Raw genomic sequence first — 111,080 nt, 5'->3', positions numbered from 1 at the left:
CACGCTATCTCGCCGAGACCCGCAATTTCGACGGCACCGTGCATTTCATCTTCCAGCCGGCCGAGGAAGGCCTCGGGGGCGCCCGCGCCATGATCAAGGACGGCCTGTTCAAGCAGTTCCCCTGCGACGAGGTCTATGGCCTGCACAACGCGCCCGACCTCAACCATGGCGAGATCGCGATCCTGCCGGGCCCGGCAATGGCCGCGGCCGACTTCTTCGACATCAGGATCCAGGGCTACGGCGCGCATGGCGCCATGCCGGAGCGCTCCAAGGATGCGGTCGTGATCGCAATGACGCTCGGCCAGGCCCTGCAGTCGATCGTCAGCCGCAACGTCGATCCGCTGCAGGCTGCGGTGCTCTCGATCACGCAGATCCATTCCGGTTCGGCGTACAATGTCATTCCCGGCGAAGCCTGGATGTGCGGCACGGTGCGCTGCTTCTCCGACGAGATCCGTGAGCTGATCCGCAAGCGCATGCGCGAAATCGCCGCCGGCTTTGCGGTGGCCTATGGCGCCGAAATCTCGGTCGAGATCCGCGACGGCTTCAGCGTGCTGGTGAACCAGGAAGAGCAGTCCCGCGTCGTCGAGGAAGTCGCGCGCACCGTGGTCGATCCGGCCAAGGTGATCACCCGCTCGACGCCCAAGATGGGCAGCGAGGATTTCGCCGACATGATGCAGGCCATACCCGGCGCGTATTTCTGGGTCGGCCATGACGGTTCAGTGCCCGTGCACAACCCCGGTTACGTTCTCGACGACAAGATCCTGCCGATCGGCGCCAGCATGTTCGCCCGCATCATCGAGAAACGTATGCCGGCAGGTGCGCATGCATAAGCCGAAAGGGGACGCCATCACGTCGCTGCACGATCTTTCGGCCGTCGACCTGCTCGCCGGCTATCGTGCGAAACAGTTCTCGCCCTCCGAGGTGCTCGAGGAAATCATCTCCCAGGTCGCGACCTGGGAGCCGCACATCAAGGCGCTGTACCTGTACGACCCCGACGGCGCGCGGAAGGTCGCCAAGGCCGCGACCGAGCGCTGGCAGCAGAGTGAGCCGGCCGGCACGCTCGACGGCGTGCCCGTCACCATCAAGGACAACGTCGCCACCAAAGGCCAGCCGGTGCCGCTGGGCTCTGCCAGCGTCAAGCTCGTGCCGGCCGAGAAGGATGCGCCGCCGGCGGCGCGGCTGCGCGAAGCCGGCTGCGTGATCTTCGCCAAGACTACGATGCCGGATTACGGCATGCTGTCGTCGGGGTTGTCGTCGTTCCATCCCCTCACCCGCAATCCCTGGGATGTCAGCAAGAACCCGGGCGGCTCGAGCGCCGGCGCGGGCGCTGCGGGTGCAGCCGGCTATGGTCCGCTGCATCTCGGCACCGACATCGGCGGCTCTGTGCGGCTGCCGGCCTCCTGGTGCGGCCTCGTCGCATTGAAGCCAAGCCTCGGCCGCGTGCCGATCGACCCGCCCTATGTCGGCCGCGTCGCAGGGCCGATGACCCGCACGGTCGACGACGCCGCGCTGATGATGAGCGTGTTGTCGCGCCCCGATCGCCGCGACGGCATGAGCCTGCCGGCGCTCGAGGTGAACTGGAAGGCGCTGGAGAAGTCGCCGCGCAAGCTGCGCATCGGGCTGATGCTCGACGCCGGCTCCGGCCAGAAGGTCGAGAAGGAGGTTCGCGAAATCGTCGTCAAGGCAGCGAAGGCGTTCGAATCCGCCGGCGCCGTCATCACCGAGATCGACGGCATCCTGACGCCGGAGATGCTCGAAGGGCTCGACAATTTCTGGCGTGTGCGAACCTGGGACGAGTTGTCGAAATTGTCGCAGGCTGATCGCGGCAAGACGCTGCCCTATATCCTCAACTGGGCCGAGGCCGGCGCAAAGCTCTCCGGCGTCGACGTGGTGCGCGGCTTCAACCAGACGATGGCGATCCGCGCGGCGGCCGCAAAACTGTTCTGCGAGGTCGACTACGTGATCTCGCCGGTGTCGCCGGTGGTGAACTTCCCGGCAGAGTTCGCAGCACCGCTCAACGACCCGGCAAAGCCGTTCGAGCACATCTGCTTTACCGTGCCGTGGAATATGTCGGAGAATCCCGCGCTGTCGATCAACGGCGGCTACGACAAGAAGGGCTTTCCGATCGGCGTCCAGATCATCGGCCGCCGCTTCGACGACATCGGCGTGCTCGGCATGGGCAAGGCGTTCGAAGGCCTGCGCGGCCTGCAGAAGCCGTGGCCTGCGCCGCCGAAGAAGTAGCGCCTCGGCCTTCCAAATTGTCATGCGCGGGCTCGACCCGCGCATCCATCTTCTTCATAAAGAAGAGATCGATTGCGGGTCGAGCCCGGCAATGACAAATAGATCGAAGGAAGGAAATCATTCCCATGGCGTATGAGACGATCAAGTACGAGGTCGCCGAGCAGATCCTGACCATCACGCTGAACCGGCCCGACAAGCTCAACGCCTTCAACGCCACGATGCAGCAGGAGCTGATCGATGCGTTCGACAAAGCCGACAAGGACGACGACGTCAGGGCGATCATCGTGACCGGTGAAGGCCGCGGCTTCTGCGCCGGCGCCGACCTCTCCTCCGGCGCCAACACCTTCGACCGCGATGCGCGGCGCGGTCCGGTCAAGCGCAATTCCGACGGCAGCGTCGACTACAGCGATCCTCAGGTGCGCGACGGCGGCGGCCAGGTGACGCTGCGCATCTTCAAGTGCCTGAAGCCTGTCATCGCCGCGGTGAACGGTCCCGCAGTCGGCATCGGCGTCACCATGCAGCTCGCAATGGATATCCGCATCGCCTCCGAAGCCGCGCGCTTCGGCTTCGTATTCTCCCAGCGCGGCATCGTGCCGGAGGCCGCCTCGAGCTGGTTCCTGCCGCGCATCGTCGGCATCTCGCAGGCGCTGGAGTGGTGCTACTCGGGCCGCGTCTTCCCGGCGCAGGAAGCGCTCGCCGGCCGGCTCGTCAGCAAGGTGGTGCCGCCCGACGACCTGCTGCCGACCGCACGCGCGCTCGCCAAGGAATTCGCGGCCAAGACCGCACCGGTGTCGGTGGCACTGATCCGCCAGATGATGTGGCGCATGCTGGGCGCCGACGATCCGATGGAGGCGCACAAGGTCGACAGCCGCGGCATCTATGCCCGCGGCCGCTCCGAGGACGTCAAGGAAGGCGTGGTGTCGTTCCTGGAGAAGCGCCCGGCGCAGTTCAAGAACAAGGTCTCGTCGGATATGCCCGACTATTTCCCGTGGTGGCAAGAGCGCGAGTATAAGTGAGCGAACGGCGTCCCGCGGCGTCCACCCCGGACGGCGTCGTCCTGCTGCACGGCATCAGCAGGACGGCGCGCTCGTTTCGCAGGATGGAGCTGGCGCTCAAGGATGCCGGTTTTGCCACCCTCAATCTCGACTATGACAGCCGGCGCAAAGGGCTCGAAGCGCTGGCCGAAGATATCCACCCCTCGCTCGATCACTTCGCCCAGAGCTGCGACGGCTCCGTGCATTTCGTCTGCCATTCGATGGGCGGCCTGCTGGCGCGCGTCTACCTGGCGAGATATCGGCCCACGCGGCTCGGCCGCGTCGTGATGCTGGGCACGCCGAATGGCGGCAGCGAGATCGCCGACCGCCTGAAACACCTCGCGGCCTATCGCGCCTTCTTCGGCCCGGCCGGACAGCAGCTCGTCACCCGCCGCGATGCCGCGACCAGCGCATTGCTGCCGGCGATCGATTATGAGGCCGGCATCATCGCCGGCAACCGCTCAGTCTATCCGATCACATCCATGGGCATGCCGCGGCCGCATGACGGCCGGGTGTCGGTAGCCAACACCCGGCTCGACGGCATGGCCGATCACATCGTGATCCGCACATCACATCCCTGGCTGGTGCGCAACAAGGATGCGATCGCGCAGACCATCGCATTCCTGCGAGATGGGGAATTCACTAAAGCATAGCCGTCATAGCGAGGAGCAAAGCGACGAAAGCAATCCATTGCTTCGCTTCGCTCGCAATGACGAACTACTGCATCATCAGCGCCACGCGTCCGATCGCCTTGCGCTCGATCAGGAGCCGCATCGCCTTCGCGTAATCCTCCAGCGGCAGCCGGTGTGAGATATTTGGCCGCACCCGGCCCGCCTCGGCCCATTCGCTCAACGCCTTGAACCTGACTTCGCCGAGCGCAGGATCCTTCCGCACCGCCTCGCCGGCGCGAACCCCGAGCACACTCGCGCCTTTGATCATCAACAGATTGGTGCGGGCAAGGCCGATGCCGCCGGTGAAGCCGACGACGAGAATGCGCGCGCCCCAGTTGATGCAGCGCATCGAGTTCTCGAACACTTCGCCGCCGACCGGATCGAACACGACATCGGCGCCGCGGCCGTCGGTGAGGCGCTTCACAGCATCGCGGAACGGCTCGCGCGCGTAGAGCACGAGATGATCCGCGCCGCGTTGCTTGGCGATCGCCAGCTTCTCCTCGGATGAGGCCGCCGCGATCACGGTGGCGCCGAGCAGCTTGCCGATCTCGACCGCGGCAAGCCCGACGCCGCCGCCGGCGCCATGCACCAGCAGGACCTCGCCCGGCTCGATCTGTCCGCGGTCGATCAGCGCGTGATACGCAGTGCCGTGTGCGGCAAGGAAGGTCGCGCCTTCCGCATAGTCGAAGGTCGACGGCACCGGCACGAGCTGCGACGGTGTCGCAACGGTCTCGTCGCAATAGGCGCCGAAGCGCATCTTGACGATCACCTTGTCGCCGACGGCAACCCCGGTTGCGTCATTGACCTCGACGACATCGCCGGCAGCTTCCGAGCCCGGCGTGAACGGCAGCGGCGGCTTGAGCTGGTATTCGCCGGCGGCCATCAGGATGTCTGGGAAATTGATCCCGGCGGCGCGGATGGCGACGCGCACCTGTCCCGGCTGCAAGGACATCGAGGCAAAATTTTCGAGCTGAAGACGCTCGGGCGGGCCGAGCTCTCGGCAAACAACGGCTTTCGGCATCAGGCGGCTCGCGCCTTGAGGCGTGCCAGTGCCTCGCGGATCAGCGGCAGGCGGTCGTTGCCGAAATACATGTCGGTCTTGTCGAGATAGATCGTTGGCGAGCCAAAGCCGCCGCGCGCCATCACCTCATCGGTGTTGGCCTTGAGCTGGTCCTTGATCGCCTGGTCGCCGATGCCGGCGAAGAACTGCGCCGGATCGATCCCGAGCTTGCTGCAGATTTCGGCCAGCACCGCGTCCTGCGAGATGTCCTTGTCGTCACCCCAATAGGCCTCGAACACCGCGCGCGCGAACGGCACCATCTTCTCGTTGCCGAGAAGGATGCAGCCGCGCATCGCCTTGACGCTGTTCACCGGGAACACGGTCGGCGGCATCTTGATCGCCAGCCCGGCCGAGCGCGCCCAGTCGGCCAGATCCTTCTTCATGTAACGCGCCTTCAGCGGCACCGGCGTCTCGCGCTGCGCGTAGACCGACGGATTGACGGTGTTGAAGATGCCGCCGACCAGGATCGGCCGCCAGCTGATCGGCGCGTCGAACTCTTTCGCCAGCGGCTGGATGTTGTGCCAGGCGAGATAGGTCCACGGGCTGGAGCAGTCGAAGAAGAATTCGATCATGGCGTTTCCTTTTGTTGTAGTTCTCTCTCTTTCGTCATTCCGGGGCGCGCCCCGGAATGACGACGGTCATTTCTTCTCGACCAGCTCCTTCGCACGCTGGCCGAACATGTTCTTGCGTGACTCCTCGTCGAACGGCTCCTTGACGAATTTTCCGATCGCAAGCCCCGCCTGCACCTGCGGGCGGGCACGCACGGTCGCGTACCAGCGCTTGATGTTCGGGTAGTCGTCGAGGGTGAAGCCCTGCGCCTTGTGGGTCATGGTCCAGGGGAAGCAGGCGATGTCGGCGATTGAATAGTCATCGCCAGCGATATGAGCGCCGGTCCTGCCGAGCTGGCGGTCGAGCACGCCATAGAGCCGCGCCGTCTCGTCTCGGTAGCGCTCGATCGCGTAGGGAATCTTCTCGGCCGCATAGAGCGCGAAATGGCCGTGCTGGCCGAGCATCGGCCCAAGGCCGCCCATCTGCCACATCACCCATTGAATGACGTTCGACCGCGCCCGCAGCTCCCTGGACAGGAAGCGGCCGGTCTTGTCGGCGAGATAGATCAGAATCGCGCCGGTCTCGAACACCGAGAACGGCCCGCCGCCGTCGGCGGGCGCATGGTCGACGATCGCGGGGATGCGGTTGTTCGGGCTGATCGCCAGGAATTCCGGGCGGAACTGCTCGCCGGCCCGGATGTTCACCGGGATCACCTGATAGGGCAGCCCCAGCTCCTCCAGCATGATCGAGATCTTCCAGCCGTTCGGCGTCGGCGCGTAGTGCAGGTCGATCATCGGCGTCCACTTCCCCATCACAAAGACTTTTGTTGTTCTGTACCTCCACTCTAGGACATGGCACACAGGCGCTCAATCAGAACCCATCGGGAGGCACCCATGCTGTTTCCAACCACGATCGCAGGCTCCCTGCCGAAGCCGGAATGGCTCGCGGAGCCGAACATGCTGTGGGCGCCCTGGAAATCGCAAGGCGCCGAGCTCGCCCGCGCCAAGCGCGACGCCACGGTGCTAGCGGTCAAGCTGCAGGAAGATGCCGGCGTCGACATCGTCACCGAGGGCGAGCAGGCGCGCCAGCACTTCGTGCACGGTTTTCTGGAGCGGATCGAGGGCATCGACTTCGCCCACAAGGTTGAGATGGGAATCCGCAAGGACCGCTACAAAGCCATGGTGCCGCAGGTGGTCGCGCCGCTGCAGCTCAAGGGCCGCGTCCATGAAAGCGAGGCGCGCGCGGCGCGCGCCCACACCAAAAACAAACTGAAATTCACCCTGCCCGGTCCGATGACCATCATCGACACCATCGCCGACCAATATTACGGCGACCGCGTCAAGATGGCGTTTGCCTTCGCCGAGCTGTTGAACCAGGAAGCCAAGGCGCTGCAGGCCGACGGCGTCGACATGATCCAGTTCGACGAGCCTGCGTTCAATGTCTACATGGATGAGGTGCGCGACTGGGGCATCAAGGCGCTGGAGCGCGCCGCCGAAGGCCTCTCCTGCGCGACTGCTGTGCATATCTGCTACGGCTACGGCATCAAGGCCAACACCGACTGGAAGCAGACGCTCGGCGGCGAATGGCGGCAATATGAAGCGACCTTCCCGGTGATCGACAAGAGCACGATCCAGCAGGTCGCGATCGAGTGCCGCAATTCGAAGGTGCCGATCGAGCTGCTCGCCGCGCTGCCCGGCAAGATCGTGCAGGCCGGCGTGATCGACGTCGCCAGCGACGAGGTCGAGACTGCGGAGGACGTCGTCAAGGTGATCGAGGCCGTGGCGAAATACGTGCCGAAGCGCAACATCATCGCGACCACCAATTGCGGCATGGCCCCGATGCGGCGCGATATCGCCGAAGCCAAGCTCATCGCGCTCGGTAACGGCGCGAAACTGGCGCGACAGCGGCTGGCGTAGGCGCAGCGCGGGCGGCTCAGCCCAAAACAGCCGCCGCGCTCGGATGCAGCACCGCCCGATAGCCGGCCTGGAACGCACGAACGGTCGACGGCGGCGTCAGCAGCATGGCGGGAGCGGTCGCGTCGGCCGGCACGTAGCCGGCGAACGACCAGCGCAAGGTCTTGCCACCGGCAACGAGAAAGCTTTCCCCGTTCGCCTGCACCATCGCGCCATCGGGCAGCTCATCGATCGGCTTCGGCAGCGGATGCAGCCGCTTCTTGCCGCGGTCGAGCCGCTCGGCATGCAGCACCGCATCCATCGCCTTGGCGCTGAGGTCGCTCACGCCGTTGCCCTCCTCCCACGCGGCACGAAACCGCTTGGCGTCGTCGCGGCGGCAGTAGAAGCAGGGCCGGTGCCCGGCCGCGAATGCGGTTGCCTCATCGAGGAAGAACAGCTCGGTCCAGCTCTGCCGGCTCATCACCTCACGCCGCCGTCCCCTGAACTCGCAGACGCAGGTGAGCCACGCCGGCGACGACCAGCGCCTGTTCAGCAGCGTCCGCGTCGCGGGGTCGTGGATGATGCCGCGATTGCCGGTGAAGGTGCCGCGATGATGGGTAGCGACGATATCGCCAGTCGGGGTGACGCGGTTTTGCAGGGGCATGGTCTTCCTTCCCCTCGCCCCGCTCTTGCGGGGAGAGGGTTGGGGTGAGGGGCGCTTCCGCAAAGATGGTGAAAGTTGAACGCGCGGCGAGTCCCCTCACCCGATCGCTGCGCGATCGACCTCTCCCCGCAGGCGGGGCGAGGTGACTCCTTAAGCCGCCCCATCCCTGATCGGCGGCTGGAACGACAGCGCGGTGTCCCAGGGAAAAAAGATCCAAGTGTCCTGCGACACCTCGGTGATGTAGGTGTCGACCAGCGGCCGGCCCTTCGGCTTGGCATAGACCGTCGCGAAATGTGCATCCGGCAGCATCTCGCGCACCAGCTTGCCGGTCTTGCCGGTATCGACGAGGTCGTCGACGATCAGAAGCCCCTTGCCGGTGCCGCCGCCGAGCTTGGCGGTCTGCTCCGAGATGCCCTTGAGGACCTTCAGGTCGCCCTGCTTGTCGTGGTCGTAGCTGGCGATGCAGACGGTATCGATCACCCGCAAGCCGAGTTCGCGCGCCACGATCGCCGCCGGCACCAGCCCGCCGCGGGTGATCGCGATCACCGCATGGAACGGGCCGACCTCGTTGAGCCGCCAGGTCAGCGCCCGGCAATCCCGGTGGAATTGATCCCACGACACCGGGAACGGCCTGCCGGCCCGATCCTGTGCACTCGATTCAGAATTTCTCTCAACCATGTCGCCTCAACCCGCCGGCTTCTTCTGTGCGGCCTGCACCTGCTTCAACATCTCCTTCACCGCGGCCATGGCGGCGGCGAGCTTCTCCGGATCGCGCGAGCGGACCACCAGATTGGTGTTCGGCTTCTGGTTCTCGTCCTGGAACGGATAGCTGCCGATGATGGTGTCGGGATTGGCTTCCGCGATCGCCCGCAGCGGGCCGCCGATGTCGCCTTCCCGCGCATCGGCGCGGACCGAGTCCGACAGCATCCGCACGCCGGACTTCAGGGTCGGCGCCACGATGTCCATCATCGCCTGCATGATGGTGGGGATGCCGGCCATCACGATGACGTTGCCGAGCTTGAAGCCCGGCGCCAGAATGGTCGCGCTCTGGATCAGTTCGGCGCCGTCGGGCACCCGGGCCATCCGCAGCCGCGCCTCGTTGAGGTCCTGCTCGCTCCAGCGCTCCCTGAACCGCGCCACCACATCGGGATGATGGTGGATATCGACCCCGAACGCCTTCGCCACGCTGTCGGCGGTGATGTCGTCATGGGTCGGCCCGATGCCGCCGGTGGTGAACACGTAGGTGTATCTATGCCGCAGCGCATCAAGGGCGGACACGATGTCGGCCTCGTCGTCGGCGACGACGCGGACCTCCTTCAGGTCGATGCCGATATTGGTCAGGTATTCGGCGATGAAGCCGATGTTCTTGTCCTTGGTCCGGCCGGACAGGATCTCGTCGCCGATCACCAATATCCCCGCCGTGACGATCTCGCTCATGGTCTCATTCCTTAAACTTGATCCCCTGACATTGCCGATCCAGTGCCTTGATGTCACGGGGTTTTGCCGCCGAATTAAGCAGACCTCAGCCGGTTTTTCAGGCAGGCCTTCCGCCTTCCCCTTAGCAAATGCCACAAGCCAATGCATATCGCGCTGGCCCGCCCCTTGCTACCATCCCATCAAGTCATGCACTGTGTCACATGGCTCGTGAGGGCTGGCTTGGGAGGGCAGTCGGGATATATGGCAGTCGCGTTCGATGAGATGAACGGCCTCGGCGAGGATCTCCGCCCGGCCTACCACGAGCTCTCCCGCTGGCTCAAAGAGACGCCGCCGGATGCGCTCGAATATCGGCGCCAGGAAGCGGAGCTGCTGTTCCGCCGGATCGGCATCACCTTCGCGGTCTACGGGGATTCCGAGGCCCAGGAACGGCTGATCCCGTTCGACGTCATCCCGCGCATCATGTCCGCGACCGAGTGGACCCTGCTGGAGAAGGGCTTGAAGCAGCGCGTGCTCGCGCTCAACATGTTCCTCAAGGATATCTATCACGGCCGTGACATCCTGCGCGCCAACGTCATCCCCGAGGACCTGATCTTCCAGAACCCGGTATTTCGTCCGGAGATGAACGGCCAGGACGTGCCGCACGACATCTACGTCCACATCGCCGGCATCGACATCATCCGCACCGATCCGGACAATTTCATCGTGCTGGAGGACAATGCGCGCACGCCGTCCGGCGTGTCCTACATGCTGGAAAACCGCGAGATCATGATGCGGCTTTTTCCGGACCTGTTCGCGCGGCACCGCGTCGCCCCGGTCGAGCGCTATCCGGACGAGCTGTTGTCGGCGCTGCGCTCGGTGGCGCCGCACAGCGCCTCGGCTGAACCTACGGTCGCGTTGATGACGCCCGGCGTCTACAACTCGGCCTACTACGAGCACTCGTTCCTGGCCGACAAGCTCGGCATCGAGCTCGTCGAGGGGCGCGACCTCATCGTCAAGAACGACGAGGTGTTCATGCGCACCACGGAGGGGCTGAAACGTGTCGACGTGATCTACCGCCGCGTCGACGACGATTTCCTCGATCCCCTCACCTTCCGTCCGGATTCAGCGCTCGGCGTCCCCGGGCTGATGTCGGCCTATGCCGCCGGCAACATCACGCTCGCCAACGCGGTCGGCACCGGCATCGCCGACGACAAGGCGATCTATTCCTACATGCCGGACATCGTAAAATTCTACCTCAGCGAGGAGCCGATCCTGAAGAACGTGCAGACCTGGCGCTGCCGCGAACCGCAGGACCTGTCCTACGTGCTCGACAACCTCGCCGACCTCGTCGTCAAGGAGGTGCACGGCTCGGGCGGCTACGGCATGCTGATCGGCCCCGCCGCCACCAAGGCGACCATCGAGGCATTCCGCGACAAGCTCAAGCGCGAGCCGGAGGGCTTCATCGCCCAACCGACGCTGGCGCTGTCGACCTGCCCGACCTGCACCGACAAGGGCCTGGCGCCGCGCCATGTCGACCTCCGCCCGTTCGTGCTGACCGGCTCGAGCCAGACCACCATCGTCCCCGGCGGACTGACGCGGGTGGCGCTGAAGGAAGGCTCGCTCGTGGTCAATTCGAGCCAGGGCGGCGGCACCAAGGACACCTGGATACTGAGTGAGTGATTTGAAGCCCAACGCGCTGCGCGAGACCTCCCTCCCCCTGCGAGGGGGAGGGTTGGGGTGGGGGTCGGCCGCATACGCCGAATGGAGAGAGGACCCCCACCCGCCGCTGCGCGTCGACCTCCCCCTTTCAGGGGGAGGTGAAACACGTTTCGTCTTGTAGGGACTATCGCATGCTGTCGCGCACCGCCGAAAACCTGTTCTGGCTGGCCCGTTATGTCGAACGCGCCGAGTATCTCGCGCGCACGATCGACGCCACGCTGCGCGTCACCGCGCTGCCCGCGGCCTATATCGGCAAGACCAATGAGTGGGACTCCGCGCTGCTCACCGCCGGCGTCGGCGCGGCGTTCTACGACCATTACGAAGAAGCCAACGAGCGAAACGTCGTCGAGTATCTGTCCTTTTCGTCGGAGAATCCCTCCTCGATCAAGAACTGCATCGAGGCTGCGCGGCTCAATTCGCGCTCGGTGCGCACCGCGCTGACGTCGGAGATGTGGGACACCATCAATTCGTCGTGGATCGAGCTGCAGGCTGTCTGGAACAAGGGTCCCGCCAATCGCGAGGAGCTGGCGAAGTTCCTGCGCTTCGTGCAGGAGACCTCGCTGCGCTTCGACGGTTCGGCGTACCGCACCATGCTGCGCAACGACGCCTACTGGTTCTCGCGGCTCGGCGTGCATCTCGAGCGCGCCGACAACACCGCCCGCATTCTCGATGTGAAGTATCACGTGCTGCTGCCCGAGGAAGAGCATGTCGGCGGCCCACTGGACTACTACCAGTGGACCTCGATCCTGCGCTCGGTGTCGGCGACGACCGCCTATCACTGGGTGTACCGGGAAACCCTGAAGCCGTGGCTGATCGCCGACCTGCTGATCCTCAACGACACCCTGCCGCGGTCGCTCGCCAGCTGCTACAGCAACCTGGTGCGCAATCTGGACCAGATCGGCGTCGCCTATGGCCGCCAGGGCGCCGCCCAGCGCCACGCCCGTGGCATCCGGAACCGGCTCGAGCACAGCCATATGGACGATATCTTTCAGCACGGCGTGCACGAATTCATCCAGGAATTCATCGCGGACAATTCCCGGCTGGGTGAGATCATCACCAAGCAGTATCTGATCTGACCGATACGGCCGAAAACGTGCTCAAATTGTCGTCATGGTGGCCCCCGCGCCGGCCATCGAAGTCTTGCTTTCGCGGCCGATTAGGACGAAGACGTGATGCCCGGCATGAGGCCGGACACGATGCTCCTGCCCGAAAAATCGACTGAACTGCGGTTGAGCCATGCGCCTGCGGATAGCCCACACCACCACCTATCGCTACGAGCCGGCGGCCTCGGGCGTGATCCAGATTCTGCGGATGACGCCGGGCAGCCATGACGGCCAGTATGTCGCGGACTGGCAGATCGACGTCTCGACCGATTCCCGGCTCGACATCCATGAGGACGCGTTCGGCAACGTCACCCACGTGCTGACGCATGGCTCGATCACCGATCTCACCATCCACTGCGAAGGTCTGGTCGAGACCCAGGACACCGGGGGCGTGCTGAAAGGCAGCGACGAGCGGTTTCCGCCGAGCCTGTTCCTGCGCCCCACGCCGCTGACCGACCTCAACCCGGCGATGACGAGCTTGGTGCGCGAGCTGCGCGCGGAAGCAGGTAGCGACGTGCTCGGCTTCCTGCACGCGCTGATGGTGCAGATCTACGAGCACATGAGCTTCGACGAAGACCCGACCAACAGCGCCACCTCGGCCTCCGAGGCGTTCGCGCTGAAGCGCGGGGTCTGCCAGGACTACGCGCACATCCTGATCGCCTGCGCGCGCGCCGGCGGCGTTCCGGCGCGGTTCGTCTCCGGCCACTTCCTGCGCTCCGACGGCATGGTCAACCAGCAGGCCGGCCACGCCTGGGCCGAGGCCTTCGTGCCGGATTTGGGCTGGGTCGGCTTCGACGCCGCCAACGGCATCTGCACCACCGATGCCCATGCCCGCGTCGCGATCGGCCTCGACTATCTCGGCGCCGCCCCGGTCCGCGGCACCCGCTATGGCGGCGGCAACGAGACGCTGACCGTCGCGGTCAAGGTCGACCAGGCCGGCCGCCCCGGGCAGTGGCAGAGCCAGTCGCAGTCGTAAGGCTGACCCCTCTTCGCATCTGTCATTGCGAGCGCAGCGAAGCAATCCATCTGCCCCCTTTCGGAGGCATGGATTGCTTCGTCGCTTCGCTCCTCGCAACGACGGCGGGGGTGCTATGATGGCTGCTTCAACAAGACCAGCGAGACAACTCATGGCCACCGTAAAGCTGCTTTCCGACGACGAGCTCTCGACTGAGGCCCGCGCCGTCTTCGACGACATCCGCAAGACGCGGAACTCGGACTTCGTCAACAATTTCTGGCGCGCGCTCGCGCATGATCCGAAGACGCTGCGGCGGACCTGGGAGAGCATCAAGGAGGTGATGGCCCCCGGCGCGCTCGACCCGAAGGTCAAGGAGATGCTCTATGTCGCGGTCTCTGTTGCGCATGGCTGCAGCTACTGCATTCATTCGCACACCGCGAGCGCACGCGCCAAGGGCATGACCGACGCCGAATATCAGGAAATGCTGGCGATCGTCGGCATGGCCGCCGAGACCAACCGGCTGGTCACCGCACTCGGCGTGCCGGTCGACGATGCGTTCCTCGTCGGCGCACCGGCGGGAGGTAAGCAGGAGCCGTGACGGCCTGGGCTCTCCGCTGCATCGCGGTCACTTGTCCAGCCAGACATCCTCGAAGCGCAGATTGTTGTACTGGCTGTTGTCGTGCGGATGAAAATTCCTCACATAAGGCTGCCAGCAATTGCCGGCCGATGAGTGCAGGATGACCGGCCGCGCCGCGTCCTCGACCAAGAGGCGCTCGATGTCGAACACGATGTTGCGGCGCTTGTCCTTGTCGACCTCACGCGACTGCGCGGCGAGTAGCCTGTCGACCTCGGCATTGCAATACTGGGTGTAGTTGCGCTCGGAGTTGCAGGAGTAGTTCTCGACCAGGTTGCCGTCGGGATCGTCGACACTGACGCCGGTGACATTGAGGCCGATCGTGTAATCCTTGCGCTGCAGCCGCGAGTACCAGCGCGGCGTATCGAGGATATCGAGCTCGGCTGTGATGTAGATCTTCTTGAGCTGGTCGGCGAGGATCACGGCCGGGTCGCGATAGGTCGGCAAATTGCGGGTCTGGATCTTGATCGACAGCGGCTTGGCGTCGCTGTAGCCGAGCTTCTGCATGATCGCCTGGGCATCCGCGAGGTTCTTCCCGGTGTCGGGTCCGTAACCCATCAGCGTCGACAGGATCTCCGGCGGCATGCCCCACTCGCCTTCGGGCCTCGCCTGCATCGCGCCGCCGAGCCGTCCGGTGCCCTCGAACAGGATACTGTTGAAGGCATTGCGATCCAGCGCCAGCGACATCGCCTTGCGAATCTCGGGATTGTCGAACGGCGGATTGACGCGATTGACCAAGAGATTGATCTGCAGATTGGTCGAGGTCATCTCGCAGATCGCGCTCGGCGCCCGCGCCTTGACGTCCTTCATCAGGGGAATGCTGACGTCGGACGGAAAGGTGATGTCATAGTCGCCGGTCGCGAACGCCAGCATGCGCGTGGCGCGACTGTCGATCGAGCGCACCGTGATCTCGTCGAGATACGGACGGTCCTTCTTGAAGTAGTCGGGGTTGCGCACCAGGCGGATCGAATCCCCGCGCCGGAATTCGACGAATTTGAACGGCCCGGTGCCGACCGGCTTGGTGCGCATCACCTGCTGCGGCACGTGGCAGGGATAGACCACCGAGAAGGCGCTGGCGAGCAGCGCCAGCAGCCCGGGCTGCGGCTCGGTCAGTTCGAAGGTCGCCTCGTCGTCGCCATTGATGCTGACGTCCTTGAGCTTCGAATACCAGACCTTGCGCGGGTTGCGCTTGAAGTCCTGGGTTTTGGAGTCTTGGGTCTCGCTCTTGCCGATCAGCATCCGCCAGGTGCATTGCACGTCCCTGGCGGTGAACGGCTGGCCGTCATGCCATTTCACGCCGTGATGCAGCTTGAAGGTGAGCCTTGTGTTGGTGGAATCCCACATCCAGCTCTCGGCGAGATCAGGGATCACGGTGTCGATCGATTCGTGCACCTTGGCCGGATCGAACACCACGAGGTTGTTGAAGACCGCCGCGAACGGCATCACCGAGGCGATGGTGGATTCCTCGAGCAGCGAGGTCGAAGGCGGATTGTCGTTGTGATAGAGCCGGAGCGTGCCTCCCTTCTTCTGCGCCGATGCAGGGCTCGCGGCCATCACGGCTGCGCCCAAGGCCATGATGCACGTAGCCAGTCTGAATGACATTCTCGCCTCCCGGAATTCTTGTTGTTCTTGTCGATTGCAGGCAGTCGACCACAACGCCATCGGCCTCGCAATGACAGGGGGTGCAGATCATTGCCCGCTGCGCGCAACACAGAACGGGGCCGGGCAAGCACGGGCGGCTGGCGGTGGAACAGGGCCTGACACGGACCGCCGCCGGCCCACTTTTGACGGGCCATCGCATGTCCCGTCACGGGGAATTGGGGTTGGATGCGACCTCGAAATTGGCTACACGTTTGGCGCCGAGAAACCCGGACCGTTTGAGGGCTGGAAATGACCTATTGCTGCGGAATTCTGGTGCGCGACGGCCTCGTCATGATCGCCGATACCCGCACCAATGCCGGCCTCGACAACGTTTCGACCTTCCGCAAGCTGCACATCTTCGAAAAGCCCGGCGACCGCATCATGGCGATCGCCAGCGCGGGGAATCTCGCGATCAGCCAGTCGGTGCTGTCGACCCTGACTGAGGGCATGGAAGATCCGCACACCGGCGAGCTCGAGACGCTGATGAACGCGCCGACCATGTTCCAGGCGGCGCAGCGGATCGGCCGCGCCATCCGCTCGGTGCATGCCACCGAGGGCGATGCGCTGCGCTCCGAGGACATCTCGTTCGATGTCTCGTTCCTCTTCGGCGGCCAGATCAAGGGCTCGCGGATGCGCCTGTTCATGGTCTACACCGCCGGCAACTTCATCGAGTGCACCACCGACACGCCCTATTTGCAGATCGGCGAGCACAAATACGGCAAGCCGGTGCTCGACCGCGCCATGCATTACGACGTCGAGCTCTACGAGGCGCTCAAGACCGGGCTGATCTCGATGGATTCGACGATGCGTTCCAATCTCGGCGTCGGCCTGCCGATCGACGTGCTGGTGGTCCGCACCGACGCCTGCGAGGCCGATCTCAACCACCGCATCGAGGCCGGCGAGCCCTATTTCCACGATTTGCGCTCGCGCTGGTCGGCGGCGCTGCGCGCGGCGCACCAGAACATTCCGCGCCCACCCTACAAGAACGAAACCGAAGCAAAAACCAAGTAAGAGGAAACTCGGATGACCGAAGCAACCAGCAAGATCGCACTCGTCACCGGCGCCGGCACCGGTGTCGGCCGCGCGGCATCGCTCGCTTTGATGGACAAGGGCTACACCGTGGTGCTCGCCGGCCGCCGCATCGAGATGCTGGAGGAGACCGCCAAGCTCGGCCCCGCCGGCAAGAGCCTGTGCGTCTCGGCCGACATGGCCAATCCGGCCGCGATCGCCGCGCTGTTCGACAAGGTCAAGGCGACCTACGGCCGGCTCGACGTTCTCTTCAACAACGCCGGCATGGGCGCGCCGCCGGTGCATTTCGAGGACCTGCCGCTCGAGCAGTGGCAGGCCGTGGTCAACACCAACCTCACCGCGCCGTTCCTGTGCACCCAGCACGCCTTCCGCATCATGAAGGACCAGACCCCGCGCGGCGGCCGCATCATCAACAACGGCTCGATCTCGGCGCATGCGCCGCGGCCGTTCTCGGCGGCCTACACCTCGACCAAGCACGCCATCACCGGCCTCACCAAAGCCTCCAACCTCGACGGCCGCATGTATGACATCGCGGTCGGCCAGGTCGACATCGGCAACGCCGCGACGCCGATGACCGATCGCATGGTCAACGGCCCCGGCGTGCTGCAGCCGGACGGCACCACCAAGCACGAGCCTCGCATGGATGCGAAAGCGGTCGGCGACGCCGTCGCCTACATGGCCGGCCTGCCGCTCGACGCCAATGTGCTGTTCATGACTGTGATGGCGACCAAGATGCCGTTCGTCGGTCGGGGCTGATCTTCCCTTTTTCGCTTGCGGCAGAGCTACACGAGGGCATGGCCGGAATTGTCCCGGCCATGCCCTCGCAGGGCGTACGGTCAAAATATCGAAAACAACCCCATGCACAGTAGCCGGCGACTGCCGGCGCCCGACACGGCGACTTGACACGTCGGGCAACTCAGCAGTATTTTTCCATTATTCCGAAATCGTGCGCGGGGGAAGAAGGTCAGCGCGAGGGCGAGCCTTCACGACGACGGTGAGAGACGAACCCGCGGAGAGTCCCCCTCACCCGCCGCTTCGCGTCGACCTCTCCCCGCAAGCGGGGCGAGGTAAGAAGCCCTACTCCAGCTTCTCTACGTCGCGCAGCGTCGGGAACAGCTTCATCCAGAGCAGCGCCACCGCAACCGTCGCGACGCCGCCGAGCACGGCCGACGGCACGGCGCCGAGCAGCGCGGCGGTGACGCCGCTTTCGAACTGGCCGAGCTGGTTGGACGCGTTGATGAACAGGAAATTCACCGCGCCGACGCGGCCGCGCATCTCGTCCGGCGTCGCCAGCTGCACCAGCGAGAAGCGAATCACGACGCTGATCGTATCCGCCGCGCCGAGCACCGCGAGCGCCAAGGCCGATAGCCACATCCAGTGCGACAGCGCGAACACCACCGTCGCCACACCGAACACGATCACCGACTGGAACATGCGCATGCCGACACGGCGGTTGATGGTGTGACGCGCCAGCACCATCGTCATCAAGAGCGCGCCGAGTGCCGGCGCCGCGCGCAGGATGCCGAGGCCGAGCGGGCCGGTGTGCAGGATGTCGCGCGCATAGATCGGCAGCAGCGCAGTGACGCCACCGAACAGCACCGCGAACAGATCGAGCGAGATGGTGCCGAGGATCGCCGGATTGCTGCGAACGAAGGTGACGCCGGCAAACAGGTCATCCGACACCTCGCCGTTCTTCGCTGCCGCCTGCTGCAAGCGGCCGATTCCGCCGGTGAGCAGCGCGCCGAACAGCCAGAACACCATCATGATGCCGTAGGGCGCGCTCGGCATCAGCGCATAGGCGAAGCCGCCGAGCGCGGGTCCCGTGATGGTCGCAACCTGCGCCGCGCCGCTCGAGATCGCGGTCGCCCGCTGCAGCGAACCTTGCGGAGCGATCAGCGGCAGCAGCGCGGCGGTCGCCGGGCTTTCGAACGCACCGGCGATCCCCAGCACGAAGGTCGCGACGAAGATCTGGATCTCGGAAATGGTGCCGGCAAATGTGCTTCCGGCGAGAAACAAAGCGGTCAGCGCTTCCGCCACCTGGCAGGCCTGCACCACGCGCTTGCGCTCGAAGCGGTCGGCAGCATGGCCTGCGACGAACACCAGGAGCGCCGTCGGCAGGAACTGGATCAGACCGACCATGCCGAGCTCGAACGCGCTGCCGGTCAGGTCATAGATCTGCCATCCGATCGCGACCGCGCCGATCTGGCTGGAGAAGCGCGACAGGCTGCGCGACGACAGGAAGAACAGGAACGGTCTGTGACCGAGCAGATCGCGGGCGCCGGCCGGCATGGCGGAGGACATGCACGATTGCGTGGCTGAGCCCCTGCAACTTGTCAATGGATTCGGGATCAACGCGCAACAGCATTGCGCTGCGCGAAGCCCCTGCCATAATCCGTTGAGGTTCTTGGGGGCGTGATGCTGCAGTTGCAATCGGCGTTCGGCGTGGTGGCGTTGCTGGTGATCGCCTGGGCGTTGAGCGAGAATCATCGGATGGTGTCGTTGCGGCAGGCGGCGATCGGGCTCGGCGTCACGGTCGTCACCGCACTGGTGCTGATCAAGGTGCCGCTGGTGACGCAGGCGTTCGGCGCGATCAACGATGCCGTCGGCACGATCGCAGCGGCGACGCGCGCCGGCACCGCCTTCGTGTTCGGATATGTCGGCGGCGGCCCGGCGCCGTTCGATCCGAAGGCGCCGGGCTCGGATTTCATCCTCGCCTTCCAGGCGCTGCCGATCGTGCTCGTGATGAGCGTGCTGACGACGCTGCTGTTCTATTGGCGCGTGCTGCCGCCTGTGGTGCGCGGCATGGCCTGGATCCTGGAGCGCACGCTCGGCGTCGGCGGCGCGGTCGGGCTCTCGACCGCAGCCAATATCTTCCTCGGCATGGTGGAAGCGCCGCTCTTCATCCGCCCCTATCTGGGCCAGCTCACCCGCAGCGAATTGTTTCTGGTGATGACCGGCGGCATGGCCGGAATTGCCGGCACCGTGCTGGTGCTGTACGCGACGCTGCTGGCGCCGCTGATCCCGGATGCCGCCGCGCATTTCGTCATCGCCTCGGTGCTGGGTGCGCCGGCCGCCATTCTTGTCAGCCTGATCATGGTGCCGGAGACATCCGACAAGCGTACCGGCGGATCGCTCGAGGATCCCGATGTCCAGGTGTCGTCGACGATGGACGCGATCGTGAAGGGCACCGCCGCGGGGCTCGAGCTCTTGATGAACATCATCGCGATGCTCTTGGTGCTGGTCGCCCTGGTCTATCTCGCGAACAAGATCATCGGGCTATTGCCGGAGATCGGCGGCGCGAAGATCTCGCTGCAACGGCTGCTCGGCTACCTGATGGCGCCGGTGTGCTGGCTGATGGGGCTGCCGTGGCCGCAGGCGATCACGGCGGGAAGCCTGATGGGCACCAAGACCGTGCTGAACGAGTTGATCGCCTATGTCGATTTGTCGAAGCTTGGCCCGGACGCGCTCGATCCGCGCTCGCGGCTGATCATGCTCTACGCGATGTGCGGCTTTGCCAATTTCGCGAGCCTCGGCATCATGATCGGCGGCCTCGGCATCATGGCGCCCGGACGGCGCGACGAAATCAACGGGCTCGGCCTGAAGTCGATTGTGTCAGGGACGCTGACGACGTGCCTGATGGGCGCGATCGTGGGGATGCTGACGTAGCCGTAGCCCGGATGGAGCAAAGCGCAATCCGGGGCGGTGCTGACCGTGTGCGTGAATCCCGGATTTCGCTGCGCTGCATCCGGGCTACGATACGTTTTCTTCGTCATTCCGGGGCGGCGCCAACGGGTCGCGCGAACGCGCGCCCCGGAATGACAGAAAGCTACGCCTTCAACTCCACCGTCTTGAACTCAGCCGGCAGGATCACTTCCAGCAGTTCGACGTCGTCGGAATAATCCAAAATCATGTGCCGGATGCGCGGCGGCTGGGTCCAGGCGCTGCCTTCTCGCATCAGCGTCTCGCCTTCACCTTCCATGTAGGTCTTCACCCAGCCCTTGAGCACATAGACCATCTGGAAGTCGATGTCGTGGAAGTGCAGCTTCGAGACTTCATCCGGATTGCACGGTCCCTGCAGCCGGATGACATGCGCCTGCGCGAGGCCATGAGAGGCTGCGGCGATACCGAGGTCGCGGTACTTGGCGTAGGCACGCAGCCCGTCGGCCTTGAAATCCTCTTCGCGGTGATGGCTGATCGCGACGCGCTGCTTCGGCCGCGCCTTGGTTGCCGCCTTGGCCGCTCTCTTGGGCGCGCTCTTCCTGGCCGCCGAAACGCGGCCTTTCGACTTGATGGTCTTCCGCGCGGACGATTTTTTGGCACCGGCGCCAAGCCCCGACCATTTCTTCTTCACCGCGGTCTTGGCTGCGGATCTCGATGCCGTCTTCTTGGCCATTGTTCGCCTCCCGTCTTCTTGTGACGGCGAAGGCTAACACAAGTCGCGCTGCGCGAGGTGGACAAAGGCGCCCACCGCGCGCCCTGCCCGCCCGGGCGGATCAATGCAGCCGGAACACGCCGTCGACGGCGCGCAGTTCGGCCGGCTTGACCAGCTTGGAATGCGCCACCGTCACCGAAAACAGCGGGCCTTCGAGCTTCTGCTGCCAGAAGCTGAGGAAATCCTGCAGCGCCGGAAATTTCGGAAACAGGTCGTAGTTCTGCCAGACATAGGTCTGCAGCAACGAGGGGTGATCCGGCATCCGATAAAGGATTTGCGCCGTCGTCAGCCCATACCCCAGCAACTGCTTCCGGAAATCGTCGGAAACACCCCCACCAACTCGCGAGTCCATGCCAACCTCCTGTGACGGAGCGCATTCACGTGGTGGCCGACCTCCCCGCCGGACCACCGGGCAATGGATGCGCTCACATGAGAGAAATGTGACGCACGCGACTAACCCATCACAAGCCCAAATGTTTAATAGGTTGTTGAAATTTCTTGCGTTAGCAGCAGCTTACCGCATCTGCTAATAGCCGCGGTGCCCCTCGGTGCGGCATTAAGGATGCCGAAATGATCTCGGCATGTTTTGGCAGCCGTCATCCGCGAGTGCCAATTTTTCTGCTAGAGGCACTTGCCCGCCGCCAAGGCTTGACCTATCTCCTTCGCAACCATCCTGGCACTCGCCGGGCTGGACTGCTAACACTCCAAAAATCTACAGCATCCGCAAATATTTAGGAGGACTGCATGCAATTCCGTCCGCTTCACGACCGCGTCGTGGTCAAGCGCATCGACGCCGAAGAGAAGACTGCTGGCGGCATCATCATTCCGGACAGCGCCAAGGAAAAGCCCTCGCAGGGCGAAGTCATCGCCGTCGGCCCGGGCGGCCGCGATGAAGCCGGCAAGCTGATCCCCATCGACGTCAAGGTCGGCGACCGTGTCCTGTTCGGCAAGTGGTCCGGCACCGAGGTCAAGATCGACGGCGAAGACCTGCTGATCATGAAGGAAAGCGACATCATGGGCGTGCTCGACGTCCCCGCTTCCAAGAAGAAGGCGGCCTAAGCGCCTCCCTCCCTCCCAGGTAAACCTCTCAAGGAAAAACTCAGATGGCAGCTAAAGAAGTCAAATTCTCCGTCGAGGCGCGCGACAAGATGCTGCGCGGCGTAGACGTTCTCGCCAACGCGGTGAAGGTCACGCTCGGTCCGAAGGGCCGCAACGTGGTGCTCGAAAAGTCGTTCGGCGCTCCCCGCATCACCAAGGACGGCGTCACCGTCGCCAAGGAGATCGAGCTCGAGGACAAGTTCGAGAACATGGGCGCCCAGATGGTGCGCGAAGTCGCCTCCAAGTCCGCTGACGCGGCCGGCGACGGCACCACCACGGCGACCGTGCTCGCCCAGGCGATCGTGAAGGAAGGCGCCAAGTCGGTCGCCGCCGGCATGAACCCGATGGATCTGAAGCGCGGTATCGACCTCGCGGTCGAAGCCGTCGTTGCGGACCTCCAGAAGAACTCGAAGAAGGTCACCTCGAACGAGGAGATCGCCCAGGTCGGCACCATTTCGGCCAACGGCGATGCCGAGATCGGCAAGTTCCTCGCCGACGCCATGAAGAAGGTCGGCAACGAGGGCGTGATCACGGTCGAGGAAGCCAAGTCGCTCGAGACCGAGCTCGACGTCGTCGAGGGCATGCAGTTCGACCGCGGCTACATCTCGCCCTACTTCGTCACCAACGCCGACAAGATGCGCGTTGAGATGGACGACGCCTACATCCTGATCAACGAGAAGAAGCTCTCCTCGCTGAACGAGCTGCTGCCGCTGCTCGAGGCCGTGGTGCAGACCGGCAAGCCGCTGGTGATCGTCGCTGAGGACGTCGAAGGCGAAGCCCTCGCCACCCTCGTCGTCAACCGCCTGCGTGGCGGCCTGAAGGTCGCGGCCGTCAAGGCTCCGGGCTTCGGCGATCGCCGCAAGGCCATGCTGCAGGACATCGCGATCCTGACCGGCGGCCAGGCCATCTCGGAAGACCTCGGCATCAAGCTCGAGAACGTCACGCTGCAGATGCTCGGTCGCGCCAAGAAGGTGATGATCGACAAGGAAAACACCACGATCGTCAACGGCGCCGGCAAGAAGGCCGACATCGACGCCCGCGTTGCCCAGATCAAGGCGCAGATCGAGGAGACCACCTCGGACTACGACCGTGAGAAGCTGCAGGAGCGTCTCGCCAAGCTCGCAGGCGGCGTCGCGGTGATCCGCGTCGGCGGCGCGACCGAAGTCGAGGTGAAGGAGCGCAAGGATCGCGTTGATGACGCGATGCACGCGACCCGCGCGGCAGTCGAGGAAGGCATCGTCCCGGGCGGCGGCGTCGCCCTGCTCCGTGCTTCCGAGCAGCTCAAGGGCCTGCGCACCAAGAACGACGACCAGAAGACCGGCGTCGAGATCGTGCGCAAGGCGCTGTCGGCTCCGGCTCGCCAGATCGCGATCAACGCCGGTGAAGACGGCTCCGTCATCGTCGGCAAGATCCTGGAGAACAAGGCCTACAACCACGGCTTCGACTCCCAGACCGGCGACTATGCCGACCTCGTCAAGAAGGGCATCATCGACCCGACCAAGGTCGTCCGTACCGCGATCCAGAACGCTGCCTCGGTTGCCGCGCTCCTGATCACCACGGAAGCGATGGTTGCCGAGCTGCCGAAGAAGAACGCCGGCGGCCCCGCGATGCCTCCGGGCGGCGGCATGGGCGGCATGGACTTCTAAGTCCAGCCTCTCAAGGCAATTCACGAAATGCAAAACCCCGGCAGCGATGCCGGGGTTTTTGTTTGTGTCGTCATTCCGGGGCACGCGAAGCGTGAGCCCGGAATCCATAACCACGAATGTCAGTTGGATATTCCCGGAAAGCGATCGACCCACACGGGATTTTGCTCTTCAATCAGCCGCACCTTCCAATCGCGCCGCCATTTCTTCAGTTCTTTCTCCCGTGTGATCGCGGTGGCCGCGTCGTCGTAGATTTCAAACCAGACCAGCTTGTCGACCCCGTATCGTGACGTGAACCCGGGAGCCGCTTTGGTTCGGTGCTCGTGGACGCGACGCACGATGTCGTTCGTCACACCCAGATAGCGGGTGCCGTGCTTCCTGCTGGCAAGGAGATCGACGTAGTAGGCCATCTCGACAGCCGTGGTTATGGATTCCGGGCTCGGCGCTACGCGCCGCCCCCGAATGACGAAGGATAGTTTTCCGGGACGCGTCGCTCAATACGTTGCCGCAGTCTTGCCTATCACTCCACCTTCGCCGCAACCGGTCCCTTGTCGGTCCAGTCCGGCGGCACGCCGGCGCTGTCGCCGACCATGCCGATGAGACCGGGCGCACGCCCGAACGCTTCGCACGCCGGATATTTCGGCGCGCCGCCGAGCAGGAAGCCGAGCCGCTGCATCGAGGGTATCGAGGGCACGCCGCCGAACGGCGTCACGCCGGTGACCAGCATCTGGCTGAAATCGCCGCCGAACGATGCCGCAAGGCCGTACGCATCGCCCTCCTCCGACATCCGCCCGTTGTCGAAGGCACTGGCCGCGCGGCCCCAGACCATCGCCGCCTTCTGCTGCCCGGCCGGATCGCGTGCCTCGGCCTCGAGCGACAGGCTGCCGAGTCCCACCGGAATCCGCGGCACCGGCACGGGCACGCCGGGCAACAGAATCGACTTCGCTACCGACACACCCTTGGAGACGCCGACCGCCGTCGGATCGGTGGGCACCGCATGCGTGATGACGGCGTGAACGGTCAGATCGGCCGGCTCCGACGCAACCACGTAGAAGCGTTCGCTCAGGCCCGCACATAATGCGCGATCAGCCGCGTTGGTCACGAGCCGGCGCTGTGCAGCCGTGAACGGCGCGGGCGTTCGCTCCGAGAACACGGTGGGGACGATCCTGACGGTTTTCGCCGCCAGCACCTCATCCTTGTTGACCCGCAGCAGCGAGCGGGTCAACATCCCGTCCGATTGCACCATATTGTCGTAGGAGCGAAGCGAGCCTGCCTGATCCAGCGTCGCCGTCGCGCAGCCCGAGACCAGCAGAGCGAGCAGGTTCGCCGCCGCCCAGCCGCGGAGCGGTACCCCCCGCCTGCTCACGAATCCATTTGCCGCCGGAAGCAGCTTGATCCGGCATACGCGCGAGCAAGATGTCATTGCCGGCCCACTGACTTACACTTGGTGTAAATATTACACTTAGTGTAATTATTGTGTTGGGCGGTTTTATGGCCGGGACCGCCGCCTGCGACCGGAAGACGCATGTCCAACCGCGCACTGCGCGCGTTGACGCCGACGGCCGCGCGAACCCGAGGCCGCAAAATGCTTTTGCCCTGATTGCCTGTTCATGAGAGACGCGGCCGATGCCCGAGACGAAAACCCAGACGTCTGCAAAGACCGAAGGCCTGCGCGAGCGAAATCGCCGCGAGACGACCCGACGCATCGCCGATGTCGGCATGGAGCTGTTTCTGGCCAACGGCTTCGAGGCGACGACGCTGGATGAGATCGCGGCGGCGGCCGGCATCTCGCGCAGGACCTTCTTCTACTATTTCAGGAGCAAGGACGACATCCTGCTCGCCCATATCGCCGGCTATGACGACGCGCTGAAGGCATCGATCCGCGACCATGCCGCCGCGGGCGAGCCGATCGACGTCGTCCGCGAGGCCTTGCTAGAAATGTCCGCCCGCTTCCAGACGTCGCGAACGGTTGCGATTTCGCGCCTGATCCGTGAGAGCGAAGTGCTGAGCTCCCGCAAGCACCGCAGCGATCAGCATCGGGAGCAGGTCGTCTACGAGACGCTGCGCGAATTGTGGCCGGGCAAGGACCGCCGCGACCGTCTTCGTCTCGTCGCGATGGCCGCGAGCGGTGCGCTGCGCATCGCGGTCGACGCCTGGCTCGAGCAGGGCGGCAAGCGCCAGCTCACCAAATACGTCCAGGACGCCTTCGCCAATCTGAAGGCCGCGATCTAACTCCATTTCTCTCGTCATTCCCCGGTGCGCAATTGCGCACCTGAGGGCGGCGCGTAGCGCCGAGCCCGGAATCTGTTGTTCAGCGAAACTTGCGGCCCGATGGATTCCGGGCTCTCGCTTCGCGAGCCCCGGAATGACGAAAGGGCAAGTTCGCATTCCCGTCGCCACCTCACCCGCCCCGGGCGACGTCGTGGAAGCAGGCGCGCAGCCAGTCGATGGTGACGCGGGTCGCCGCATCGCGCTTGAGGTGGTTTTGCACCAGAAGCCAGACGTCGCGCCGCTTCGGCAGCAGCGTGGTGCGCAGACGGCGGTCGGTCAAAAGGTCGACGCAACTGTGCTCCGGCAGCACGCCGACCGCCTGATGCGACTGGATCAGCCTGTGGATGATCCGGACATTGTCGGTGACGCAACGCGCGCGAAGCCGTTTTCCACGCAGAAACTGCGTCTCGGGTATCGCTCCGAGCTCATCGGGATAGGCGCAGGTGACCGCCTCTCCCGCAGATGTCGCGACCGGCTCGAAGAAATACAGCCTGACCTCGGCGAGCTTCGAGATCGCGAAGTCGCCCTTGTCGGGCTTGCGCAGGCGGATCGCCAGATCGGCTTCCCAGCGCGAGAACTTGACGTTGTCGCTCGAGGTCAGGAATTGCAGCGTAAGGCCCGGATTGGCGCCGAGCAATTCGCTGGTGCGCGGCGCCAGCACTTCTTCTGCAATCGCATTGGTGGATGCGATGCGCAGCCGGCCGACCGGGCCGGGCAGGCTTTCGCCGATCCGGCCGATCTCCTCGGCATGGGCGGCCATCGCCTGGACGTGCGCGAGCACCACGTCGCACTGCCGGGTCGGCTTGCGGACGCCGTCGGCAGCCTCGAACAGGCGCAGCCCGAGCGCGCGCTCGATCCGCGCCAGCCGGCGGCCGACCGTGGTCTCGTCGATCCGCAGCCGCGCGCTGGCGCCGGCATAGGTGCCCTCGTCCCTGACGGCGGCGATGATGCGAAGATCATCCCAGTTCATGGCCAGAGGCTACATCGCATCCCGCCTGGCTGCAATAACGCAGCCACTGGCTGCAATATCCCTGCATAATGGCAGGCGGGTCCGTGGCTATATTTTCCCAAGACGCATCCTCCGGAGTTCTCAGGACCATGACCACAGCCAAGACCTTGATGCAGCTTGCCGGCATCGACCTCACCCTGCCCCGCCTCGGCGACAGCTGCCTGGTGCTGATCGACATCCAGAACGAGTATCTCGCAGGCCCGCTGGCACTGCCCGACGCCGGCCCCGCGATTGCGCGCGCCACCGCCTTGCTCGGCCGCGCGCGGGAGAGCGGCGCTGCGATCATTCACATCGCGCACAAGGGCGCGCCGGGTAGCCTGTTCGATCGCAGCGCGGAGCGCGGCGCGATCATCGCGCCGCTGTCGCCCCGGCCCGGCGAGATCGTGATCGAGAAACAATTGCCGAACGCCTTCGCCGGCACCGACCTCAACGCACAGCTCGCCGCGACCGGCCGCAAGGAGCTCGTGCTCGCCGGCTTCATGACGCACATGTGCGTCAGCTCGACCGCCCGCGCCGCGCTCGATCTCGGCTTCCGCACCACGATCGATGCCGACAGCTGCGCCACCCGCGACCTGCCCGACGGCAAGGGCGGCACGATCGCGGCCCGGCTCATTCACGACATTGCGCTCGCCGAACTGTCCGACCGCTTTGCGATCATCGCGCGCGGCAACGCCCTCGCCTGAGGCACCGGTCATGCTGCAGCTCTATTTCTGGCCGATGGCCTGCTCGCTCGCCAGCCGGATCGCGCTGATGGAGGCCGGCATCGACGCCCGCTATCACATGGTCGATCTCTGGACCAAGAAGGTGCTCGAGGACGACGACGACTTCCGCGCCGTCGCGCCGAAGGGCGCGGTGCCGGTGCTGGTGCTGGAAAACGGCGAGCGGCTGACGGAGAGCGCTGCGGTGCTGCAATACATCGCGGACCTCAAGCCAGAGCTCGGCCTCGCGCCGCCGGCGGGCCATCCGGACCGCTACCGCTTGCAGGAATGGCTGAGCTTCATCGGCACCGAGATCCACAAGGGCTTTCTGTTCCCAACCTTCTGGTACAAGGACGAGGCATCGCTCGCCAAGCCGCGTGCCAGGATCGGCCAGACCTTGTCGGTACCATCGGCGCACCTCGCCGACCGCGAATTTCTGGTCGGTGACCGCTTCACGGTCGCGGACGCGCATCTCACCTGGGCCCTGCTGTTGCTCCGCGCCGCCGACGTCGACGTCGCGCAATGGCCGCCGCTGGCCGCCTATCTCACGCGCATGCAGGCGCGGCCGCAGGTCAAGGCCGCGATCGGCACCGAGATGCAGATGTGGAAGAACATCACGGCGTGATCGCCGCGCGCCCGGCGCGGGCTTACTGGAACGCGACCTCGGCGAAGCTGCGCAGCTTGCGCGAATGCAGGCGCTCGGATTCCTGCTGCTTGAGCCGCTCCAGCGCCTTCAGCCCGATCTGGAGATGCTGGCCGACGCGCTGGCGGTAGAACTCGCTCGCCATCCCCGCGAGCTTGATCTCGCCATGCAGCGGCTTGTCGGAGACGCACAGCAGCGTGCCGTAGGGCACGCGGAAGCGATAGCCGTTAGCGGCGATCGCCGCCGATTCCATGTCGAGCGCGACGGCGCGCGACTGCGACATCCGCCGGATCACCTGCGGCCCGCTGATCTCCCAATTGCGGTTGTCGACGCTCGCCACCGTTCCGGTGCGCATCAAGCGCTTGAGCTCGAAGCCGGTGAGCCCGGTCACCTCGCCGACCGCCTCCTCGAGCGCAACCTGCATCTCCGCAAGCGCAGGGATCGGTACCCAGAGCGGCAGCTCGTGATCGAGCACGTGATCCTCGCGGACATAGCCGTGGGCCAGCACATAATCGCCGAGCCGCTGCGTGTTGCGCAGGCCGGCGCAATGGCCGATCATCAGCCAGGCATGCGGCCGCAACACTGCGACGTGATCGGTGATGTTGCGCGCGTTCGATGGACCGATGCCGATGTTGATCAGGGTGATGCCGCGATAGCCGGGCTCGACCAGGTGAAACGCCGGCATCTGCGGGACGCGCCCCGACGCCGTCCCGCTCGTGCCGCCGCCCGCCAGCGCGTTGCGCGTGATCACATTGCCGGGCGCGACGAATGCATCGAGGCCTTGCTCGCCCGACGCAAGACGCTGCAGGCTCGATTGCACGAAGGCATCGACATAGAACTGGTAGTTGGTGAAGATCACGAAATTCTGGAAGTGCTCCGGATCGGTGCCGGTGTAGTGATAGAGCCGGCGCAGCGAGTAATCGACCCGCGCGGCACGGAACAGGGACAGCGGCTCGGGCGTGCCCGGCGTCAGCTCAAACGTGCCGTCGGCGATCGCATCGTCCATCGCGGCAAGGTCAGGCGTATCGAACACGTCGCGCAGCGACCGCGTGAACGCCGAGCTGTCGGCGATGGTCAGCGCCGCCTCGATATTGATGTCGCGCCGGTAGGCAAAATGGATCGGGATCGGCTCGCTGGACTCGCCGATCTCGACCGCCACGCCATGGTTCTTGATCAGGAGCCCGATCTGCTCGGTGAGATAGGTCCGGAAGATATCCGGCCGGGTGATGCTGGTCTCGTGGATGCCGGGTCCCGCGACGAAACCATAGGCGAGCCGCGAGTCGAGCCGCGCATGCGACGAGGTCGTGATGCGGACGAACGGGTAGTGCGCCCGCACCCGCGTCGTGATGGTGGCGCCGTTGACATAGGCCTCGAAGCGATCGCGCAGGAATTGGGTGTTGCGCTCGTAGATCTCTTCGAGCCGGACAACGGCGGCCGCGGCATCGACGAACGCTTCGGTCGTGATCGGCGGTGGGGTTTCGATGGGGGGCGTGGGAGACATGTTCGCTTTGCGCCAGATCCGTTGCCGAGCTCGGAATCGCCCTGGATCAGTACAATATAGCGACACACGATATGGCGACAATGCCTCCGCTTCCAGATCGACGCCGACCGCTGGGCATCCCTAGCGGACAACCGTCCCCATGCGCCCGGTCCTGATCACTCCCTCCGGCGATCGCGAGAAATAGATCAGCCCGGCACGGCCGATGATGTTCTCGAGCGGAATAGTGCCCATCATCGACGGCACACGGCTATCCGTGGAATTGTCGCGGTTGTCGCCCAGCATGAAGAATTGACCGGCGGGCACAGTGAAGACAGGCGTGTTGTCGTAATACGCGTGATCGATGCAATCGAGCGTCTCGTAGCTCACATTGTTCGGCAGCGTCTCGCGCCAGCGCCGCGCGCTGGATTGGCCATTTGACCCACAGGCGTCATCGCCGACGAAATCCGGCATCCGCTCGCGCACCACGGCCGTCTCGTTGATGTAGAGCTGACCGTCGCGCATCTGGATGCGATCGCCGGGCAGCCCGGCGACGCGCTTGATGTAATCGACGCGGTCATCCTTCGGCAGCCGGAACACCACCACGTCGCCGCGCGCCGGGGACGATCCGAAGATGCGCCCTTCGAACAGTTTCGGAGAGAACGGCAGGGAATAGTGGGTGTAGCCGTAAGCGAATTTCGAAACGAAGAGATTATCGCCGACTTCCAGCGTCGGCATCATCGACCTGGCCGGGATGCTGAAGGGCTGAAACAGGAAGGTGCGACACAGCGGCGGCGACAGGATCGGCAGCGCGATGATCAGGAGCAGCGCGATCAGCAGGATCCTGCCCCACGGCCGCCGGCGGCCGGTCTCCTGAACCAGTGTCATATGCCTGCCCTGCGCCCAGATTCACGTCGCCGAACATAGCTGACGACGGTGGGACAGGCCAAGGGGCCAAGCACCCCTGCAGCAGAATGCGTCTACTGAATCCTCGCCAAGACCGCGAGGCGGCGGATGCCCTTGTTACGATAGGCGTCGAGGAACGCGTAATAGTCCTTGAACGAGACGCAACCGTTGGAGTCGCCGTTCGGGCCGAGCATGAAGGTGTGCGCGAGCAGACCGTCGCGGTTGAAGATCTTGCCCTCGCCGCCGATCGGATTGAGCCGCAGCGCCGGCACGCCGTGGAACAGCGCCTCGCGCGGCTTGAGTTCGTAGATGTGCGGCGGCGTCACGCCGACCATCTTCATATGCGAGGATCTGGGATCGTCGAGCCGGGAGCCGAGCCCCGAATGCGCCTCGAGGCGCGTGCCGTCGGGCAGATACACGGTCTTGGCCGAGATGTCGTAGACCGCGGTCTGGCGATCATAGGGCGGCGAGCCGCCGAGCATCGGGTTCTGGTCCAGCGTCGAGGGGATGCTGCCGGTGACATTGGCGTCGGCCGAAGCGAAGGAGAGCAGCCCGCCGCTCGACTCGCGCTTGCCCCACAGCTTCTCGACCATGGTCTGCCGCTCGCTCGATGCGATCGACATCACCGCGGCCTTGGCGCGTGCGGCCATGTCGCGGACGCCGCCGGATTTGGTCGCCTGCTTGGCCTCGGGCGCCTTCTCAGTTCCCTTGGACTCAACCGTCGCAGATGGATCGTTGAGCGCCACCTTCAGATTGGCGGCGGCTTGCTTCTTGGCGGTCTCGACCGACTTCGGCGCCGGCAACGGCTTCGATGTCTCGGCGAGTTCTGCCGTCGCAACCGCCCTCGCCGCGACGGCGACCTTGGGTTCAGCGGCCTGCTTGATCGGATCGATCTGCGGTGCGGCGTCGGCCACGACGCTGGAGGCGACGCCCACCGGCGCGGCGGCCGCAAACCGATCGTTAAACATAAGTGACGGTGTCGGGGCTTCCGACTTTGCGACCTCGGCGTTGGCAGAGGTCTTGGCAGGGGTCTTGGCGGGTGCCCCCGGCGCCGGAGTCAGGGACGCGAATACCTCGTTGAACGCGGGTGCGGGCCGCGCGGCAACCGCAACGGGGCGCTTCACCACCGGCGCTTCAAATGACGCATGGCCTACCGACGGATAGACGCTCGCCGCAAAGATGTTGGCATAGACTGTCCATGCGCAGCCAAGCACCAGCCCCGCCACCGCGGCGCTGCCGAGGAAATGCTGTGGGAGGATTTTTCGGGAGATTTTCTTGCGGCTTGGCGCCCCAAGAACATACGCACTCGCACTCGTACCCATACGCCCGGCGCTCAAAACAGGTCCACCTTTGTCCCTCACCCGACGCATCGTCGAACGATGTTCGGCTCAACGTCGCGCGGGGGCACAGACGGCCATTAAGGCGACTTTTAGTTAAATGCGACTTAACCGGATGCGATCCCCTGCAACGCGGGAAGTGCCTGTGGCGTAGGGCTTTTTTAAGATGGCATTGGACCGCGAAAGTGGCTTTTTTGTCCCATGATGGGACATTCCGGCACGCGGCACCGCCGCCGCATGCCGAGATTAATCCTAGGGAGAATTTCCTTGCCGATGGCCCCCGTAATCGCGCGGGGATCGGGCAAAAACCATCTCTCAATAGCTGAGCTTCGGATACCAATCCGCGCCGCGCCCCTCGCGCGTGGTGTCGAGCAGGGTCCAGAGCGGATCCATGTCCGGCGCGCCGCGCGGGTCCTGGCCGGGGTCGACCGTGCCGGCACCCATCTCGCCCGCCCAGAAATGCCGGATCGCACCGTCGTGGTGCGTGAAGACATTGTAGCCGGGCACGTCGCTGTCATCCTTGCTGACATAGTCGCGCGTGTAATCGCCCGACGCATCCGAATAGACCTTGTGACGCGTCCAGCCGCGCGCCTTCTTCGCCTTGATCAGCCGCGCGATTGGCGAGCGTGCCACGAACACGAACGAGACGCGCTGCTCGATGTCCGGAAGCTTCCCCTCCCAAGTGCTCATGAACGACGTGCACATCGGGCACGGCTTCTCGCGCTGCGGGCCGAACATGTAGCTGTAGATGATCAGCGTCTGCTTGTTGCCGAAGAGATCGGCGAGCGAGGCTGTGCCGGACTCGCCGATGAACTGATAGGCCCCGGTCACCTCGCCGCCCGGCGGCAAGCTGCGGCGCAGCTCGGCGACGCGCGCGATGTGCCGGCGCAGCTCGATCTCCTCGACGAGCAGCGCCTGGCGCGCCAGACGATAGTCGGCGCTCTCATTGGGAAAGCGTCTGGCGTTGCTGTTTGCGAGTTCGACGGCGGGCTTGAGGACGGGACTGGTCATGGTTGGAACCTCGCGTGGTTGGCGGCTCCCTGGAAGACGGGCCGGAACCGGACGATCCGACATCAACAGCGACGGTTTTACTGCAGTTCCGGTGGCGGCGAACGATCGAAGACCTCGCCCTTTGCGCCGTCGAGCAGATCGAGCGCGTAGGTCTCGATCACCAGCGGCCCGCGCATGCGTTTGGCCTCGGCCACCGTTTCGACGTTAGCGAAATTGTCGCGAAGCGAGGCCGGCATCGCCTGCTCGACCTCGTGCACATAGAGCAGCTTGCCGGACAGCTGCGCCTTGCTCGGCTCGGGCATGTTGACCCAGCGAATGCGCTGGCCCTGCTGCGCGACGCAAGTGCCCTTGGGAAGATAGAAGGCAAGCCAGCCGACGGTGCCGTAATCCGGCGCCAGCACGCAGCTCGCGCCGGTTCGCGCGCGCACCGCCTCGATCTCGCTGGCGAGTTCCTGCCAGCCGACACCGACGCTGCGCACGGTGGCGTCGCGGCGAGAGCCCGAAAGGATGCCGGTGTTGGCCTGCACGATCAGCAGCGCGAACAGCACGACGCCAGACGGCGCGGCCCAGCGGCGGCAGAAATCGATCGTGCGCTGCTGGCGCGGCGCCCACTGCACCTGGATCGCCGCGACCGCGGCCGCCACCGCAAACGCCGGATAGACCGGCGCGAACCAGTTGGCCTCGACCCGCGCATGCAGCGCGTGCCAGGTGAAATAGACCACGATGGTCCAGAACATCGCGTTGACCAGCACGCGCGCAGGCATTGCGCCGGCACGGCGCCGGCAGAGCGCATAGAGGCCCATCACACCGAGGATGAAGACCAACGGCGTCGCGAATGCAAACTGCGTCGGGATCAGCTCGGCGATGTAGTTCGGCCGGAAGTCCTCGATCCGGGCGCGGCCCATCTGCTTGATGAACGACACCCAGTGGTGATCGGCATTCCAGGAGATGACCGGCGCAAACAGGCCGGCTGCAACCAGGCCGCCGAGATAGAGCCAGGGGGAAAGAAACCAGCGCCGCAGCTTCGGCACGACAGCAAGCCAGATCAGGATCGCCGGTCCGAAGAACAGCGCAGTGTATTTCGACAGCAGCGCCAGGCCGGCGCTGGCGCCGACCGCAAGCCACCAGGCGCCGCGGCCGCTCTCCAGAACCTTTGCCAGCGAATACAGCAGGAAGCTGGCGGCAACCAGCAGCGGCGCATCGGGTGTCACGATCAGCGTGCCGACCGCGGCCATCAGCGTGACATTGAGCAGGATCGTTGCGCTGGCGGCGATGCGCTGGCCGCCGAACAGGATCTCGGCGGCCCGGTAGATCGCCCAGCTCATCGGCAGCGCGAGCAGGATCGAAACCAGCCGCACGCCGAACGGCGTGTCGCCGGCGATCATGGTGCCGAGCCGGATCACGACCGCGACCATCGGCGGATGATCGTAATAGCCGCCGGCAAGCGCCTTCGACCACATCCAGTAATAGGCTTCGTCGAAGGTCAGCGGCGTCCATGCGGCGGCCGCCAGCCTCAGGATGACCAGCGCGCACACCGCAAGGGCGGTGTTCCGGGCCAGCCGCGCCTCGTTCGCGTTCATGCCGCCGTCATCGCTTGCGCCAGACGAACAGCCCGGACATCGCGTAGTTCCACACCACGCCCATCAGCGCGCCGGCCGCGCCCGCAAGCCACCAGATCGGCTCCTGGTCGTAGACCGAGAACGCGACGCCGACATTGGCGAGCAGGCCGACGCTGCACACCAGATAGAACAGCAAGAGGCCGCGCAGGATGCCAAAGCCCTTCAGCCGCTGGTCGCGATAGGTCAGGAAGTTGTTGAGGATGAAGTTGCTGGTCATGGCAACGATCGCACCAGTGGCCTGGGCCTCCGGGAACGGCGCCTTGAACAGTTCCAGCGCGATGAACAGCACGGACAGATGCACCAGCAGGCCGAGCCCGCCGACCGCCGCGAACAGGATGAAGCGCAGCGAGATCAGATCGTTGGTCAGCTTCGCCAGCACCAGGCCAAGGAAGTCGAGCGCGACCATCGAGTCAAGCTTGCTCTCGCCATGCTGGCGGGCGCCGAACGTGTAGGGAATTTCGACCGTGCGCAGCTTGCCCTCCGCCGTCGCCACGACGTCGAGCAGGATCTTGAAGCCCTGGGTCGAGAGCTGCGGCGCGAGCTGCTCGAAACGGTCGCGGCGGATCATGAAGAAGCCGCTCATGGGATCGGCGATCTCGACCTTCAGCGCGCGGCGCGCGATCTCGGTGGCAAATGCGCTGGCGCCGGCGCGCTGCTTGTTGAAGCCTTCGCTCTTGTAGCCCTCGATGTAGCGGCTGCCGACCACCAGCTCGGCCTCGCCGCTCTGCAGCAGCGCCACCATCTTCGGGAGCTGGGTCTCGTCATGCTGGAGATCGGCGTCCATGACCGCGGCATAGGGCGCGCTCGACGCCAGGATGCCCTCGATGCAGGCGCCGGACAGGCCGCGTCGGCCGACCCGACGGATGCAGCGGACGCGGGAATCCTTCCGCGCCAGGGCGCGGACGACGTCCCAGGTACCGTCGGGCGAGTTGTCATCGACGAAGATGACCTCCCAGGACACGTCCTTCAGGGTCGCGTCGAGCCGACGGTACAGCACCGTGACATTGTCGCGCTCGTTGAAGGTCGGGACGACCACCGAAAGCTGCGGCAAACTTGCTGCCTGCGAGGCGGTTTCGGGGGCTAGCTTGATGGCGTCATTCATGAGCGCCAGCGTATAGCCGCAGCCTCCCCCGCTGCCAAGGCGGGCCGGCCCAAACGCGGTCTCGGGAAGCGGGAAAACCGGGCAAAACAGCCCTGAAAATGCCAACGACCACGAACAAGGGGCGCGCGTACATCCGGCGCAGCCGACATTGCCGTGGTCGTCCCAGCGCCGGAGCCCCTGGAGCTCAACGTCGCCGTTATGAGCCAGATAGGAAGCCCCCATGCGATCCGCAAGGGGCAATGGTGCTAGTTGTTCGGGACTTCCCGGATCACCGGGCCGCGCGGCGCCGGGGCCGCCGGCGCGGCCTCGGCGGCGGGCGCCGCCTGCGGCTGCACGGCTGCGGGCGGAGTCGGGTTACGGAGCTGGCTCGGCGACGGCCCGTAGATGAACGCCGCCGCCAGCACGATGGCTGCGACCACTGCGCCCAGGAAGCCTGCCGTCGATTTTGAGCTCATGCCGATGATCCCTCGCCTGCGCGGATTGATATCAAAAATCGGCCGGCCGCAACAGGATTCGGGAACCTATTTCGCCGCGGCCCTGCGCCTGACGAAGGCGGTCACGATGTCCTTCTGCGCCTGCTCGATCGCGCGGTTGGCCGTCGTCAGGTTGGCGTCGGCATCCTGTTTTGGAAACTGCAGCGACAGGAAGTCGATCAGCGACACCCGGAAGTTCTGCCGCTCGGAGGGACAGACATTGGCGATCAGCGAGGTGAACTCCTGATCGGACATCGCCTTGTTGCTGTCGCGGGGATATTCGCGAGCGAGACAATTCCAGTAGGCGTCGCGACCGGTGATCGCGAGCTTGTGCGCATCGTCGACCTCGTCGGCCATCGCAGCGGACGATATGGCAGCGGAGGACGCGATCAGGAGGGCGGCCGCAACCAGCATGCGCATGTATCGTTCTCCATTTTGGCGCATCGTAGCGAAGAGCGACAACCACGATAAGCACCCGCGCGGCAATCTGGCAAACTGGCCAATCACGATTATTTTGACTACTCTTTGATCCCGTTCCCCCTCCTCGCGATGAGTGCAGTCGTGGCCAAAGCTCCCACCAAGGCGACCAAGACAGACGCCAAGACGAACACCAAGACGACCAAGACGGACGCAGGCAACATCTATATCGGCATCGGCGGCTGGACATTCGAGCCGTGGCGCGGGGTGTTCTACCCGGACAAGCTCGCGCAATCGAAAGAGCTGTCCTATGCCGCCTCGAAGCTGACCTCGATCGAGATCAACGGTACCTATTACGGATCGCAGAAGCCGGAGAGCTTCCGCAAATGGGCCAGCGAAGTGCCTGATGGATTCATCTTCTCGCTGAAGGGGCCGCGCTTCGCCACCAACCGCCGCGTGCTCGCCGAGGCCGGCGATTCGGTGAAGCGGTTCTATGATTCGGGCGTGCTGGAGCTGAAGGACCGGCTCGGCCCGGTGCTCTGGCAGTTCGCGCCGACCAAGAAGTTCGACGGCGCGGACTTCGGCAAGTTCCTCGAGCTGTTGCCGCGCAAGCTCGACGGCCGCGCGCTGCGCCATGTCGTCGAGGTGCGTCACGACAGCTTTTGCGTGCCCGAGTTCATCGCTCTCATTCGCGAGCACGAGGTGCCGGTGGTGTTCGCCGAGCACGGCAAGTATCCGGCGATTGCCGACGTCGCCAGCGACTTCGTCTATGCCCGGTTGCAGAAGGGCAATGACGAACTGAAGACCTGCTATCCGCCGAAGCAACTCGACGCCTGGGCCAAGCGGTTTCAGGACTGGGCCGGTGGAGGCGAGCCGGACGACCTGCCGAAGGTCGACAAATCAGTACCGAAGAAGGTGCCGCGCGACGTGTTCGCTTACGTGATCCACGAGGGCAAGGTCCGCGCGCCCGCCGGCGCGATGGAATTGATCGAACGGGTGAAGTGAGACAGCGCCGATGGCGAAGGCAAAAAAGCTGTTCACCATCGGCTACGAGCAGACGCCGTCGAAGGCCGTGCTCGACGAGCTCCAGCACGCCGGCGTCAAGCTGCTGGTCGACGTCCGCGCGGTGGCCTCCTCGCGCCGCCCCGGCTTCTCCAAGAGCCAGCTCGCCGCAGGCCTCGACGAGCGCGGAATCGGCTACGTCCACCTCCGCGGCCTCGGCACGCCGAAGAGCGGTCGGGAGGCGGCGCGCAGCGGACACTATGGCCTGCTGCACAAGATCTATTCGGCGCACCTCAAGACGGCGCAGGCCAAGGAGCAGCTCGACGAGCTGTCGGCGCTGGTGAAGAAGTCCGGCCCGGTCTGCATCCTCTGCTACGAGCGCGACCACGAGCATTGCCACCGGCGCTGGATCGCCGAGATCATCGAGGAGCGCGACGGCGTCAGGATCGAGAACCTGGTCGCGCCGCAGGTTTAGCGCGTGCATCCGTGCGTGGATTGCCGTCATGGCGCTGCTCGTGGCGGCGAGCACGCGGCCGCGCTCGCGATCGGAAGCGGCGCTCAGTCCTCGGATGAGCTCGGCGTTATATCGCCAACGACCATGTCGCGCATGGCCCCTCTCAGCACGGCAACATTTTTTGCGCCGTTCAGCAGCTCGAACTCTCGCTGGGCACGCTGCCAATATGGCGCGGCCTTGTCGTGAACACCGCGGCCGGCATCGGTCAGCTCGATGAGGCGGCTTCGTCTGTCGGTGGGCGATGGCCGAATCCGAACGAGGCCGTCACGTTCCAGGAAGCCGACCATCTTGCCCATTGCGGTCCGCTCGATGTCGAGCTGCTCGGCGAGCGCGTTGACGGCGGCGCTGCCGAGTTCGTTCAGCGCCGCCAGCGTGAGGAACTGAGTGATGCGAAGTCCGACCGGTTCGAGGTGGGCGTCATAAAAGCGCGACATTCGCCGGTTGGCCTTCCTCATGGCGAAGCAGTTGCATTGATCGATTCCCAGCGATCTGTTCACCGGCAACGCTCCTTGTCGTTCTCGTTTTCATCGCGGCCCGCGCCGCGAATATAGGCGCGGCACGGGCCCAGGGATATTCTCAAAACCCCTGCGGCGGCGTGATGTAGCCGGGCTCCTCGGCCGCAAGCGTGCTCTTGAGGGCCGCCGTTCCCTTGTCGGCCATCACCTCGCTCTTGCCGGCGACGAGGGCGTCGTAGGTCTGGCGCACCACGTCCTCGGGGCTCGCCTTCGGCACGTCAATTCCGTTGGTCAGGTCAGTGTCCACGAAGCCGACATGCAGGCCGAGAACCTGAACGCCGCGTTCGCGTAGATGAAAGCGGAGCTGGTTGGTGTAGCTCCACGCCGCCGCCTTGGACGCGGCATAGGGCGTCAGAATCGGCCGCGGCAGCCACACGATGTCGGAGAGCACGTTGATGATGGCGGCGTTCTGCCTTGTCGACAAGATCGGTTCGAAGGCGTGCGTGACGCGCACGACGCCGTAATAATTGGTGTCGAACATGCGGGCCGATTGCGCCGCAACGTCGGCCGACAGAGGCCCGTCGACCAGAGCGGCGATGCCGGCGTTGTTGACCAGTATCGTCGTATCGGCCGCCAGCGCAGCGGCAGCTGCGATCGATGCCGGGTCGGTGACGTCGATCTTCACGGGGATGATGCCGGGCTCATTGAATCCATCGGTCTTGCGCATGCCCGCATAGACCTTGGCGGCTCCGCGGCGGCGCGCCTCGCGCGCAAAGGCGAGGCCCAGGCCGCGATTGGCACCAGTGATGAAGACGGTTGCATTCTTGATATCCATGACGCTCTACCTTTCCGGATTTGGATGCCAGTGCGGTTCATTCGCGCTGCTGGCTCGTTTTTCAACTCAAAGAAAGAGACTTTCCGGCAGCTTTGCCGAAAGCCGCTCGCGCAGACCGGTGGCGAGCGCGAGCACTGCGCCGAGCGGGCTCATTCGCACGCTGACGCGCGGGACTGATCCGTCCGCGTTATGATCGACGATGACCGCTGCGCTCAGCTTCTCTCCACTGTTGAGAACGGCCTCGTACTCAAGAAACAGCCGCGAGCCGACCTTCTGCACAAAGGTGGGCGTTTGTGACGCGTAGAAGGTTCCGACAGTGTCGACGACGCGTCGGATGTCATCGCGTCCAGCGACAGGCCCCCGCAGCACGGAGCTGACGAGCTCTGCATCAGCGATCAGATCGTCCAAAAACGGGTGTCGCTCGGTTTGTGGGTGAGACATTTTCAAACCTCATGATGGCTTCGAGCTTGCTCAGGCGAACACGGCGCGGTTCTGCGCGATGAACTGGCGGAACGTCAGGGGCGGTGTTCCCGTGATCTTCTCGACGGCGTCGTTGGTGCCCGAGAAGATGCCGTCGCGATAATTCTGGGCAACTTCGACCAGGTGCTGCACCAGGAACGGAGGAAACCTGTAGAGCTTTTCCATCTTCTCCCTGAAAACTTCGATCGACGTCGGCGCGTATTCGATCTTGCTGCCGAGCACCTCGCTCATCTCGGCGGCGATTTCGGCGTGGTTCATCTCCACCGGTCCGTGCAGCGGATAAATCTTGCCTTCGTGGCCTCTCGGCTTGGCCAGGAGGTGGGCGATGACACGGCCCTGGTCGTCGCTGGCGATGGGCGCGTGGCGGCCGTTCTCAAACGGAAATTCGATCTTTTTCTTTGCCCAGATCTCCTTGCCGAAATGCGGGTAGACCAGCCAGTCGGCAAAGAACGTCGGGCGCAGATGTGTCGTTGCCACACCCGACCAGTCGAAAACGCGCTCCGAAACCCAGTGGTCCTGTGCCGCATGACTTGCTGATTCCCGGCGTGCCGAAATCTGCGACATATTGACGATCGCGGTGACGCCGGCCTCCTTCGCGGCCTGTGCGAAATAGGCGGCCGCCCCGATGATTCCCGGCGCGATCGGATGGAGAAAATATGCAGACTGGATGCCTTCCATGGCCGCGCGAATGGCGTCGATGTCAGTGAAATCGCCGATGGCGATGTCGACTCCACGCTGCCTCAGAGCCGCCGCCCGCTCACCGTCGGAACGCACGTAAGCACGCACCGTCTTGCCCATCTTGAGCAGTTCGTCGACGGCAGCACCTCCGGTTCGTCCCGTCGCCCCGCTGACCAGAATAGTAGCTTCGCTCATGGCAACGCTCCCGCTTGTTAGATATAAGAGCATATGCCCTTATATGCCGAAAAGTAGGTGCATATGCTCCTAAATCAAGGCGATTTTTTCGGTCGCGGGACCAACGCCGTTCACATCCCTGTGTGGTCGACGGGCGAGCGCCGCCATCAAAAGCGGCCCTGCCGGGAGAGCCTCTCGAATATCAAAGCAATTTCGTCGATTGGCTCGCGGGTTCGCGAAACGCGCCTCGCTCGGGGCCACCAAGGTCAAGAAAGACGGCGGGCCCGTCGACATATCGACGCGCGGACCTTCGCAGGCCGGAGCAATGTCCGCGCCTCCGGCGCTGCTGGCGGACAAGCAGATGTCGCGGACGATGAGGACGCAGCTAGCTTTCCGCGCCCCGGAGGTTGATCGTTCCCTCCATCATCTTCACGCAGCCGCCGCCGACATGCACCGATGTGATCGCGCCGCCCTGCTTCTTCACCCGCGTCAGCAACAGGCTCGGCCGGCCCATGTCGACGCCCTGCCCGATCCGCAAGCGCAACTCGCCGTCACGCGCGGGATCGATATCGGCGAGCAGCGCCGCACAGGCGGCAGTCGCACTGCCGGTGGCGGGATCTTCCGACAGGCCGCTCGCGCCCGGATGGAACATGCGCGCCTGCAAATCGAGCGGCTGCTCGCTCGCCGGCACATCGCGGGTGTAGAAATAGACGACGTCGCGGCCGATCTCGGCCAGGACCTTTGCGAACGCCGCGGCATCGGGCCGGGCGCGCTTGACCGCCTCGCGGGAAGCGATCTCGATCACCAGGAACGGCAGGCCGACCGAGGCGACCTGCGGCGCGTGCCGATCGGTCTTCACGTCGGCCGCCGACAGCGACAGGCACGCGGCGGCAGCGGCCGCGCTCACCTCGTTGGTCCGCTGCAACGCTTGCGGCGCCGTCAGCTCGGCGCCGATCACCCTGCCGCCGTCGGTCAGCACCTTGACCGGCACGAGGCCCGCCTTCTCCTCGAACCTCAGCAGCTCCGGCGTCTTCGCCGCCCGGCTCGCCAGCACGAAAGCCGTGCCGACATTGGGATGGCCGGCGAACGGAATTTCCGAGCGCACCGTGAAGATGCGCACCTGGGCGTCGTTGGCCGCATCCTGCGGCGGCAGCACGAAGGTCGTCTCGGAATAGTTGAACTCGGTCGCGATCGCCTGCATCTGCGCGGTCGACAGTCCCTCGGCGTCGAGCACCACGCCGAGCGGGTTGCCGCCGAAGGCGCGGTCGGTGAAAACGTCGACGGTGATATAGCGGCGCTGCATTGTGCGTGTCCCTGTGCCGGTCATTCCGATGGCGTCATCGTAACACAGCGGCAACGACGCCCTTCAGAGCACTCGGTACAATCGCGCGCGAGCTAGAATCGAAACAGCTCGCGCGGTGATGCGAGCACGCGGGCGCGCTCGTCGGCATCGGTGACGAGCGCGTCGAGGAATTTGCGATTCTTCGCGTAGCTCTGCGTCGCCTCGAACTGGGTGTGCGGCCAATCGCTGCCCCACAGCAGCCGGTCGACGCCGAAAGCATTGCGCAGCAGCGGATAGGCCTGCTTCGCGAAGGCCTCGCCGGCCGGGCCATTGCGATAGGGCGCCGAGATCTTGACCCAGACGTTGCGCGTCGCGCCAAGCTTGAGGACCGATTGAAATCCGGGATCGTCGGCGCCGAGCTTCGGATCGGGCAAGGCGAAATGATCGAGCACGACCTTCACGCCCTGATCGAGCAGCTTTGGTGCGAGCGTCGCGAGATCGCCGGCGTTGCGCTGGATCTCGACCTGCCAGTCGAGCGCCCTGATCTCAGCCAGCAGCGCCGTCCACTCGCCCGACGCAAGATCAGGCAGCTTCTGGCCGACCAGATTGAGACGGATGCCCGCGATGCCGGCGCGATCGAGCGTGCGCAGTTCGTCGGCGGTAACGGCAACGTCGACCACGGCGATGCCGCGCAGGCGACCATTGGTCGCCTTCAGGCATTCGACCAGATAGGAATTGTCGGTGCCGAGAAAGCTTGGCTGCACCAGGACGCCATTGGTGATGCCGTTCTGGTCGAGCTGCTGCAGATAGAGCGCGAGCGGCGCGTCGTAATCGGGCGCGTAGCGCCGGCCGGGCGCGAGCTTCAGCCCGTGATGGAAGACATGGGCGTGGGTATCGATCGCGAGTTGTTTCGGCACCTCAGCCCTCACCTTACCCGCCAATCCGCCCGCCGACAGCGCGGCAATCACTCCTGCGGCAAATTTCCGCCGCGTCAACCCAGGTTCGTTCGTTGTCATGATCATTCCTCATCATCACGCGCGCGTGGCAGCGGCCTGCTCGAAAACCTTGCCGCGGGTTTCCGGCAGCATCAGCACCGCGATCAGCACTAGCGAATAAGCGAACGCCGCGTCGATCCCGATCGCGGCACCAAGGCCGATGTGATCGCTGAGGTAGCCGACCAGGAAGGGAAACGCCGCGGAGACGATGCGGCCGAAATTGTAGCAGAAGCCGACGCCGGTGCCGCGCACGCCGGCCGGATAGAGCTCGCTGAACAGCGCCGCCATGCTGGCGGGAATGCCGGCCGAGAAGAAGCCCAATGGAAAGCCGAGCACCAGCATCTGCGAATTGGTGAGCGGCGCGAAGATGTAGATCAGCACCGTCACGACGCAGGCGGCGGCGAACAGCGTCACGTTGGCGCGTCGCCCGATCCGGTCGCTGATGATCCCCGAGACCACGCAGCCGCAGAAGAAGGCGACGATGATCACGGCGAGATAGGCACTGGAGCCGAGCACCGAGAGAAGCCGCACCTCGCGCAAGTAGGTCGGCAGGAATGTGGTCAGCGCCGCATAGCCGCCATGGGCGCCGATACCGAACAGGCCGCCAATCAAGGTCGAGCGCAGCACGTCGCGGTGGAAGATGCCGGCGAGCGTGGCGAAGAACGGCGGCTCGGCCTCGCGCGCTGCAGCGCGCGGCGGCTCCTTCAGCCCGCGGCGGATGTAGAGGATCAAGAGCGCCGGGATCAGGCCGACCGCGAACAGGATGCGCCAGGCGATGTCGGCCGGCGCAGTGGTGAAGACCAAGGCCGACAACAGCACTGCGGCACCCCAGCCGACCGCCCAGGCGCTCTGCACGGCCCCGAGCGCCTTGCCACGATGCTCGGCGCGAATGATCTCGGCCATCAGCACCGCGCCGCAAGCCCATTCGGCGCCGAAGCCGATGCCTTGAATGGCCTTCAGCACCACGAGCTGGCTGTAGTTCATCGCGAAGGCCGAGGCGAATGTCGCGAGCGCAAAGGTCGCGACCGTGATCTGCAAGGCCTGCACGCGGCCGAAACGGTCGCCGAGCGCGCCGCCGAGCCAGCCGCCGAACGCGCCGAAGAACAGCGTGACCGAGCTGAGCAGGCCCGCGTCCGCCTTGCTGATCCCGAAAGCGGTGATCAACGCCGGAATCGCGAGGCTGAACATCTGGACGTCGAGCGCATCGAGCCCCCAGCCGCCGAAGCTTGCCCAGAAGGTGCGCCGCTCGAGCGGCGAGCATTCGCTGTACCAGTTTGCCATCATTCCTCCCTGAAATCTGTTTTGTTGTTTATGTTGCCGCCGCGCTCATCTGATCTCGGCGTGGTAGCGGAAGCGATCCGCCGGCCCGCGCGAGCGGCGCCATTCGATCGGCCGCCGCTCCAGGTCGAAGGCCAGGCGCTCGATCACGATCAGCGGCGCGTTGGCCTCCAATCGCAGCAAGCGCGATTGCATCTCGGTCGCGATCTCGACGGTGAGGATTTCATCGGCGGAGACCACGACCTGGCCGCAGCGGTCCTCGTAGAGCGGATACAGCAGGTCACCGAACTCGGCGGGATCGAGCGCGAGCAACGCCTCGAAGCGCGATCGCTGCAGCCAGATTTCCTCGGCCAATAGCGGCACGTCGTCGATCAGCCGCAGCCGCGACAGGCTGATGACGGGCTCGCCGACGCCGATGCGCAACGCCGAGGCGACCGCCGACGTCGCCGGCATCGCCTTGCGGCGCAGAATGCGGCTTTGCGGCACGCGGCGCTCGCCGCTCTCGGACTGGAAGCGGAAGAAGCGGAACAGCGAGGAATTGAACCGCGCGCGGCGCACGAAGGTGCCGCGGCCCTGCTGGCGCTCCAGCACGCCGTCGCTGACGAGCTGATCGATCGCCTTGCGCACGGTGCCGATCGCGACGCCGTAATGCGCGCCGAGCTCCGCCTCGGAGGGGATCAGGTCCCCGGGACGCCACTCGTTGCGGTTGATGCGCGCCGCGAGGTCGTCGCGGAGACGCTGGTAGCGCGGCAGGCGATCGTCGAGAGCTGAATTCATATAGTCATCTATATGAGTATGGGAGCGCGACGTCAATCGCTACCTTGATACCTCAGGCGCGAAATGCTGCGGCCTATCCCAACTGCCAGACCGGCACCGGGTGCTCGTAACCCCGCACCGGGATCTCGCCGCGCAAGACGGCGTCCTTGCATTCGTCGCCGAGCGCCTCGCGCACGGCAGACGAGATCAGGAATTGCGAGCCGAGCTCCTTGTTGAGCGCCTCGAGCCGCGCGGCAAAGTTCACGGTGTCGCCGATCACGGTGTATTCCTTGCGCCGCGGCGAGCCGATACTGCCGGCCACGACCTCGCCGATATGGATGCCGATGCCGATCCGCAGCGGCCAGCTCGACGACGCATTGGTGCGCTCGTTGGCATCAAGCATCTCGCGCGCGGCGGCAACCGCCTGATGCGCGGCGTCGCCGGTCTCGAACGGCGCGCCGAACAGCGCGAGAAAGCCGTCGCCGAGAAACTTGTTCACGATGCCGCCGTGGCGATCGAGGATCTCGACCAGCACGGCAAAGGCACCGTCGAGCCGGTCCACCACCTCCTGCGGCGAACGCGAGCGCGCACCCGCGGTGAAGCTGCGGAAATCGACGAACATCACCGCGACGCGGCGGATGTCGCTCGCGGTCGTGGCGCCCTCCGCCATCAGGCGCTCGACCACCTGCGGCGAGACGTGCTGGCCGAACAGGTTGGTGATGCGGTCGCGGGCGGTGGCGGCGGCGATGCTGGCCGCGAACTGGCGGCGCAGCTGCAAGCCCACCCCACCGGCCAGCACGCCGCAGATCAGGATGATCGTGCTGCGCGCGGCGTGATAATAGATGCCTTGATCGGCCGCGATGCCGTCAGGCGCATGGAAGAACACCGCCATGTAGAACAGCTCGGTCGCAGCGACGACGCCGGTGAAGGTCGAGAGCCAGAAATCGAGCCGCAGCGTCGACAGGATGATGAAGACGAAATAGATCAGCGGGGCCACGAAGCCGAGCGCTGCCTGGCGGCCCATGCTGTCGATATGCAGAGCCAGCACGATGGTCGGCAGCGAGGTCTCGACCAGCACGCCGATATAGCGCCGGATCACCGGCAGGTCGCGGCCCTTGCGCATGTACCAGCTGATCGCCCCGTGCACCCAGATCTCGAACAGGATCAGCGGACCGGTGACGTAGAAAATGTAGACCGGGCTGAGGTTGCCGTGCCAGACCCGGCTGACCGCCTCGGGCGCGAACAGATACACCAGCAGGCTGATCGCGCCGAGCATGACGGCGGTGCCGATCAGCACCTTGATGCGCAGCAGCTCCGTGGTCATCACCTCGCGCATCAGCGCATGATGGAAATCGGCGGATACCGTCGTATCGCTCGTCTTCTCGCCGCCCCACCAGCCAGCCATCGTCATCGCCCGATCACCGCACCAGAATAACTTCTTGCGTCATTCTGCCTCAATCGAGCGTGCGGCGGAAGCGCGTCACGGCGATGGTCATGGCGAACAGCATCAGGGCGGCGAGCGCAATCGTGTCGTATTGCAGGTTCGGCATCGCCGCGCCCTTCAGCATGATGGCGCGGACGATGCGGATGAAATGAGTCAGCGGCAGGCCCTCGCCGATATATTGCGCCCAGACCGGCATGCCCGCGAACGGAAACATGAAGCCGGAGAGCAGGATGCTCGGCAGGAAGAACATCATCGAGAGCTGCATCGCCTGCAGCTGGTTCTGCACGATGGTCGAGAACGTATAGCCGATCGACAAATTGGTGGTGATGAACAGCGTGGTCAGCAACCCCAGCAATGTGAGGCTGCCGAGCACCGGCACGCCGAACAGCAACACGCCGATGCCGATGATCAGCCCGGCCTGGATGAAGCCGACCATCACATAGGGGATGATCTTGCCGAACATCACCTCGACCGGCTTGATCGGCATCGACAGCAGGCTTTCCATGGTGCCGCGCTCGATCTCACGCGTCACCGACAGCGCGGTGAAGATCAGCATGGTCATGGTCAGGATGGTCCCGACCAGGCCCGGCACGATGTTGAGCCGCGATTCCGCCGCGGGGTTGTAGCGGGCATGGGCGCGAATCTCGAACGGCATCTCCGGGGGATCACCAATATGCAGGTCGTGCGCCAGGGCCGACTGCACCAGCGTCCCGAGCGTTCCGAGCGCCGTGCCCGACGCCACCGGGTCGGTGGCATCCGCCGCAACCAGCAGCGCCGGCTTGTCGCCGCGCCGCACCGCACGCTCGAAACCGCGCGGGATCTCGACGCCGAACAGCACCTTGCCGGATTGCAGCAGCTCATCGAGCTGCTCGACCGTGTGCACCTCGCGCGTGAAGCGGAAATAGGAGGTGTTCTCCATCGCCTTCAGGATCGAGCGTCCGAGGTCGGTATCCTCCTGCAACAGCACCGCGGTCGGAAGATGACGCGGCGTGGTGTTGATGGCGAAGCCGAACAACAAGAGCTGCATCACCGGGATGATGATGATCATGGCGAAGGAGACGCGGTCGCGGCGAAGCTGGATGAATTCCTTGACCAGCATCGCATAGCTGCGCCGCCAGAAGCCGAATGCCGGCTCCCTGTCTTGGCCATTCCGGATCGTATCCGTCGCGCTCATCGGACCCTATCCCTGAAAGTTGTCTTTGGAGCGCCCCATCAGGTCGATGAAGACGTCTTCGAGCGACGGCTCGCTCGGCTGCCAGTGCCACTTCGGATTGCCGCGATATGGCGCGATCGCGCTCTCCAGCGCCGCCTTGTCACGGCCGGAGACGTGCAGGCTGGTGCCGAACGGCGCCGCCATGTCGACGCCGGGCTTGCCGGCAAGCTCGGCCATCAGCCCGTTGAAATCCTCGCCCGTCACCGTCCAGGTCGACAGCGCCGACTTCGCGATCACCTCGTCCACCGTGCCGTGCGCCAGGAGGTGGCCGTAGGCGATATAGGCGATCTCGTGACAGCGCTCGGCCTCGTCCATGTAATGGGTCGAGACCAGCACAGTGAGGCCTTCGGCGGCAAGCGCATGGATCTCGTTCCAGAAATCGCGCCGCGCCTTGGGGTCGACGCCGGCGGTCGGCTCGTCGAGCAGCAGCAATTGCGGATTGGGCAGCGTGCAGGCGCCGAGCGCGAGCCGCTGCTTCCAGCCGCCGGACAGTTCGCCGGCGAGCTGCTCCTCCCGCCCCGTCAGCCCGATGCGCGCAATCATGTCGCGCGCGGCGCCGCGCGCATCGGGCATCCCGTAGAGCCGCGCCACGAACTCCAGATTCTCTCGCACTGAAAGATCCTGGTAGAGGCTGAAGCGCTGCGTCATGTAGCCGACCTTGCGCTTGATCTTGTCGGCATCGCGCCGGATGTCGTAGCCGAGGCAGGTGCCCTCGCCGCTGTCCGGCGTCAGCAGGCCGCAGAGGATGCGGATGGTCGTGGTCTTGCCGCTGCCGTTGGGGCCGAGGAATCCGTAGATCTCGCCGCGCTTGACCTGCATCGACAGGTCGTGGACCACCTCGCGCCCGCCGAACGATTTGGTCAGGCCCTTCACATCGATCGCGATGGAAGCTGCGTTGGGCTGCGCGCTGGTGGGGCCGCCGTTCATCTGCGATCCGCCACCGGCGTCTTGGGATTGAGGTAGATGCTGATCGGCTGGCCGACGCGTAAGCTATCGGGCCGGCTCGGCCGCGCCTGGATCAGATAGACCAGCTTGTTGCGCTCATCGAGGCTGTAGATGACCGGCGGCGTGTACTCCGCCGTGGTGGCGATGAAGTAGATCTTGGCGGTGAGATCGTTGGCGCAATTGTCGCAGGTCACCCTCACCTCGTCGCCGAGCGCAAGCTTCGGCAGCTCGGTCTCCGGCACGAAGAAGCGCAGCTTCATGTTGCCGGGCGGCATGATCGACAGCACCGGCCGCTGTGCCTGCACCATCTCTCCCTCGCGGAAATAGATCTGCTGGATCGAGCCTGCGATCGGCGCAAAGCCCTTGCGGCGGTCGAGCCGCGTCTGCGAGGTGACGACGCGCGCCTCCGCGACGCGCAGCGCCGAGACGGCGGCATCCAGATTGGCCTGGGTGCCGGCGCCGGTGCCGCGCAGCGAGGCGGCGCGATCGTAGCTCTGCTGGGCGTTGGCGAGCGTCGCGTTGTTCTGGTTGAGATCGGCGCGCTGCAGATCGTCGTCGACCGAATAGAGCAGATCGCCGGGCTTGACCTCGTCGCCCTCGCGGACGTTGAGCTTGATGACGCGGCCGGATTCATCCGGGCTGACGAAGATCATGTCGGCCTCGACCCAGCCCTGGAAGCCGGGATCCCGCTTCTCCTTGCAGCCGGCCAGCGCCGCCGCCAGCGCGACGGCGGCGATCAGCCTCATCATGCGCGACGCGGTCATTTCTTGCTCCGTTCGCCGAAGATCAGATCGAGATGCACCTTGAACATCGCCAGCCCATCGAGCGGCGCGTGGCGGGAAAACAGGCTCTGCCAGATCACCGCGACGATCGCGGGCGCCACGACCAGCTGCGGGAAATCCCCGAGCTCTCGGTGCTTGATCTCGCCGCGCGTGATCGCGAGCTGGACCAATGCCTTCATGCCGGCAAGGCCCTTCGACACCACCTCGCGGAAATAGAAATCGGCGATCGCCGGGAAGCGCGGCCCCTCGGACACGATCAGCCGGATGATGTCGCCACGCCGGGTCGCCACGACCTCGCGCATGAAGGTCTCGGCAAATCCCTCCACCGCGTCGCGCACCGGACCGGTGATGGTCGGCAGCGCCGTCATGCGGCTGATCAGCGGCACCAGCGCGGTGCGGATCAGCTCCTCGAACATCGTCTCCTTGTCCTTGAAGTAGAGATAGAGCGTGCCCTTGGCGACGCCCGCGCGCTTAGCGACGTCGTCGAGCCGCGTCGCGGCATAGCCGCGTGCGATGAACTCATCCATCGCCGCCTCGATGATCGCCGCGCGCCGCTCGGCCGATTTCTCGGCGCGGTTCGAGGCGGGCTTGACCTCAGCCAGTTTGGCCGAGGTCACCTTCGGGGTCCTCGCCGCGGCGGCCCGGATCGTGGTCCGGCGTTTGGTCGGCTGGGTGCGGGTCGTGCTTCCGGTGCGCTTTGTCATGACCACAATATGACTGACTGGTCAGTCATTGTCAATTCGATATGAGGTAACGCGTTCCCTTACAAAAGGTTGCTGTTCGCCGGCTTGAGCGCGATCAAATCACCGCACGTTCTTTGTCATTCCGGGGCTCGCGAAGCGAGAGCCCGGAATCCATTGAGCCGCAGAACTCCTGGATGATTGGATTCCAGGACTCGACGCTGCGCGTGGCCCCGGAATGACGGCGGGAAGCGGTGTCGCGCTATGTGTGAAACTTCAGCCCATCGAGGACCTTGTCGACCACCTTGCGCTCGGCACGAAAGGCGAGGCCGACCAGGTTGAGGTCGCTACGTGCGACCGCCTTCACCACCTCGCGGTTGGCGGCATCATGCGTGGTCTTGAACATGTCCTCGGTGTAGAGCGCCGGCTTCACGTCGCGCGCCAGCGCACGTTCCAGCGCGCGCGACAGTTGCGCGCGATCGGCGCCGTAGATCAGGATCGGCTGGCCGATCAGGGACAGATATTTCGTCCCCGAGCCGTCCTGGTAATTCTCGCCGATACATTCGGGGAAGGAAGCGGCGATGCCACCAGCGAGAAACGACGCCACGTTGAGCTTCTGCCAGACTTCCAGGTCGGTGCGGATCACGACCGCGATCTTGGTGTCGAACTGCATGGGGTAAAGTTTAGCGGCAGGCAGGTGGCGAACACCAGTCCTGACCGAGCATCCCTCACCTGCCCGTCAAACGCCGATGTTCGTTTCCTGGAGGACCTGTTGGAGCCCGCATGACCGCAGGGATCGCCGGCACGCTGCCCGCACCTATCCCTTGGCGTCGCAGGCCCAGGCGCGGATCACGCATTCCTTGCCGCCGTAGTCGTAGCACTTCTTGGTCGCGGCATTGAGCGAGCTCGAGATTTTCGGCGCCACCGCATAGCCATGGGCGCCGCAGGGATTCTTCATGTCGATCGCGAGCGCGGCACAGGCGCGCTTCATGGTGACGGTGGCGCAATCGCCCTTGCACTGCTTCAGCGCCGCGGCGCGCGCCGCGCCCTCCGCCGGATAGTCGTAGGCCTGGCCATACGCCCCGCACTTGCCGACCGCGAACGCGCCGGCCGCATGAGCCTTGGGGACGAAGTTTTCCACGGAGAAACGCGTGGCACCGAGCAGCAATGTCAGGACGAGAATCGTCAGCGCGCGGCGCTGCGCGGCGGCGGTCGAAATGATCAAGCGGAAATCCCCCAAAGTCCGGCGCGGACTGTACGCAGGGGTCGTTTCCAGATGGTGAATGACGGTTTAAACGAGCTTCATCCACTCGTCGTCCCGGCGAAGGGACCCCAAAACCACCGAACGTTGTTGTTGGAGGGTAGCGGCCCCAGCCTCGCAAGACAATTCGCATCGGTGGTTCTGGGCCACGCGCGCTTCGCTTGGCCGGGACGACAGCGGATGGAGCTAGCCCCGCCTCGCCGCTTCCAGCGCCTGCGGGGTGTCGATGTCGAGGAAGGCGCTGTTGCCTTCGACCGGGACCTCGGCGACCACTTCGGCATGCTTGGCGATCAGGTGACGGGCGCCGATGTCACCGTCGAGCGTCATCAATTCCTTGAAGAAACGCCGCGACCACAACACGGGATTGCCGCGGCGGCCCTCGCTGACCGGGACCGCGATCAGATGGCCGCGGTCGGGGGCGAAGGTGTCGATCAGGCGATCGATCAGCCTGGCATCGATCAGCGGCATGTCGCCGAGGCAGACGACCGCGCCATCGGCGCTGTCGGAGACCGCCGAGATGCCGGCCTTCACCGAGCTCGCGAGGCCGCCGGCGAAATCCGGGTTGCGGACGAACTTGACCTTGAGTCCATCCAGCGCCTGCTCGACCAGGTCGGCCTGATGGCCGGTAACGACGATCACCTCCGAGGCCTTCGAGGCCAGCGCCTGCTCGGCGACGATTCGCGCGAGCTTCTTGCCGTCGAGATCGGCGAGCAGCTTGTTCGGACCGCCCATCCGGGTCGAGCGGCCGGCGGCGAGCACGATCGCCGCGACGTTGCGGTTGCCTTCGGTGTCGGGGACGGTGCGCGGCTGCGGCCGCGTCACGATCTCCATCAGCAGCCCGCCGACGCCCATGCCGGTGAGATCGGACCGCGTTACCTTGATGCCGGCGAGCAGCCGCATCAGCACCCAGTCAAAGCCGTTCTCGACCGGCGAGCGCGCACAACCCGGCGCGCCCAGCACCGGCACGCCGCCGGCGCTTCCGATCAAGAGCAGATTACCGGGATCGACCGGCATGCCGAAATGCTCGATGGCGCCGCCGATCTCCGTGATCGCGGCCGGGATGACGTCGCGGCGGTCGGCGATCGCGGATGCGCCGAACACGATGACGAGTTCGGCCCCGAGGCCGAGCAATTCCTTGATCGCGGCTGCGAGCACCGTTTCGTCATGCGGCACGCGGCGCTCAGCGATGATGGTGGCTCCGGCCGGCGCCAGCCGCTCGGCGGTGACGCGCAGCGTCTTGTCGATCACCTTGGGCGCGAGGCCAGGCAGCAGCGTCGAGACCACGCCGACCTTCTTGATCACGTAAGGCGCGATCCGCAGCGTGTCCTTGCCGGCGACCGCGACGGCGGCATCGCGCAAGCGGCCCTCGACGCCGAACGGGATCAGCTTGACGGTTGCGATCATCTCGCCTTCGACCACCGGCTTGAACGCCGCGAGCGTCGCGAAGGTGATCGCTTCGTCCACTCCGTTGATGCGATCCACCGCGGCACGGTCGACCACCAGCACGCCGGGGCGCGCCGCGAACAGATTGGCGCGGCCGGTGAAGGCGCGCTCGACATTGACGCCCTCGCCCGCCACCGCCTGTGCGATGCTTGCAGCTGCGACGTCCTCGGAGACGTCACCCTCCTCGAGCCGCACCACGACGACGTCCTTGACGCCGGCCCTGGTCAGCGCATCGGCCTCATCCGGGCCGATCGTGGTGCCCTTCTTGAGTACCAGCGTGCCCTGGCGAAGCGTATGCACGGTGACGCCGCCAATCGCGTCGGCCGGACTGGCGGGACCGAACTTCATGCCGCTTCTTCTTTTTCTTTGGGAGGCAAACGCAGCTGCGCGGTGATCTCGGCCATGATCGCGACCGCGATCTCCGACGGCGACACCGCGCCGATGTCAAGCCCGATCGGCGCATGGATGCGGGCGATGTCGCTCTCCTTGGCGCCCTGCGCGCGCAGCCGCTCGGCGCGCTTGGCGTGCGTCTTCCGCGAGCCGAGGGCGCCGATATAGAAGCAGTCACGGTCGAAGGCATGCAGCAGCGCCGGATCGTCGATCTTCGGATCGTGCGTCACCGCGACGAACGCGGTGTAATGATCGACGTTGAGCGGCGGCAGCGCGACGTCGGGCCATTCGGCAACCAGCGGCACGTCGGGGAAACGCTCAGGGGTTGCAAACGCCGTGCGCGGATCGACCACCGTCACGTCATAGTCGAGCGAGCGCGCCAGCGGCGCCAGCGCCTGGCTGATATGGACCGCGCCGATGATCACGAGCTTTGCGGTCGGCGCGTAGACGTTGAGGAACAGCTTGTTGCCCGCGACCTCGACATTCCCGCTCTTGCCCATCCGCAGCTGCTTGGAAAGCTCGGCGCGCAGCGGATCGGCGGCGATGTCTTTGGCCTTGACCAGGCGCTGCTCGCCAGTAGTGGTGTCGGTGACGATGATCACCGGACGGCGCGCGGCGCGCTCGGCGTTCAGCTCCTTGAGGACCTGGATCTTCACGGCTAACCGACCTTCTCGACGAACACGCGGATGGTGCCGCCGCAGGACAGGCCGACATTCCAGGCCGTCTCGTCGGCGACGCCGAATTCGAGCATTTTTGGCTGGCCGCTCGCGATCACGTCGAGCGCCTCGGTCACGACCGCGCCCTCCACGCAGCCGCCGGAGACCGAGCCGAGAAACGTGCCGTCGTCATTGATGACGAGGCTCGAGCCGGCCGGGCGCGGCGCCGAGCCCCAGGTCTCGACCACGGTGGCGAGCGCCACGCCATGGCCCTGCTTCTGCCAGGTCTCGGCGGCCTGAAGGATGTCTTCGTCGCGGTTCAGCATGGTGGCCTCCTGCTATCGGGTCAGGCTTCTCAGGCTACGGAACGGATCAGGCTGCGGTGGTGCGCCGGCGGCGGCGACGACAGCGCCCCGATCAAGCCCTTGATGGACGTCAAGTTATGCACCGGGCGAAATTCGTCAACGTGGGGCAGCATCATTTTGATGCCCTGCGCCTTGGCCTCGAAGCCTGAATAGCGCAGCAGCGGGTTGAGCCAGATCAGGCGGCGGCAGGAGCGGTGCAAACGGTCCATCTCGAAGGCCAGTTTGGCATCGGCCTCCCGTTCTAGTCCATCGGATATAAGGAGGACGATGGCGCCCTGCCCGAGCACCCGGCGGGCCCAGAGCTGGTTGAAGCTATGCAGCGAGGTCGCGATCCGCGTTCCGCCGGCCCAGTCCTCGACCGAGGACGTGCAGCTCGCCAGCGCCTCGTCGGGGTCACGCGCCCGTAACGCCCGCGTCACATTGGTCAGGCGGGTGCCGAACAGGAATACCGAGACCCGCTTGCGGTAATCGGTGATGGCGTGCAGGAAGTGCAGGAATAGCCTTGTGTACTCGCTCATCGAGCCGGAGATATCGAGCAGCGCCACGATCGGCGTCGGCTTCTCGATCCGGCCGAGCTTCCTGATATCGATGATCTCGCCGCCGGTGCGCAGCGAGTTGCGCACGGTGCGGCGCATGTCGAGCCGCAAGCCGCGCGCGTCGGGCTGGTAGCGGCGGGTGACGAGCTCGGCCTGCGGCAGCCGCATCTTGGCGATCTCGCGCGTCACCTCGGCGATCTCGGCCGCGGTCATCTGCGCGAAATCCTTCTTCTGCAGGATCTCCTTGTCGGAAACCGAGAGCTTGAGCTCCTGTTCCTGGGCCTGAGGCCGCTCCTCGCTCTTCGCCGGCTGCGCCATCGCCTCCTGCACCCGGCGCGAGGCCGGTGGCGGCTTCTTCCTGGCATGGTCGGGCAGCGGGACGGAATCCAGCATGCTCTTCCACTCCTCGGCGGCGCGGAAGAACAGCATAAAGGCCTGGCGGAAGATCAGCGCGTGCTCGTGGCGCTTGACGAAGATCGCCTCCAGCGTGGCGTAGAAGTCGGAGCGGTTGCCGACCTCGATCAGCTGCAGCGCGTCGAGCGCATCGATCACCGAGCCCGGCCCGACCGGAAGCCCGGCCGCCCGCAGCGCGCGGGCAAAGCCGATCACGTTGTCGGCCATGTGGCCGGTCGGCGGATTGAGGTGGTTGATGGGCATCGTGTCTTTGCCTCGTCATTCCGGGGCACGCGAAGCGTGAACCCGGAATCCATTTATCCACGTATGATGCGGCCCGATGGATTCCGGGCTCGCGCTCCGCGCGCCCCGGAATGACGAACCTTTATTGCGGCGCGACTTACGTCTCGCTCGTCGCTTCCTTCAATGTCTTCTGCAACGCATCGCCCTGCATGCGCGCGATGTCGTCCTGGTACTTCAAGAGCGCGCCGAGCGTGTCGCCGACCACCTGCGGCGTCAGCGAGCGCGCGTCGAGCTCGGACAGCGCGGTGGCCCAGTCGATGGTCTCGGCGACACCCGGCGACTTGTAGAAATCCTGGTTGCGCAGCGCCTGCACGAAGCGCACCACCTGCTGCGACAGCTTTGCGGAAATGTTCGGGACCCGCGACTTGACGATCGCGAGTTCGCGCTCGGCGGTGGGATAATCCACCCAGTGATAGAGGCAGCGGCGCTTCAGCGCGTCGTGGATCTCGCGGGTGCGGTTCGAGGTGATGATGACGATCGGCGGCGCCGGCGCCTTCACGGTGCCGAGCTCGGGGATGGTGACCTGGAAGTCGCTGAGGATTTCGAGCAGATACGCCTCGAATGCCTCGTCGGCGCGGTCGAGCTCGTCGATCAGCAGCACCGGCGGGCCAGCAACGTCAGGCTCCAGCGCCTGCAGCAGCGGCCGCTTGATCAGGAAGCGCTCGGCGAAAATGTCGCTCGCAAGCTGGTCGCGATCGGTATCGCCGGAAGCTTCCGCAAGGCGGATCGCGATCATCTGCGCGGCGCTGCTCCACTCATAGACGGCGGAGGCGACGTCGAGGCCTTCATAGCATTGCAGGCGGATCAGCTTGCGCCCCAGCGCCGCCGACAGCACCTTGGCGATCTCGGTCTTGCCGACCCCGGCCTCGCCTTCCAGGAACAGCGGCCGCCCCATGCGCAGCGCCAGATAGGTCACGGTCGCGAGCGAGCGTTCGGCGAGATAGCCGCGCGATGTCAGCAGCTCCTCGAGCGCATCGACGGAAGTGGGTAACGCCGATGCGCTCATGGAACTGCCAGTCTTCGAACAGGGGTTAGCAACATCACGCGTCAGATCTAATCCTTGGGATCCAGTTCGGATCTAGTCCCTTGGATGTAGTCCTTAGCTAGTCCTTGGCGTTGGCGGCTTCCACCGCCCGGCGCGTCAGAACGCCGATCAGGTGGGCGCGATATTCCGCACTGCCGTGCAGGTCGCTGTTCAGCCCTTCGGCCGAAACCGCGATGCCGTCGAGCACCTTGTGCGAGAAGCGCTTCTTCAGGGCCTCCTCGAACGCAGCGACGCGGAACACGCCGTCGGAGCCCGCGCCCGTGACCGCGACGCGCACGTCGGACGGACGCTTGGCCACGAACACACCGACCAACGCGTAACGCGAAGCCTGGTTGCGGAACTTGATGTACGCCGCCTTCTTCGGCAGCGGGAACATCACCTTGGTGATGATCTCGTCGGCCTCCAGCGCAGTCGAGAACAGGCCCTGGAAATACTCCTCGGCCTTCAGGCGGCGCTTGTTGGTGACGATGGTGGCACCGAGCGCCAGCACGGCGGCCGGATAATCGGCTGTCGGGTCGTTGTTGGCGAGCGAGCCGCCGATGGTACCGCGGTGGCGCACGGCGGGATCGCCGATCAGACCGGCAAGCTCGGCCAGCGCCGGGATCGCCTCGCCGACAACAGCGGAGTTCGCGACCTCGGCGTGCTTGGCGGTGGCGCCGATCACCAGCGAGCGGCCCTTCATCTCGATGGTGTCGAGACCTTCGATATGGGAGAGGTCGACCAGATGCGGCGGGCTCGCGAGCCGCTGCTTCATGACCGGCACCAGCGTGTGACCGCCGGCGATCAGCTTGGCGTCCTCGTTCTTCACCAAGAGGTTGGCGGCCTGCCGTACGGTGCCGGGGCGATGATATTTGAATTCGTACATTGGATTGTCCTGATCGCGGTCGCGACGAATTGCTGATTTAGGCGAGGTCCGATTTGGCCATCGCCTTGGCGCCGGCGGCGATCGAAGCAACGATGTTCTGGTAGCCGGTGCAGCGGCACAGATTGCCTTCCAGCTCCTCGCGGATCACCTCGTCGGAGAGGTCGTGGCCCTTGCGATGCACGAGGTCGACCGCGGTCATGATCATGCCCGGCGTGCAGAAGCCGCACTGCAGGCCATGATGCTCGCGGAACGCCTCCTGCATCGGATGCAGCGGCGCGCCGTCGGCCGCAAGCCCCTCGATGGTCTTGACCTCATGACCGTCGGCCATCACCGCAAGCGTCGTGCAGGACTTCACCGCCTTGCCGTCCAGGTGCACGACGCAGGCGCCGCACTGCGAGGTGTCGCAGCCGACATGGGTACCCGTCAGCCGCAGGTTTTCGCGCAGAAACTGGACCAGAAGGGTACGGGGGTCGACGTTCGCGTTAACGGGGTTGCCGTTCACGATCATTGAAATCTTGGCCATCAGCACTCTCTTATCTGCCCCACCGCATATCGGCGAAGCAGGCGGTTTAAAATCATTCCAGACGGCATAATATGGGCGCGCCCCGCGATGGGCAACCTTTCGAGCCACCCTTCCAGGACATAACGGCAAGGCATCGCGGGGCCTGAATGAGCCGGCCCGCCTGCAGGGCTAACCCTGCACCGCTTTGGCGAAATTTGCAAAAAATTCGTCCGCCAGCTTCTTGGCGGCGCCGTTGATCAGGCGCTGGCCGAGCTGGGCGAGCTTGCCGCCGATCTGCGCCTCTACGTTGTAGCTCAGCAGCGTGCCGCCATCCTTGTCGGCAAGGCCGACGGTGGCGCCGCCCTTGGCGAAGCCGGCGACCCCGCCCTCGCCTTCACCCGAAATCTTGTAGCCGTTCGGCGGATCGAGGTCGCTCAACATGACCTTGCCCTTGAAGCGGGCGGAGACCGGGCCGACCTTCATCTTGGCGGTGGCGCGGAAGCCGCCCTCGTCGGTCTTCTCCAGCTCTTCGCAGCCGGGAATGCAGGCTTTCAGCACCTCGGGATCGTTGAGCTTGTCCCACACAGCCTGGCGCGGCGCCGCAAGCTGGACTTCGCCGGTCATCGTCATGGCCATGGGGGACCTCCTTTGGTCGCAAGAAACCTTTGCCCCCAAGTAAAGCAGCCGACGCGCAAAGGAAAGGGCACCTTCGGAGGATGTGCGATGCATATTCGCAGCGCAGCAAGACGCGTCCGCCGTTCACGAAATCGCGCAATCCGCTTGCTGAATATGACGGCAACGCGGGGCATTGGCAGCGACGCGCAGGAGTGGTTAGGTCGCGCGCCATGAGCACAGCCCTCTCCCCCCTGCTTGCGCCGATGCTGTCGAGCGCCGCGATGCGCGTGGTGTGCGACGACGCCGCCACCCTGCAAAACATGCTGGACTTCGAGGCCGCGCTGGCCCGCGCCGAGGTGGCCTGCGGCGTGATTCCCGCGGCCAGTGCCGGACCGATCGCCGCGGCCTGTAAGGCCGAATCATTCGACCTCGCCGCGCTGGCCGATGCCGCGACGCGCTCGGGCAACCTGGCGATCCCGCTGGTGAAGGCCCTGACCGCCAATGTCGCCAAGAAGGATGCCCAGGCGGCGCGCTATGTGCATTGGGGCGCGACCAGTCAGGACGTCATCGATACCGCGACCATGCTGTCGTTGCGCGCCGGCATCGATGCCCTGCTCGCCGACCTCGACCGCGCCGTTGCGGGTTTTGCGAAGCTAGCCCGCGCCCATCGCCACACGGCCGTGGTGGCGCGGACCTGGCTGCAGCATGCGCTGCCGATGCCGTTCGGGCTCAAGCTCGCCGAATATGCGGCGGCCCTGCACCGCTCCCGCAAGCGCTTGCTGCGCCTGCGCCGCGAGACGCTGGCGCTGCAATTCGGCGGCGCCGCCGGCACGCTTGCAGCGCTCGGCGACAACGGACTTTCGGTCGCAGCAGCGCTGGCGAAGGAGCTCGACCTGCCCCTGCCGGATGCGCCCTGGCACACCCACCGCGACCGCATCGCCGAGGCCGCCTCCGTGTTCGCGATCCTCGCCGGCAGCTGCGGCAAGATCGCGCGCGACGTCTCGCTGATGATGCAGACCGATGTCGGCGAAGCCTTCGAGCCCGCGGGCGCCGGCCGCGGCGGCTCCTCGACCATGCCGCACAAGCGCAATCCGGTCGCCGCTGCGAGCGCGCTGGGGGCCGCGACCATGGCGCCGAACCTCGCTGCCACGATGCTCGCCGCGCAGGTGCAGGACCATGAGCGCAGCGCCGGCCCGTGGCATGCGGAATGGCCGACCCTGCCGGCCCTGATGCTGGTGACCTCGGGCGCGCTCGCCGCCATCGTCGATCTCGCCGAAGGGCTCGAGGTCGACGCCGCGCGGATGCGCGCCAATCTCGATGCGACCCATGGATTGATCATGGCGGAAGCCGTCACCTTTGCGCTGGCCGAAAAGATCGGCAAGAGTGACGCTCATCATCTGATCGAAGCTGCCAGCAAGCAGGCGGTCGCGGAGAAGAAGCATTTGCGCGACGTGCTGTCCGCGGATGCCAAGGTCACCGCGCATCTCGACACCAAGCGTATCGCAGACCTGTTCGAGCCGATGGCCTATCAGGGCGCCTCGCAGGCGCTGATCGACCGCCTGCTGGCCTCGCTGGATGACAAGTAGCGGGATAACGAGAGGGACGAGCCGATGCCGATGATCAATGCCGACGGATGCCTGCTGAACGTCCAGGTGGATGGCCGCGATGGCGGGCCGACCTTGATGCTGTCGAACTCGCTCGGCTGCACCTTGCAGATGTGGGAGCCGCAGATGCGGGCGCTGACGCAGATGTTCCGCGTCGTCCGCTACGATCGCAGAGGCCACGGCAAATCCGGCGTGCCGGCGGGGCCCTACTCGATGGAGCGGTTCGGCCGCGACGTGCTGGCGATCCTCAACGACCTCAACATCGAGAAGGTGCACTGGTGCGGCCTGTCGATGGGCGGCATGGTCGGGCAGTGGTTAGGGGCCAACGCGCCTGACAGATTCGGCAAGATCATCCTCGCCAACACCGCCTGCTATTACCCCGATCCGACCAACTGGCTGAACCGCATCAGGGCGGTGAAGCAAGGCGGCATCGCAGCCGTCGCCGACACCGTGATCGCGGGCTGGCTGACCGCCGACTTCCGCGAGCGCGAGCCGGAGACCACCGCGCGCATGAAGGCGATGCTGCTGGCCTCTCCGGTAGAAGGCTATCTCGCCTGCTGCGAAGCGCTCTCGACGCTCGACCAGCGCGCGCTCCTGCCCAGGATCAAGAGCCCGACGCTCGTGATCGCAGGCAAGCAGGACATGGCGACGCCGGTGTCGGCCGGTGAGATGATCCGCAGCGGCATTCCCGGCGCCAGCATGACGCTGCTCGACGCCGCGCACATCTCCAATGTCGAGCAGTCGCACGCGTTCACGGAAGCCGTGGTCGGCTTCCTGACGCAACGTTGACCGCAAGACCTGCGTAGCCCGGATGGAGCGAAGCGAAATCCGGGACCGGTCCTTGCTGTGAATGCTGAACCCCGGATTGCGCTGCGCTCCATCCGGGCTACGATTTCGTGAGGAGACATTCATGGACGACAATCAGCGCCGCGACGACGGCATGACGCAGCGCCGCAAGGTGCTCGGCAACGAATGGGTCGACAGGTCGATCACAAACCGCAACGCGTTCAACACCGACTTCCAGGACCTGATCACGCGCTACGCGTGGGGCGACATCTGGACCCGGCCGCATTTCGATCACCGCACCCGCCGCGTGCTGGTGATCGGCACGATGGTCGCGCTCGGCCAGTGGGACGAGTTTCGCCTGCATGTGCGCGCCGCGCTCAGCGAAGGCGGCTTCACGCCCGGAGACATCAAGGAGATCCTGCTGCAGCAGGCGATCTATTGCGGCGTGCCTGCGGCCAACCACGCCGTCAAGGAAGCCGGCGCGATCATTGCCGAACTAGGGCTGCTGAAGGGATAGCTCGCCTGCCGGCGCCCCCGCCTCAGCGGCAGGCGCCTTGGCAGCTGGCAACGCGGCGGCTCGCTTCGGCGCGGTCTCGAACAGCATTACGATCGCGGTGCCGAGCAGCATCAGAAGCTCGGCGGCATGCATCCGCAATGCCTCGATCTCGCCGACCTTGGAGGCCATCATCATGCTGGCGAAGCTCAGCACGCTGCCGAGGCACAGCGCCACCGCCAGCGCCTCGTCGCCGCCGCTGCTGGTCTTGCGGAGCGGCGAGAACGCGGCCAACGCAAGGAACACCGCGAAGAACGCCACCACCGTGATCCGCGCCAGCGCCAAGAGCCATGCCAGCCGCACCGTCGCCATCTTGCCGAGGTGCAGATAGTCATTGGCATAGAGCGCGATCGACACGCTCGGCCGCTCATAGAGGCCGTGGATCGGCGACACCATGATGCTGAAGGCGATGATGGTCCAGACCGGAATGAAATAGGCCGCAAGCAGCGCGCCGTTGAAGGAGCTGATCCGCCAGTTGTTCGACATTGCCGCTTCCCGTGCTTCCGGCGCCATTTGGGCAGCGACGGTTCAGCCCGCGAGGTAACGCCGATCAATTGCCGGCGGCAATTTAAACCCTTTGTTAAGGTTAAGCGCGGTGCGATGGTTCCGGATCGATGCGATCGGCCGGGCCGGCACCCGCGCCGGCCGGGATAAAGGGGGTAAAATGACCGAAAGAACCCGTATTTTTGTCGCGACGCCCTGCTTCGGCGGCGACCTCAAGATGGCCTATGTGCTGTCCGCCCTGAAGCTTCAGGCCGCAGCCACTGCCCGCGGCATCGACATCCAGTTCCATCTGATCGGAAACGAATCGCTGATCGTCCGCGCCCGCAACGAGCTAGCCCACCAGTTCCTTGTATCCGGCGCGAGCCATCTCCTGTTCATCGATGCCGATATCGGGTTCGAACCCGAGTCTGTCTTCCGGCTGCTGGATTGCGACGCCGAGGTTTCGGCCGCGGCCTACCCGCTCAAGCACATCGATTGGGCAAAGGTGCAGCGGGCTGCGGATGCCAAGCGCAAGAACCTCGCGTCATCCTCGCTGGACTATGTCGTCACATGGGAGGGCGACCAGCTTACGGCGCGCGGCGACGGCTTCGCCAAGGTCCGATATGCCGGCACCGGCTTCCTGATGATGAAACGATCCGCCCTCGTCAGGCTGTGCGACGCCCATCCCGAACTGAAATATCGGGCGAACCACAAGAGCAACGACCTGAACACCGGCAACCTGGTTCGCGCCGACCTCGACCGCGTCTCGCTGTTCGAATGCATGATCGACAAGACGACCGGCGAGTATCTGTCGGAGGATTACGCCTTCTGCCGGCGCTGGCTCGATCTCGGCGGCGAAATCTGGCTCGACCTGCGCAGCGAGCTCACGCATTTCGGTTCATACGCCTTCCGCGGCCGCTTCGCCGATCAGTTGGCCTGAACAGAAAGCAGCAACAAATGAGCTAACGGCCTCGCCGTTCGGCGAGACCCCCTTTTGTTGCATCTGCTCATTTGCACTGAACCGGCACCTCCGGATCTGGCTTCCGGCCCCGCCGGGCTGAAATTCCACCGATTGCGCGGGGAACACGGGTTCCGGCGTGATCATTGCAAGGCAACGAGGTGTCGCCCCTGTGACATCGGAACCGCACCCGCCAAAGTAGTTATGTACAAGCCCTTGTCTGCAGCTGCCACGCTGTTGCCGCCGCCGGGGTTCCGCTGTTAGAAAATACCACGACGCGACGGATCAGGCTGCCGGGGGCCCTCGGCGCGTCACCCCTCGAGTTACGGCAGCGCATGGATTATTTCGCCCAGCAACTGATCAACGGCCTCGTACTCGGTTCGATCTACGGCCTGATCGCCATCGGCTATACGATGGTCTACGGCATCGTCGGCATGATCAACTTCGCCCACGGCGACATCTTCATGATCGGCGGCTTCATCGCGCTGATCTCGTTCCTGGTGCTGGTGTCGCTCGGCCTCACCGCGATCCCCCTGATCCTGCTGATCGTGCTGCTGGTCTCGATGGCAATCACCGCGCTCTATGGCTGGACCATCGAGCGCATCGCCTACCGGCCGTTGCGGCATTCGTTCCGCCTCGCGCCGATGCTGTCGGCGATCGGCATGTCGTTCGTGCTGACCAACTTCTCGCAGGTGTCGCAGGGCGCGCGGGTCAAGCCGGTGCCGCCGATCATCACCGGCGGCTACACGCTGCACGAGGGCTCGCAAGGCTTCGCCGTGCAGCTCTCCAACATCCAGATCATGGTCGTGCTCGCCACCATCGTGGTGCTGGCGCTGTTCACCTGGCTGGTGTCGCGCACCCGGCTCGGGCGCGACATGCGCGCCTGCGAGCAGGACCAGACCATGGCCGCACTGCTTGGCGTCGACGTCGACCGCACCATCTCGATGACCTTCGTGATCGGTGCCGCGCTCGCCGCCGTCGCCGGCATGATGTATCTGCTGTATTACGGCCTGGTCGATTTCTTCATGGGCTTCGTCGCCGGCATCAAGGCGTTCACCGCCGCCGTGCTCGGCGGCATCGGCTCGCTGCCCGGCGCGATGCTCGGCGGGCTTGCGATCGGTCTGATTGAGACGTTCTGGTCGGCCTATTTCTCGGTGGAGTACAAGGACGTCGCCGCGTTCTCGATCCTGATCGTGGTGCTGATCTTCATGCCGACCGGCCTGCTTGGCCGTCCCGAAGTCGAAAAAGTCTGACAGGCACTTCGTGAGCGCGACCTCAGCCCGCCCATCGCCCGCCGCGCAGCCCTCGGGCAGCGCCTTCATTCTCAAGAAAGCCCTGATCAGCGCGTTGGTCGCGCTGGTGCTGTTCTCGCTGATGATCGGCATTCGCACCGAGGCCGGCCCGCAAGGCGGCCTGATCTACTGGACCCGGTTCGGCGATCTCGCCGCTCTCGTCGGCACCGTGTTCGGCGGCAGCATCATCGTCGAGCTGCTGCGGCAGTGGTGGGGACCGGTCGACAAGGACAGCATCGTGCCGAAGCCGGTGCAATCGGCGTTCTCGTTCGCCGGTCGCTGGCTGGCGCCGGCGCTGCTGGTGTTCACCTTCCTCGTGCCGGTCATCTTCTACAACCAGCGCTACATTCTCGACCTGTCGATCCTGGTCCTGACCTATGTGATGCTGGGCTGGGGCCTCAACGTCGTGGTCGGCCTCGCCGGCCTGCTCGACCTCGGCTATGTCGCGTTCTATGCGGTCGGCGCCTATTCCTACGCGCTGCTCGCGACCAATTTCGGATTGTCGTTCTGGGTCTGCCTGCCTCTCGCCGGCATCCTGGCGGCGTTCTGGGGCGTGCTGCTCGGCTTCCCGGTGCTGCGGCTGCGCGGCGATTATCTGGCGATCGTGACGCTCGCCTTCGGCGAGATCATCCGCCTCGTCATCATCAACTGGCAGAGCCTGACCGGCGGCCCCAACGGCGTCTCGGGGATTCCGCGACCGACCATGTTCGGCATTCCACTGACGCCGGGTGACGACGGGCTCGCCGCCAAGCTCGGCATCGAGTTCTCGCCGACCCACCGCCTCGTCTTCCTGTTCTATCTGATCCTGGCGATGGCGCTGCTCACCAACTGGGTGACGATCCGGCTGCGACGGCTGCCGATCGGCCGCGCCTGGGAGGCGCTGCGCGAGGACGAGGTCGCCTGCCGCGCGCTCGGCATCAACACCACGACCACCAAGCTGACGGCGTTCGCGACCGGCGCGATGTTCGGCGGCTTCGCCGGCGCGTTCTTCGCGACAAGGCAGGGCTTCATCAGCCCGGAATCCTTCACCTTCCAGGAATCGGCGCTGGTGCTTGCGATCGTGGTGCTTGGCGGCATGGGCTCGCAACTGGGCGTCGCGCTGGCCGCGCTCTGCATGATCGGCGGCTTCGAGCTGTTCCGCGGCCTCGATCAGTACCGCATGCTGGTGTTCGGCATGGCAATGGTGTTGCTGATGATCTGGCGGCCGCGCGGACTGGTCGGCCATCGCGCGCCGACCGTGTTCCTGGAGCGCAACCAGGCGATCTCCTCCGACCTCGTCAAGGAGGGCCACGGATGAGCGGCGACCATATCCTCACCGTCGACCGCCTGATGATGCGCTTCGGCGGCATCGTCGCGGTCAACGAGCTCTCCTTCACCGCCGAGCGGCGCAAGATCACCGCGCTGATCGGGCCGAACGGCGCCGGCAAGACCACCGTGTTCAACTGCATCACCGGCTTCTACCGGCCGAGTGGCGGCGCGATCCGTCTCGTTCACGATGACGGCCGCATGATCCAGCTCGAGCGGCTGAACGATTTCCGCATCTCCAAGCAGGCCAAGGTGGCGCGCACCTTCCAGAACATCCGGCTGTTTCCCGGCATGACCGCCTTGGAGAATCTGATGGTCGCCCAGCACAACGCGCTGATGCGCGCCTCGGGCCTGACCGTGCTGGGCCTGCTCGGCCTGCCGTCCTGGCGCGAAGCCGAAAAGCGCGCCATCGATCTGGCGCGGACCTGGCTCGACCGCGTCGGCCTGCTCGACCGCGCCGACGACGCCGCGGGCAATCTGCCCTATGGCGACCAGCGCAGGCTCGAGATCGCGCGCGCGATGTGCACCGAGCCCGCCCTGCTCTGCCTCGACGAGCCGGCGGCCGGACTGAACGCGCGCGAGAGCGGCGGCCTCAACGAGCTCTTGCTGTCGATCCGCAACGAACAAGGCACCTCGATCCTTTTGATCGAGCACGACATGTCGGTCGTGATGGAGATCTCCGATCACGTCGTGGTCATGGATTACGGCGTCAAGATCGCCGAAGGCACGCCGCAGGCGGTGCGCGACGACCCCAAGGTGATCGCCGCCTATCTCGGCGCCGACGAGGAAGAAGCGATCGCCGTGATGGAGAGCGGCACGTGATGAGCGCAGCCGCCAAATCCCCCACCTCCCCCTGCAAGGGGGAGGTCGACCGCGAAGCGGGCGGGTGGGGGTCACGCTTTTCCCGCACGAAAGATATGACGGCCCGTGCGCGATCTCTCCGCGTCAACATGACCGATGCCGAAGCCTGTCTCTGGCGCGCGTTGCGTCGCGATCAACTCAATGGTTTTTCTTTCCGCAAGCAGCATCCGATCGGTCCATACACCGTCGACTTCTACTGCTCCCGCCTTCATCTCGCCGTAGAGGTGGATGGCGGGCAGCATGCCGAGTTGCGCAAGCAGGCAGACGATCGCAGAACGCAATGGCTCGCTGAGAAAGGTGTGACAGTCGTCCGTTACTGGAATAACGACGTGCTTTCGAATTTGGAGGGCGTGCTCAGCGATCTGGTCATGCACATGGAGAGATTGGCGCAAGCGGAGGCAACCCCCACCCCAACCCTCCCCCTTTCAGGGGGAGGGAGAACGGACAATCGCGCGCTTGGCGAAGACGGGAGCGAGCGATGACCACACCCCTGCTCGCGGTGCGCGGCGTGCGAGCGGCGTATGGCAAGATCGAGGCACTGAAGGGCGTCGACATCGAGATCAACCGAGGGGAGATCGTCGCGCTGATCGGCGCCAATGGCGCCGGCAAGTCGACGCTGATGATGACGATCTTCGGGCGGCCGCGCGCCCGCGCCGGCTCCATCGAATATGACGGCCACGACATCACCGGCGTGCCGACCCACGAGATCGCGCGGCTGCGCATCGCGCAATCGCCCGAGGGCCGGCGGATCTTTCCGCGCATGAGCGTCGCGGAGAACCTGCAGATGGGCGCCGATGCCACCGAATGCAGCGACGCCGAGCGCGAGGCCGGGCTGGAGCGCGTGTTCGCGCTGTTTCCGCGGCTGAAGGAACGCATCGCGCAGCGTGGCGGCACGCTGTCCGGCGGCGAGCAGCAGATGCTGGCGATCGGCCGTGCGCTGATGAGCCGGCCGCGCCTCTTGATGCTGGACGAGCCGTCGCTCGGGCTGGCGCCATTGATCGCACGGCAGATCTTCGACGCCATCCGCACGCTGAACCGGCAGGACGGTCTCACCGTGCTGATCGTCGAGCAGAACGCCAACCACGCGCTGAAGCTCGCCCATCGCGGCTATGTCATGGTCAACGGCCTGATCACGCTGACCGGAACCGGCAGCGAATTGCTGCAGCGCCCGGAAATCCGCGCCGCCTATCTTGAAGGCGGCCGGCACGGGTAAGCGGCGTCGATTTGCCTGAAAATTGCCGGTGACTTCGCTGCGAAATCAGCCGAGAATGCCCGCGGTTTTGGGGCCCGGCGTGCCGAGCCCTTCCACAAGAGGCAACGACCACGAGGGACGTCTCATGAAATCACTGAAGCTGATCGGCCTGGCATTGGGCGCTTCGTTCGCGTTATCGGCGAGCGCGTTCGCGCAAGACATCACCGTCGCCGTCGCGGGCCCGATGACGGGCTCCGAATCCGCTTTCGGCCGGCAGATGAAGAACGGCGCCGAGCAGGCCGTCGCCGACATCAACGCCGCCGGCGGCGTGCTCGGCAAGAAGCTCGCGCTGGAATCCGACGACGATGCCTGCGATCCGAAGCAGGCGCGCTCGATCGCGGAAAAGATCGGCTCCTCGAAGATCCCGTTCGTGGCCGGCCATTTCTGCTCGTCGTCGTCGATCCCGGCCTCCGAGGCCTATGCCGACGCCAACGTGCTGCAGATCACCCCGGCCTCGACCAACCCGCTGTTCACCGAGCGCAAGCTCTGGAACGTGGCGCGCGTCTGCGGCCGTGACGACCAGCAGGGCCTGGTCGCCGCCGACTACATCGTGAAGAACTACAAGGGCAAGAACGTCGCGATCCTGAACGACAAGACCACTTACGGCAAAGGCCTCGCCGACGAGACCAAGAAGGCGCTGAACAAGGCCGGCTTCCAGGAGAAGATGTTCGAGTCCTACAACAAGGGCGACAAGGACTTCAACTCGATCGTCTCGCGCCTGAAGCGTGACAATATCGATCTGGTTTATGTCGGCGGCTACCATCAGGAAGCCGGCCTGATCCTTCGCCAGATGCGCGACCAGGGCCTGCAGACCGTGCTGATGGCGGGCGACGCCATGAACGACAAGGAGTTCGCCTCGATCACCGGCCCCGCCGCCGAAGGCACGCTGTTCACCTTCGGCCCCGACCCGCGCAACAAGCCGACCGCGAAGGCGATCGTCGAGAAGTTCAAGAGCAAGAACATCGACCCCGAAGGCTACACGCTCTACACCTACGCCGCGATGCAGGTGTGGACCCAGGCCGTCGCCAAGGCCGGCTCGACCGACGCCAAGAAGGTGATGGACACCATCAAGGCCGGCGAGTGGGACACCGTGCTCGGCAAGATGGCTTTCGACGCCAAGGGCGACATCAAGGCGATCGACTATGTCGTCTACAAGTGGGACGCCAAGGGCAACTACACCGAGATCAATCCGAAGGGCTCCTGAGCCCTTCGCGTCTGATCCGACAGAGATACGAAAACGCCCCGGTCCGCCGGGGCGTTTTGCTTATCCGCCGTGGCTGCTATATCGGATCGATCGGACAGCAGGCGGATGGACGCACCGTGAAAAACCTTCTCACCGATATTGCCGGCGTGAGCGTCGGCCACGCCGACGACGCCGTGATCGCCTCCGGCGTCACCGCCATCCTGTTCGAGCGGCCGGCGGTGGCCTCGATCGACGTCCGCGGCGGCGGCCCGGGCACCCGCGAGGACGCGCTGCTGTCGCCGCACAATGTCGTCGAGGCGATCGACGCCATCACGCTGTCGGGCGGTTCGGCGCTCGGGTTAGATGCGGCCGGCGGCGTGCAGGCCTGGCTTGCCGAGCGCGGCCGCGGCTTTCGCATCCGCGATGCGGTGATCCCGATCGTGCCGGGCGCAATCTGCTTCGACCTGCTCAACGGCGGCAACAAGGCGTGGGGACGCTTTCCGCCCTATCGCGATCTCGGTTACGCCGCGGCGAATGCCGCCTCCGACCACTTCGAGCTCGGCAGCGTCGGCGCTGGCCTGGGCGCGACCACCGCCAACCTCAAGGGCGGCCTCGGCTCGGCGTCGGCCGTGACCGACGACGGCATCAAGGTCGCAGCACTCGCGGTGGTCAACGCAGTCGGCAGCGCCACGGTCGGCGGCGGGCCGTGGTTCTGGGCGGCGCCGTTCGAGGTCGATGGCGAGTTCGGCGGACGCGGCCTGCCCTCCGCGTTCACGCCGGACATGCTGAAGATGCGCCTGAAGGGCGGCGCGGATGCGACCGCTGCTGAAAATACCACCCTCGTGGTGGTGGTCACCGACGCGCAACTGACAAAACCGCAGGCTCGGCGCCTTGCAATGATCGCGCAGACCGGCATGGCGCGCGCGATCTACCCGGTGCACGCCCCGCTCGACGGCGATGTGGTGTTTGCCGCGGCGACCGGCGCAAAGGTGGTCGATCCGCTGTTCGGCCTGAGCAAGCTCGGCGGGGTCGCCGCCAACACGGTGGCGCGCGCCATCGCACGCGGCGTTCATTCAGCGACCGCCCTGCCTTATCCCGGCGCGCTGCCGAGTTGGCGGGACAAATTCGGTTAGGCGCTGACCGAGAGCGACGACGAGGCCTGGGCGGAGATCGCTTGCGACTGGCGCTCGATCAGCTGCTCGATGAAATTGTAGGACGAGGTCGCGTTGTTGCCGGCGGAGGAGGAATTCGAGCTGCCGGTGGTCGACGCTGTCGCTGGCGTTGTCATCGACACCTTGGAGCCGTCGGCGTAGGTCGTCGTCGTGGTGGTCGAGCCGTCGCTGTTGGTCACCGACGTCGAGGTCGCGCCGTTCAGCGCCTGCATCAAGGGATCTGAGCTCGATCCGCCCGCGCCGCTGCTGGCGCCGGATCCATCGGTCGAGCCGGTTTCCATGTGACGATGATGGTGGCCGCCGCCCTTGTGGCCCTGCAACGCCTGCGACATCTCGTCGAGGCTGACGCTGCCGTCGCCATTCTTGTCGAGCTTGGAGAACACGTCGTCGGCCTGCGCGATGTTGGTGCCGCCGGCACCGAGCGCATTCTCGAATTCGGTCTTGGTGATCTGGCCGTTGCCGTCGGCGTCGATCTGCGAGAACAGGTCCTTGAGCGCATCGGCGCGGCCGGTTGGCGGCGTGCTGGTCGAAGCCGTGGTCTGCGACTGGCTCTGCGCGTCGAGCAGCGCGCTCATGGTCTGCGGCGAAATCTGCGGGGTGCTGCTGCTCGATCCGGAGCTGGTGCTGCTGGTCGACGTCGTGGTCGAGGGTGCGAACAGCCCGCTCGACTGGCTTGCCTGGCTGGAGCTGCCGGTCTGCGTCGCCGACTTCGACGACATCAGCGAGCTCAAAAGATCGATGGCGGATGACGCAGCGCCAATGGCAAATAACATGGCAATACTCCAACAAGGCCGCGCCTGGCGGCTCAAACGCTTGCCACGGCGCAGCAAGCGGCGTGCCATGGCAAAAACCCAATAAAACCAGGCCTTGGCGCATCGGTGCGGGTTCCGCCCGCCCGGCAAGAGCTGCCGCCGGCGGCAGAAATTTCCGGCTGTGCGGTGCCGTCCGCTCGCATTGCCCGCCACGCGTCCGCATGTTAGGCGGGATCACCCGTCGCCCCCTGAAGTCTTTCGGAACTGCGCTATGACTCAGTCATTCACCCCGCGTCCCCTCGTTATTGCCCCCTCGATCCTGGCGTCGGATTTCTCGAAGCTCGGCGAGGAGGTCCGCGCCGTCGACCAGGCCGGCGCCGACTGGATCCATCTCGACGTGATGGACGGCCATTTTGTGCCGAACATTTCCTACGGCCCCGATGTCATCAAGGCGATGCGGCCGCACACCAAGAAGATCTTCGACGCCCATCTGATGATCTCGCCCTGCGACCCCTATCTCGAGGCGTTCGCCAAGGCGGGCTGCGACCACATCACGGTGCATGCCGAAGCCGGCCCACATTTGCATCGCTCGCTGCAGGCGATCCGCGCGCTCGGCAAGAAGGCCGGCGTCTCGATCAATCCGGCGACGCCTGTGAGCGCGATCGAATGTGTGCTCGACCTGATCGACCTCGTGCTGGTCATGTCGGTCAATCCCGGCTTCGGCGGCCAGGCCTTCATCCGCTCGGCGATCGGCAAGATCAGCGATGTCCGGGCAATGACCGCGGGCCGTCCGATCGACATCGAGGTCGACGGCGGCGTCGCGCCCGACGTCGCGGGCCAACTCGCCGCCGCCGGCGCCAACGCCTTCGTCGCGGGCTCCGCGGTGTTCAAGGGCGGCACCGTCGAGGCCTACAAGACCAACATCGCCGCGATCCGCAATGCCGCCGCAGCCGCGCGCGGCGAGGCGATCTGATCCAGCGTAGCTAGAAAACCGCGGGCGGCGTGGTCGCGGCGTTCGCCGCCTCATCGCCCGCTTCGGTCGCAGGCACGAGCCGCGACGGCCGCACCACGGTCACCGTGCACGGCGCTTCGGCTGCGACCTTGGCGGACACGCTGCCGAGCAGCGCGCGCCGCATCGAGTTCTGCCGCGCGCCGATGATGATGTGGTCGACCAGGTTGACCGCGGCGAATTCCAGGATCGCGGCGGCGGGATCGATCGCCTCCAGCACATGCACGGTCAGCCGGCTTTCCTCCAGCTTGAACGGCCGCGCCCAGTGCTGCAGCGCCACCAGGCGGTCGACATGCCTGTTCTGGCCCTGCTCGTCAAGCGCGCGGTCGATCGCCAGTCGATTGAGTTTCAGCACGTTGACGCAGGCGAGCCGCGCCGATGGCGACGTCGACAGCACCTGCTCGGCGGTGACGCGGATGGTCTCGTTCAGCGCCTCGGCCTCTTCGCCGAGATCGAGCGCGACGGCAACGATCGCGCTCGATGCGAGCTGGGCCGCGGCATTGGACTTCGGCTGCGGCGGCGCCGCCCCGAGATTGAAGCGGCGGCGCCAGACCGTGCCGAGCGGATCGCGGTTCAGCCGCTGCGCCCGCGCCGTCAGCTTCACCTGTTCGGGGTGGCCGAGATCGAAGGCTAGCTGCGCCGCGGTCGGATAGCGCGCCGCAGGGTCGATCTCGAGACAGCGCAGCACGATCTCCTGCAACCATGGCGGATAGTCGGGCCTCAGCTTGCGCGGCGGATACGGATCGCGCCACAGCCGCCGGCGCATGCCCCGCAAGGTCTCGGTCTCGCCGAACGGGCGGACGCCTGTGGTGAAGAAATACAGCAGCACGCCGAGCGAAAACAGGTCGCTGCGCGGATCGTCGCGCACCCCGAGCAGCCGCTCCGGCGCCATGTAGGGCGCGGTACCGTAAGGCAGCCGAAACTCCTCCTGCAACAGATCGGGCAGATGCTGGTGGTGCGAGAGACCGAAATCGATCAGCACCGCCTCGCCGCGCTCGCGGAACATGATGCTGCTCGGCTTGATGTCGTGATGGATCACGTTCTGCCGATGCAGGCTGGCGAGCGCGGTGGCGACCTTGCCGCCGATCACCCTCACTTCCTCATACGGCAGCGGCAGGGCATCGAGCCGCTTGTAGAGCGTTTGCCCTGGGATGCGCTCCATCACCACATAGGCTTGGCGCTCGAAATCTCCGGTGCCGAAACAGGCCGGCACGTGCGGCCCCGACAACCGCGGCAGGATCATCTGCTCCATCTCGAAGCTGACGATCGCGGCCGGATCCTCGCCCTCCGCGGTGAGCGGCACCTTCATCAGCAGCGGCACATTGATACCGGGATGGGTGACGCTACACAACGTCGCCATGCCGCCGCGGTGCACCCGCTCGCCGATGGTGAAGCCATCGATCTCGGCGCCCGGCTGCATCGTCAGCGCCGCCACCGACATCACCTGCCGACAGCGAGGCGATCGGCGAGCCAGAGCGGCAGGCCGCTCGCCTTGATGCGCGCCGCGGCAGTCGCGACGTCGTAGGGCGCGCGGTGATAGGTGATCTCGCGGCTGATCGTGTCGAACATCGCAAACGATGCCGCGGGATCGCCGTCGCGGGGCTGGCCGACCGAGCCGAGCACGGCGAGCCAGCGCCGGCCGGTCAGCAACTGCACCGCGACGCCCGCGGTCGGAACGAAGCTCGTCATCTTCGCGGTCGAGGACATCGAGTAGAGGCCGGGACGATGGATGTGGCCGCAGAACGTGATCGGCAATTCGGTCGCCATTATGCTGCGCGCGGCATCGGCGGTGTCGCGGACATAGCGCCACCTCGCGGGGTCGGACGCCTCGGAATGCACGTAGAGCCGGTTGTCCTCTTCCCGCGAGATCGGAAGCTCGGCAAGGAAGGCCTTCTGCCCGGCGCTGAGCCGGCCGCGGGTCCAGTCGATGGCGGCCAGCGCGTCGGCATTCATGCCGTCGCTCGGCACGCCGATCGCATTGTCATGGTTGCCGCGCACCGCGATCGCGCCCTTCGCGACCAGGTCCATCACCGTGTCGACGGCCCATTCCGGATCGGCGCCGTAGCCGACGATATCGCCGAGGCAGATCAGCCGCTCGGCGCCGCGCGCGCGCGCAGCATCGAGGCAGGCGGCGAAGGCCTGCCGGTTGGCATGGATATCGGCAAAGAGCGCAAGCCGCATGGTGGTCCGCAGAATGATCGAGAAGAGCAGAACTGATCTTGACGGATATCAAGCACACGCGGCCCAAGGCTCGCAATCGGGCCAAGGGCGTCAAATGATCAGAGGATGTCGGAAGGCAGGTCGGTCAGTGCTTGCACACCCGCACACCCCGCAGCAGCAGGGCGATCAGCGCGTCGATCCGCGCCGGGCATTCCGGCTTGGCCCATTCCTCGGCATGTGCCGGGTGATGGTAGCGGACGGTGGCGTCGAACACGGCCCGCGCGGTCGCCTTCACATCGTCGACCTCGAACACGCCCTGCGCGACACCGTCGGACAGGATTTTCGCGATCAGATCGACCTGCTTGTCCTTGTAGGCTTCCACCACCTCGCGCGCGCCCTGCGCCAGCGCGAGGTAGGTCGCGAACATCTCGGGATCGTCGCAGACTTTCTTCTGCTTGATCGCAAACGCGGTACGCAGCCATTTTTCCAGCCGCTCCGGCGCCGGGCCATCGCTTGCCGCGAGCTTGCACAGCGGCTCGTTGGCGCGGTCGAGCCAGCGTTTGGCGACCGCGTCACGGAGCGAAGCTTTGCTGGGGAAATGGCGGTAGACGCTGCCGTGGCTGACATCCAGCGCACGGGCCACGTCGACAACGGTGGCCTTGGCGAGCCCGAAGCGCCTCAAAACATCCTCGGTTGCTTCGAGGATCCGCTCCGGAGTCAAAACCACCGCCTCGTTCATGCGTTTACCGTCTGGTTATCGCTGTCCTGCCCGCGGGTGAACTTGGCGGCCTGGGCGGCCAAGTGGCGGGCGACGCGAAGGTTGAGCCACTGTTGAATCTGGGCGGTCAATTGAAAGATTTCTATCGTCATGGAGGTAGTCCTTCGAGGTAGTCAAATTAAGTACGGCTCCCCCGGCCAAACGCCGGAACAGCCACTGGGCGCCCTCCTCCCTTGGGCTAATGAGCATATACACCATCTCGCTGACAGATTTCAATATCTGTCAGACAAACTTTGCGAGATGACAGCCATGCGGCCTGGACAGGCCGACGGGCGCCCGCCCGGCCGTACCGCACGCTGCACCGTTCCGTGAGCAGCCGGGACGACCCGCCAGTCCGCGCCTATGTCTCCCTCGGCTGCCCCGGGAGAGGCGTGCATGGATCGCCCAGAGACCTTCAAGGACATCGCCAAAGGCACCGCCGGCGCGGTTGGTCCGGCTCGTCATCGTCGGCTGGCTGATGGTTCTTGCGATCGCATTCCTGACGGTGCTCTGAGCCCACCTCACGGCACCGGAACGACAAGTGTTGGAATTGGCTCCGGAATCGAAAGGGGCCGCTTCACGCAGCGGCCCCTTTGCCGGGAAAATGGCTTCGGGATGAAATCTAGCCCCGGTTATCCACAGACTACACGGTTCAGGGAATTGAGGAATTCCGGATGACTACTGTCCACCCGGCTGACCGATTATTGGCGATCCCTACTTTTATGCCACCCTCGCCTTGGTGCGCGCCTCCTATTGCTGCTCATCCTTGGGCGGCATCCGGGGCGGCGGCAGCGGCGTGAACACCGACCCTTGCGCGGCCGCCGGCGGTGCCACGAATGTCCCGGTGGTGGAATCCCGCCGATCATCTCCACGATCGTCTTCGGCGTGACGTACTCCCTGACGAAATCGGTGATGGTCCCGTCGCCGCCGCCGAAATCCGCTGCCCGCCCGCCCTGCGGGTGTCCCGCCTCCGCAGCGACGAACGCCGCGCGCTGGCCCGCGAGCTGCACGACGAGTTCGGCCAGAACCTCACCGCGATCCTGGCTTTCGCCACCACGATCGAGGCAAGCGCGGGCGACAAGTACGCTGCGGGCACCGAGATTGCGCAGGACGCGCGGATGATCTCGCAGGCGACGCGCCGCATCATCGCCTGCCCGTGCGATACGCTGAACCGCCTGCGCCATCCGCCAGCCGAGGAGCTCGCGCTGGAGGCAAGCCTGGTCGATCTCGTCGACAGCTGGCGATCGCGCACGACGCAGCCGCTGATCCAGCTCGATCTGCACGGCGACCTCGCCGACATCAGCGGCACGGTCGCCGCCACCGCCTATCGCATCGCGCAGGAGTGCCTGACCAATGCACTGTCCAGCTGGTCCGCCTGGCGGTCGAGAGCGGGCTGAAGACGCGCGCCTTCGAGCACAAGATGACGCCGACCATCGGCCGCTCCCACGGCATCCACGCCGAACCGGTCACCTTCGGCCTCAAGCTCGCTTATGCCCATGCCGAGTTCGCACGCGCCCGCGCCCGCCTGCTGGCCGCCCCCGATGAGATTTCGACCTGCGCGATTTCGGGCGCGGTCGGCACCTTCGCCCAGATCGATCCACGGGTCGAAGAGCACGTTGCGAAAGCGATGGGCCTGCGGCCGGAGCCAGTCTCTCGACGCAGGTGATCCCGCGCGACCGCCACGCGATGTATTTTGCCACGCTCGGCGTGATCGCAGCGTCAGTGGAACGGCTTGCGGTGGAAGTACGCCATCTGCAGCGCACCGAGGTGCTGGAAGCGGAGGAGTTCTTCTCCGAGGGCCAGAAGGGCTCCTCGGCAATGCCGCACAAGCGCAACCCGGTGCTGTCGGAGAACCTCTCCGGCCTCTCGCGCATGGTGCGCGCCTATGTGACGCCGGCGCTGGAGAACGTCGTGCTGTGGCACGAGCGCGACATCTCGCACTCCTCGGCCGAGCGCATGATGGCTCCCGACGCCACCGTGACGCTCGACTTCGCACTGGTCCGCCTCGCCGGCTTGATCGAGAAGCTGCTGGTCTACCCGCAGAACATGCAGAAGAACCTCGACCGGCTCGGCGGCCTCGTGCATTCGCAGCGCGTTTTGGTCGCGCTGACCCAGAAGGGCGCCAGCCGCGAAGACGCCTACAAATTCGTGCAGCGCAACGCGATGCCGGTGTGGCGCGGCGAAGGCGACTTTCAGACGCTGCTGAAGCACGACGCCGATGTGAAGAAGTACCTGTCGGATGCCGAGATCGAGGAGAAGTTCGACCTCGGCTATCACCTCAAGCATGTCGATACGATCTTCAAGCGGGTATTCGGAGAGACCTGAGGATCTTCGCCGTCGTTCCGCGGCACGCGCTCCGCGCGTGAACTCGGAATCTCGGGCCACCATCTCGGGATTCTCCAATTCGCAACTGCGAATTGGAGTCCGAATTGCTCCGGAATAGCAGTCGCTTTCGCGTGACAAGTCGGCGCGTTGCGTTACGTTAACCCGCCCTACAAGGTTCACGACAAGCCCACAAGAAACGGACACTCCCTATGCCCATCGTCAATCGCGTTGCCGCCCTCTCGGATGAAATGGCCGCCTGGCGCCATGACTTCCACGAGAACCCCGAACTGCTCTACGAGGTGCATCGCACCGCCGGCATCGTCGCCGACAAGCTGCGCGAGTTCGGCTGCGACGAGGTGGTGACGGGAATCGGGCGCACCGGCGTGGTCGGCGTGATCCGCGGCCGCAAGTCCGCCTCGGGCAAGACCATCGGGCTGCGCGCCGACATGGATGCATTGCCGATCGCGGAGGCCTCGGGCGTCGCCTACGCCTCGAAGATCCCCGGCAAGATGCACGCCTGCGGCCATGACGGCCACACCGCGATGCTGCTCGGCGCTGCGAAATACCTCACCGAGACCCGCAATTTCGACGGCACCGCGGTCGTGATCTTCCAGCCCGCCGAGGAAGGCGGCGCCGGCGGCAAGGCGATGGTCGACGACGGCCTGATGGTTCGCTGGGGCATCCAGGAGGTCTATGGCCTGCATAACATGCCCGGCCTGCCCGAGGGCTATTTCGCGACCACGCCCGGCCCGATGCTGGCGTCGTCGGACACCTTGAAGATCGTCATCCGCGGCAAGGGCGGCCACGCCGGTGCCGCCCCGCACGAGGCGGTCGACAGTGTCTTGATCGGCGCCCAGATCATCAATGCGCTGCAATCGATCGTGTCGCGCAATGTCGATCCGCTGAAATCCGCTGTGATCTCGATCACGATGTTCGAGGCCGGCAGCGCGTTCAACGTGATCCCGGAGACCGTGACGCTGGGCGGCACCGTGCGCACGCTCGATCCCGGCGTGCGCGACCTGGTCGAGCGCCGGATCGGCGAGATCGCCTCCAACATCGCCAAGGCCTATGGCGGCACGGCGGAGACCGACTACGGGCGGATGTATCCGGTGACGCTGAACCACGCGCGTGAGGCCGGCATCGCCGCCGAGGTCGCCCGCGATGTGGCCGGCGCCGACCGCGTCAACGACAATCTGGTGCCGGTCATGGGCGCTGAGGATTTCGCGTTCATGCTGGAAGCGCGCCCCGGCGCGTTCGTCTTCCTCGGCATGGGCGACGGCCCGATGTGCCACCACCCGGCCTACAAGTTCAACGACAACATCCTCGGCCACGGCGCGTCCTACTGGGTGCGTCTGGTCGAGAAACAGATGCCGGCGGGTTAGCGCCGCTTGCACAACTGATGAACGTCGAACGAGCCGGCCGCGCCCCGTCGCGGCCGGGCCATTCGCATCACGAACGCGGCTGCTGTTGCGTGGCGCAGTGAATGCCGCCCCCGCCGGCGGCGATGCCGTCGATATTGAGCTGGATGATCTCACGGTCGGCAAACAGCTCGCGCAGGATATCGCGCGCGTTGCGGTCCGCGGTCGCGTCGCCGAATTCGGGCGCGATGACGGCGCCGTTGCAGACGTAGAAATTGATGTAGCCGGCGGCGAAGTCCTTGCTGCCGTGCTTTGGACGGACCGTCGACGGGCCCTGCAACACCACGACATCCAGACGCCGGCCCTTCGCATCGACAGCGCCGCGCAGGATATCGAGGTGTCGTCTGGTCACCGCGTGATCGAACGACGACGGGTCCGGTTCGAGGCCCGCCACGACAACGCCGGGACCGGCAAATCGCGCGTAGAAGTCAGTATGGCCGTCGGTGATGTCCCTGCCGGCGATGCCGGGCAGCCAGATGATCTTTTCCAGCCCGAGCAGGCGAGACAGCTCGGCTTCGCACTTGTCCCTGGAGACATCAGGATTGCGATTTGGGTTGAGGACGCAGCTCTCGGTGATGATGGCGGTCCCCTCGCCGTCGACTTCGATCCCGCCGCCTTCCAGCACCAGGCCCGCCTTGATGAACGTTGCGTGCGCCGCCCGGGCCACCTGCGCGGCGACCTCGGCATCGAGCGCATGGCGTTGCTTGTTGCCCCAGCCGTTGAAGTTGAAACCGACCGCGCCAAGCTGCCCCGACGGGTCCCTCACGAACACCGGTCCAGTGTCGCGCATCCACACGTCGTCGACCGGTTGCACGACGAGGCTGACCGAGGGGCCGCACAGCCGCGCGGCAATCTCGCGGTCCTCCTCGCGCACCAGCATGTTGACGCGTTCATAGCCCGCGATCGCCTTGGCTATATTGGCGAGGTTTTCCCTGGCCACCGGAAGCAGCTTGCCGCCCCAGATCGCGGGGCTGGCACCGAACGCCATCCAGGTGGCGGCGTGCGGCGCGCTCTCGTCCGGCATCCGCCAGTTCGCAGTATCCCGCGTCAAATCATCCACGAGCGTGCTGGCCGCGATGGCCCTCCCGGATTCACCGACAGATTAGCGCCGGCGCCGGTGCGACGCCATGACCCGGCAGTCATGACCTGGCAGTCCGGACTTGGCGGTCCAGCTAACGGGCGGGGTCGGCCTCGCCCGCCCCCATCATCCGCGCTGCGACCCGATCGCGCTTGACGAAATGATGGAAGGCGACCGCGGCAAGGTGCAGCACGATCAGCGCGAGCAGGACGTAGGCGAAGAAGATGTGGCGCCCCTCATAGGCATCCGCCGCCTTGTCGGGCGAGGTGATCTGGGGAACGTGGAACAGACCGAAGAAGCTCGAATAGTCCTGGGCGCGGGACCCGGAATGCGCCCAGCCCAGCATCGCCACCAGGACGGTGACGGCATAGAGCGCGCCGTGGTTGACGTGCGCGGCAATCCGCTGCCAGGCAGGCATGTCGGCCGGCAGCGCCGGGGTCGGGTTGACGCCGCGCCAGAGCACCCGCAGCACGGTCAGCAGCAGCACCATGTAGCCGATATCGGCATGGATCGAGCCGTAGAAGAACTTGTCTGCCCGCGCCGGGAAGTGGTTCATCCACCAGCCATAGGCCAGCATGCCGATGATGGCGATGCCCAGTACCCAGTGGAACGCACGGGCGAGCGAGCCCCAGCTCGCGGTGGTATTGCGGATCATGGTCGAATGGCCCCGTTTGGATTTCGCACGTCGCAGCAATGGTTTGCCGTGATACTTGCAGGGATGGGTCAAGGCCACATGAAATTCCCGCCCTCACCGCCTTTTGTCGGCCCCAAAGGCCCGGCAGGCAAAGACAACTGAATGGTAACCCAGGTTCGGATAGAGTTTCCGCGTGTCCACTCCCCCGACCATCCTCGTGTTCGATTCCGGCCTCGGCGGTCTCACCGTGCTGCGCGAGATCGTCCGCGCCCGGCCCGACGCCCACTATGTCTATGTCGCCGACGACGCGTTCTTCCCCTATGGCCACCATACCGAGGACGAGATCATTGCCCGGGTGGTGCCGCTGGTCGGCGAGCTGATCGAGGCCCACGCGCCCGACCTCGTCGTGATCGCCTGCAACACGGCATCGACCCTGGTCATGTCGCACCTGCGCGACGCCTATCCTTTGCCCTTCGTCGGCACGGTGCCGGCGATCAAGCCGGCCTGCGCCTCGTCGAAGACACGGCGGGTCTCGGTGCTCGGCACCAGAGGCACCGTGAAACGGGAATATACCCGCAAGCTGATCTCGGATTTCGCGCAGGGCTGCGAGGTGACGCTGGTCGGCTCCGGCGAGCTCGCCTCACTGGCGGAAGCCGCGCTCAGCGGCGAGAGGGTGCGCGATGAGGAGATCGTGGCCGAGCTTGCGCCCTGCTTCGTCGGCGAAGGCGCCCATGACCCGGACCGCACCGACACCGTGGTGCTCGCCTGCACGCATTATCCGCTGCTGCTGGAACGCCTGACGCGGCTGGCGCCCTGGCCGGTCGACTGGATCGATCCGGCGCCGGCGATCGCCCGCCGCGTCGCCGACCTGCTCGGCCCGGCAGGCTCGGAGAGCGATGAGGCCGGTGCCGAGATGATCTTCACCTCGAAGCGCCCGCACAGGCTGACCGAGGCGCTGATGCCTTTCTTCGGCGGCCGCGTTCCGGCCTGATGCTTTCCGGCGTCACCCTGTACTGCTAGCTTCCCCTCGCCTCATCGAGGGAGCACTGCATTGACATCAGCACCGCTGACGCCGCTCAACCGCCTGCGCCAGGCATGGCGCGACCGGCGCCCGACCTTCGGCGCGATCGCGACCATTCCGAGCATCCAGACCGTGCAGATCATGGCACAGTCCCTGGATTGGATCATCGTCGATCTCGAGCACGGCCCGATCGATCTCGGCACCGCGCATGCGATGATCGTCGCAACCTCAGGCACGCCATGCGTGCCGATGGTGCGGATCGCCGCCAACGAGCCGCACCTGGCCAAGGCGCCGATGGATATCGGCGCGCTCGGCATCAACTTTCCGATGATCTGCAACCGCGGCGACGCCGAGAAGGCCGCGCGCAGCGTGCGCTATCCGCCGAACGGCGACCGGCTCTGGGGCCCGTTCCATGCACCGTTCCGCTGGGGCGTCTCGATGAACGACTACATGGCGACCGCCGACGACGACATGATCTGCATGATCACGATCGAGCATGTCGATGCCGTCGATCGCATCGACGAGATCATGGCGACCCCCGGCATCGACCTTGCGGTGATCGGGCCCGGCGATCTCGCCACCTCGATCAACAAGCGCGGGTCTCCCGACGATCCCGAAGTGGTCGCGCTGATGCAGCGCGCCGAGGAAGGCATCATGAAGAGCGGCGTGCCGATCGGCGGCGTCGCGCGCACCGCCGAGCAGGCCAATGCGATGATCGACCGCGGCTACCTCGCGCTTGCGCTCGGCTTCGACTGGTCGCTATTCCAGCGCGGCATCGCCGCCGCGTTCGCCGGAATCAAGCCGTAGGCGTCGATCGTCGACGTGCCTCAATACTTCCGCACGATCGGCTTCGCCGTCGGTGCGGCCTCCGGCGCGGCGGGCGACAGCTGGAACGTCATCCAGGCCGTCCACCCTTCCGGCCGGTTCTCTGCGGCGAAGTCCTTGTAGCCCCTCAAATTGAGATAGCCCTGATAGCCCTCGGCCACCGGAAAGATAAAGCCGACCTGCGGGCCGATACCGGCGACCCGTCCCTTGAAGTCGCCGAGCTTGGCGCCGGCACCACTGTCGCCGGTGAGCTGCTGGAAATAGTAGCCGGCGACGCCGACATGCACGTTCTTGGCGACGAAGTGCGACAATCCCCAATCGACGTGGAAGTCGATGCCGTTCTGGTATTGAAGATCCTTGTTCATTCCATTGTAGGTGACGCCGGCCAACACGGAAAACTCCTGGCCGGTTGCCGGATTGAGATAGGTATAGGCGCCGCCGACGTCGACCGCAGTGAATCCAAAGCTGAGATTGGCGAGACGCGTGCTATCATAGGTCCCGCTCGGGATGTTGCCGAAGATGTAGAACATCTCGTTGTTGACGCCCTGATTCCATTTCAGGGTGCCCTGATAGAACACGTCCGAGACCGTCGTGCGGTTGTCGGTCGCGACGCCTGAGATGCTGTTGCCGCGCGGCCCCGTCAGCGTGGCGTCAACGCCGACACCGACATTGCCCGGCGCCGCGAGGAAGGTGATGGCCGCCTGCCCGCCAAGGACCGACTGCGCCCATGTATAGGTGAAGCCTTCCACGAGAACGTCGGCATGCGCGTTTAGACCGGCGACGACCGACCCTGGCACGCGGTTGCCGATGACGAAATTCTTGCTCGCGTTGGCGCTTTGATCGAGGTGGATGTAGATCGTCTCGTAAGCCCAGCCCGGCATCGCCGGCGCCGCCGTCAGGCTTGCGAACGAGCCGGGCAGCCAGAAGCTCAATCCACCAGCGTCCGCCAGGGCCGTGCGCGGCGCCGCCACCCATGCGATTGCGCACAACGGCGCGATCACCATCATCCTGCTGCGTCCGAACGTTCCCATTGCTACCTCCCGCTTCCTTGCCCGGCGCGTCCGGCGCCGGCTGAATTCATCTGCCTTCACTCGTGCGGTCCGCTCCGATGCGAGCCTCAATTTGTCTGCCCCAGATAGCGAAACAGCACATCCTTCCACCAATCCGATTGCCCGGCTTCCAGCAGCGCGATGTTGAGCCGCTTGCGCAAGACGCGATCTTCCCGCAGCGCAATGGCATAGCTCTGCGGCTCGAAGGTCACGTCGGTGAGCTCGGCCGACAGGCTCCCCTGCCGGATCATCCAGGCGAGGATCGGCCGGTCATAGGCGAGCGCATCGATGCTGCCCTGCTGCAGCGCCTGAAAGCCTTCCGCGGCCGAGGCAACCCTGTGGTGCTTGATGCGCATCCGCGACAGCGCGTCCTCGGTCGCAGTCCCCTGCACCACACCGACGCGAACCGCCGAGAGATCGCCGATCGAATTGACCGCGCCATGCAGCCGCTTGGTCGTCAGCGCGGAAGTGATGCCGGCGGTGAACACTGCGATCGCGATGACGGATACGATCATCCACACCACCGCGACGATGCGGCCGGGCAGCGTGATCGGCGCGGCGCCGCCGACCACGCGCTGGGTCATGGTGTGAGTCGACCACAGCACGCCGGAGCTCAGGCCATGGGCCAGCCCGCGGCCGAATCCCTCGTTGGAATTGTGCTCGAACATCCAGATCAAGAGCCCTGCGAGGATGGCGAGGCCAAGCAGCGCCAGCGCCGCCTGCACGAAACCGTAGGATGCGATCGAGCGGACCACCGGCGTCCAGTTGGCAACATGGTCGGTCTGCACCGCGATTCCGGTCCCCGTCTGGAAGTAAGGTAACGTAAAATCGACCTGCTTCTCACGCGCCGGCGTCACCGTGATCGCCGCCACCGCGGCGTCGAACTTTCCAGCCTGCAGTCCATCAAGCAAAGCGGCGACAGACGACACTTCGACGAATCGGTATCGCAGCTTGAGCTGATCCGCGAGCTTGCGCCACAGCTCAATGCTGATACCGCTCCATTCGCCGTCGCCATTCTTGATTGCGAACGGCGGCGCCTCCTTGGTGCCGACCATAAGTTCCTGCGCGAGCGATTCATCCTGCGCGCCGGCCGGCGACGCCGCAAGCACGATCGCGGCGAGCAACAGCGCGGCGACTGCTAGCGCCGCTGCCGTTACCGATGATCGTGTCCTGCGCACCATTGATAAGCCCTCAGAACGGATTGACGTAATTGACGATCGCGAGCTGGCGCAGGATCACGCGCCGCACGACGTGGGTGGGTTTCATGTGGTCGGTGTAGATCGCGGCCGTTCCGGTCGAGCCGGCCGGCAGGCGGCTGGCGAAGGCGGCATCGTCGAGCCTGATGCGCACGACGAACGGCACCGCCTCGATCGCTTTCGGCGCGACAGCGGTGCCAGAAGTCGTGGCCTGGCCGCTCGCCACCGCCTGCAACACGCTTTCGACTTTCCCGGAATAAATCTGTCCCGGCGCGAACTTGAAGGTGACCTCGACCTCCTGTCCCGGCGCGACATACCGCGCGTCGATCTGGTTGATCTCGACGCCGATGATGGTGTTCGAGGTATCGATGAACGCCATCACCGGCGACAGCGGCAGGTTCGCCACCCGCGCGCCCTTGCGCAGCGCGACGTTGGTGACGTAACCGTCGGCCGGTGCGCGCACCGTCGTCTTGTCGCTGTTCCACTGCGCGGCCTCGAGCTGGCCGCTGAGCTGGTCGACCTCGGATTGCCGCTGCTCGACGTCGAAGCCACGCCCCGCGTCGCGCTCGTAGAGCGTCGTCATCTGCGCCAGCCGGGTCTTCGACAGCTTGAGCTGCGCGGCGATCGCCTTGACCTGCGCATCGTAGGGCGTCGGATCGATCCTGAAGAGGATGTCGCCGGCCTTCAGCGGCGCATTGGCGATAACCGGCACCTCGGTCACCTCGCCAGCCACATCCGGCACAATGGACACCGCGTTGCGCACCACCAGCGCCGAGCCCTGCGGCGCGCCCCAGCCCATCGGCACCAGCAGGCCGAACAGCAGCAGCACCAGCACGATGAAGGGCGACGCCTTCCAGAACAGGTTGAAGCGCACGATTCCGAAATGCACCAGCAGGAACAGCAGCACCAGATAGGTGTTGAAGATCGCGACACCCATCACGCATCTCCTGCCCGGCGCGGCGCCGGCACGTCGACATAGGCCCAGACGAACGCGATCGGCCACAGCGCGAAGCCGCAGATCAGAGTGATCCAGCCGGCGACGGTCACCGCCTGCGCATAGGGATGATTGCGGGACTTCGCGATATGCCCGGGCAGCCAGCCCGCGATGCAGAACACGCCGATCGCGCTGGCGACCAGGATGACGAGCACGATCCAGGCGAAGATATCGTAGCCGCTCATGGCTTCGCCTCCTTCGCGGCATCGGCCGTGGTCAAGGGCGGAAAGACCTCCTTCCAGTCCTGCTTCATGTCGACCACGGTCCAGCCGCCCGCGGCAGCCGCATTGAGCGCCTTGTCGAGCTTGCCGATCTTCGATTGGCGGTCATAGGCATACTCGCGAGCCTCGTCGGTGTGGTGCACGATGCCGGCAAAGCGCGCGCCCGATCCGGCCGTGGTCCATTGCAGCATCTGCAGATCGCCGTCCGAATTGCCGAACGCGAAGATCGGACGCCGGCCGATGAAGCGGTTGATTCCGACCGGCTTGCCGGGACCGTCATCGATGAATTCGACCTTGGCCTCCTTCACCAGCACTGGCTTGCTGTCGGCGCCGATCTGGAATTTCACCACGCCGGACGAGCCGACCACCTGTTCCGGCGGAATGCCATAGACCCGCTCCATCCACGGCCGCATGAATTCGACGCCCCCGCCGGAGACGACGAAGGTCTTGAAGCCATTCGCCCTGAGATAGGCCAACAGCTCCAGCATCGGCTGGTAGACCAGGCTGTCGTAGGGACGGTTGAAGCGCGGGTGCTTTGCGGTCGCGAGCCAGTCCCGCACGGAGGCCGCGAACGCATCGGTGGTCATGCCGGCATGCGTCGCCGCGATGATCTGAAGCAGACCCTTCTCGCCGGTCGCAGCCAGCGCCTTGCTATCGCCTTCCAGAACCGCCTTGAACGGTTGCCGGGCCTTCCAGTCCGGATGCTCCGACGCCATCGCCTTGACCCGGCCGAGCGCGAAGGCGAGCTGGAAATAGTACGGCTGCTCGGTCCACAACGTGCCGTCATTGTCGAAGGTGGCGATCCGCTCGGCCGGCGGCACGAAGTCCCGCCCGCCCGGCGTCGTGACTCGCGCGACGAAATCGACGATCGCCGTCCTCGCCGCGCCGTCGTTCCAGGACGGCAGCGGGTCGGCCTGCGCGAAAGCCGCGCTGCACAGAATAACGCTGCAGCCAGGCGCAAGCAGGATCATCAAAAGCATCTGCCGAGCAAGGCGAGCGAGTGGGACCAACATGATCCTCGACTGCATTTCGTTGAGATCGAAGTGGACCCGGCCCGCCGCAGGGTGGGCCGGGTCGCGGCGTCAGCGACTTTGGAGTTGCTGCTGGATGATCTTGTTAAGTTCGGCGCGAACCTTCTCCACATCCATCCCATCAGCAAGCGCCTTCTTCTGCTTCATCCCCTCCATCATGCTTTCCATGATGTTGGCGGGATTGAAGCTCGGCGGGAATGAACGCGGCGGAAAGTCCTTGAACGTCGCGACGAACTGGAACACCTCCTCCATCATCCCGTAGGCGCCGCCGACGTGATTGAGATTCCAGTCCCAGAACGTGTTGGACGTGATGTCAGCCCGTTCGAAGGGGTCCTGCATCAGGTTGAAGATCTTCTGCAGGCGGAGCGTGGTGAAGGGTTCGGCCCACAGCCCCATCGTGCCTTCCTTGCGCTGCTCGGAGAAGACGTATTTGTAGTCACCCTGCCTGAAACACACCAGCAGGCCGTCATCGTCCGAGTAGAAGAATTTGTCGCGGGCGCTTTTGGTGCCATTGTTGTTGGCAGCCGATCCGCTCACATTGCGGAGGAATGCGGACTGGTCGTAGCCGTCGAGATGGACCTTGTAGTTGATGCCGTTGGCGGTGTAGCCCGCCTTCAGCTTGCCCACGATATCGGGCTCGCCGGCGATTGCGCAGAATGTCGGAAGCCAGTCGTTGTGGCTCATCAGCTCGTTGGTCACGGTGCCAGGCTTGATCGCTGCGGGCCACCGAACCAGACAGGGCACGCGGAAGGCACCTTCCCAGTTAGTGTTCTTCTCGGATCGGAACCAGGTCATGGCACCGTCGGGCCAGGTATTCATGTGAGGCCCGTTGTCGCTCGAATAGACGACGATGGTGTCGTTCGCGATTCCCAGCTCATCTAGCGTCTTGAGCAGCGAACCGACGATGTCGTCGTGTTCCATCATGCCGTCGATGTACTCGCTGTCACCGTGGGTGTAGCGCCCGCGATGGTCGGCGCGCACATGCGTGCGCAGGTGCATGCGGGTTGCGTTGAACCAGCAGAAGAACGGCTTGCCCGCGCTCTGCTGCCGCTTCATGAAATCGATTGCAGCCGCCGACGTCTCATCGTCGATCGTCTCCATTCGCTTCTTGGTCAGCGCGCCGGTGTCCTCGATGGTCTGCTTGCCGATCTTGCCGAAGCGCGGATCGACGGTTGGATCGTCGCGATCCGTCGCCTTGCAGCGCAGGACGCCGCGCGGCCCGAACTTGGCGCGGTAGGCCGGGTCCTTTGGATAGTCCGGCAGTTCCGGCTCTTCCTCGGCGTTGAGGTGATAGAGGTTGCCGAAGAACTCGTCGAACCCGTTCACCGTCGGCAGCGACTCGTTGCGGTCGCCGACATGGTTCTTGCCGAACTGGCCGGTGGCGTAACCGAGATTCTTGAGCAGGCCGCCGACAGATGGATCCAACTGGCTCATGCCCATCGGCGCGCCGGGATAGCCGACCTTGCTAAGTCCCGAGCGGATGATGTGCTGGCCAGTGAGAAATGCCGAACGGCCTGCGGTGCATGATTGTTCGCCGTAGTAGTGCTGGAACTTGATGCCTTCGCGCGCGATGCGATCGATGTTGGGCGTCTCGTACCCCATCAGGCCGTTCGAGTAGGCGCTGATGTTCGCGATCCCGATGTCGTCGCCCCAGATCACCAGGATATTCGGCTTGCGGCCGGATGGCGCGGCGGGTGACGGGCTTGCGGCCGGCGCGGCCTTCTGCGCCTGCGCCAGCGCTTCGGAGGTCAATGTCGCTGCTGCAACCAGCGTGGAGGTGCCCAGTAACAGGTTGCGGCGGTCGATCGCTTGGTTCTTGACGGTCTGCTTGTTGTTGTCGGCGTCGTTGCTCATTGGCAAACTCCCTGCATTGCGAAGGCCTTCAGTCCGGTGGGCGAGAGACGGCAGCGGGTCGCCGCACCACGCAGCGGAAGCCGACATGGCTGGTCGAGGTATCGACCGGCTCGGCATGGCGCGCGGCCGGGCGGTAGCGGCGGCAGTAGTTCGGCGCACAGAGATGCGAGCCGCCCTTCAGGACCTTGCGGGGAATTTTGATCGACGGCTGGGCGGCGTCGTAACTCGCCTCCTCGCGGCCGCCGCGCGGATTCCGCGGAATGCAGCAGGGTTTTGCGGCGTCAGCTTCATGGCGTGCGGACCACCAGTCGGCGGTCCACTCCCAGACATTGCCGATCATGTCGTAGAGGCCGTAACCGTTCGGCGGGAACGCGGTGACAGGCGAAGTGCGGTCGAAACCGTCCTCGCAGAGATTTTGCAGTGGGAAATTGCCCTGCCAGGTGTTGGCCATGTGCCTGCCGCCGGGCGTCAGGGCATTGCCCCAGGCAAATTCCTCGTCTTCAAGGCCGCCGCGCGCTGCGAACTCCCACTCGGCTTCGGTCGCAAGCTCCTTGCCGGCCCATTTGGCGTAGGCGAGCGCGTCGGCATAGGCGACGTGGACCACCGGATGGCTGCCGAGCACGTTGATGTTGCTGCGCGGGCCGTAGGGGCGACGCCAGTTGGCGCCGCGCATGAAGGTCCACCATTGGCTCCAATCGCGGAGCGTCGTGACCCGATGCGGTGGACAAAACACCAGCGAGCCGGCGTACAGCATGTCGGGCAGCGCGCCCGGATATTGCGCCGGATCGGGCGGCTGTTCGGCGACTGTGATGTGGCCGGTGTCGCGCACGAATTCGCGGAATTGCGCGTTGGTCACCGGCGTGCGGTCGATCCAGAAGCCATCGACCAACGCCCGGTGCGACGGTGCCTCCTCGGGATAGTGGTGATCGGAGCCCATGCGGAACGTGCCGCCGGGAATCCAGACCATGTCATCGGTCTCGATGCCGTCGTGCGGCTGCGACTCAGCGGAGGTGTTCTCTGCGCGGAACATGCCAGTGCACCTGTCCGCGCACTACCGTGGGCGTTGGTGGCCGAACATCGTGCTGGATTGCATTGTCACGCGCCCTTCCATTTTTGGGTGCCGCTCGTCTCGGCGGCGTTGATTGCGTCAGGCAGTCTTCCTCATCCACTCCGTTGTTATTCGTGCGCGCGTCCATATGCGCAGCCGCTCTCGCGGCGCGTGATCCGTCGCATCGAACGTCGTCACGAGCTATTTCGCTTTGAGATTCAAATGATAGCGCAACATGCCCAGCGTGTAATGTGCAATTTGTGCCAACCTCAACCCCAGGGCGAGCAGCCTTAACGAACGATGTCGCAATTCAGGTCAATCCGATGCCGTGTTCCTGATTGTCTTCGCAAAAACGATCAAAATTCGCTCGTTTGCGAGTCCTCTCCACGCGATCGCGCTGCGCATCAGACCAATTGAGGCACGATGTCGCAGGGGCAGGCCTGCGCGCTATCGGATGAACGGACTAATCTCGATGTCGGAAGCCTACATCACACATCCTGTGCTTTTCGCCGCGATTCCGCGCTGCTAGACTTCCGCCGGTTGGGGAGGAAATGCATGTTCAGGAAATTGCTGCTTGGTCTCACCGTGATTGCCCTTGCCGGCGCTGCCGTTGCGCAGCAGAGCGGCATCAAGCGGACGCCGCTGCAGAAGGTCGATTTCCCGGCGGGCTACAACACGGTCACGGCGATTGCCGAGGTTCCAGCCGGGGGTGCGTCGGGTCGTCACACCCATCCGGGCGCCGAAACCGGCTATGTGCTCGAAGGCGAGCTGGAGCTTCTGATCGACGGCAAGCCGCCGTTGAAGCTGAAAGCAGGCGATTCCTACCAGATTCCGGAAGGTGCGGTGCACGACGCCAAGACCTCCGGCGACAAGCCCCTCAAGGTGCTGGGGGTCTATGTGGTCAAGGCCGGCGAGCCCCTGGCCAAGCCGGCGCCGTGAGCCGAGCCCGTTGGCGTCGGATCAGCTGGTTCATTGCCGGCTTCAGGTGCGGCGGGCGAGCTGCACGCGCTGAGCCCGGGGCCGTTCCTGCTGAGCTATGGCGTGATCAAGCCTGACCACACCGTCGATGTGGTGCTGCGCTGGGACCATCTGGTCTGCGATGCCGCCCTGATCGCCCGGACCCTGACCCGGCTGGAGCAGGTGCTCGGCGGCGAAATCGCCGCGGAATTGGCCGCGATCCGGCCGCAACTCGACACCCGGCCGGTCCGGGCGGCCGGAATCCTGCTCTGAGCGGCGAAACCGGCCGATTTTGACGCCGATTTGGCCCAAATCGCCCCTGCGTTTCGTTTGACAGAGCCGGACTTTCTCCTTAAGACCACCCTTGCTCGCGGGCCGTTTTCGGCCCGCGATGCGTTTCGCGACCCGTGGTTCTCCCCGAGCTTTCGAGGCGGACCTGTCGGTACGGGCCTTTTGGCCGGTACACAGGAGGGCGCGTCTCCTCAAACCCTAGACTGACAAAACGCCGGTCGCCGAATGCGACGGCTATCAAAGAGGACGCGATGACAAAGCGCAGTGAGGCGAAGTACAAGATCGATCGCCGCATGGGCCAGAATATCTGGGGCCGCCCGAAGAGCCCCGTGAACCGCCGCGAATACGGCCCCGGCCAGCACGGCCAGCGCCGCAAGGGCAAGCTCTCCGACTTCGGCGTGCAGCTCCGCGCCAAGCAGAAGCTCAAGGGTTACTACGCCAACATTTCCGAGCGCCAGTTCCACGGCATCTATGTCGAGGCCAGCCGCCTGAAGGGCGACACCGGCGAGAACCTGATCGGCCTGCTCGAGCGCCGTCTCGACACCGTGGTCTATCGCGCCAAGTTCGTCGCCACGATGTTCGCCGCCCGCCAGTTCATCAACCACGGCCACGTCAAGGTGAACGGCCGCAAGGTCAACATCGGCAGCTACAAGCTGAAGGTCGGCGACGTCATCGAGGTCAAGGAAGCCTCCAAGCAGCTCACCCCGGTGCTGGAAGCCGCCCAGCTGCCCGAGCGCGACCTGCCCGACTTCCTCGAAGTCGATCATGGCAAGATGACCGCGAAGTTCGTCCGCATCCCGGCGCTCGGCGACGTGCCGTTCCCGGTGCAGATGGAGCCGCATCTGATCGTCGAATTCTATTCGCGCTGATCACAGCACGCATGCGAGATCCGAAAGGCCCCGGTTTTGCCGGGGCCTTTTTGTTTGGCTAAAGTCAGCGCATATCGACCGAGAGAAACATCATGCACTACACCCCCGCCCGGCCCGATCCGACGGCGCCTGCCGTCCGTATCAACCTGCTGTCGGACACACAGACGAAGCCGACGCCGGCGATGCGCGAGGCGATGGCGAGGGCTGAGGTCGGCGACGAGCAGGTGGGCGACGATCCGACCACCAATGAGCTAAACGCCCGCGTCGCCGATCTGCTCGGCAAGGAAGCCGCCGTCTTCATGCCGTCGGGCACGATGTGCAACGTCGCGGCCACGCTGGCCACTTGCCGCCCCGGCGACGAGATCCTGGCGCATGCGACCGCGCATATCATCGCGCGCGAGGGCGGCGCGCATGCCGCGCTCGGCGGCTTCCAGATCACGCAGCTACACGGCGACGACGGCCAGTTCACGCCGGAGACGTTCCGCGCCGCGCTGCATCCGCGCACCCGCTACCAGCCGCCGCAGGTACTCGTCAGCGTCGAGCAGACCGCCAATATCGGCGGCGGCACGATCTGGAAGAAGGCCGCGCTGGACGAGGTCGTGCGGATCGCCAAGGACCACGGGCTTGCGACTCATATGGACGGTGCGCGGCTGCTGAACGCGACGGTCGCCTCCGGCATCTCGCCGCGCGACATGACGGCGGGCTGGGATTCGGCCTGGATCGATTTCTCCAAGGGACTCGGTGCGCCGATCGGCGGCGTCATCGCCGGCACCCGCGCCTTCATCGACGACGTCTGGCGCTGGAAGCAGCGGCTCGGCGGTTCGATGCGGCAGTCCGGCGTCTGCGCCGCCGCCTGCATCTACGCGCTCGATCACCATGTCGACCGCCTCGCCGACGATCATGCCAATGCACGGGCGCTGGCGCGCGGGCTGGCGCAGATCAACGGCATCGCGGTGCAGACGCCCGAGACCAACCTCGTGTTCTTCAAGCCCGACGGCGCCGGTGTATCAGGTGACAAGATGATCGCCGAGCTGCGCAAGCGCGGTGTGACGCTGGCGATGATGGACGGCCGGATCAGGGCCTGCACGCATCTCGATGTCACCGCAGCGATGATCGAGGAAGCGATCGGCCACGTCAGGGACATCGTGCGCGGGGCGTAAGTCCGGCTGTAGATTGTAGCCCGGATGCAGCGCAGCGTAATCCGGGGCTATTTGGCACCTCGGATGAGGCCTTCCCCGGATTGCGCTGCGCTCCATCCGGGCTACGAAGCCGGTTATCGCCCCATCGCCTGGTAGATCAACGTCTTCAGCTCCTGCTGGATCCGGCCGCGCTGTGACGGCGTCTGCACCATGAAGACGCCGAACAGATCGTCGGCGGGATCGATGAAGAAGAAGGTGCCGCCGACGCCGTCCCAGCGATATTCGCCGAGCGGCCAGGACGTGTTCTCCGGCACCGAGGTGCGGACTGCGAAGCCGAGGCCGAAGCCGGAATTCGGACCGGGATAGTAGTTCTTGTCGTGCACCACTCCGGTTTCCGGACCGATATGGTCCCTCGCCATCAGCGCGATGGTCTCCGGCTTCAGATAGCGCCGTCCCTCGTAGAGGCCGCCGTTCAACAGCATCTGCGAGAAACGCGCGTAGTCGCCGATGGTGCCGACCATGCCGCCGCCACCGGATTCCCGGCGCAGCGGCCGGCGCGGGTCGCTGACGTCGGCCACCGGGCTGATCCTGCGGTCCTTCGGCATCGGCTCGGCGATCAGCGGCCATTTCGCCCGGTCGGCAACATAGAATGCGGTCTCGTTCATCCCGAGTGGACCGAGCAGCCGGTCCTTCTCGACCTGAAACAGGGATTTTCCCGTGATCACCTCGATGATGCGGCCGAGCACGTCGGTGGAATGACCGTAATCCCATTGCGTGCCGGGTTGCTCGGCAAGCGGCAGCGCCGTGAGCCGCGCCACGAATTCGGCATTGTCGGGATCGTTGTTGAACAGGCCGGCATCGGCGTAAGTCTTGTTCACGACGCCGCCGCCATAATAGCCGTAGGGCAGACCTGCCGTGTGGCGCATCAGGTCTTCGATCGTCACCGGACGCTTGAGCGGCTCCAGCGTCATCGCCGCCTTGCCCTCGTCGCCGCGCTTTTCGACGCCGACCTTCATGTCGGCAAAGGCCGGGATGTATTTCGACACCGGGTCGCTGAGCGCGAGCCTGCCCTCCTCCACCAGCATCATCGCCACGACGGTCGTGATCGGCTTCGACATCGAATAGAGGCGGAAGATCGTGTCGACGCTCATCGAGAGCTCGGTTGCGACGTCGCGAACCCCGAAATTCTCGTAGTAGACCGGCTTGCCATGCTGCTGCAGCAACAGGATCGCGCCGGGGATCTTCCCGGTCGCGATCTCGTTCCTGACATAGTCGGAGACCTTGGCGAGCCCCTCCGCCGAGAAGCTGTGCGCAGCCGGCCCCGGGGAGCCGGCCTGTGCAACCGTTGCAGCGGACGCGAGCACGAGTGCCGCGACGAGTGCGCGGCACCCACGCATGTTAGTTTTCCATGGCTTCATAGACGAGCTGCTTCAACGTCCGCTGGATGCGCTGGCGCTCGGTCGGCGTCTGCTCCAGCAGGACGAAGAAGAAGTCCTGCTTGCGGTCGATGATGTAATAGCAGCCGCTGGCGCCATCCCATTTCAGCTCGCCGAGATCGCCGGGCGGCGGCGGCTTCGCGGTGCCCGGATCGGTGCGCACCGCGATGCCAAGGCCGAAGCCGAAGCCGTCGCCGGGAAAGTAGAAGAAGTCGCGCGCAACGCCGGAGCCCGGACCGACGCGGTCGGTCGTCAGCTCCTTGAACGTCTCCGGCTTCATGATGGTCTTGCCGTCGAGCGTGCCGCCATTGAGCAGCATCTGGGCGAAGCGCGAATAATCCGCCATGGTGGAAACCATGCCGCCGCTGGCGGACTCCCATTTCTTGACCTTGGTCGGATCGTTGACCCGGCCGACCCGGAAGTCGCTGTCGTTCGGCATAGGCTCTGCCATCAGCTTCTGCTTCTCCGGATCGGTGACGAAGAAGCCGGTGTCCGTCATGCCGAGCGGGTCGAGCAGCCTTTGGTGCTCGATCGTCGAGAGCTTCTCGCCGGTGGTCACCTCCATCACGCGCGCCAGAATGTCGGTGGAATGGCCGTATTGCCAGAGCGCGCCGGGCTGATTGTGCAGCGGCAGCTTGGCGATCCGCTCGGCGAATTCGGCGAGATCGAAATCTCCGCCGTAGATATTGGCTTCCTTGTAGGCCTTACGGACCAGGCTGTCGCCGTAGAAGCCGTAGGTGATGCCTGACGTGTGCGTCATCAGATCGAGGATCGTGATCGGCCGCTCTAGCGGCACCAGCTCGAGCGTCTTGGTGCCGTCCTCGGCCTTCTTCTCGACGCCGACCTTCATGTTGGCAAAGGAGGGGATGTATTTCGAGACGGGATCGTCGAGCTTGTACTTGCCCTCTTCCAGGAGCTGCATCGACACCACGGCGGTGATCGACTTGGACATCGATGCCAGGCGGAAGATGGTCTTATCGGTGATCGGCGCCTTGCTGACCACGTCCTGCACGCCGAAGGCCTCGTGATAGACCGGCTTGCCGTGCTGCTGGATCAGGACAATGGCGCCCGGAATCTTTCCGGTCGCGACCTCGTTCCTGAAGAACTCGCTGATCCTGGCGAGCTTGTCGGGGTTGAAATGCGCACCCGCCGGAATTTCGTAGGTGCCCTCGGTGTGCGCGTACGCCAACGATGCCGCCAGCAACACCGCGGAGGCCGCGGCCGCGCCGGCCAAACGAAATGAATGCATTTGAACTATCCCTCCCCGGAAATCACGAGGAAGTGTAGCGGCAGTATCATCAGGCACAAGGGCTCCCGAAGGCGTCCAGGGCCTGCTGATGCAGCTCGCCGCTCTGGGCCGAGAAGCAGCAGAAGATCACCTGCGTAAGACTTGGGGCCGACGGCAGGGCATCGACGGCGGCCTTCACCGCAATGGCGGCGGCGCGGTCTGTTGGGAAATGATAGACGCCGGTCGAGATCGCAGGAAATGCGACGGAGCCGAGCCCGTTGGCCTGGCACAACTCGATGCCGCGGCGATAGCAGGATGCGAGCAGCGCATCCTCGTTCTGGGTGCCGCCATGCCAGATCGGCCCGACGGCGTGGATCACGTGCTTGGCGGGAAGCCGATAGCCCCCGGTGATCTTGGCATCGCCGGTCTTGCAGCCATGCAGCGTACGGCATTCTGCAAGCAATTCGGGACCCGCGGCGCGGTGGATCGCACCGTCGACGCCACCGCCCCCGAGCAGCGATGAATTGGCCGCGTTGACGATGGCGTCAACGCGCAGGGTCGTGATGTCCGTAACGATGACTTCGAGCCGCGCCGTGCCGATCTGGCGCGCCGTCAAGGTCAGGCAGCCACGTCGACCGGGATGCCCTTGTCGGCAAACAGCTGCTGCAATTCACCGGCCTGGAACATCTCACGGATGATGTCGCAACCGCCGACGAACTCGCCCTTCACATAGAGCTGCGGAATCGTCGGCCAGTTCGAATAGACCTTGATGCCGTTGCGCAACTCGGCCGATTCCAGAACGTTGAGGCCCTTATAGCCGACACCGATGTGGTCGAGGATCTGCACGACCTGACCGGAAAACCCGCACTGCGGGAATTGCGGCGTGCCCTTCATGAACAGCACGACGTCGTTCGACTTCACTTCGTTGTCGATGAATTGCTCGATGCTCATTTTCGCTTCCTTGCGTAGGCGGCGCTCTCAGGCCTTAACGGGCCGGCCCGCCCTTCTAACCCGTGACTGGCTATATATGTAGCTCAAACCATTGTGCATCCAAAGCAAAATGGCGGAAATCTGGCATGCGAAGGCAGCCGGAGGGCACCGCAAAAAGCGCCGGGGATTATCTGATGGGCCCAATATCATCATGGGGGAGGCTTTTTTCCCGTAACGGAGCCCCTATCTAGGACGAACTGTCCGTCAGGAACCGGATTGCCGAAGCAACGTTCTTTCCCCTGAATCGGAGACCCCTGTGACGAAACCAGCCTCTGCCGCGGCCGCCATTTCCGCCGCCCCCCCGTCACTATCCGCCGAATCCGGGTCGCTCGCGCAGCGGCTGGTGGACGCCTATCGCGCCGTCCGCGACGAGACCGAGCGCCGGGTCGCGCCGCTGTCGGCGGAAGACCAGCTGATCCAATCGATGCCGGATGCGAGCCCCGCCAAATGGCACCGCGCCCATACCACCTGGTTCTTCGAGCAGTTTCTGCTCGGCGAGCACGTCGAGGGCTACACGCCCTTTCATCCGGACTACGCCTATCTGTTCAATTCCTATTACGTCAGCGCCGGCCCCCGGCATGCCCGCCACCAGCGCGGCCACCTGACCCGGCCGACATCAGACGAAGTCACCGCCTACCGCCGCCATGTCGACGCCGAGGTGGTGAAATTCTTCCAGACAGCGCCGACGGACAAGCTCGAGGCGCTGGTGCCGCTGGTCGAGGTCGGCCTCAATCACGAGCAGCAGCATCAGGAGCTGATGTACACCGACATCCTGCATGCCTTCGCCCAGAACCCGATCCCTCCGGCCTACGATCCGGCGTGGCGCTTCCCTGCATCGCGGCGCGGGCCCGAGGAATGGGTAACGCTCAACGAGGGCATCCACACCGTCGGCCACGCCGACGACAGCTTCCATTTCGACAATGAGAAGCCCGCGCATCGCGCGCTGGTCGGCCCGGTCAAGCTCGCGAAAAACCTGGTCACCAATGCCGACTGGCTCGCCTTCATCAGGGACGGCGGCTACTCCACAGCCACGCTGTGGCTGATGGACGGCTTCGGCACCGTCAGCAACGAGGGCTGGCAGGCGCCGGGCCATTGGCGTCAGATCGACGGCGAGTGGAAGATCATGACGCTCGGCGGCCTGCAGCCGATCGATCCGCAGGCTCCGGTTTGCCATGTCAGCTACTACGAGGCCGACGCCTTCGCTCGCTGGGCCGGCAAGCATCTGCCGACCGAGATGGAATGGGAGGTCGCGGCCCGCGCCGGCCTGCTCAACGACGCCTATGGCATCGTCTGGCAATGGACCCGCAGCGCCTATTCGCCCTACCCGGGCTATCGCGCGATCGAAGGCGCGCTCGGCGAGTACAACGGCAAGTTCATGGTCAACCAGCTCGTGCTGCGCGGCTCGTCGCTGGCAACGCCCGCCGGTCACAGCCGCGTCACCTACCGCAACTTCTTCTATCCGCACCATCGCTGGCAATTCACGGGGGTACGCCTCGCCGACTATGCCTGACCAGAGTCCTGTCGACATCGATGACGCGTCGGTAAGCGCGTTCGGGAGAGTATCATGAATGTGCATGCCGCCGCTTTGGCCAAAGCGTATCCGTTCGACGAAGCGACCGCGGCGTTTGCCGGCGATGTGATCGGCGATCTCGCCCGTCACCCGAAACGGCTATCGCCGAAATATTTCTACGACGCCACCGGTTCGGAGCTGTTCGAGCAGATTACGGTGCTGCCGGAATATTACCCGACGCGCACCGAGCTCGGCATCCTGCGCGACCGCGGCAGCGAGATCGCCGCGATCATTCCGGATGGCGCGGCGCTGGTCGAGTTCGGCGCCGGCGCGACCACCAAGGTGCGCCTGTTGCTCGAAACGAGCGAATTCGCCGCCTATGTGCCGGTCGACATTTCCGGCGATTTCCTCAAGGCCCAGGCCGACGGGTTGCGGCGGGATTTCCCGGGTCTCGGCATCTATCCGGTCGCTGCCGATTTCACCACGCCGTTCGCGCTGCCCGAGGCGGTCGCTGCCATGCCGAAGGTCGGCTTCTTCCCGGGCTCGACGCTCGGCAATTTCGAGCCGAGCGAGGCCCTGGCCTTCCTGCGCAGTGCGCGAAAAATCCTCGGCCACGGCGCGCAGATGATCATCGGCGTCGACCTCGAGAAGGACGAGCGCGTGCTGTACGACGCCTATAACGATGCGGCCGGCGTCACCGCGCGCTTCAACCTCAATGTGCTGGTTCGGATCAACCGCGAGCTCGGCGGCAATTTCGACCTGTCGGGCTTCACCCACCGCTCGATCTACAACCGCGACCGCCATCGTATCGAGATGCACCTGATCAGCCGCAAGGCGCAGACCGTGCGCATCCTCGGCAACACCTTCGCATTCCGTCCGGGCGAAAGCATTCACACCGAGAACAGCTACAAATACTCGCTCGAACGCTTCACCGCGCTCGCCCGCAGCGCTGGCTGGACGGTACGCGACAGCTGGACCGACGCCAACGCCATGTTCTCGGTGCATGCGTTGGTCGCGGAGTAGCGAGCGCAATTCTCGCAATCGCGTCGTAGCAAGCCGAGCGAAGCAATCCATGGCTCAGCAGGCCGTCGGATGGATTGCTTCGCTCCACTCGAAATGACGTGGATGGACTGCACCCCTACCCTTTATTCCTCCCCGCTCGACCGCAGCGAGATCGATTCCCACGCCGCGACCACGATCATGATCGCGGTGGTGACGATCGAGAGCATCAGCGGCGACATCTCGCGCGCGAGATAGGCCGTGATCGCCAGCGCGACGATGCCGACGCCGTGCGAGAGCTGCAGGAAGTTGCGGATCACGAACTTGAAGAGGATGGTCCCGACCAGGAACAGCGCAGGGCCGCCGACCGAGCTCACGATCGTCTTCAGATCGGAGTGGCCGGACGGATGCTTCAGCACCAGCTCGTCGGCGACCGCGGTGAGGATGATGCCGCCGACGATCGGCATGTGCAGATAGGTGTAGGCGATCCGCGCCACGCGGCCGGATTCCTCTGATTTGGAGATCATGTCCGAGCCGGCCTCGGCGCCCTTGTGGAAATAGATCCACCACATCGCGATGCTGCCGACCAGCGCCGAGATGAACGCGGCGACATTCTCCGGCGTCCAGGTCAGCTCGGCAAAGGTCGCGCCGTCGACCACGATCGCTTCACCGAGCGCGATGATGATGAAGCCGGCGCAGCGCTCGGCCATGTGGCCGCCCTCGACCGACCAAGCCTCCATCGAGGAGAAGCCGAGCCTCGGGGTCCAGAAGCGCAGCGCCGGCGCGACATATTCGATTGTTAGCGCCGCGAGCCAGAACCACAGCCGCGTCTCGTGCTCGGCGAAGCCACCGAGAATCCAGAGCACGGCCGAGCAGGACAACCAGGCCAGGATGCGGATGGCGTTGTGGCGAACTGCCGTTCGCCGCCGCGGCGTCGCCAGCAGCCAGAACGCGGTGCGACCAACCTGCATCGCCGCATAGGTCCCGGCAAACCACAGCCCGCGGCCCTCGAAGGCAGTCGGGATCGAGGTCGACAGCAGCAGCCCGCCCAGCATCAGGACGAACAGCAGCAGGCGGACCGGCGTCAGGTCGGGATCGAGCCAGTTGGTGACCCAGGTGGTGTAAACCCACACCCACCAAACCGCGAGGAACAGTACCGTGACCTGCACCGCGCCGAGCGGGGTGAAGTGGTGCAGCAGCGTGTGCGACAGCTGCGTGACGGCGAAGACGAAGACGAGGTCGAAGAACAGCTCGGCATTGGTGACGCGGCTGTGCTGGTTCGGCACGATGACGCGAAACATCGCGCCGCGCGGATTATCTGCCATCGCTTGTGGCCCCGCCCGTTGGCCGGGGCCTAGCCTTCCGGCACGCCGGTCTGCAGGGCCAGCGCGTGCAGCACGCCGCCCATCTGGCCCTTCAGCGACTGGTAGACGATCTGATGCTGCTGGACGCGGGACTTGCCGCGGAATGACTCGGAAACGACAGTGGCCGCGTAGTGGTCGCCGTCGCCGGCCAGATCACGGATCGTCACCTCGGCATCAGGGATCGCTGCCTTGATCATCGATTCGATATCACGGGCGTCCATCGGCATCCCAGTCCACCTCCGTCAGGTCATTCGAATCAGGGCCGATTCGGCCAGGAAAACCAAGAAGAAACCTAAGCCAAAACCTGGCGCTTGAGGTCTTCTAGGTCATCGCGGGGCACACTATATTCCCATTCCCAGCGATTTAAACCTGCATCAATCGGTCACAAGCCATCACGCCGAAATGACGAGAAGAGGCGCAGAATCATGAAGCTCCCCGGCCCCGACCATCCGATCACGATCACGCCCAATGCCAAGCGTGTCCGCGTCACCGCCGACGGCGTCGTCATCGCCGAGACCAGCCACGCGCTGACCCTGAAGGAAGCGAGCTATCCGGCCGTGCAATACGTCCCCCGGCAGGACGCCAACATGGAGCTGTTGACCCGCACCGAGCGGACCACGCATTGCCCCTACAAGGGGGATGCCAATTACTTCAGCATCAAGGCCAACGGCAAGACGCTGGACAACGCGATCTGGACCTATGAGGCGCCGTTCCCGGCGATGACCGAGATCGCGGGCCACCTCGCCTTCTATCCGGACAAGGTGAAGATCGAGGAAGTCGCCTAGATCATCGCCCCTGCCGCGCGCGCCGGACCTCGCCCGGCCGTTTCGGCGCGTGTCACCGAGCCTGAAAGCGGAGATGCCCGGGCAAGGCCCGGGCATGACGGCGGAAGCGTTCGGCCGGATCGCCGCTAGACCCTGAATATCGTGAGCCCGAGGATCAGCAGCACCAGGAAGATCACGACGAACACGTAAAACAGGAAGCGCGCAATGTCGGCGGAGGCGGCGGAAATGCCGGTGAAGCCGAGCAAGCCCGCGATGATCGAGACGACCAGGAAGATCAACGCCCATTTCAGCAGTGTCATTGCTTGCTCCACAATCCGCGCGCGCCTTGCGCGTCCGCCGATAACGCCGTCTACCGACCCCGGTTCCAGAACGAAACAGATCCACTGAAATGACCGACCTCGACACCACCGAATCGGGACGATTGGGCCTTGCTGAATCGGGTTCCCGATTGCAACATCCGGATGCAGACCCGGCTGGGGGCACCATGAAATCGATTGCTCACGCGGCTCCGGCCGTCGACGTTCAGGCCGCACCGAAGCTCCACAAGCGCAATGTCGCCCTGGACCGCGCCCGCACCTTCCTGACGCTCGTCGTTCTGCTGCATCATGCGGTGATCCCCTACACCCATTTCGGCCACACCGACCCAACGTCGTGGATCGGCTTCGACTGCATCGTGCTCGCCACCGACAGCTTCTTCATGGCGATGTTCTTCTTCCTGTCGGGGCTGTTCGTCTGGCCCGGGCTCGGCCACAAGCCGTGGCTGATCTTTCTGCGCGACCGGCTGCTGCGGCTCGGCCTGCCCTTCGTGATCTGCGCGTTCACCGTGATTCCGATCGCCTATTACGCGATCGCGCTGCGCGCAACGCCGGACCTGACCTTCGCCGAGTTCTGGAGGAAGACCATGATTTACGGGCCGTGGCCAAGCGGCCCGATCTGGTTCGTCTGGGTCTTGATGACCTTCGACCTGACGGCGAGCGTGCTGTACCGGGTGTCATCGCGCCTGCTCGAGCCGATCAACCGCCTGTCGATCAAGGGATTTCAACGTCCCTCGAAGTTCTGGCTGTTCCTCGTCGTCGTCAGTGCCGCCGCTTATTTGCCGATGCTGGTGCATTACGGCCAGAACTACTGGTTCGAGCTCGGACCGTTCTCGGTGCAGGCGAGCCGGGTACTGCTGTATGCGTCCTATTTCTTCATCGGTGCGGGGATCGGGGCGGCCAACCTCGAGGGCGGGCTGCTCAGCGCAAACGGGCGGCTGACCGAGCGGCGCTGGTTCTGGACCGGCATCACAGTGATCCCGTACTGCTTGATGTGGGTGATGATCTACATCAAGCGCGGGGTCATCGGTAACCCCGATCCGCTGCCGGGCTGGTATCTCGCGTCCTACGGCACCTTCTACGTGCTGTTCAGCGCCTCGATCCTGTTCGCGATCCTGGCCTACTTCCTGCAATCGAAGGCGCCGGGGCCAACCTTGCTCGACCGCATGCAGGGCGACGCCTACGGCATGTTCCTGGTGCACTATCCGATCGTGCTGTGGCTGCAATACTGGCTGTTCGACATGGAATTGCCGGCGATCGCCAAGGCCGCGATTGCGTTCTTCGCCACCGTGGCGCTGAGCTGGGCCGCCACCGCCGTGCTGCGCAGGATTCCCGGCTCGAAATACGTGCTTTGATCACGCCGCGATCTCGTCCCTCACCGCCACGCTTTCCAGGCGCGGGGCGGCCGCCGCGCGATGGTCGCGAGCGAGCAGGATGTAGAAGGTCGGCAGCACGAACAGCGTGAACAGCGTGCCGATCAGCATCCCCATCACCACGACGATGCCGATGGCAAAGCGGCTGGCCGCGCCGGCGCCGTCGGCATAGAGCAGCGGCGCAAGGCCCGCGACCATCGCGGCCGTCGTCATCAGCACCGGCCGCATCCGCACCGCGGCGGCCTTCTGGATCGCGGCGACGCGGTCGAGCCCTTCATGGTGCTGGATCTCGTTGGCGAAGCTCACCATCAGGATGCCGTGCTTGGAGATCAGCCCGATCAGGGTGACGAGCCCGATCTGGGTATAGATGTTCAGCGTGGTGAAGCCGAAATACAGCGGCAGCAGCGCGCCGCAGACCGCGAGCGGCACCGTCACCATGATAACCAGCGGATCGCGGAAGCTTTCGAACTGCGCGGCCAGCACCAGGAAAATCACGATCAGCGCCATGCCGAAGGTGACGATCAGGCGGTTGCCCTCCTGGACATATTGCCGGCTGTCCGACAGCCAGTCGACGGTCATGCCCGGCGACAGCTTTTGCGCCTGCATGAACGCCACCGCCTGCCCCATGGTGACTCCGGGCTTGAGCACCGCCGAGATCGTCGCCGCATTCATCTGGTTGAATTGCGGCAGCCGATTCGGCTCGGGCTTCACGTTGACCTTGATCACCGTCGACAGCGGGAACATCTGCCCGGAACTCGAGCGGACGTTGAAGTTTCCGAGATTGTCCGGCGTGATCCGGTCGGCCTGCCGCACCTGCGGGATCACCTCGTAGGAGCGCTCGAAGAAGTTGAAGCGGTTGACGTAGTTCTCGCCGACCAGTACCGCGAGCGTATCGGCGATGGTCTGCATGCTGACGCCGGCCTCGGCCGCCTTGGCATGATCGATCGTGATCCGCGCGGTCGGGCTGTCGAACGCAAGGTCGCTGTCGACGAACACGAACAGCCCGCTCTTCCAGGCGGCCGCCTTCAGCGTCTCGACTTCCTGATAGATGGTTGAGAAATCGCCGGCCGAGCGCACCACCATCTGGAACGGCAGGCCGCCGGTTGCCGCCGGCAGCGCGGCGGGCTGAAACGGCGTCACGCTGGCGCCGAGCACGCCATAGGACATGCCGTAGAGCTGGTTCTGGATGTCGTTGGCCGAGCGCTTGCGCTTGTCCCAATCGGTCAGCGTGATGCCGCCGAAGGCATGGTTCTGCCCGTCGGTGCCGTTGATGAACCAACTCGCGTGGTATTCGGGAAACGAGCGAAACAGCTGCTCGATCTGGTCCGAGGAGCGCGTGGTGTAGTCGACGCTGGCATATTGCGGCGCCCTGAGCACGGTGAACACATAGCCTTGGTCCTCGGACGGCGCGAGCTCGCGCTGGCTGCCGAGAAACAGCACCACGATCGCCGCCAGCACGCTGACCGCGACCACAAGCACCGCGGCGCGCATCTTGAGCGTCGCAGCCAACAGCCGGCTGTAGCCGCGCGACAGTTTCGAGAACTGATGCTCGACGAAACGGGCAAACCGGCCGTGCGAAGTCGCCCTTCCCAGCAGCTGCGCGCTCATCATCGGCGACAAAGTCAGCGCGATGACACCCGAGACCACCACCGAGCCTGCCAGCGTGAAGGCGAATTCGCGGAACAGGCTGCCGGTCAGGCCGCCCATCAGGCCGATCGGCGCATAGACCGCCGCCAGCGTGATCGTCATCGCGATCACCGGACCGATGATTTCGCGCGCGCCGATCAGGGCCGCGTCGGCGGGGCTCAGCCCCTCCTCGATGTGGCGATGGATATTCTCGACGACGACGATGGCATCGTCGACCACGAGCCCGATCGCCAGCACCATCGCCAGCAATGTCAGGAGATTGATGGAGAAACCGAGCGCCAACATCATCGCGGCGGTGCCGACCAGCGACAGCGGCACGGTGACGACCGGGATCAGCACTGAGCGGAACGATCCGAGGAACAACAGGATCACCACCACGACGATCGCGATCGCCTCGGCCAGTGCGTGCTGCACCTCCGATATCGAGGCCTTGACGAAGTGCACGATGTTGAAAACGTCGGCGACCTCTAGTCCGGGCGGCGCGACGCGGTTGAGGTCCTCGATCACCTTGGCGGTCGCGGCGACGATCTCCAGCGGGTTGCCATCGGGCGTCGGCTGCACCGCGATATAGACCGTGGGCCTGCCGCTGTCGCGCGCGTTGGAATCGTAATTCTCACCGCCGATCTCGAGCGTCGCGACGTCGCCGAGCCGCACCAGACCGCCGCCACCGGCGCCGGTCTTGATCACCATCTTGCGGAAATCGTCGAGATTGCGCAGGTCGGTCGCCGCGGTGATGTTGGTCACCGTCATCTCGCCGCGCAGCCGCCCGGGGGCCGCCTGCACGTTGTTGGCGCGGAGAGCCGCGGCGATGTCAGCCGCGGTCAGGCCGCGCGCTGCGAGCTTGAACGGATCGATCCATACCCGCATCGCCAGCGACGATCCGCCCGATGTGTCGGCCGAGGCCACGCCGGGCACCGACGTCAACAGCGGCTGCGCCACGCGGGTGGCGAAGTCGGTGATCTGTGCAGGCGTCAGCGTGTCGCTGGTGAAGGCGATGTACTGCACCGCCGACGCGCCGTCGGTGATCTTGGTGATCACAGGGTCGAACACGCCGGCCGGCATGCGGTACTTGACCTGCTGCACCTTGGCGAGCACCTCGGTCATGGCGCGGTCGGCATTGGCGTTGAGCACCAGCTTGGCCTTGATCTGGCTCGTGCCGAGCGTCGAGTTCGACGTCATGTACTCGATGCCGTTAGCGGTCGCGATCGATTGCGCGATCACCGACGTCACGAAGCCCTGCATGACGTCCTGGGTCGCGCCGGGAAACGACACATCGACCTGGATGGTGGCGCTCTCCATGCTGGGATATTGCCGCACCGGCAGCGAGACCATCGCGGCGGTGCCGATCAACAGGATCAGCAGGCTGACGACGGTCGCAAGGATCGGCCGGCGGATGAAGATGTCGGTGAAATGCATGATGCCTGCCTCGAACGCTGCCCGCGGACTAGCGTCCCTTCTCCGGCGTCTCCGCCATTGTCATCTGGACGGCAGCGCCCGGCATGACGCGGAGCTGGCCGGCGGTCACGATGTGGTCGCCGGGCGAGAGCCCCTGCTCCACCACGACGCGTTCGCCGATGCGCTGCCCGGTCTTGACCGCGACGCCGATCGCCCTGTTGTCGCGCACGACCAGCACGCTCTCACCGGACGCGCTGATCTGGATCGCGGTGACGGGCACCACGATGGCGTCCGCCTGCGGCGGCAGCACGACATTCACCATCACGAAGAGCCCAGGCCGCAGCAGCCGGTCGGGATTGCTGAACAAAGCCTGCACGAGGACATTGCGGGTATCCTCGGCGACCTGCGGTTCGATGGCGTTGATCGTGGCCTCGAACACCCGATCGGGGAAAGCATCGGTACGGATCGTCACCGCGCCTCCCACCTTCAGATTTGACAGGCGCTGCTGCGGAACGGTGAAATTGGCGTAGAGCTGGTCGAGCGCGGTCAACGTCGCGAGCGCATCGCCGGCATTGACGTATTGGCCGAGATTGACCTTGCGCAGGCCGATCTGGCCGGCGAACGGCGCACGGATCGTCGTCTGCGCGATCTGCGCATCGAGCTGCTCGACCGCGGCGTCGGCCTGCTTGAGGTCTTCCTGCCGCTGCTGCAGCGTCTCCTGGGTCACGAAGCCGGACGGCGCGAGCCCCTGCGAACGCTTCTCCTGCAATTGCGCAAAGCGTCCCTTGGAAACCGCAACCGCGCGCGAGGCGCGCAGCGGCGCATCATAGAGTTGCACCAGCGCAGCGCCCTCGGCGACATCGGCACCGGCATCGAAATTGATCGCGGTGACGCGGCCGGCAACCTCGGGCGACAGAATCACTTGCCGCACCGCCTGCAGCGAACCGATTGCTTCGATCGAGCGGGGCAAAGTCTCGCTCCGCACCACCATGGCCGCCACCGGCGTCGGCGGGGCCTCGGTCGTGGCCCTGGCGGACGCACTGGAGCCGCCGGCACGCCAGGCGACCGACGCGGCCGCGGCACAAATCAGCAAGACAAGGGTGATGCCGATCGGCTTGGGGCGAAGCCCGAGCCAGCGGCGCGACGAGGATGATGCGGACGGCATTTCGCTTCCAAGAACGAACCCCAGCCTCTCGGCCGGAAGCTTGCCCCTGCAAGCCCGCGACTGTTATAGAACCTCAAGTATGGTTGAGGTCAAGGCTCGCAGCTTGCAGGACTTCTAATCCGGGATCTCGAGACAAATGGCGCTTGCACAAGAGCTTTCAGTCGGCGAAGTGGCGCGGCGCAGCGGCCTCGCCGTCTCCACCCTTCACTTCTACGAGAGCAAGGGGCTGATCGCGAGCCGGCGCACCAGCGGCAACCAGCGCCGCTACATGCGTGGCGTGCTGCGGCGCATCGCGGTGATCAGGATCGCGCAGCGCGCCGGGATTCCGCTGGAAGAGATCAGGCAGACCTTCGCCGCGATCCCGCTCGATCGCGCGCCGACCATGCGCGAATGGGAGCGCGCGATGCGCGCCTGGACCGCGGCGCTGCAGCAGCGCATCAGCGATCTCACCGACCTCAGGGACAAGCTGTTCAGCTGCATCGGCTGCGGCTGCCTTTCGCTCACCGATTGCCCGCTGCGCAATGGCGACGACAGGCTCGGCGCCGAGGGCCCCGGCCCCCGCATCCTTGTCACCGCGGCCGAACGGCGACAGCGCCGTGCGCGGCAGGCTTGAGCCCGTCGCCAACAAGTTGCGCACAACCTGCCATTGGTCACATGTGGCCACGTGATTCTCGGTTATGCTGGCTGGACTGCTGACCTCAAGGAGAGTCATGAGATGAACGACCCTCAAATTGGATGGATCGCCGCAATCATCGTCGGCGGATTGGCCGGCTGGCTCGCCGAGATGTTCATGAAGACCGGAACCGGCATCTTCATGAATATCATCCTCGGCATCGTCGGCGCCGCGCTGGCGAACTGGCTGTTGGGTCTGCTCGGCATATCGCTCGGCGGCGGATGGATCAGCTATCTCGTCGCCGGCTTCATCGGCGCAGTGATCATCATCTTTGCCTGGCGCGCGATCCGCGGCGCCACCTAGCGCTTGATCCGAGAGGATCGCGCCTGGACACAAGACAATAGCGCGATGATGGATTCATCGCGCTATTGAGAATTTGTTCGCTCGGCGTTGCAGCGCCTGATCCATCTGGATCAGGCGGCAGCGCCTTGCATGTAGTTCGGCAGCCAGTGCTCGAAGGCGCGGGACAGGCTTTCGATGGTCACAGGCGGCTCGCCGGCCACCGCAACCACGTCGCCGCCGGTGGTGCCGATGCGCGCACAGGGCACGCCGGCGCCCTTCATCTTGGCCAGCACGAGACCCGCGTCGGCCGCAGGCACGGTGACGATGTAGCGGGCCTGATCCTCGCCGTACCAATAGGCATGCGGCACGATCGAGGAGGGCGCCGCCAAAAGCTGCGCGCCGATGCCGCTTGCGATCGCCATCTCGGCGAGCGCGATCAGGAGCCCGCCGTCGGACACGTCGTGCACCGCGGTCGCGGTGCCGGCGCGGATCATGCCGCGCACCACGTCGCCGTTGCGCTTCTCGGTGGCGAGATCGACCGGCGGCGGAGCGCCCTCCTCGCGGCCGCAGACATCGCGCAGGTAGACCGATTGGCCGAGCCAGCCTTGCGTATCGCCGACCAGCAGGATCGCCTCGCCCGCCGCCTTGAACGCCAAGGTCGCCGATTTGGTGAAGTCGTCGAGCAGGCCGACGCCGCCGATCGAGGGCGTCGGCAGGATGCCGCGGCCGTTGGTCTCGTTGTAGAGCGAGACGTTGCCGGACACGACCGGGAAGTCCAGCGCGCGGCAGGCTTCCGAGATGCCCTTCAGGCAGCCGACGAACTGGCCCATGATCTCGGGCCGCTCGGGGTTGCCGAAGTTGAGATTGTCGGTGATCGCGAGCGGCCGGCCGCCGACCGCGGTGATGTTACGCCAGGCTTCCGCGACCGCCTGCTTGCCGCCCTCGAACGGATCGGCCTCGCAATAGCGCGGCGTGACGTCAACGGTGAGCGCAAGCCCCTTCGGGCCATCCTCGACGCGGACCACCGCGGCATCGCCGCCGGGACGCTGCATGGTATTGCCGAGGATGACGTGGTCGTACTGCTCCCAGACCCAGCGCTTCGAGCACAGTTCGGGCGTGCCGATCAGCTTCGTCAGCGCCTCCGCGATGCCGAGCGGCGGCTTGACGTCCTGGCCGCGGATCATCGGCAGCGCGGTCGAGGCGACATGCGGACGGTCATAGACCGGCGCCTCGTCGCCGAGTTCCTTGATCGGCAGATCGGCCATCACGTCGCCGCCGTGCTTGACGACGAAGCGCTTGCTCGGGGTGGTGTAGCCGACGATGGCGAAATCGAGTCCCCATTTGCGGAAGATCGCCTCGGCCTCTTTCTCCTTCTCGGGCTTGAGCACCATGAGCATGCGCTCCTGGCTCTCCGAGAGCATCATCTCGTAGGCGCTCATGCCGGTCTCGCGGGTCGGCACCGCATCGAGATCGAGATCGACGCCGAGGTCGCCCTTGGCGCCCATCTCGACCGCCGAGCAGGTCAGGCCCGCCGCGCCCATGTCCTGGATCGCGATCACGCAACCCTTTTCCATGATCTCGAGGCAAGCTTCCAAAAGCAGCTTCTCGGCGAAGGGATCGCCGACCTGCACGGTCGGACGCTTCTCCTCGGAGGCGTCGTCGAATTCGGCCGAGGCCATCGAGGCGCCGTGAATGCCGTCGCGGCCGGTCTTGGAGCCGAGATAGACGATCGGCATGTTCACGCCGGAGGCCGCGGCGTAGAAGATCTTGTCGGCGTCGGCGAGACCGACCGCCATCGCGTTGACCAGGATGTTGCCGTCGTAGCGGGTGTGGAAGCGCACCTGGCCGCCGACCGTCGGCACGCCGAACGAATTGCCGTAGCCGCCGACGCCGGCGACCACGCCGGACACCAGATGCCGGGTCTTCGGGTGCTCGGGCGCGCCGAAGCTCAGCGCATTCAGGCAGGCGATCGGCCGCGCACCCATGGTGAAGACGTCGCGCAGGATGCCGCCGACGCCGGTGGTCGCTCCCTGGTATGGCTCGATGTAGCTCGGGTGGTTGTGGCTCTCCATCTTGAACACCACGGCCTGCCCGTCGCCGATATCGATCACGCCGGCATTCTCGCCGGGGCCCTGGATCACCCAGGGCGCCTTGGTCGGCAGCCCGCGCAGATGGATGCGCGACGACTTGTACGAGCAATGCTCGTTCCACATCGCCGAGAAGATGCCGAGCTCGGTGAAGGTCGGAACCCGCCCGATCAGCTTCAGGATGCGCTCGTACTCGTCCGGCTTCAGCCCGTGGGCGGCGACGAGTTCGGGGGTGATTTGAGGCTCGTTCTTGGGGTCGTTCTTGGGCGCGGTCATGGGACCCTTAATAGGTAGATCGAACGGGGGCGAAAAGGCCTTTTACGGCCCATTTCCGGCCTGTCCAGAGCTTTGCGGCGGTTGGACGCGGCCCGGGATTTGCAGCCAGAATCTGTGCCTGGGATTTGCACAATGGGGATGGATCGGATTTAAGGTCCCGAACCCGATAATTGAAGGCCAGATTTCGTGAACGAACTCGCCAAGAGCGCACTCAATACGGCATTCAACCGCCGCCCTGACCTGCACGTCGAAACCGAAGGCGAATTCGCCGGCTGGCGGACCTGGACCCGGGACAGTTTCGAGACCCATACCGGCCCATTCTACCACCGCATGGACGAGAACGGCCGCATCGCCTGCGCGTTCCGGGTCGGCGCCAAGCACCTCAACGGCTCCGGCAACGTCCATGGCGGCTGCCTCATGACGTTCGCGGATTATTGCCTGTTCGCGCTCGCCTCCCCGGTGCTCCAGGGTCCCGGCGTCACGGTCTCGTTCGCCTCGGAATTCCTTGACGCAGCCCGCGAGGGTGACCTGATCGAATGCACCGGCGAGGTCACCCGCGCCGGCGGATCGCTGATCTTCGTGCGCGGGATGCTGATATCGGCCGAGCGGCCGCTGTTCAGCTTCTCCGGCACCATCAAGCGGACCAAGCGCAAGGTGCCCGCGGAGAAGACGGCGTAACAGGGGTTAGAGGCCGTTCCCATTTTTCTTTGACGCGCTTTCTACACGCTTCGCTCGAAAACGCGCCAGGTCTGTGGACGCACGCTGTCATGCAGACGTTACATCGCCACGCCTTGAATCGAAGGCGCAGCGCTAGCGCGTTGTGTTCACGCGCGTTCTTCGCGTGAACG

114 protein-coding genes and 3 pseudogenes (1 of these 117 cut by a window edge) are annotated in these 111,080 nt (G+C 65.1%); 47 read left to right on the top strand and 70 right to left on the bottom strand.

Features of this window, described 5'->3' with window-relative positions; genetic code table 11:
• The 4 genes from AKN83_RS30700 to AKN83_RS30685 all read left to right on the top strand — a co-directional run.
• Nucleotides 1-830, top strand: the 3' portion of a protein-coding gene (locus AKN83_RS30700; RefSeq protein ID WP_050406388.1) for a M20 aminoacylase family protein. It extends 343 nt beyond the left edge of the window; only the last 830 of its 1,173 coding nucleotides appear in the window; its start codon lies off the left edge, out of view; it ends in the stop codon at nt 828-830.
• Nucleotides 823-2,241, top strand: a complete 1,419-nt coding sequence (locus tag AKN83_RS30695) for an amidase (protein WP_050406387.1) — start codon at nt 823-825, stop codon at nt 2,239-2,241. The genes AKN83_RS30700 and AKN83_RS30695 overlap by 8 nt, the downstream gene beginning before the upstream one ends.
• Nucleotides 2,242-2,366: 125 nt before the next feature.
• Entirely contained in the window at nt 2,367-3,257 is an 891-nt protein-coding gene (locus AKN83_RS30690; RefSeq protein WP_050406386.1) for a crotonase/enoyl-CoA hydratase family protein, read from the top strand.
• The gene (locus AKN83_RS30685) at nt 3,254-3,928 is read left to right on the top strand and encodes an esterase/lipase family protein (protein WP_050406385.1); all 675 of its coding nucleotides are present in this window, start codon (nt 3,254-3,256) and stop codon (nt 3,926-3,928) included. Before AKN83_RS30690 ends, AKN83_RS30685 begins: the two co-directional genes overlap by 4 nt.
• Before the next feature lie 64 nt (nt 3,929-3,992).
• On the opposite strand, the gene AKN83_RS30680 is transcribed toward AKN83_RS30685, so the two are convergent.
• From AKN83_RS30680 to AKN83_RS30670, 3 genes are all read right to left on the bottom strand, one after another.
• Entirely contained in the window at nt 3,993-4,967 is a 975-nt protein-coding gene (locus AKN83_RS30680) for an NADPH:quinone oxidoreductase family protein (RefSeq protein WP_050406384.1), read from the bottom strand.
• Nucleotides 4,967-5,578 (bottom strand): 2-hydroxychromene-2-carboxylate isomerase, encoded by a 612-nt coding sequence (locus AKN83_RS30675; RefSeq protein ID WP_050406383.1) that lies wholly within the window; start codon nt 5,576-5,578, stop codon nt 4,967-4,969. Before AKN83_RS30675 ends, AKN83_RS30680 begins: the two co-directional genes overlap by 1 nt.
• A 66-nt stretch (nt 5,579-5,644) precedes the next feature.
• On the bottom strand, nt 5,645-6,349 hold the full coding sequence (locus tag AKN83_RS30670) for a glutathione binding-like protein (protein ID WP_050406419.1): 705 nt from the start codon (nt 6,347-6,349) through the stop codon (nt 5,645-5,647).
• A 99-nt stretch (nt 6,350-6,448) separates the two neighbouring features.
• On the opposite strand from AKN83_RS30670, the gene AKN83_RS30665 reads away from it, so the two are divergent.
• Nucleotides 6,449-7,471 carry a methionine synthase gene (locus AKN83_RS30665; RefSeq protein WP_050406382.1) on the top strand — a complete coding sequence of 341 codons (1,023 nt, stop codon included), beginning with the start codon at nt 6,449-6,451 and terminating at the stop codon, nt 7,469-7,471.
• A 16-nt stretch (nt 7,472-7,487) separates the two neighbouring features.
• Here AKN83_RS30665 and AKN83_RS30660 read toward each other — a convergent pair whose 3' ends face one another.
• The 3 genes from AKN83_RS30660 to AKN83_RS30650 form a co-directional block, all read right to left on the bottom strand.
• The gene (locus AKN83_RS30660; protein WP_050406381.1) at nt 7,488-8,111 is read right to left on the bottom strand and encodes a hypothetical protein; all 624 of its coding nucleotides are present in this window, start codon (nt 8,109-8,111) and stop codon (nt 7,488-7,490) included.
• 150 nt (nt 8,112-8,261) lie between these two features.
• Nucleotides 8,262-8,789: a xanthine phosphoribosyltransferase gene (gpt, locus tag AKN83_RS30655; protein WP_050406380.1), complete on the bottom strand. Its 528-nt coding sequence runs from the start codon at nt 8,787-8,789 to the stop codon at nt 8,262-8,264.
• Nucleotides 8,790-8,795: 6 nt separating this feature from the next.
• The gene (locus AKN83_RS30650; protein WP_050406379.1) at nt 8,796-9,548 is read right to left on the bottom strand and encodes a competence/damage-inducible protein A; all 753 of its coding nucleotides are present in this window, start codon (nt 9,546-9,548) and stop codon (nt 8,796-8,798) included.
• A 240-nt stretch (nt 9,549-9,788) separates the two neighbouring features.
• Here AKN83_RS30650 and AKN83_RS30645 point away from each other — a divergent pair, with 240 nt between their 5' ends.
• The 4 genes from AKN83_RS30645 to AKN83_RS30630 all read left to right on the top strand — a co-directional run bounded on the left by AKN83_RS30645 (nt 9,789) and on the right by AKN83_RS30630 (nt 13,902).
• Complete coding sequence (locus AKN83_RS30645) at nt 9,789-11,207, top strand: circularly permuted type 2 ATP-grasp protein (protein ID WP_050406378.1); 1,419 nt, start codon at nt 9,789-9,791, stop codon at nt 11,205-11,207.
• Between the two features lie 170 nt (nt 11,208-11,377).
• Nucleotides 11,378-12,322 carry an alpha-E domain-containing protein gene (locus tag AKN83_RS30640; protein ID WP_050406377.1) on the top strand — a complete coding sequence of 315 codons (945 nt, stop codon included), beginning with the start codon at nt 11,378-11,380 and terminating at the stop codon, nt 12,320-12,322.
• 160 nt (nt 12,323-12,482) lie between these two features.
• Complete coding sequence (locus AKN83_RS30635) at nt 12,483-13,325, top strand: transglutaminase family protein (RefSeq protein WP_050406376.1); 843 nt, start codon at nt 12,483-12,485, stop codon at nt 13,323-13,325.
• Between the two features lie 151 nt (nt 13,326-13,476).
• Entirely contained in the window at nt 13,477-13,902 is a 426-nt protein-coding gene (locus AKN83_RS30630; protein WP_050406375.1) for a carboxymuconolactone decarboxylase family protein, read from the top strand.
• Between the two features lie 27 nt (nt 13,903-13,929).
• Here AKN83_RS30630 and AKN83_RS30625 read toward each other — a convergent pair whose 3' ends face one another.
• Entirely contained in the window at nt 13,930-15,540 is a 1,611-nt protein-coding gene (locus AKN83_RS30625; protein WP_050406374.1) for an ABC transporter substrate-binding protein, read from the bottom strand.
• Between the two features lie 288 nt (nt 15,541-15,828).
• Between AKN83_RS30625 and AKN83_RS30620 the strand changes: the two genes are divergently transcribed.
• Nucleotides 15,829-16,590, top strand: coding sequence for a proteasome-type protease (locus tag AKN83_RS30620; protein ID WP_050406373.1), 762 nt, complete (start codon nt 15,829-15,831; stop codon nt 16,588-16,590).
• Between the two features lie 12 nt (nt 16,591-16,602).
• Nucleotides 16,603-17,364, top strand: coding sequence for an SDR family oxidoreductase (locus AKN83_RS30615; protein WP_050406372.1), 762 nt, complete (start codon nt 16,603-16,605; stop codon nt 17,362-17,364).
• Nucleotides 17,365-17,685: 321 nt separating this feature from the next.
• On the opposite strand, the gene AKN83_RS30610 is transcribed toward AKN83_RS30615, so the two are convergent.
• Entirely contained in the window at nt 17,686-18,909 is a 1,224-nt protein-coding gene (locus AKN83_RS30610; RefSeq protein ID WP_050406371.1) for an MFS transporter, read from the bottom strand.
• Between the two features lie 114 nt (nt 18,910-19,023).
• Between AKN83_RS30610 and AKN83_RS30605 the strand changes: the two genes are divergently transcribed.
• Nucleotides 19,024-20,274 carry a NupC/NupG family nucleoside CNT transporter gene (locus tag AKN83_RS30605; RefSeq protein WP_050406370.1) on the top strand — a complete coding sequence of 417 codons (1,251 nt, stop codon included), beginning with the start codon at nt 19,024-19,026 and terminating at the stop codon, nt 20,272-20,274.
• Nucleotides 20,275-20,434: 160 nt separating this feature from the next.
• Here the strand turns inward: AKN83_RS30605 and AKN83_RS30600 are convergent, their stop codons facing one another.
• Nucleotides 20,435-21,001: a cupin domain-containing protein gene (locus AKN83_RS30600; protein WP_063695600.1), complete on the bottom strand. Its 567-nt coding sequence runs from the start codon at nt 20,999-21,001 to the stop codon at nt 20,435-20,437.
• 100 nt (nt 21,002-21,101) lie between these two features.
• Nucleotides 21,102-21,392, bottom strand: coding sequence for an usg protein (locus AKN83_RS30595; protein WP_063695599.1), 291 nt, complete (start codon nt 21,390-21,392; stop codon nt 21,102-21,104).
• Nucleotides 21,393-21,784: 392 nt separating this feature from the next.
• Between AKN83_RS30595 and groES the strand changes: the two genes are divergently transcribed.
• Both groES and groL read left to right on the top strand, forming a co-directional pair.
• Complete coding sequence (groES, locus tag AKN83_RS30590; protein WP_050404062.1) at nt 21,785-22,099, top strand: co-chaperone GroES; 315 nt, start codon at nt 21,785-21,787, stop codon at nt 22,097-22,099.
• Between the two features lie 44 nt (nt 22,100-22,143).
• Complete coding sequence (groL, locus tag AKN83_RS30585) at nt 22,144-23,784, top strand: chaperonin GroEL (protein ID WP_063695598.1); 1,641 nt, start codon at nt 22,144-22,146, stop codon at nt 23,782-23,784.
• Between the two features lie 119 nt (nt 23,785-23,903).
• On the opposite strand, the gene AKN83_RS30580 is transcribed toward groL, so the two are convergent.
• Both AKN83_RS30580 and AKN83_RS30575 read right to left on the bottom strand, forming a co-directional pair.
• A complete protein-coding gene (locus AKN83_RS30580) occupies nt 23,904-24,191 on the bottom strand; it encodes a GIY-YIG nuclease family protein (protein ID WP_050404060.1) in 288 nt (95 codons plus the stop codon).
• A gap of 110 nt (nt 24,192-24,301) precedes the next feature.
• Nucleotides 24,302-25,147, bottom strand: a complete 846-nt coding sequence (locus tag AKN83_RS30575; RefSeq protein ID WP_050404065.1) for a DUF3313 domain-containing protein — start codon at nt 25,145-25,147, stop codon at nt 24,302-24,304.
• A gap of 260 nt (nt 25,148-25,407) precedes the next feature.
• Here AKN83_RS30575 and AKN83_RS30570 point away from each other — a divergent pair, with 260 nt between their 5' ends.
• Complete coding sequence (locus AKN83_RS30570) at nt 25,408-26,013, top strand: TetR/AcrR family transcriptional regulator (protein WP_050404059.1); 606 nt, start codon at nt 25,408-25,410, stop codon at nt 26,011-26,013.
• 169 nt (nt 26,014-26,182) lie between these two features.
• On the opposite strand, the gene AKN83_RS30565 is transcribed toward AKN83_RS30570, so the two are convergent.
• The gene (locus AKN83_RS30565; RefSeq protein WP_050404058.1) at nt 26,183-27,022 is read right to left on the bottom strand and encodes a LysR family transcriptional regulator; all 840 of its coding nucleotides are present in this window, start codon (nt 27,020-27,022) and stop codon (nt 26,183-26,185) included.
• Between the two features lie 128 nt (nt 27,023-27,150).
• On the opposite strand from AKN83_RS30565, the gene AKN83_RS30560 reads away from it, so the two are divergent.
• Both AKN83_RS30560 and AKN83_RS30555 read left to right on the top strand, forming a co-directional pair.
• Nucleotides 27,151-27,744, top strand: a complete 594-nt coding sequence (locus AKN83_RS30560) for a cysteine hydrolase family protein (RefSeq protein ID WP_050404057.1) — start codon at nt 27,151-27,153, stop codon at nt 27,742-27,744.
• Between the two features lie 10 nt (nt 27,745-27,754).
• Complete coding sequence (locus tag AKN83_RS30555; RefSeq protein WP_050404056.1) at nt 27,755-28,384, top strand: glutathione binding-like protein; 630 nt, start codon at nt 27,755-27,757, stop codon at nt 28,382-28,384.
• Nucleotides 28,385-28,406: 22 nt separating this feature from the next.
• Here the strand turns inward: AKN83_RS30555 and AKN83_RS30550 are convergent, their stop codons facing one another.
• The 8 genes from AKN83_RS30550 to AKN83_RS30515 all read right to left on the bottom strand — a co-directional run bounded on the left by AKN83_RS30550 (nt 28,407) and on the right by AKN83_RS30515 (nt 36,747).
• On the bottom strand, nt 28,407-29,903 hold the full coding sequence (locus AKN83_RS30550) for an AMP nucleosidase (protein ID WP_050404055.1): 1,497 nt from the start codon (nt 29,901-29,903) through the stop codon (nt 28,407-28,409).
• 120 nt (nt 29,904-30,023) lie between these two features.
• A complete protein-coding gene (lepB, locus tag AKN83_RS30545; RefSeq protein WP_063695597.1) occupies nt 30,024-30,767 on the bottom strand; it encodes a signal peptidase I in 744 nt (247 codons plus the stop codon).
• 92 nt (nt 30,768-30,859) lie between these two features.
• Complete coding sequence (locus AKN83_RS30540) at nt 30,860-32,011, bottom strand: DUF2778 domain-containing protein (protein ID WP_157113647.1); 1,152 nt, start codon at nt 32,009-32,011, stop codon at nt 30,860-30,862.
• Between the two features lie 426 nt (nt 32,012-32,437).
• The gene (locus tag AKN83_RS30535; RefSeq protein ID WP_050404054.1) at nt 32,438-33,133 is read right to left on the bottom strand and encodes a DUF899 family protein; all 696 of its coding nucleotides are present in this window, start codon (nt 33,131-33,133) and stop codon (nt 32,438-32,440) included.
• Between the two features lie 77 nt (nt 33,134-33,210).
• Complete coding sequence (locus AKN83_RS30530) at nt 33,211-34,713, bottom strand: glycosyltransferase family 39 protein (protein WP_050404053.1); 1,503 nt, start codon at nt 34,711-34,713, stop codon at nt 33,211-33,213.
• A 7-nt stretch (nt 34,714-34,720) separates the two neighbouring features.
• Nucleotides 34,721-35,854: a glycosyltransferase family 2 protein gene (locus AKN83_RS30525; RefSeq protein WP_050404052.1), complete on the bottom strand. Its 1,134-nt coding sequence runs from the start codon at nt 35,852-35,854 to the stop codon at nt 34,721-34,723.
• Between the two features lie 245 nt (nt 35,855-36,099).
• Nucleotides 36,100-36,309: a hypothetical protein gene (locus AKN83_RS30520; RefSeq protein ID WP_050404051.1), complete on the bottom strand. Its 210-nt coding sequence runs from the start codon at nt 36,307-36,309 to the stop codon at nt 36,100-36,102.
• 66 nt (nt 36,310-36,375) lie between these two features.
• Nucleotides 36,376-36,747, bottom strand: coding sequence for a hypothetical protein (locus AKN83_RS30515; protein WP_050404050.1), 372 nt, complete (start codon nt 36,745-36,747; stop codon nt 36,376-36,378).
• A gap of 141 nt (nt 36,748-36,888) precedes the next feature.
• On the opposite strand from AKN83_RS30515, the gene AKN83_RS30510 reads away from it, so the two are divergent.
• Nucleotides 36,889-37,749: a DUF72 domain-containing protein gene (locus tag AKN83_RS30510; RefSeq protein ID WP_050404049.1), complete on the top strand. Its 861-nt coding sequence runs from the start codon at nt 36,889-36,891 to the stop codon at nt 37,747-37,749.
• A 10-nt stretch (nt 37,750-37,759) separates the two neighbouring features.
• Nucleotides 37,760-38,221, top strand: a complete 462-nt coding sequence (locus AKN83_RS30505) for a DUF488 domain-containing protein (RefSeq protein WP_050404048.1) — start codon at nt 37,760-37,762, stop codon at nt 38,219-38,221.
• An 83-nt stretch (nt 38,222-38,304) separates the two neighbouring features.
• On the opposite strand, the gene AKN83_RS30500 is transcribed toward AKN83_RS30505, so the two are convergent.
• The 23 genes from AKN83_RS30500 to AKN83_RS30390 all read right to left on the bottom strand — a co-directional run bounded on the left by AKN83_RS30500 (nt 38,305) and on the right by AKN83_RS30390 (nt 58,652).
• Nucleotides 38,305-38,694, bottom strand: coding sequence for a MarR family winged helix-turn-helix transcriptional regulator (locus AKN83_RS30500; RefSeq protein WP_244522163.1), 390 nt, complete (start codon nt 38,692-38,694; stop codon nt 38,305-38,307).
• Between the two features lie 142 nt (nt 38,695-38,836).
• Nucleotides 38,837-39,550, bottom strand: a complete 714-nt coding sequence (locus AKN83_RS30495) for an SDR family oxidoreductase (protein WP_050404047.1) — start codon at nt 39,548-39,550, stop codon at nt 38,837-38,839.
• 66 nt (nt 39,551-39,616) lie between these two features.
• Nucleotides 39,617-39,958 (bottom strand): hypothetical protein, encoded by a 342-nt coding sequence (locus tag AKN83_RS30490; RefSeq protein ID WP_244522162.1) that lies wholly within the window; start codon nt 39,956-39,958, stop codon nt 39,617-39,619.
• 63 nt (nt 39,959-40,021) lie between these two features.
• Nucleotides 40,022-40,903, bottom strand: coding sequence for an NmrA family NAD(P)-binding protein (locus AKN83_RS30485; protein ID WP_050404045.1), 882 nt, complete (start codon nt 40,901-40,903; stop codon nt 40,022-40,024).
• A gap of 364 nt (nt 40,904-41,267) precedes the next feature.
• Entirely contained in the window at nt 41,268-42,185 is a 918-nt protein-coding gene (locus AKN83_RS30480; RefSeq protein ID WP_063695596.1) for a PhzF family phenazine biosynthesis protein, read from the bottom strand.
• A gap of 92 nt (nt 42,186-42,277) precedes the next feature.
• On the bottom strand, nt 42,278-43,180 hold the full coding sequence (locus tag AKN83_RS30475) for an amidohydrolase family protein (RefSeq protein WP_050401955.1): 903 nt from the start codon (nt 43,178-43,180) through the stop codon (nt 42,278-42,280).
• 15 nt (nt 43,181-43,195) lie between these two features.
• Nucleotides 43,196-44,440 carry an MFS transporter gene (locus AKN83_RS30470; protein ID WP_050402054.1) on the bottom strand — a complete coding sequence of 415 codons (1,245 nt, stop codon included), beginning with the start codon at nt 44,438-44,440 and terminating at the stop codon, nt 43,196-43,198.
• A 45-nt stretch (nt 44,441-44,485) separates the two neighbouring features.
• The gene (locus tag AKN83_RS30465; RefSeq protein ID WP_050401956.1) at nt 44,486-45,214 is read right to left on the bottom strand and encodes a GntR family transcriptional regulator; all 729 of its coding nucleotides are present in this window, start codon (nt 45,212-45,214) and stop codon (nt 44,486-44,488) included.
• A gap of 73 nt (nt 45,215-45,287) precedes the next feature.
• The gene (locus tag AKN83_RS30460; RefSeq protein ID WP_050401957.1) at nt 45,288-46,604 is read right to left on the bottom strand and encodes an adenylate/guanylate cyclase domain-containing protein; all 1,317 of its coding nucleotides are present in this window, start codon (nt 46,602-46,604) and stop codon (nt 45,288-45,290) included.
• 43 nt (nt 46,605-46,647) lie between these two features.
• Nucleotides 46,648-47,811 (bottom strand): ABC transporter permease, encoded by a 1,164-nt coding sequence (locus tag AKN83_RS30455; protein ID WP_050401958.1) that lies wholly within the window; start codon nt 47,809-47,811, stop codon nt 46,648-46,650.
• A 6-nt stretch (nt 47,812-47,817) separates the two neighbouring features.
• The gene (locus tag AKN83_RS30450) at nt 47,818-48,777 is read right to left on the bottom strand and encodes an ABC transporter ATP-binding protein (protein ID WP_050401959.1); all 960 of its coding nucleotides are present in this window, start codon (nt 48,775-48,777) and stop codon (nt 47,818-47,820) included.
• Nucleotides 48,774-49,559: an HlyD family secretion protein gene (locus AKN83_RS30445; RefSeq protein ID WP_050401960.1), complete on the bottom strand. Its 786-nt coding sequence runs from the start codon at nt 49,557-49,559 to the stop codon at nt 48,774-48,776. Before AKN83_RS30445 ends, AKN83_RS30450 begins: the two co-directional genes overlap by 4 nt.
• On the bottom strand, nt 49,556-50,281 hold the full coding sequence (locus tag AKN83_RS30440; RefSeq protein WP_050401961.1) for a TetR/AcrR family transcriptional regulator: 726 nt from the start codon (nt 50,279-50,281) through the stop codon (nt 49,556-49,558). The genes AKN83_RS30445 and AKN83_RS30440 overlap by 4 nt, the downstream gene beginning before the upstream one ends.
• Before the next feature lie 238 nt (nt 50,282-50,519).
• On the bottom strand, nt 50,520-50,930 hold the full coding sequence (locus tag AKN83_RS30435; protein WP_050401962.1) for a DUF2000 family protein: 411 nt from the start codon (nt 50,928-50,930) through the stop codon (nt 50,520-50,522).
• A 144-nt stretch (nt 50,931-51,074) separates the two neighbouring features.
• Nucleotides 51,075-51,425, bottom strand: coding sequence for a DUF4189 domain-containing protein (locus AKN83_RS30430; RefSeq protein WP_050402055.1), 351 nt, complete (start codon nt 51,423-51,425; stop codon nt 51,075-51,077).
• Nucleotides 51,426-51,704: 279 nt separating this feature from the next.
• A complete protein-coding gene (locus AKN83_RS30425; protein WP_050401963.1) occupies nt 51,705-53,309 on the bottom strand; it encodes an NTP transferase domain-containing protein in 1,605 nt (534 codons plus the stop codon).
• A complete protein-coding gene (locus tag AKN83_RS30420; RefSeq protein ID WP_050401964.1) occupies nt 53,306-54,007 on the bottom strand; it encodes an XdhC family protein in 702 nt (233 codons plus the stop codon). Before AKN83_RS30420 ends, AKN83_RS30425 begins: the two co-directional genes overlap by 4 nt.
• A 2-nt stretch (nt 54,008-54,009) precedes the next feature.
• On the bottom strand, nt 54,010-54,333 hold the full coding sequence (locus AKN83_RS30415) for an XdhC family protein (protein WP_021077800.1): 324 nt from the start codon (nt 54,331-54,333) through the stop codon (nt 54,010-54,012).
• 29 nt (nt 54,334-54,362) lie between these two features.
• Entirely contained in the window at nt 54,363-55,565 is a 1,203-nt protein-coding gene (locus AKN83_RS30410) for a vWA domain-containing protein (RefSeq protein WP_050401965.1), read from the bottom strand.
• 136 nt (nt 55,566-55,701) lie between these two features.
• Nucleotides 55,702-56,610: an AAA family ATPase gene (locus AKN83_RS30405; protein ID WP_050401966.1), complete on the bottom strand. Its 909-nt coding sequence runs from the start codon at nt 56,608-56,610 to the stop codon at nt 55,702-55,704.
• 97 nt (nt 56,611-56,707) lie between these two features.
• On the bottom strand, nt 56,708-57,514 hold the full coding sequence (locus tag AKN83_RS30400) for an FAD binding domain-containing protein (RefSeq protein WP_050401967.1): 807 nt from the start codon (nt 57,512-57,514) through the stop codon (nt 56,708-56,710).
• 37 nt (nt 57,515-57,551) lie between these two features.
• Complete coding sequence (locus AKN83_RS30395) at nt 57,552-58,037, bottom strand: (2Fe-2S)-binding protein (protein WP_021077804.1); 486 nt, start codon at nt 58,035-58,037, stop codon at nt 57,552-57,554.
• Nucleotides 58,038-58,205: 168 nt separating this feature from the next.
• On the bottom strand, nt 58,206-58,652 hold the full coding sequence (locus AKN83_RS30390) for an SRPBCC family protein (protein ID WP_021077805.1): 447 nt from the start codon (nt 58,650-58,652) through the stop codon (nt 58,206-58,208).
• A gap of 209 nt (nt 58,653-58,861) precedes the next feature.
• Here AKN83_RS30390 and AKN83_RS40085 point away from each other — a divergent pair, with 209 nt between their 5' ends.
• From AKN83_RS40085 to AKN83_RS30375, 3 genes are all read left to right on the top strand, one after another.
• Nucleotides 58,862-60,217 (top strand): 3-carboxy-cis,cis-muconate cycloisomerase, encoded by a 1,356-nt coding sequence (locus AKN83_RS40085; RefSeq protein WP_050402056.1) that lies wholly within the window; start codon nt 58,862-58,864, stop codon nt 60,215-60,217.
• A gap of 24 nt (nt 60,218-60,241) precedes the next feature.
• The gene (gene pcaD, locus AKN83_RS40080) at nt 60,242-61,024 is read left to right on the top strand and encodes a 3-oxoadipate enol-lactonase (RefSeq protein ID WP_050401968.1); all 783 of its coding nucleotides are present in this window, start codon (nt 60,242-60,244) and stop codon (nt 61,022-61,024) included.
• A gap of 121 nt (nt 61,025-61,145) precedes the next feature.
• Nucleotides 61,146-61,538, top strand: a complete 393-nt coding sequence (locus AKN83_RS30375; RefSeq protein ID WP_050401969.1) for a carboxymuconolactone decarboxylase family protein — start codon at nt 61,146-61,148, stop codon at nt 61,536-61,538.
• Here AKN83_RS30375 and AKN83_RS30370 read toward each other — a convergent pair.
• Nucleotides 61,518-62,060, bottom strand: coding sequence for a hypothetical protein (locus AKN83_RS30370; RefSeq protein WP_063695618.1), 543 nt, complete (start codon nt 62,058-62,060; stop codon nt 61,518-61,520). The two genes, AKN83_RS30375 and AKN83_RS30370, sit on opposite strands and share 21 nt — an antisense overlap.
• Before the next feature lie 178 nt (nt 62,061-62,238).
• On the opposite strand from AKN83_RS30370, the gene AKN83_RS30365 reads away from it, so the two are divergent.
• The 8 genes from AKN83_RS30365 (at nt 62,239) to AKN83_RS30330 (ending at nt 70,041) form a co-directional block, all read left to right on the top strand.
• Nucleotides 62,239-62,997 carry a hypothetical protein gene (locus AKN83_RS30365; RefSeq protein ID WP_050402057.1) on the top strand — a complete coding sequence of 253 codons (759 nt, stop codon included), beginning with the start codon at nt 62,239-62,241 and terminating at the stop codon, nt 62,995-62,997.
• 353 nt (nt 62,998-63,350) lie between these two features.
• Nucleotides 63,351-64,268, top strand: coding sequence for an ABC transporter permease subunit (locus tag AKN83_RS30360; protein ID WP_018272404.1), 918 nt, complete (start codon nt 63,351-63,353; stop codon nt 64,266-64,268).
• A gap of 10 nt (nt 64,269-64,278) precedes the next feature.
• Nucleotides 64,279-65,604, top strand: a complete 1,326-nt coding sequence (gene livM, locus AKN83_RS30355; protein ID WP_050401970.1) for a high-affinity branched-chain amino acid ABC transporter permease LivM — start codon at nt 64,279-64,281, stop codon at nt 65,602-65,604.
• On the top strand, nt 65,601-66,434 hold the full coding sequence (locus AKN83_RS30350) for an ABC transporter ATP-binding protein (protein ID WP_050401971.1): 834 nt from the start codon (nt 65,601-65,603) through the stop codon (nt 66,432-66,434). The genes livM and AKN83_RS30350 overlap by 4 nt, the downstream gene beginning before the upstream one ends.
• On the top strand, nt 66,434-66,955 hold the full coding sequence (locus AKN83_RS30345; protein WP_244522160.1) for an endonuclease domain-containing protein: 522 nt from the start codon (nt 66,434-66,436) through the stop codon (nt 66,953-66,955). Before AKN83_RS30350 ends, AKN83_RS30345 begins: the two co-directional genes overlap by 1 nt.
• Nucleotides 66,952-67,686 (top strand): ABC transporter ATP-binding protein, encoded by a 735-nt coding sequence (locus AKN83_RS30340; protein ID WP_063695595.1) that lies wholly within the window; start codon nt 66,952-66,954, stop codon nt 67,684-67,686. Before AKN83_RS30345 ends, AKN83_RS30340 begins: the two co-directional genes overlap by 4 nt.
• A 124-nt stretch (nt 67,687-67,810) precedes the next feature.
• A complete protein-coding gene (locus AKN83_RS30335) occupies nt 67,811-68,929 on the top strand; it encodes a branched-chain amino acid ABC transporter substrate-binding protein (RefSeq protein ID WP_050401974.1) in 1,119 nt (372 codons plus the stop codon).
• A gap of 116 nt (nt 68,930-69,045) precedes the next feature.
• Nucleotides 69,046-70,041, top strand: coding sequence for a P1 family peptidase (locus tag AKN83_RS30330; protein WP_050402058.1), 996 nt, complete (start codon nt 69,046-69,048; stop codon nt 70,039-70,041).
• Here AKN83_RS30330 and AKN83_RS30325 read toward each other — a convergent pair.
• Entirely contained in the window at nt 70,038-70,853 is an 816-nt protein-coding gene (locus tag AKN83_RS30325; RefSeq protein ID WP_050401975.1) for an EF-hand domain-containing protein, read from the bottom strand. The genes AKN83_RS30330 and AKN83_RS30325 overlap by 4 nt on opposite strands.
• 250 nt (nt 70,854-71,103) lie before the next feature.
• On the opposite strand from AKN83_RS30325, the gene rpe reads away from it, so the two are divergent.
• Nucleotides 71,104-71,805 (top strand): ribulose-phosphate 3-epimerase, encoded by a 702-nt coding sequence (gene rpe, locus AKN83_RS30320; RefSeq protein WP_050401976.1) that lies wholly within the window; start codon nt 71,104-71,106, stop codon nt 71,803-71,805.
• 10 nt (nt 71,806-71,815) lie between these two features.
• On the opposite strand, the gene AKN83_RS30315 is transcribed toward rpe, so the two are convergent.
• The 5 genes and pseudogenes from AKN83_RS30315 to AKN83_RS41925 form a co-directional block, all read right to left on the bottom strand.
• Nucleotides 71,816-73,282 (bottom strand): serine/threonine protein kinase, encoded by a 1,467-nt coding sequence (locus tag AKN83_RS30315; RefSeq protein ID WP_172803645.1) that lies wholly within the window; start codon nt 73,280-73,282, stop codon nt 71,816-71,818.
• Nucleotides 73,282-74,022 (bottom strand): metallophosphoesterase family protein, encoded by a 741-nt coding sequence (locus AKN83_RS30310; protein ID WP_050401977.1) that lies wholly within the window; start codon nt 74,020-74,022, stop codon nt 73,282-73,284. The genes AKN83_RS30315 and AKN83_RS30310 overlap by 1 nt, the downstream gene beginning before the upstream one ends.
• A gap of 124 nt (nt 74,023-74,146) precedes the next feature.
• On the bottom strand, nt 74,147-74,740 hold the full coding sequence (locus AKN83_RS30305; RefSeq protein ID WP_050401978.1) for a TetR/AcrR family transcriptional regulator: 594 nt from the start codon (nt 74,738-74,740) through the stop codon (nt 74,147-74,149).
• Nucleotides 74,737-74,871, bottom strand: a complete 135-nt coding sequence (locus AKN83_RS41825; protein WP_016843141.1) for a hypothetical protein — start codon at nt 74,869-74,871, stop codon at nt 74,737-74,739. Before AKN83_RS41825 ends, AKN83_RS30305 begins: the two co-directional genes overlap by 4 nt.
• A 637-nt stretch (nt 74,872-75,508) precedes the next feature.
• Nucleotides 75,509-75,723: pseudogene (locus tag AKN83_RS41925) on the bottom strand (hypothetical protein); the annotation flags it as partial.
• Between AKN83_RS41925 and AKN83_RS30300 the strand changes: the two are divergent.
• The 3 genes and pseudogenes from AKN83_RS30300 (at nt 75,718) to AKN83_RS30290 (ending at nt 78,465) form a co-directional block, all read left to right on the top strand.
• Nucleotides 75,718-76,155: a histidine kinase gene (locus AKN83_RS30300; RefSeq protein ID WP_050401979.1), complete on the top strand. Its 438-nt coding sequence runs from the start codon at nt 75,718-75,720 to the stop codon at nt 76,153-76,155. The pseudogene AKN83_RS41925 and the gene AKN83_RS30300 sit on opposite strands and share 6 nt — an antisense overlap.
• Nucleotides 76,101-77,083, top strand: a pseudogene (gene purB, locus AKN83_RS41820) (adenylosuccinate lyase); the annotation flags it as partial. The gene AKN83_RS30300 and the pseudogene purB, both read left to right, overlap by 55 nt.
• Nucleotides 77,084-77,292: 209 nt before the next feature.
• Nucleotides 77,293-78,465, top strand: coding sequence for a M20 aminoacylase family protein (locus AKN83_RS30290; RefSeq protein WP_050401980.1), 1,173 nt, complete (start codon nt 77,293-77,295; stop codon nt 78,463-78,465).
• A gap of 67 nt (nt 78,466-78,532) precedes the next feature.
• Here AKN83_RS30290 and AKN83_RS30285 read toward each other — a convergent pair whose 3' ends face one another.
• Nucleotides 78,533-79,525 carry an agmatine deiminase family protein gene (locus AKN83_RS30285; protein ID WP_083992320.1) on the bottom strand — a complete coding sequence of 331 codons (993 nt, stop codon included), beginning with the start codon at nt 79,523-79,525 and terminating at the stop codon, nt 78,533-78,535.
• A gap of 148 nt (nt 79,526-79,673) precedes the next feature.
• Entirely contained in the window at nt 79,674-80,234 is a 561-nt protein-coding gene (locus tag AKN83_RS30280; protein WP_050401982.1) for a cytochrome b, read from the bottom strand.
• A 172-nt stretch (nt 80,235-80,406) separates the two neighbouring features.
• Between AKN83_RS30280 and murI the strand changes: the two genes are divergently transcribed.
• A complete protein-coding gene (murI, locus tag AKN83_RS30275) occupies nt 80,407-81,204 on the top strand; it encodes a glutamate racemase (protein WP_050401983.1) in 798 nt (265 codons plus the stop codon).
• Nucleotides 81,205-81,264: 60 nt separating this feature from the next.
• The gene (locus AKN83_RS30270) at nt 81,265-82,041 is read left to right on the top strand and encodes an HpcH/HpaI aldolase family protein (RefSeq protein WP_050401984.1); all 777 of its coding nucleotides are present in this window, start codon (nt 81,265-81,267) and stop codon (nt 82,039-82,041) included.
• Nucleotides 82,042-82,061: 20 nt separating this feature from the next.
• Here AKN83_RS30270 and AKN83_RS30265 read toward each other — a convergent pair whose 3' ends face one another.
• From AKN83_RS30265 to AKN83_RS30235, 7 genes are all read right to left on the bottom strand, one after another.
• Nucleotides 82,062-83,090, bottom strand: coding sequence for a SphA family protein (locus AKN83_RS30265; protein ID WP_244522159.1), 1,029 nt, complete (start codon nt 83,088-83,090; stop codon nt 82,062-82,064).
• An 86-nt stretch (nt 83,091-83,176) separates the two neighbouring features.
• Nucleotides 83,177-84,289, bottom strand: coding sequence for a transporter substrate-binding domain-containing protein (locus AKN83_RS30260; RefSeq protein ID WP_083992319.1), 1,113 nt, complete (start codon nt 84,287-84,289; stop codon nt 83,177-83,179).
• Between the two features lie 10 nt (nt 84,290-84,299).
• Nucleotides 84,300-85,241 carry an HlyD family secretion protein gene (locus tag AKN83_RS30255; protein ID WP_050401987.1) on the bottom strand — a complete coding sequence of 314 codons (942 nt, stop codon included), beginning with the start codon at nt 85,239-85,241 and terminating at the stop codon, nt 84,300-84,302.
• A complete protein-coding gene (locus AKN83_RS30250; RefSeq protein WP_050401988.1) occupies nt 85,241-85,483 on the bottom strand; it encodes a DUF3302 domain-containing protein in 243 nt (80 codons plus the stop codon). Before AKN83_RS30250 ends, AKN83_RS30255 begins: the two co-directional genes overlap by 1 nt.
• On the bottom strand, nt 85,480-86,499 hold the full coding sequence (locus AKN83_RS30245; protein WP_430641585.1) for an HAD family hydrolase: 1,020 nt from the start codon (nt 86,497-86,499) through the stop codon (nt 85,480-85,482). The genes AKN83_RS30250 and AKN83_RS30245 overlap by 4 nt, the downstream gene beginning before the upstream one ends.
• 102 nt (nt 86,500-86,601) lie before the next feature.
• Nucleotides 86,602-88,404: an arylsulfatase gene (locus tag AKN83_RS30240; protein WP_050401989.1), complete on the bottom strand. Its 1,803-nt coding sequence runs from the start codon at nt 88,402-88,404 to the stop codon at nt 86,602-86,604.
• A gap of 28 nt (nt 88,405-88,432) precedes the next feature.
• Nucleotides 88,433-89,434: a formylglycine-generating enzyme family protein gene (locus AKN83_RS30235; protein ID WP_050401990.1), complete on the bottom strand. Its 1,002-nt coding sequence runs from the start codon at nt 89,432-89,434 to the stop codon at nt 88,433-88,435.
• A gap of 573 nt (nt 89,435-90,007) precedes the next feature.
• Here AKN83_RS30235 and AKN83_RS30230 point away from each other — a divergent pair.
• From AKN83_RS30230 to AKN83_RS30215, 4 genes and pseudogenes are all read left to right on the top strand, one after another.
• The gene (locus AKN83_RS30230; protein ID WP_050401991.1) at nt 90,008-90,391 is read left to right on the top strand and encodes a cupin domain-containing protein; all 384 of its coding nucleotides are present in this window, start codon (nt 90,008-90,010) and stop codon (nt 90,389-90,391) included.
• A gap of 24 nt (nt 90,392-90,415) precedes the next feature.
• Nucleotides 90,416-90,682: pseudogene (locus AKN83_RS30225) on the top strand (acyltransferase); the annotation flags it as partial.
• A 269-nt stretch (nt 90,683-90,951) separates the two neighbouring features.
• Entirely contained in the window at nt 90,952-91,569 is a 618-nt protein-coding gene (rpsD, locus tag AKN83_RS30220) for a 30S ribosomal protein S4 (protein ID WP_050401993.1), read from the top strand.
• A gap of 92 nt (nt 91,570-91,661) precedes the next feature.
• Complete coding sequence (locus tag AKN83_RS30215) at nt 91,662-92,729, top strand: threonine aldolase family protein (protein ID WP_050401994.1); 1,068 nt, start codon at nt 91,662-91,664, stop codon at nt 92,727-92,729.
• Between the two features lie 113 nt (nt 92,730-92,842).
• On the opposite strand, the gene AKN83_RS30210 is transcribed toward AKN83_RS30215, so the two are convergent.
• From AKN83_RS30210 to grxD, 4 genes are read right to left on the bottom strand one after another with little or no spacing between them, the layout of a single operon-like run.
• Nucleotides 92,843-94,105, bottom strand: coding sequence for a serine hydrolase domain-containing protein (locus AKN83_RS30210; protein WP_050401995.1), 1,263 nt, complete (start codon nt 94,103-94,105; stop codon nt 92,843-92,845).
• 1 nt (nt 94,106) lies between these two features.
• Entirely contained in the window at nt 94,107-95,393 is a 1,287-nt protein-coding gene (locus AKN83_RS30205; protein ID WP_050401996.1) for a serine hydrolase domain-containing protein, read from the bottom strand.
• Between the two features lie 49 nt (nt 95,394-95,442).
• Nucleotides 95,443-95,988 (bottom strand): O-acetyl-ADP-ribose deacetylase, encoded by a 546-nt coding sequence (locus AKN83_RS30200; RefSeq protein ID WP_157113643.1) that lies wholly within the window; start codon nt 95,986-95,988, stop codon nt 95,443-95,445.
• A 2-nt stretch (nt 95,989-95,990) separates the two neighbouring features.
• Nucleotides 95,991-96,323, bottom strand: coding sequence for a Grx4 family monothiol glutaredoxin (gene grxD / locus AKN83_RS30195; protein ID WP_016843475.1), 333 nt, complete (start codon nt 96,321-96,323; stop codon nt 95,991-95,993).
• A 295-nt stretch (nt 96,324-96,618) separates the two neighbouring features.
• Between grxD and egtB the strand changes: the two genes are divergently transcribed.
• Entirely contained in the window at nt 96,619-97,872 is a 1,254-nt protein-coding gene (gene egtB, locus AKN83_RS30190) for an ergothioneine biosynthesis protein EgtB (RefSeq protein ID WP_050401998.1), read from the top strand.
• A gap of 54 nt (nt 97,873-97,926) precedes the next feature.
• The gene (egtD, locus tag AKN83_RS30185) at nt 97,927-98,895 is read left to right on the top strand and encodes an L-histidine N(alpha)-methyltransferase (protein WP_050401999.1); all 969 of its coding nucleotides are present in this window, start codon (nt 97,927-97,929) and stop codon (nt 98,893-98,895) included.
• Between the two features lie 122 nt (nt 98,896-99,017).
• Here egtD and AKN83_RS30180 read toward each other — a convergent pair whose 3' ends face one another.
• Nucleotides 99,018-100,196 (bottom strand): low temperature requirement protein A, encoded by a 1,179-nt coding sequence (locus tag AKN83_RS30180; RefSeq protein ID WP_050402000.1) that lies wholly within the window; start codon nt 100,194-100,196, stop codon nt 99,018-99,020.
• 29 nt (nt 100,197-100,225) lie between these two features.
• On the bottom strand, nt 100,226-100,462 hold the full coding sequence (locus AKN83_RS30175) for a BolA family protein (RefSeq protein WP_021077843.1): 237 nt from the start codon (nt 100,460-100,462) through the stop codon (nt 100,226-100,228).
• Between the two features lie 198 nt (nt 100,463-100,660).
• On the opposite strand from AKN83_RS30175, the gene AKN83_RS30170 reads away from it, so the two are divergent.
• The gene (locus AKN83_RS30170) at nt 100,661-101,020 is read left to right on the top strand and encodes a DUF427 domain-containing protein (RefSeq protein ID WP_050402001.1); all 360 of its coding nucleotides are present in this window, start codon (nt 100,661-100,663) and stop codon (nt 101,018-101,020) included.
• Between the two features lie 125 nt (nt 101,021-101,145).
• Here AKN83_RS30170 and AKN83_RS38885 read toward each other — a convergent pair whose 3' ends face one another.
• Nucleotides 101,146-101,319: a DUF1328 domain-containing protein gene (locus AKN83_RS38885; protein ID WP_074128140.1), complete on the bottom strand. Its 174-nt coding sequence runs from the start codon at nt 101,317-101,319 to the stop codon at nt 101,146-101,148.
• 185 nt (nt 101,320-101,504) lie between these two features.
• Between AKN83_RS38885 and AKN83_RS30165 the strand changes: the two genes are divergently transcribed.
• Entirely contained in the window at nt 101,505-102,689 is a 1,185-nt protein-coding gene (locus AKN83_RS30165; RefSeq protein WP_050402002.1) for an acyltransferase family protein, read from the top strand.
• Here the strand turns inward: AKN83_RS30165 and AKN83_RS30160 are convergent, their stop codons facing one another.
• Nucleotides 102,690-105,770 carry an efflux RND transporter permease subunit gene (locus tag AKN83_RS30160; protein ID WP_050402003.1) on the bottom strand — a complete coding sequence of 1,027 codons (3,081 nt, stop codon included), beginning with the start codon at nt 105,768-105,770 and terminating at the stop codon, nt 102,690-102,692.
• Nucleotides 105,771-105,798: 28 nt separating this feature from the next.
• Nucleotides 105,799-106,914 carry an efflux RND transporter periplasmic adaptor subunit gene (locus AKN83_RS30155; protein WP_050402004.1) on the bottom strand — a complete coding sequence of 372 codons (1,116 nt, stop codon included), beginning with the start codon at nt 106,912-106,914 and terminating at the stop codon, nt 105,799-105,801.
• A gap of 136 nt (nt 106,915-107,050) precedes the next feature.
• Here AKN83_RS30155 and soxR point away from each other — a divergent pair, with 136 nt between their 5' ends.
• Both soxR and AKN83_RS30145 read left to right on the top strand, forming a co-directional pair.
• On the top strand, nt 107,051-107,527 hold the full coding sequence (gene soxR / locus AKN83_RS30150; protein ID WP_050402005.1) for a redox-sensitive transcriptional activator SoxR: 477 nt from the start codon (nt 107,051-107,053) through the stop codon (nt 107,525-107,527).
• Nucleotides 107,528-107,629: 102 nt separating this feature from the next.
• Nucleotides 107,630-107,890, top strand: coding sequence for a GlsB/YeaQ/YmgE family stress response membrane protein (locus AKN83_RS30145; RefSeq protein WP_050402006.1), 261 nt, complete (start codon nt 107,630-107,632; stop codon nt 107,888-107,890).
• 110 nt (nt 107,891-108,000) lie between these two features.
• Here AKN83_RS30145 and purL read toward each other — a convergent pair whose 3' ends face one another.
• Nucleotides 108,001-110,232, bottom strand: a complete 2,232-nt coding sequence (gene purL / locus AKN83_RS30140; protein ID WP_050402007.1) for a phosphoribosylformylglycinamidine synthase subunit PurL — start codon at nt 110,230-110,232, stop codon at nt 108,001-108,003.
• A 186-nt stretch (nt 110,233-110,418) separates the two neighbouring features.
• On the opposite strand from purL, the gene AKN83_RS30135 reads away from it, so the two are divergent.
• Nucleotides 110,419-110,910, top strand: coding sequence for a PaaI family thioesterase (locus tag AKN83_RS30135; protein ID WP_050402008.1), 492 nt, complete (start codon nt 110,419-110,421; stop codon nt 110,908-110,910).
• Nucleotides 110,911-111,080 lie beyond the last annotated feature (170 nt).

The sequence above is a fragment of the Bradyrhizobium embrapense genome, assembly GCF_001189235.2.
Taxonomy (GTDB): Bacteria; Pseudomonadota; Alphaproteobacteria; order Rhizobiales; family Xanthobacteraceae; genus Bradyrhizobium; species Bradyrhizobium embrapense.
Note: the sequence above shows the minus strand (reverse complement) of the source record. Positions and strands in the feature narration are given on the sequence as shown.

Excerpts from the sequence above, each read along its gene's own strand:
- AKN83_RS30695 (WP_050406387.1), top strand. The coding sequence starts at position 823 with ATGCATAAGCCGAAAGGGGACGCCATCACGTCGCTGCACGATCTTTCG.
- AKN83_RS30690 (WP_050406386.1), top strand. The coding sequence starts at position 2,367 with ATGGCGTATGAGACGATCAAGTACGAGGTCGCCGAGCAGATCCTGACC.
- AKN83_RS30680 (WP_050406384.1), bottom strand. The coding sequence starts at position 4,967 with ATGCCGAAAGCCGTTGTTTGCCGAGAGCTCGGCCCGCCCGAGCGTCTT.
- AKN83_RS30675 (WP_050406383.1), bottom strand. The coding sequence starts at position 5,578 with ATGATCGAATTCTTCTTCGACTGCTCCAGCCCGTGGACCTATCTCGCC.
- AKN83_RS30670 (WP_050406419.1), bottom strand. The coding sequence starts at position 6,349 with ATGATCGACCTGCACTACGCGCCGACGCCGAACGGCTGGAAGATCTCG.
- AKN83_RS30665 (WP_050406382.1), top strand. The coding sequence starts at position 6,449 with ATGCTGTTTCCAACCACGATCGCAGGCTCCCTGCCGAAGCCGGAATGG.
- AKN83_RS30660 (WP_050406381.1), bottom strand. The coding sequence starts at position 8,111 with ATGCCCCTGCAAAACCGCGTCACCCCGACTGGCGATATCGTCGCTACC.
- gpt (WP_050406380.1), bottom strand. The coding sequence starts at position 8,789 with ATGGTTGAGAGAAATTCTGAATCGAGTGCACAGGATCGGGCCGGCAGG.
- AKN83_RS30650 (WP_050406379.1), bottom strand. The coding sequence starts at position 9,548 with ATGAGCGAGATCGTCACGGCGGGGATATTGGTGATCGGCGACGAGATC.
- AKN83_RS30645 (WP_050406378.1), top strand. The coding sequence starts at position 9,789 with ATGGCAGTCGCGTTCGATGAGATGAACGGCCTCGGCGAGGATCTCCGC.
- AKN83_RS30640 (WP_050406377.1), top strand. The coding sequence starts at position 11,378 with ATGCTGTCGCGCACCGCCGAAAACCTGTTCTGGCTGGCCCGTTATGTC.
- AKN83_RS30635 (WP_050406376.1), top strand. The coding sequence starts at position 12,483 with ATGCGCCTGCGGATAGCCCACACCACCACCTATCGCTACGAGCCGGCG.
- AKN83_RS30630 (WP_050406375.1), top strand. The coding sequence starts at position 13,477 with ATGGCCACCGTAAAGCTGCTTTCCGACGACGAGCTCTCGACTGAGGCC.
- AKN83_RS30625 (WP_050406374.1), bottom strand. The coding sequence starts at position 15,540 with ATGTCATTCAGACTGGCTACGTGCATCATGGCCTTGGGCGCAGCCGTG.
- AKN83_RS30620 (WP_050406373.1), top strand. The coding sequence starts at position 15,829 with ATGACCTATTGCTGCGGAATTCTGGTGCGCGACGGCCTCGTCATGATC.
- AKN83_RS30615 (WP_050406372.1), top strand. The coding sequence starts at position 16,603 with ATGACCGAAGCAACCAGCAAGATCGCACTCGTCACCGGCGCCGGCACC.
- AKN83_RS30610 (WP_050406371.1), bottom strand. The coding sequence starts at position 18,909 with ATGTCCTCCGCCATGCCGGCCGGCGCCCGCGATCTGCTCGGTCACAGA.
- AKN83_RS30605 (WP_050406370.1), top strand. The coding sequence starts at position 19,024 with ATGCTGCAGTTGCAATCGGCGTTCGGCGTGGTGGCGTTGCTGGTGATC.
- AKN83_RS30600 (WP_063695600.1), bottom strand. The coding sequence starts at position 21,001 with ATGGCCAAGAAGACGGCATCGAGATCCGCAGCCAAGACCGCGGTGAAG.
- AKN83_RS30595 (WP_063695599.1), bottom strand. The coding sequence starts at position 21,392 with ATGGACTCGCGAGTTGGTGGGGGTGTTTCCGACGATTTCCGGAAGCAG.
- groES (WP_050404062.1), top strand. The coding sequence starts at position 21,785 with ATGCAATTCCGTCCGCTTCACGACCGCGTCGTGGTCAAGCGCATCGAC.
- groL (WP_063695598.1), top strand. The coding sequence starts at position 22,144 with ATGGCAGCTAAAGAAGTCAAATTCTCCGTCGAGGCGCGCGACAAGATG.
- AKN83_RS30580 (WP_050404060.1), bottom strand. The coding sequence starts at position 24,191 with ATGGCCTACTACGTCGATCTCCTTGCCAGCAGGAAGCACGGCACCCGC.
- AKN83_RS30570 (WP_050404059.1), top strand. The coding sequence starts at position 25,408 with ATGCCCGAGACGAAAACCCAGACGTCTGCAAAGACCGAAGGCCTGCGC.
- AKN83_RS30565 (WP_050404058.1), bottom strand. The coding sequence starts at position 27,022 with ATGAACTGGGATGATCTTCGCATCATCGCCGCCGTCAGGGACGAGGGC.
- AKN83_RS30560 (WP_050404057.1), top strand. The coding sequence starts at position 27,151 with ATGACCACAGCCAAGACCTTGATGCAGCTTGCCGGCATCGACCTCACC.
- AKN83_RS30555 (WP_050404056.1), top strand. The coding sequence starts at position 27,755 with ATGCTGCAGCTCTATTTCTGGCCGATGGCCTGCTCGCTCGCCAGCCGG.
- AKN83_RS30550 (WP_050404055.1), bottom strand. The coding sequence starts at position 29,903 with ATGTCTCCCACGCCCCCCATCGAAACCCCACCGCCGATCACGACCGAA.
- lepB (WP_063695597.1), bottom strand. The coding sequence starts at position 30,767 with ATGACACTGGTTCAGGAGACCGGCCGCCGGCGGCCGTGGGGCAGGATC.
- AKN83_RS30535 (WP_050404054.1), bottom strand. The coding sequence starts at position 33,133 with ATGACCAGTCCCGTCCTCAAGCCCGCCGTCGAACTCGCAAACAGCAAC.
- AKN83_RS30530 (WP_050404053.1), bottom strand. The coding sequence starts at position 34,713 with ATGAACGCGAACGAGGCGCGGCTGGCCCGGAACACCGCCCTTGCGGTG.
- AKN83_RS30525 (WP_050404052.1), bottom strand. The coding sequence starts at position 35,854 with ATGAATGACGCCATCAAGCTAGCCCCCGAAACCGCCTCGCAGGCAGCA.
- AKN83_RS30520 (WP_050404051.1), bottom strand. The coding sequence starts at position 36,309 with ATGAGCTCAAAATCGACGGCAGGCTTCCTGGGCGCAGTGGTCGCAGCC.
- AKN83_RS30515 (WP_050404050.1), bottom strand. The coding sequence starts at position 36,747 with ATGCGCATGCTGGTTGCGGCCGCCCTCCTGATCGCGTCCTCCGCTGCC.
- AKN83_RS30505 (WP_050404048.1), top strand. The coding sequence starts at position 37,760 with ATGGCGAAGGCAAAAAAGCTGTTCACCATCGGCTACGAGCAGACGCCG.
- AKN83_RS30500 (WP_244522163.1), bottom strand. The coding sequence starts at position 38,694 with ATGTCGCGCTTTTATGACGCCCACCTCGAACCGGTCGGACTTCGCATC.
- AKN83_RS30495 (WP_050404047.1), bottom strand. The coding sequence starts at position 39,550 with ATGGATATCAAGAATGCAACCGTCTTCATCACTGGTGCCAATCGCGGC.
- AKN83_RS30485 (WP_050404045.1), bottom strand. The coding sequence starts at position 40,903 with ATGAGCGAAGCTACTATTCTGGTCAGCGGGGCGACGGGACGAACCGGA.
- AKN83_RS30480 (WP_063695596.1), bottom strand. The coding sequence starts at position 42,185 with ATGCAGCGCCGCTATATCACCGTCGACGTTTTCACCGACCGCGCCTTC.
- AKN83_RS30475 (WP_050401955.1), bottom strand. The coding sequence starts at position 43,180 with ATGACAACGAACGAACCTGGGTTGACGCGGCGGAAATTTGCCGCAGGA.
- AKN83_RS30470 (WP_050402054.1), bottom strand. The coding sequence starts at position 44,440 with ATGGCAAACTGGTACAGCGAATGCTCGCCGCTCGAGCGGCGCACCTTC.
- AKN83_RS30465 (WP_050401956.1), bottom strand. The coding sequence starts at position 45,214 with ATGAATTCAGCTCTCGACGATCGCCTGCCGCGCTACCAGCGTCTCCGC.
- AKN83_RS30460 (WP_050401957.1), bottom strand. The coding sequence starts at position 46,604 with ATGACGATGGCTGGCTGGTGGGGCGGCGAGAAGACGAGCGATACGACG.
- AKN83_RS30455 (WP_050401958.1), bottom strand. The coding sequence starts at position 47,811 with ATGAGCGCGACGGATACGATCCGGAATGGCCAAGACAGGGAGCCGGCA.
- AKN83_RS30450 (WP_050401959.1), bottom strand. The coding sequence starts at position 48,777 with ATGAACGGCGGCCCCACCAGCGCGCAGCCCAACGCAGCTTCCATCGCG.
- AKN83_RS30445 (WP_050401960.1), bottom strand. The coding sequence starts at position 49,559 with ATGACCGCGTCGCGCATGATGAGGCTGATCGCCGCCGTCGCGCTGGCG.
- AKN83_RS30440 (WP_050401961.1), bottom strand. The coding sequence starts at position 50,281 with ATGACAAAGCGCACCGGAAGCACGACCCGCACCCAGCCGACCAAACGC.
- AKN83_RS30435 (WP_050401962.1), bottom strand. The coding sequence starts at position 50,930 with ATGCAGTTCGACACCAAGATCGCGGTCGTGATCCGCACCGACCTGGAA.
- AKN83_RS30425 (WP_050401963.1), bottom strand. The coding sequence starts at position 53,309 with ATGAAGTTCGGTCCCGCCAGTCCGGCCGACGCGATTGGCGGCGTCACC.
- AKN83_RS30415 (WP_021077800.1), bottom strand. The coding sequence starts at position 54,333 with ATGCTGAACCGCGACGAAGACATCCTTCAGGCCGCCGAGACCTGGCAG.
- AKN83_RS30410 (WP_050401965.1), bottom strand. The coding sequence starts at position 55,565 with ATGCCCATCAACCACCTCAATCCGCCGACCGGCCACATGGCCGACAAC.
- AKN83_RS30405 (WP_050401966.1), bottom strand. The coding sequence starts at position 56,610 with ATGAGCGCATCGGCGTTACCCACTTCCGTCGATGCGCTCGAGGAGCTG.
- AKN83_RS30400 (WP_050401967.1), bottom strand. The coding sequence starts at position 57,514 with ATGTACGAATTCAAATATCATCGCCCCGGCACCGTACGGCAGGCCGCC.
- AKN83_RS30395 (WP_021077804.1), bottom strand. The coding sequence starts at position 58,037 with ATGGCCAAGATTTCAATGATCGTGAACGGCAACCCCGTTAACGCGAAC.
- AKN83_RS30390 (WP_021077805.1), bottom strand. The coding sequence starts at position 58,652 with ATGGCCATGACGATGACCGGCGAAGTCCAGCTTGCGGCGCCGCGCCAG.
- AKN83_RS40085 (WP_050402056.1), top strand. The coding sequence starts at position 58,862 with ATGAGCACAGCCCTCTCCCCCCTGCTTGCGCCGATGCTGTCGAGCGCC.
- pcaD (WP_050401968.1), top strand. The coding sequence starts at position 60,242 with ATGCCGATGATCAATGCCGACGGATGCCTGCTGAACGTCCAGGTGGAT.
- AKN83_RS30375 (WP_050401969.1), top strand. The coding sequence starts at position 61,146 with ATGGACGACAATCAGCGCCGCGACGACGGCATGACGCAGCGCCGCAAG.
- AKN83_RS30370 (WP_063695618.1), bottom strand. The coding sequence starts at position 62,060 with ATGTCGAACAACTGGCGGATCAGCTCCTTCAACGGCGCGCTGCTTGCG.
- AKN83_RS30365 (WP_050402057.1), top strand. The coding sequence starts at position 62,239 with ATGACCGAAAGAACCCGTATTTTTGTCGCGACGCCCTGCTTCGGCGGC.
- AKN83_RS30360 (WP_018272404.1), top strand. The coding sequence starts at position 63,351 with ATGGATTATTTCGCCCAGCAACTGATCAACGGCCTCGTACTCGGTTCG.
- AKN83_RS30350 (WP_050401971.1), top strand. The coding sequence starts at position 65,601 with ATGAGCGGCGACCATATCCTCACCGTCGACCGCCTGATGATGCGCTTC.
- AKN83_RS30345 (WP_244522160.1), top strand. The coding sequence starts at position 66,434 with ATGAGCGCAGCCGCCAAATCCCCCACCTCCCCCTGCAAGGGGGAGGTC.
- AKN83_RS30340 (WP_063695595.1), top strand. The coding sequence starts at position 66,952 with ATGACCACACCCCTGCTCGCGGTGCGCGGCGTGCGAGCGGCGTATGGC.
- AKN83_RS30335 (WP_050401974.1), top strand. The coding sequence starts at position 67,811 with ATGAAATCACTGAAGCTGATCGGCCTGGCATTGGGCGCTTCGTTCGCG.
- AKN83_RS30325 (WP_050401975.1), bottom strand. The coding sequence starts at position 70,853 with ATGTTATTTGCCATTGGCGCTGCGTCATCCGCCATCGATCTTTTGAGC.
- rpe (WP_050401976.1), top strand. The coding sequence starts at position 71,104 with ATGACTCAGTCATTCACCCCGCGTCCCCTCGTTATTGCCCCCTCGATC.
- AKN83_RS30315 (WP_172803645.1), bottom strand. The coding sequence starts at position 73,282 with ATGTCGGTGGCGGCGCTGACGATGCAGCCGGGCGCCGAGATCGATGGC.
- AKN83_RS30310 (WP_050401977.1), bottom strand. The coding sequence starts at position 74,022 with ATGCGGCTTGCGCTCTTTGCCGATATCCATGCCAACCGGCAGGCCTTC.
- AKN83_RS30305 (WP_050401978.1), bottom strand. The coding sequence starts at position 74,740 with ATGAACGAGGCGGTGGTTTTGACTCCGGAGCGGATCCTCGAAGCAACC.
- AKN83_RS41825 (WP_016843141.1), bottom strand. The coding sequence starts at position 74,871 with ATGACGATAGAAATCTTTCAATTGACCGCCCAGATTCAACAGTGGCTC.
- AKN83_RS30290 (WP_050401980.1), top strand. The coding sequence starts at position 77,293 with ATGCCCATCGTCAATCGCGTTGCCGCCCTCTCGGATGAAATGGCCGCC.
- AKN83_RS30285 (WP_083992320.1), bottom strand. The coding sequence starts at position 79,525 with ATGCCGGACGAGAGCGCGCCGCACGCCGCCACCTGGATGGCGTTCGGT.
- AKN83_RS30280 (WP_050401982.1), bottom strand. The coding sequence starts at position 80,234 with ATGATCCGCAATACCACCGCGAGCTGGGGCTCGCTCGCCCGTGCGTTC.
- AKN83_RS30265 (WP_244522159.1), bottom strand. The coding sequence starts at position 83,090 with ATGGGAACGTTCGGACGCAGCAGGATGATGGTGATCGCGCCGTTGTGC.
- AKN83_RS30260 (WP_083992319.1), bottom strand. The coding sequence starts at position 84,289 with ATGGTGCGCAGGACACGATCATCGGTAACGGCAGCGGCGCTAGCAGTC.
- AKN83_RS30255 (WP_050401987.1), bottom strand. The coding sequence starts at position 85,241 with ATGGGTGTCGCGATCTTCAACACCTATCTGGTGCTGCTGTTCCTGCTG.
- AKN83_RS30250 (WP_050401988.1), bottom strand. The coding sequence starts at position 85,483 with ATGAGCGGCTACGATATCTTCGCCTGGATCGTGCTCGTCATCCTGGTC.
- AKN83_RS30245 (WP_430641585.1), bottom strand. The coding sequence starts at position 86,499 with ATGCTTTTGATGATCCTGCTTGCGCCTGGCTGCAGCGTTATTCTGTGC.
- AKN83_RS30240 (WP_050401989.1), bottom strand. The coding sequence starts at position 88,404 with ATGAGCAACGACGCCGACAACAACAAGCAGACCGTCAAGAACCAAGCG.
- AKN83_RS30235 (WP_050401990.1), bottom strand. The coding sequence starts at position 89,434 with ATGTTCCGCGCAGAGAACACCTCCGCTGAGTCGCAGCCGCACGACGGC.
- AKN83_RS30230 (WP_050401991.1), top strand. The coding sequence starts at position 90,008 with ATGTTCAGGAAATTGCTGCTTGGTCTCACCGTGATTGCCCTTGCCGGC.
- rpsD (WP_050401993.1), top strand. The coding sequence starts at position 90,952 with ATGACAAAGCGCAGTGAGGCGAAGTACAAGATCGATCGCCGCATGGGC.
- AKN83_RS30215 (WP_050401994.1), top strand. The coding sequence starts at position 91,662 with ATGCACTACACCCCCGCCCGGCCCGATCCGACGGCGCCTGCCGTCCGT.
- AKN83_RS30210 (WP_050401995.1), bottom strand. The coding sequence starts at position 94,105 with ATGCGTGGGTGCCGCGCACTCGTCGCGGCACTCGTGCTCGCGTCCGCT.
- AKN83_RS30205 (WP_050401996.1), bottom strand. The coding sequence starts at position 95,393 with ATGCATTCATTTCGTTTGGCCGGCGCGGCCGCGGCCTCCGCGGTGTTG.
- grxD (WP_016843475.1), bottom strand. The coding sequence starts at position 96,323 with ATGAGCATCGAGCAATTCATCGACAACGAAGTGAAGTCGAACGACGTC.
- egtD (WP_050401999.1), top strand. The coding sequence starts at position 97,927 with ATGAATGTGCATGCCGCCGCTTTGGCCAAAGCGTATCCGTTCGACGAA.
- AKN83_RS30180 (WP_050402000.1), bottom strand. The coding sequence starts at position 100,196 with ATGGCAGATAATCCGCGCGGCGCGATGTTTCGCGTCATCGTGCCGAAC.
- AKN83_RS30175 (WP_021077843.1), bottom strand. The coding sequence starts at position 100,462 with ATGCCGATGGACGCCCGTGATATCGAATCGATGATCAAGGCAGCGATC.
- AKN83_RS30170 (WP_050402001.1), top strand. The coding sequence starts at position 100,661 with ATGAAGCTCCCCGGCCCCGACCATCCGATCACGATCACGCCCAATGCC.
- AKN83_RS38885 (WP_074128140.1), bottom strand. The coding sequence starts at position 101,319 with ATGACACTGCTGAAATGGGCGTTGATCTTCCTGGTCGTCTCGATCATC.
- AKN83_RS30165 (WP_050402002.1), top strand. The coding sequence starts at position 101,505 with ATGAAATCGATTGCTCACGCGGCTCCGGCCGTCGACGTTCAGGCCGCA.
- AKN83_RS30160 (WP_050402003.1), bottom strand. The coding sequence starts at position 105,770 with ATGCATTTCACCGACATCTTCATCCGCCGGCCGATCCTTGCGACCGTC.
- AKN83_RS30155 (WP_050402004.1), bottom strand. The coding sequence starts at position 106,914 with ATGCCGTCCGCATCATCCTCGTCGCGCCGCTGGCTCGGGCTTCGCCCC.
- soxR (WP_050402005.1), top strand. The coding sequence starts at position 107,051 with ATGGCGCTTGCACAAGAGCTTTCAGTCGGCGAAGTGGCGCGGCGCAGC.
- AKN83_RS30145 (WP_050402006.1), top strand. The coding sequence starts at position 107,630 with ATGAACGACCCTCAAATTGGATGGATCGCCGCAATCATCGTCGGCGGA.
- purL (WP_050402007.1), bottom strand. The coding sequence starts at position 110,232 with ATGACCGCGCCCAAGAACGACCCCAAGAACGAGCCTCAAATCACCCCC.